Raw genomic sequence first — 109,596 nt, forward strand, 5'->3', positions numbered from 1 at the left:
TCAACTGCTGCTGGACCGCCAGCGTTTCTGCCTGCGCCATTCGCTGTTCACGCTGATCAATCATCTCCTGCAGTCGACGCGCATATTCGCAGTATTCCTGATATTTTAACTGCCGCGATGAGGGCTGAACGCGTTCCTGTCGGCTGCGCAACTGCTGTGTGCTGGCTTCGCGTTGTAGCGCGGCAATCTGATCCACCAAATGGCTTGCCAGCCACTGGCTGCGATCGACGTCACCGCTGTGCTGGCAAAGGCGCTGGTAGTTTTGTTCTATCTCCTGCAAATAATCCGCCAGCCGGGTGCCTTTAGTAGTAAAGAGCTGGCTGTCAAAGCGGGGTGAACGGCAGCGCCCATCTGGCTGGCGCGCGATATCCTGGCGCAGGGCCACAATACAGTTAAGCAGTCGTTGTGGTGCCGTGGCGTTACTCATCGCCCGGCACTCAGGTATGCTAAGGTTATGGGACTGGAAACGCGCTGAGCGACCTTTATGCAACGCATTGTGTTATTAACCCTTGGCTGGCTGGCGATTGTGCTTGGCATACTGGGCATTGTATTACCTTTATTACCTACCACGCCATTTATGCTGTTGGCGGCCTGGTGTTTTGCGCGTTCTTCTCCCCGTTTTCATCACTGGCTGCTCTGGTCATCCCCTTTTGGCCGTTATATCCGGCACTGGCAACAACACCGTGGCATGCCGCCTGGTGCAAAAAGCCGGGCGATGCTACTGATTGTGGTGACCTTTGCGGTTTCGCTCTGGCTGGTGCCGCTGTGGTGGGTACGTATCATGCTACTTATCATGTTGTGTCTGCTATTGCTGTTTATGTGGCGTATTCCGGTGGTGGCAGAAACAGCGGATGAACCCTTACCACCGCGATAAAGTTGCAATTAGCTGGCCATTTGCTTAGATTTGGGCCTCTTCGTGCGTAGCTTCCCATTATTGATGTATCTCCGCTGAGCCTTTACCCCGGTATTGGCGCTATTGAAGCTGCGCAAAACAGAACAGAATTTTTTTACCAGGCTTAAGATTATGACCGACACTGCGCAGCAGCTTGAACTGATTAAAAACAGTATCAAAAGTATTCCTGATTACCCGAAGCCGGGTATTCTTTTCCGTGACGTCACCAGCCTGTTGGAAGATCCTGTCGCCTATGCGGCGTCTATCTCACTGCTGGTGGAACGGTACCGTAATAAAGGCATCACCAAAGTGGTGGGCACGGAAGCGCGCGGTTTCCTGTTCGGGGCACCGGTTGCTTTGGGGCTGGAACTGGGTTTTGTACCGGTACGCAAGCCGGGCAAACTGCCACGTGAAACCTACAGCGAAGCTTACGAGCTGGAGTACGGCACCGATCGGCTGGAATTGCACAAAGATGCTATCCAGCCAGGCGATGTGGTGCTGGTGGTAGACGACCTTCTCGCCACCGGCGGGACGCTCGAAGCGACCATCAAACTGATTCGTCGTGCCGGCGGTGAAGTTAAAGATGCGGCATTTATTATCAACCTGTTCGATCTGGCAGGTGAAGCACGTCTCAAGGCGCTGGGCGTTGACAGCTACAGCCTGGTCAATTTCCCCGGCCACTAAGCCTCGCTTATGGCCTCACAATCTGCTGAGGCCGTTCATCTTTCCCTGTTCAAGATAACGAGTGATAGGTGAAAGCGTAGCTGGTAGACTACTGCAATCATATACAGGGGTTGCAGTGCGTCTGCGCTCACATTTCCATCCAAATTCGTCGAAACCACATGAGCTATCAGGTACTTGCCCGAAAATGGCGTCCACAGGCGTTTGCTGATGTTGTCGGTCAGGAACACGTTCTGACGGCGCTGGCGAATGGATTGTCTCTGGGACGCATCCATCATGCTTATCTCTTCTCCGGCACGCGGGGCGTAGGGAAAACGACCATTGCCCGTCTGCTGGCGAAAGGCCTTAACTGCGAAACGGGCATTACCGCCACGCCGTGCGGCCAGTGCGATAACTGTCGCGAGATTGAGCAGGGGCGTTTTGTCGATTTAATTGAAATTGATGCCGCCTCGCGCACCAAAGTCGAAGACACGCGCGATCTGCTCGACAACGTGCAGTACGCGCCGGCGCGTGGCCGCTTCAAGGTCTACCTGATCGATGAAGTGCACATGCTGTCGCGCCACAGCTTTAATGCGCTGCTGAAAACCCTGGAAGAACCGCCTTCACACGTTAAGTTTTTGCTGGCGACCACCGATCCCCAGAAGCTGCCGGTGACGATTCTGTCGCGCTGTCTCCAGTTTCATCTCAAAGCGCTCGACGTCGATCAGATTCGCCAGCAGTTGGATCATGTTTTAGAGCAGGAGCAGATCTCGCGTGAGCCGCGTGCCCTGCAACTGCTTGCCAGAGCCGCCGATGGCAGTATGCGTGATGCGTTAAGCCTTACCGATCAGGCGATTGCGATGGGCGAGGGCAGCGTGACCAGCGCCACCGTGGGTACGATGCTGGGTACGCTTGACGATGAACAGCCGCTGGGTCTGCTTGAAGCGGTGGTCGAAGGCAACGGAGAGCACATGATGGCGCTGTTGGCCCAGGCGGCATCACGCGGCGTTGAGTGGGAAGCATTGTTGGTTGAGATGCTGCGCCTGCTGCACCGCATTGCTATGGTGCAGCTACTGCCTGCGTCGCTCAATGACGACGAAGAGAGTAATGCGCTACGCCTGCGTGAACTGGCGCGCGCCGTGCCACCGGCCGATCTTCAACTGTATTACCAAACCCTGCTTATGGGGCGCAAAGATTTACCACTCGCGCCCGATCGGCGCATGGGCATCGAGATGACGCTGTTGCGTGCACTGGCGTTTCATCCTAAGGCGGCAATCGCCGAACCGGTTGCGCGTCCTACGCTGACCGCGCAGTCTGCCCCGGCACCAGTGCAGACTGTGGCGGCTCAACCTACAGAGAAAACGCCCGCCGCGCAGCCGCAAATGGCAGCACCGGAACCGGCTGTCACTCAGCAGGCTGTGCCGCCTGCGTCGCCCGATCCCTCACTATCCAGTTCCACCAGCCAGCTCCTGCAGGCGCGCACCCAGTTGCTGCGCCAGGGAGCAAACAAAGCAAAAAAGAGTGAGCCGGCAGCGCCAGGTGCGCGGCCGGCCAACTCCGCGCTGGAACGACTGGCCTCTGTTACCGAACGTAGCCAGCAGCGCGTGCGGGACAGCGCGCCTGCGGCACCGGTAAAAAAAGAGGCATACCGCTGGAAAGCGCAAACGCCGGTGACCGAGGTCGTCGTCGAGCCGGTCGCGACGCCAAAAGCCTTGCGTTCTGCGCTTGAGCATGAGAAAAATCCTGAGCTGGCCGCGCGGTTGGCGGAGGAAGCCCAGCAGCGAGATGAATGGGCGGCAGAAGTCGCAGGTTTACCGCTGCCTAAGCTGGTTCAGCAACTGGCACTGAATGCATGGAAAGAAACCACGGATAACGGCATTTGCCTGCATCTACGCTCCAGCCAGCGCCACCTGAATTCTGCGTCGGCGCAGCAGGCCCTGAGCGCCGCATTGAGTCAGGCAGCAGGGCATCAGGTTGAACTGTCGGTAATTGAAGACGATAATTCTACGGTATTGACGCCACTGGAGTGGCGTCAGGCCATTTATGAAGAGAAGCTGGCGCAGGCGCGTCAGTCAATCTTGAGTGACACCCACATTCAAACCCTTCGTCGCTTTTTTGATGCCGATTTGGATGAGGAAAGCATTCGACCCGTTTGAACACGCTGCAACGGTCTGAATAAACCGCGTTGTAGCCTCAGCAGAGAGAGAAAACTATGTTTGGTAAAGGCGGATTGGGCAACCTGATGAAACAGGCCCAGCAGATGCAAGACAAAATGGCCCAGGTTCAGGAAGAAATTGCCGCCCTGGAAGTCACGGGTGAATCAGGTGCTGGCATGGTTAAGGTCACGATCAACGGTGCCCATAACTGCCGCCGGGTAGAAGTCGATCCGAGCCTGCTTGAGGACGACAAAGATATGCTGGAAGACCTGATTGCCGCCGCGTTCAACGACGCCGCTCGCCGCATTGATGAAGTGCAGAAAGAGAAAATGGCCTCTGTCTCTTCAGGTATGCAGCTGCCACCAGGCTTCAAGATGCCGTTCTGATGCAAACCAGCCCACTGCTAGAGTCATTAATGGAGTCATTGCGCTGTTTACCCGGCGTTGGGCCTAAGTCGGCACAACGCATGGCGTTTCAACTGCTACAGCGCGATCGGAGTGGCGGAATGCGGCTGGCGCAGGCACTGACCCGGGCCATGTCGGAAATCGGCCACTGTGCCGATTGCCGCACCTTCACCGAGCAGGAAATCTGTACCATTTGCGCCAATCCACGGCGTCAGCAAAATGGTCAAATCTGCGTGGTGGAAAGTCCGGCCGACATCCATGCTATTGAGCAAACCGGGCAATTTGCCGGCCGTTATTTCGTGTTAATGGGCCATCTTTCGCCGCTTGACGGCATTGGTCCGGGCGATATCGGTCTTGACCGACTGGAACAACGGCTGGAAAAAGAAACGCTTCATGAAGTGATTCTGGCCACCAATCCTACCGTGGAAGGCGAAGCCACCGCGAACTACATCGCTGAATTGTGCGGTCAGTATGGCGTTGATGCCACCCGTATTGCGCATGGGGTTCCGATGGGCGGTGAGCTGGAAATGGTGGATGGCACCACGCTGTCCCACTCGCTGGCCGGTCGGCAAAAGATTAAATTTTAAACGCTTGCCGGTGTTGTGAAAGACACCGGCTTGAAAACCTCTCATTTATCCCCACATCCTCCTCAACGTTCGTTAAATCTGATTCTGTTGAGGTAGCAATGACCATGAAAGGACAAGAGACTCGTGGCTTTCAGTCAGAGGTAAAACAACTTCTGCACCTGATGATCCATTCTCTCTATTCAAACAAAGAGATTTTCCTGCGTGAGCTGATTTCCAATGCTTCGGATGCGGCAGATAAACTGCGTTTCCGCGCGCTGTCTGATGCCAGCCTGTATGAAGGCGATGGCGACCTGCGTGTGCGTCTCTCTGTGGATAAGGACAACCGGACCATTACGCTCAGCGATAACGGTATCGGCATGCGTCGTGATGAAGTGATTGAAAACCTGGGAACTATTGCTAAGTCAGGCACCAAATCCTTCCTGGAATCTCTGGGTTCAGACCAGGCAAAAGACAGCCAACTGATTGGTCAGTTTGGTGTGGGTTTCTACTCTGCATTTATCGTCGCAGATAAAGTCTCTGTGCGCACCCGTGCGGCGGGCGCGGCAGAAGACGAAGCCGTTTTCTGGGAATCGGCTGGCGAAGGGGATTACACCATTGCCGATATCAGCAAAGCCGAGCGCGGTACTGAAATTACCCTGCACCTGCGCGAAGGCGAAGATGAGTTCCTCGACAGCTGGCGCGTCCGCAATATTATTGGAAAATACTCCGATCACATCGCCCTGCCGGTAGAAATCGAAAGCAAAGATGAAGAAACCGGCACCACCACCTGGGAGAAAATCAATAAAGCCCAGGCACTGTGGACCCGCAACAAATCAGACATCAGCGATGAAGAGTACAACGAGTTTTATAAACACATCGCCCACGATTTTAGCGACCCGGCTATCTGGAGCCACAACCGCGTAGAAGGTAAACAGGAGTACACCAGCCTGCTTTATATCCCGGCTCGCGCGCCCTTTGACATGTGGAACCGCGATCATAAACATGGCCTGAAGCTGTACGTGCAGCGCGTGTTTATCATGGATGACGCTGAGCAGTTTATGCCGAATTACCTGCGCTTCGTGCGTGGCCTGATTGACTCAAACGATCTGCCGCTTAACGTATCGCGTGAAATCCTGCAGGACAGCCGCGTAACCCAGAGCCTGCGTGGCGCGCTGACCAAACGTGTTCTCCAGATGCTGGATAAACTGGCGAAAGACGATAGCGAGAAATACCAGACGTTCTGGAAAGAATTCGGTCTGGTGTTGAAAGAAGGTCCGGCGGAAGATCACGCAAACAAAGAAACGATTGCCAAACTGCTGCGCTTTGCCACTACCCAAAGCGAAGGCGCGGCGCAAACTGTCTCGCTGGAAGACTACGTCAGTCGCATGGTAGAAGGGCAGGAGAAGATCTACTACATCACGGCCGACAGCTATGCCGCCGCCAACAGCAGCCCGCATCTGGAGCTGTTCCGTAAGAAAGGTATCGAAGTTCTGCTGCTGTCCGATCGCATTGACGAGTGGATGATGAGCTACCTGACCGAGTTCGACGGTAAAACCTTCCAGTCTGTCAGCAAAGCTGATGATACGCTGGATAAACTGGCTGACGAAGAGACGGAAGAGCAGAAAGAAGCCGAAAAAGCTCTGGAGCCGTTTGTTGAGCGCGTGAAGACCTTGCTGGGTGAGCGTATTAAAGACGTGCGCCTCACGCATCGTCTGACCGATACGCCAGCGATTGTGACCACGGATGCGAACGAAATGACCACCCAAATGGCCAAACTGTTCGCCGCAGCAGGTCAGGACGTGCCAGAAGTGAAATACATCTTTGAAATCAATCCCGATCACCCGTTGGTGAAACGCGTGGCGGAGACGCAGGATGAAACTGGCTTTGGTGAGTGGATTGAGCTGTTACTGGATCAGGCACTGCTGGCAGAGCGCGGTACGCTGGACGATCCTAACCAGTTTATCCGCCGTATGAACCAGTTACTGACGGCGTAAAACGATAAAACCGGTGATAACCTCACCGGTTTTTTTCTTTCTGCGACGCTGGCCGGCTGTCGGTGAGCGGTTTTGTTGCGCAAACGCGACGAAATCCCTTCAGCTTAAGCCACCAGTCCGAAAATGGCCTTTGACTGACCTGACGCACTGCTATCGCGCGCTAAAGCCAGTACACTAGTTTTTCCTGACCCGCCGTTTTCTTGTGATGGGCGGGTCATAATGGTATGTTCTTCCGCTTCTCAGATTCATCAATGCGATTCGCAAGGGGATTTACGCAATGCGTATTATTCTGCTCGGAGCTCCGGGCGCAGGTAAGGGGACTCAAGCCCAATTCATCATGGAGAAATACGGCATTCCGCAGATCTCCACTGGCGACATGCTGCGTGCAGCTGTTAAAGCTGGCACCGAACTTGGCAACCAGGCGAAAGCCATCATGGATGCCGGCAAGTTGGTTACTGATGAGCTGGTCATTGCGCTGGTTAAAGAGCGCATCACGCAGGAAGATTGCAAAAACGGTTTCCTGCTTGATGGTTTCCCACGCACCATTCCTCAGGCTGACGCAATGAAAGAAGCCGGTATTAAAGTGGATTATGTGCTGGAGTTCGCCGTACCGGATGAACTGATTGTTGAGCGTATTGTGGGCCGCCGTGTTCACGCGCCGTCAGGCCGTGTTTACCATGTCAAATTCAATCCACCGAAAGTGGAAGGCAAAGATGACGTGACCGGTGATGAGCTGACCACTCGTAAAGACGATCAGGAAGAAACGGTCCGCAAACGTCTGGTGGAATACCATCATCTGACTGCGCCGCTGATTGCTTACTACAGTAAAGAAGCGGAAGCGGGCAACACCGAGTATCACAAAATTGACGGTACACGCAATGTGGCCGACGTGAGTGCAGAGCTGGCTAAGATTCTCGGCTAAGCTTATTGGGGCCGGGTTCGCTGGCCCCTTTTGCCGTCATCGCTTTTCTCTCCTGCCTCTCCGTGACCATTCCCTTCGTTTTCTCGCATCCCCTCATCAAGAAACCATAATCAGCAAGATAAGCCCGGCTGCGACGGGTCAATTTAGTGCCAGAATGCGTCCTGCTTGTCAGCAGGCAGTCTGGCAACCCTGAAGAGATGCGCAGTGAAAACGTGGTGCACGGCGTTGGGTTGAAACGTGCAGATATCTCTGTGCTGAATGCCGCTGAAGAACACATTGAGATGATGACGCAATAGGTCAACGCGCGCCGTTAAAGTCACGGCAGAGAATGTGATATGCTTCTCTGCCTGTTTTTCCTCACGGCAGTTACCATGAAATTTCCCGGCAAACGTAAATCCAAACACTACTTCCCCGTTAGCGCCCGCGATCCGCTGTTGCAGTCCTCCCCGTTTGATAGTGAAGACGGCAGTTGGGTGGTCGGCATCGATCAGACGCTGGTCGATATCGAAGCTAAAGTCGATGATGCTTTTCTTGTTCGCTACGGCCTGAGCGCCGGTCATTCGCTGGTGATTGACGATGCCGTTGCGGAAGCGCTGTATGCTGAACTCATGCGTGACGAACTGGTGACCCATCAGTTCGCGGGCGGCACGATTGGTAATACGCTGCATAATTTCTCGGTGCTGGCGGATGACCGTTCCGTACTGCTGGGCGTGATGTGTAACAATATCCAGATTGGCGGTTATGCCTACCGTTATCTCTGTAATACCTCCAGCCGAATGGACCTTAACTATCTGCAGGGCGTAGACGGCGCGATAGGTCGCTGCTTTACGCTGATTGGCGATCAGGGCGATCGTACCTTTGCCATCAGCCCGGGGCAAATGAACCAGCTTAAGGCGGAAAACGTCCCGGAAGACGTTATCGCAGGCGCTTCTGCCCTGGTCTTGACCTCCTATCTCATCCGCAGTGAAGCAGGTGAGCCTATGCCCGAGGCAACGTTAAAAGCGATTGAATACGCGAAGCGCCATAACGTGCCCGTGGTGCTGACGCTGGGCACCAAACATGTGATTGGCGACAATCCACAGTTCTGGCGCGATTTTCTGCGCGATCATGTTTCTATTGTGGCGATGAATGAAGAAGAAGCCCTGGCGCTGACGGGCGAAGCCGATCCTCTGCTGGCATCGGATATCGCACTGGAATGGGTTGATCTGGTGTTGTGTACCGCAGGACCGACCGGATTGTATATGGCCGGTTATACCGAAGATGCGTTTAAGCGCAAAACGAATCATCCGCTCTTGCCGGGCGCGATTGCAGAATTCAACCTGTACGAATTTAGCCGCGCGATGCGCAAACAGGATTGCCAGCAGCCGTTACGCATTTTCTCTCATATCGCCCCTTATATGGGCGGGCCGGAGAAGATAATGAATACCAACGGGGCAGGGGATGGCGCGCTTGCGGCGTTACTGCACGATATTACGGCAAATAACTATCATCGCCGTAATGTGCCCAATTCCAGTAAACATGCGCGCGCTTATCTGACCTATTCGTCGCTGGCTCAGGTTTGTAAATATGCGAATCGGGTCAGTTATCAGGTGCTGAATCAGCACTCGCCCCGACTGACGCGCGGTTTACCCGAGCGGGAAGACAGTCTGGAAGAGTCTTACTGGGATCGTTAAGTCCGGAGAGATAAACCGCCCCGCATCGACGCAATGTGATGCGGGGCGTGAGTCAGACTGCGGTGCTTAACTGCGGCCTTCACTGGCCAGCTTGTGCTGCTCCTGCGCCATGTCGTCCTGCAGTTTCTGAATAATGCTGGCGGCAATCTCGCGTTCGCCCATCACCACATAGTTTGCGCCGCGTTCCAGAATGTACTCCACCTCATCGTCGTAATGTGCATGCACAATGATGTTGATGTCCGCTTTTTTCTGGCGGGCGGCGGTGACGATTTCTCCCACCTCGTAACCGTTGGGAATCGTGATCAGCAGCCAGGACGCACAGTCTACGCGGGCTAACGCCATGGTGTCGGCACGGGCAGCATTGGCCAGCACCGCCCGGACACCCTGATCGCGTAACGCTTTCACGCGTGGAATCGAACTTTCAACCACGACTACCGGGATATTGAGCGCCGTCAGTTGTTCACACAGCAGGTTGCCTACGCGGCCATAGCCGACAATCACCGCATGCTGACAGACATCCACGGGAATCTGCTGCTCCTCTTCCAGCGCCTCTTCCAGCGTCTGTTGCTCCATCGTTTCGTTACGGGACAGGTAACGGCCCAGCAACGTAAACAGGACCGGGTTGATCATAATCGAGAGGATTGCAGCAGCCAGCACCAGGCTACGCCCTTCTTCATCCAGCAGGCCGAGCGAGATGCCAAGCCCGGCGAGAATAAAGGCAAACTCACCAATTTGCGCCAGGCTGACCGAGATGGTCATTGCAGTTCGGCGTGAATGGCCCAGCAGCGATACCAGCAGCCAGGCTGCCGCAGATTTCCCTATGACGACAATCACCAGCGCACCCAGCACCGCCAGCGGCTCTTTTACCAGAATCATCGGATCAAACAGCATCCCGACAGAGACAAAGAACAGCACCGCAAAGGCATCACGAAGCGGCAGCGTGTCACGGGCAGCGCGCTGGCTTAACTCGGACTCGTTCAGCACCATACCGGCAAAGAAAGCGCCCAGGGCAAAGGAAACATCAAAGAACTCGACGGCACCAAACGCAATCCCCAGCGCCAGGGCTAATACGGCCAGCGTAAACAGCTCACGCGAGCCGGTGGCGGCACTTTTCGCCAGAATCCAGGGCACAGCACGGCGGCCCACCACCATCATTAACACCATAAAGGCGGCAACCTTACCGATGGTCCAGACCAGATCCCATATCACCAGGCTGGCGCTGGCATTTCCCTGCTCCATCATGCCGGCAATGGCGGGTAACAGGACCAGCGTGAGCACCATTACCAGGTCTTCAACAATCAACCAGCCAATCGCGATTTGGCCGCGCTGGCTTTCAATAAGCTGGCGTTCTTCCAGTGCGCGCAGCAACACCACGGTACTGGCGGTAGAAAGACACAAACCGAACACTAAGCCCGTCATCCATGACCAGCCCATCGCCCACGACATCAGCATTCCCAGTAAGGTCGCCACGGCGATCTGCGCGATAGCACCGGGAATGGCTATCCGCTTTACCGACATCAGGTCCTTCAGTGAGAAGTGCAGACCGACGCCGAACATCAGCAGGATAACACCAAGTTCCGCGAGTTCGGGTGCCAGATTGGTATCTGCCACGAACCCCGGCGTAAAAGGCCCCGCCAGCACGCCGGCGACTAAATAACCCACTAAGGGTGAAATTCGTAATCGGTTTGCCAGCATGCCAAGGAGAAAAGCCAGGACCAGAGCCCCGACGATAGTCGTAATCAACGGTGTGGTGTGATGCATGCCAGTCTCCTTGGATGTAAATGTATCCGGTTGTAACAAATGAGTTTAATGCATATCGGAAAGGATCGCTGAATAATTTGTGGGATTAACAGAAAAAAATATGCAAATACAAGAAAAATGCAATCGAAAGGCTGTTTTTATCACTTATCCCGCTTATCGACTGATTCAGCGCTGAGCCGAGAGCACAAGATTAAAATTTTACTCCCCTTAAATGACACAGAGGTGACGTCAATGACGCGCTAATGCGCTGACAACAGTCACTAACCGCAATCAGATCGGGATTTGCTGAAGCCATTTAGCCGCCTGGGTCGGAGGGGCAGATCACGCACCGACCTGACGTATAGCTGCCTGTCGTGGAAGTGATGCTAAAACAATCTATTGTGATGGCATAACGGAACCGCGCGGTGAAGATCTCGGGTATGTTTATTTTTACGACGTACGCATCAATGCGGAAAATCATTATGATGTTAACTTCATCAACATAACGATGAAGCTGTTAACCCTGTTGGTTATTTAATAAACAAAAGAATAACGGTACGGCAACTTACGCGCGTCCTGTATTCGCGGTGTTAGAGTGCGCGGCAGGTAAAATCGAACCACTGGGGTTGCCTGTCGGGCCACATTATCGGCCATACTGGAACAGACAACGCCTTATGGACGCTGGGCCACCGCGGTTAAGATGCAATACAGAAAAGGCCTGTTTCCCGCAGGATTAAACGGACAATCATTAAAGGAGAAGGGCTGTGGTGTTATCTCGATGGGCAAGAGCAGGTCTGGCACTACTGGTGATGCTGTCATCCATATTAACCCAGGCCGCCCAGCCTGACCGGAGCTACCGTTTCAGCATTCTGCACACCAACGATCAGCATGGTCATTTTTGGTTTAATGAGCAGGGCGAATATGGGCTGGCTGCGCAAAAAACGCTGATGGATACGCAACGTTACGCCATCCAGGCCAAAGGCGGTGGCGCGCTAATTTTGTCTGCGGGCGATGTTAACAGCGGCGTGCCTGAATCGGATGAACTGGATGCTGAACCCGATATCCGCGGTATGAACCTGATTGGCTATGATGCCATGACATTGGGTAATCACGAGTTTGATAAACCGCTCGCCGTCCTGCGTAAACAGGAAAAATGGGCCAAATTCCCTTTCCTGGCCGCTAACGTCTACCAAAAAAGCACTGGTAAACGCCTGTTTAAACCCTGGGCTGTCTTTCAGCGCATGGGGCTGAAAATCGCTGTGCTCGGGTTGATCACGCCGGATACCGCCAAATTGACGAACCCTGCACAGTTAACCGACATCGAATTCCGCGATCCCGTTACCGAAGCGGAAAAGGCCGTGGCCGAGCTGCGTGCCAGCGACAAGCCAGACGTTATCGTGGCATTAACTCATCTTGGTCATTACGACGATGGTAAGCACGGCAGTAACGGTATAGGTGACGTGACGCTGGCGCGCAGTCTGCCGAAAGGCACACTTGATGTGATCGTCGGCGGGCACTCTCATGATGCGGTATGTATGGAAAAAGAGAATGTCAGTCGTAAAGACTACCTGCCAGGCCAACCCTGTCAGCCTGACCGTCAGAACGGCGTATGGATTATGCAGGCGGAAAAATGGGGCAAATACGTGGGCCGCGGCGATTTTATCTATCGCAATGGGGAATTAACCCTGGAGGCCTATCAACTCATACCGGTTAACCTCAAGCACAAAATCAAAAACCATGATGGCAGTGAGTCCTGGCTTACCTGGCAGCAAGCGATCCCCAATAACACCGCAATGATGAAATTACTGACGCCTTTTCAAAAGCGAGCTGATGCCAAACTATTGGTGAATGTCGGCAGCATGAAAGGGGATTTCCCCGGCGAAAAAGAGACAGTGCGCTTTACACAAAGCGCTATCGGGCAGTTGATATTGCGTGCACAGATGGCGGCGACGCAGGCTGACTTTGCTGTGATGAGCGGCGGCGGTATCCGCACTTCGCTTAAATCAGGCCCGGTAACCTGGCGCGATCTGTTACAGGTACAACCTTTCGGCAATCATGTGGTTTCCGTGACGATGACGGGCGCAGAAATCAGACGCTATCTGGCGGTGGTGGCAAATATCAAACCCGATTCAGGCGGCTTCGCCCAGTTAGCCAATGTCAGCCTCATCGCTAACGGCAATGCAGTCAGTCAGGTGGGCATCAACGGCCAGCCGTTGGCGGATGAAAAAACCTACCGTATGGCGACGAACAGTTTTAATGCCGCAGGCGGTGATGGCTATCCGCGAATTGATACGCATCCGGGTTATGTTAACAGCGGCAAGCCAGATGCCCAGGTGTTGCGAGACTGGGTGAGCACGCATTCTCCGGTGAACGTCAACGACTACCAGCCGCATGAAAGTGTTATCTATCAGGCTGAGCCCGCGGCCACGCCGCAGAATGGCGCGAAAGAAGCGACGCCGCTTCGGCGCTATCCCAAAATGGTGCTGACATGGATCCGACACTGGAACAGTGAAAGCGCGACGCAGCATTAAGCACGAGCAGGGAGGTGGCCTCCCTGCTGTTTATCAGACGCGGCAGGATTTGCGGGCTAACCAGTGCGGACGCAGCTTGTCCCAGACCAGGTTGTAGACAAAGGTGTAGGGCAGAAAGAACAGAAAAAACGCCACTTCAATTAAAAAGGCCTGCCACAGCGAAATCTCCAGCATCCAGGCGGCCAATGGCAAACCTATCAGGATAAAACCGCCTTCAAAGCCCAGCGCGTGCAGGATACGAAGCAGGGCGCTGCGTTTCTGCCCGGCCGGGTAAAACCGATCAAACACGCTGTTGTAAATCATATTCCACAGCATCGCCACCGTAGACAACATGATCGCCAGCGCACCCATTTGAAACAGGGGTTTATCCATAATCCATGCCGCCAGCGGGGCGATAGTGACGATGGCCAGACCTTCAAACAGGGTGGCATGTGCGATGCGTTCTGTGATTGAACGGGTTTGCATTTCGATCTCCTTTGTTCAGGTTGCGCATTCTCCCACGTCAAAATGCTAAGATAAAATGATCATCTATCGATAAAAGCGATGGTTTACATGCGTTATTCACCCGAATCTCTGGAAGCTTTTGTACAGACCGTGGCCAGCGGATCGTTTTCTGCCGCCGCTCGTGCACTGAAAAAAAGTCAGTCCACCATCAGTGTGGCCGTGGTCAATCTGGAAGAAGATCTGGGTTTTGCCCTCTTTGACCGGCGCGGTCGCCAGCCACTGCTCACCGAGCAGGGGCGACGCGTGTTGCCTCAGGTGCAGCAAATTCTTGCCGCCAGTGAGCGACTGGATGCGCTGGCAACGCGGCTGTCTGAAGGCGTTGAGCCGCGGCTGAGCGTGGCGGTGTCAGACTTTTGGCAAACCGACTACCACCAGCGTTTACTGAAGCAGTTTGAGGCGCACTACCCGGATGTGGAGCTGGAAGGGATCGCGGCGGAAGATGCGGATGTCCTGGAGCTGTTGCAAGAGGGACGGGCCCACATTGGAGTGATACGTGCCCAGCCGACGCTTCCTGCCGACATCGCGGTCGCCCGGCTACAGGTCGATGCCGAGTTAGGTATTTATCTGCATCGGGATCATCCCGTGGCCCAACAATCCTCGGTAAACGAAAGTCAGCTTGAACCGCTTCGTCATCTTCGTCTTAATACCTGGACAGCGAAACGTGAGAGCGCGCCGAAAGGGCGCGCCTGGTCTGCGCAGACCTATTATGTGCTGCTGGAAATGGCGGAACAGGGTTTTGGCTGGAGTATTTTACCCCGCTGGCTGGTGAAACAGTGCGGGCACGGTGTACTCCGGGAACTGCCAATAGCGGGATGGCCGCAGCGCATTGCCGTCGAAGTGGTGTGGTCACGCCGCAATCCGCCCGGTCCCGCTGGGCGCTGGATGATCGATCAACTCTGTGCGCTGCCACCGGCTTAATCGCGCCGGGCGATATCCGCTAACGGGGCATCCAACAGCCGGGAGAGATCCTGTGGGCTCAATTCAATATCCAGCCCGCGCTTACCGCCTGAAATAAACAGCGTGGCAAAGTCGTTAGCCGAGCTGTCGATCACCGTCGGCAACCGCTTTTTTTGCCCCAGCGGACTGATGCCGCCCACCAGATAACCGGTGATGCGCTGCGCCAGCATGGGATCGGCCATCTCGGCTTTTTTGGCATTGAACGCCTTTGCCACCTTCTTGAGATCGAGCTGGGTGGCGACAGGCGTGACCGCCACAGCAAGGTGTTTAGCCTCGCCATTCAGCGCCACCAGCAAGGTTTTGTACACCTGCCGGGCATCCAGATTTAGCTTACGGACCGCTTCGTCACCAAAACTGGTTTCGTTGCTGTCATGTTCATAAGGATGCAAAGTGAAGCTGACTTTTTGTTTTTCCAGCAGTTTTACCGCAGGCGTCATGGTAGTCTCTTATTCGGAAAAATCTTATTACGTATTATTGAACAATAAATGTGGCGAAATAATGTGCTTTAGGCGAGAATTGCCTCGCGCCAGCAATCCTGTTGTTGGCGACAACTAAAATCATTAACACATTCCTCTTTGAAGAGCCGATATGACTGTCGGCTCTCTTTTTTTGCTCGTTTTATTCCGCGCGCATCATGCCCGGCAGGTTGTTCTCGCCGTATAAATGCAGTGCCCCGACCGCTACCACGTACTGACCAGCAGGCAGAGTGCGTAAATAATCGCACCACTGGCTGTTACGCTGGCTAATCAGCGTGTCGTTCAGTGTCTGACTGAAGGTCGCAGGCAGAGCAATTTGCGGCTCGCGCGGCGGGCTTTCCAGCCACCAACTCACCATCGTTTGCAACATGCGCGCGTTAGTGTGCCAATGGGTGAGCGTATCTGCCAGCAGCGCCATGCCGTCGTCAGGTAATGATTTCAGCAGGGTGATTTGTGCCTGCGCACCTTCCAGTTCAATCACGGGTTTATCCATCGCCCGCGCCGCCTGCAGTAGCTGATAATCAATGCCGTAATCAGGACGCAAACCCAGCCGCTGCGCCTGCTGAGCCTGTAACATCAGGGCAATTTGCCAGGCCGGTAAGGTATCGAACCGGCTCAGGGATAAACCGGTTTCATTACACAGTGTTTCAAGCTTCGCCAGCGCCTCATCATCCATTCTGGCGGTCAGTGGCGGACGTTCCTCCGTGTTTTCAAACGGCGATCCTCCCTGAGTAATATCCGCTTCAACAACCAGCGCGTCGGCTTTTTGTAACTGCTGTAGCAGCCGGACCGGCAGGGGCTGCATGTCACGAGTGCCCATATGAATGCTTCCTACCAGATGAAACCGGCATTCGCCAGACTGAATATCTACGGCTGGCCAACGATAACTGGTAGGGAAAAGCGGGTTAATCCAGTTACGTAAACGTTGCAAAAGGCGCGCTGTCATTCCCTGTCCTTCACTGTGTTAAAGAAACCATGCTAGCGGGATCGCGTCACGAAAGACAGAGCAGGGCAGTTATTGCTAAACGCGGGGCTTATAGCGCAGCAGGCGGTTAGCATTACTCACCACGGTGATGGACGACAGCGCCATCGCTGCCCCGGCAAACACCGGGCTGAGCAGCAGGCCAGTAAAGGGAAAGAGCACGCCCGCCGCCAAGGGAATACCGATAATGTTATAGATAAACGCACCAAACAGGTTCTGCCGGATATTGCCCAGGGTGGCGGAGGCAATTTTCAAGGCATCGACTACGCCATGCAGATCGGCTCGCATCAGGGTAATCGCTGCGGTTTCCACAGCCACGTCGCTGCCGCCGCCCATCGCAATACCGACATCAGCCTGCGCCAGCGCCGGGGCATCATTAATGCCATCGCCCACCATCGCGACGCGTTGCCCTTGCTGTTGCAACTGGCTAATCGCATCGGCTTTGCCTTCGGGCAGCACGCCAGCAATTACCTCATCAATACCGGACTCATGAGCAATAACCTGGGCCGTATTTTCATGATCCCCGGTCAACATAATCAGTCGGTAGCCCGCATGATGCAGCCTTTGCAAGGCTGCTTTTGCCTCGGGCCGCAGCGTATCACGCAAGCCAATCAGTCCCGTAAGCTGCCCGTCTTCTGCCAGCAATACCGGCGTCGCGCCTTGCCGGGTGAGTCTGTCAATCTCTGCCAGAGCCGGTTGGCAATCCACGCCGTGCGCATTCAGCAGGCTGACATTGCCGAGTAATAGCGTCCTGTTGTTGAGTATGCCGCTTACGCCTTTGCCGCGTATTGTACGAAATTGCGCAATATCGGCTCGAACAGTCTCCCCTGTTTCTGCAAGGATTGCTTTCGCCAGCGGATGACCCGACATCTGCTCCAGCGCTGCCGCCGCAGACAGCACCGATTGACGCGTACTGCCGTTCCAGCTCACCACATCGGTGACCTGCGGCGTGCCGCTTGTCAGCGTTCCGGTTTTATCAAACACCAGCGTATCAATATGGCTGGCGCGCTGCAGTGCATCCGCATCGCGCACCAGCACACCATATTCGGCGGCGCGTCCGGTACCGGCGATGATCGACATCGGCGTGGCCAGGCCCAGCGCACAGGGACAGGCAATAATCAGTACCGTGGTCGCCACGACCAGAGCATAGGCCATTTGTGGCGCTGGCCCCGCGATATACCAGACCGCGGCGCTGAGCAGAGCGATAAGCACGACGACCGGCACAAACACGGCAGAGATACGATCGGCCAGACGGCCCACATCCGGCTTACTGCTCTGGGCCTTACGCACTAACTGAATAATGCGCGCCAGCGTGGTGTTGCCGCCGGTTGCGCGGGCAATAAAGCGCACCGTTCCGTCCTGCACCAGCGTGCCGGCAAACAGGCTATCGCCCTGCGTTTTACTTTGCGGCACCGCCTCACCGGTGAGCATTGCCTCGTCGCACCAGGCCTCGCCCTCCCGCACTTCGCCATCGACGGGTACGCGATCGCCCGCCACCAGCCGCAGAGTCATACCGGGTTGTACCGCACTGACCGGCATCAGGGTTTCCCCCTGGTCTGTTATCACTCTGGCCAGATCCGGTGTCAGATCGAGCAGGCGCTCCAGGGCTCGGGATGAGCGCTGGCGTGCACGTTGCTCAAGCGCATGACCCAGGTTGATCAGGCCGAGAATCATCACGCTGGCTTCAAAGTAGAGATGGCGCGCCTGCTGCGGGAAAAAATCAGGCCAGATCACCACGCTGAAGGAGTAGATCCAGGCGGCGGCCGTGCCCAGTGCCACTAAGGTATCCATCGTTGCGCTGCGGTTAACCAGGCTGCGCCAGGCGCTGCGATAGAAGTGACCGCCTGCGGCCACCATCACCAGCAGCGTTACGATGCCGAGCACCCGCCAGGTGGTGTGATTATCCGCAGTGAGCATCATATTGTCGCCCAGCATGCCCCAGATCATCAGCGGCACGCCAAACAACAGTGCGATACCTGCCTGCCAGCTAAAGCGTTGCATGGCACGTCGGGCGCTGCGCTGCTGCTTCTCGCGGCGTTGCTGTTCGTCGTCGACCACTTCAGCCCCGTAGCCGGCTGCATCCACGGCGGCGACCAGCTTATGGGGTTCAACGTTACCCATCACCAGCGCACTGCGCTCGGCCAGATTCACCCGGGCCTGCTGCACGCCACTGACCTGCTCAAGGGCTTTCTCTACCCGGCTGACGCAGCTGGCACAGCTCATCCCCTCGATGAGCAGCACGTGAGCGGCCAGGTTTTCGGTTGCCGGAAGAGAAGGGGACTCCGTTGTCAGCGCCTCCGGCGGCGGCTCTGCTGCTGTCAACGGCTCAGGCTTTGGGCGGGTGCCCGCAGCTTTTAATGTTGCATGGTAGCCCGCCTGTTCAACGGTGGCGATCAGGGCTGTCGCCTCTGCATAGCCCGACACGCTGGCTTCCTGCTGTGTAACCTCAGCCTGCTCGACATCGTCGCGCCCTTCGAGCGCTTCCTTGACGCGTTTTACGCAGTGGCCGCAGGACAATCCGTCCAGCGCCAGAACAATCGTGTTTGACATGGTTGACTCCTTTGTCGGATGTAAGGGGTGCTCGTTCAGATATGACTGTGGCTCAGGTTAAACCTTCCATCAAGGGGAAGGTCAAATGCTGAATGACTGAATTAATAAATTTTAATCACAGCTGGAATACCGCGACTCGCGCGTCGGCACCCGTGGGGATTCCATAACGAAAAAGCCCCGCTTAATAAGCAGGGCTTTTTTAACTTTCATCAGGCCTGAGTCAGTAAACGCTTTCTGAGGGAAAGCTGTAGCTGGATAGCTTGCTGCCACGCGCCTTTTGCAGAAGCTTCACCGTAAGCGAACCTTTGTTTCGAGCAACAACGCGCAGGCGCGCAGTGTAGGTTAATCATCTCTTGGGGCGAGTGAAGAAGACAAGCGTCCCGATAATTATGTCGCCAATAACCCAAAAGGTACCAATCACCATTAAACCTAAACCAGCGCCAACCGCGGCACCGGCTTTTTCTGCATCGGAAGCTGCGTTATTTATCACATCGCCACTTCCACCTAATCCCGCGAAAAGGCAATAGGCCATGAAAATGTTAAACAGGATGAAAACCCACTTAACCATTTTGCCAAAAAAAGAACGACGCGGCTTTTTAAGCTGCTTTGCACATGATGGACAACGTAATGCTGAATCACTCACTTCCTTATGACATTCTGGACAGCTGACTAACGCCATAATCCAATCCCCTTTATATTTTTTAGGAATAGTTATTTGTTACAAATCGGCGGTATTTTATCGGATTTTTCCGTATCGACAAGATTTTTATTCTTATATTTTATTGGGTTGATGTCGAAATGAAAGGCGGCCCAGAGTTTGAGCCTGTATAGGTGGTTATGCTTCATTCACGTTTATTGAAACTAAAAGTTGAGCGATGCTGAAGCTTTCGCATGGCTTCTAATACAAAGACATAGCCCGTTTTACTCGGCACGGTGAGCTATAATTTTCTTTATGAACTGCCTTTGCTGCGCCGGTTCTCGGGGCAAAACGGTAAATCCGGGGTTGAGTGAAGTATAATGAAATACTGATTTAGCCCGGCAGCTCGCGGGCTGTGCTTTTTAGAATCCCCCTGTTAAGGGGAAGGTCAGGAAAACTGTTATGAACATTAGTGCCGTGGCGAAAAAGACCGGATTAACCAGCAAGGCCATCCGTTTCTATGAAGAAAAGGGCGTGGTAACGCCACCATTACGCGGCGATAACGGCTACCGGCATTATAATTCGCACCATCTTGATGAACTGAATTTATTGCGGCAGGCACGCCAGGTGGGTTTTACCCTGGATGAGTGCCGCGAGCTGGTCGGGCTGTTTAACGATCCCGATCGCCACAGCGCGGATGTGAAAGCCCGCACGTTGCAAAAAGCCGATGAAATTGCTGCACATATTGAAGAGCTGCACGCCATGCGCGCTCGGCTGCTGGCGCTGGCGGCGGCGTGTCCGGGCAACGACAGCGCTGACTGCCCCATCATTAATAACCTGGCAGGCTGCTGCAGTCAGGTTGGCGGCAAGCGTGACTGAATGCGCAGGGTGATCCCTTCCACCGCGACGACCTCGACCAGCGCGCCTGCTGGCAAATTCTGGTCTGCCTGAACACGCCAACTGCTGTCACCGATGCGAACATGACCAATGCCATTTTGCAACGCGCTGTCCAGGGTTAGCTGCAGGCCGATCATCTGGTTGCCGCGCTGGTTAAGTGAGTTTGGCTGCTGGTTGCGCTCACGGTAACGCATCACGCGATGCCAGATAAATACACTGGCCAGCGTCAACACGGCAAACAGACAGCCCTGTGCGGTCCAGCTCAGCGGCAAAAACCATTCCGTGATGCCGACCAGCATGGCGGCCAGCCCGCTCCAGAGCAAATAGCCGTTCGTGCCGAGCATTTCTGCCGCCAGTAATAACCCGCCCAGCGTCAGCCAGAACCAGTGCGGATGTGCGACGATCTCGCTCACCATCAGCGTTTCGACTCGTTGCGGGTTTCTTTTAACAGCTCACTGATGCCACCAATCGCACCCAGCAGGCTGCTGGCTTCCAGCGGCATCATGACGACTTTACTGTTGCTGGATTCACCAATTTTTTGCAGCGCATCCGTGTATTTCTGCGCCACAAAATAATTCACCGCCTGAATATCGCCAGCGGCTATGGCTTCTGACACCATCTTCGTGGCGCGAGCCTCCGCTTCAGCCTGGCGTTCGCGCGCTTCAGCTTGCAGGAAGGCGGAGGTCCGCTCTCCTTCGGCTTTCAGTATCTGTGCCTGCTTTTCACCTTCTGCGCGTAAAATTTCGGCCTGACGCACGCCTTCCGCCGTCAGAATATCGGCACGTTTGGTCCGCTCCGCCTTCATCTGCGCGTTCATGGCACCAATCAGTTCCTGTGGTGGGCGGACATCACGAATTTCGATTCGGGTGATCTTCACGCCCCACGGATTGGTGGCTTCGTCAACAATATGCAGTAAGCGGGTATTGATACTGTCACGTTGAGACAGCATTTCATCCAGCTCCATGCTGCCCAGCACGGTACGCATATTGGTCATGGTGAGATTAAGGATCGCCAGTTCCAGATTGCTGACTTCATAGGCTGCCCGCGCCGGATCGATAGCCTGCACAAAACAGACAGCATCAATAGTGACGTTGGCATTGTCTTTGGAGATGATCTCCTGAGAGGGAATATCCAGCACCCGTTCCATCATATTAATCTTATGGCCGACACGATCCATAAAGGGGACAACCAGGCTCAGGCCGGGCTGAAGCGTGCGGGTATAACGGCCAAAGCGTTCGACTGTCCACTGATAGCCTTGTGGAACAATTTTCACACCGGACCAGACGGTGACCAGGGCGACCAGGATAAGTACAGGAATGACGGTGAGCATATAACCTCCAGGTTGTCAGATGAACGGGCCAAATCGTTCGGCCCGTTTTCTGCTTACATCAGTAAAGCAGGGAATAAAGCTGACGGCGATAGCGTGCGGCAAGCGCATCGCCCGTGCCTAATGCCGCCAGAATCTCCTGCAACATTTTACGCGCCTGACCGTCAGCGGCGTTCAGATCACGCTTAATAACGTTGAACAGCAGTTCCAGTGCTTCTTCATTACGACCGACCTGATGCAGTTGCAGCGACAGTTTGGTCGCCAGTTCGGCGTTTTCCGGGTCAGTTTCCAGTTGGGATTGCAGTTGCTGAATTTCGGGTGTGTCAGCCGCCTGTTTCAGTAAATCGATCTGGGCGATCAGGCTCTGATAACGGGTGTCCTGATCCTGCAACGGCACGGCGTTGAGTACCGTTTCAGCCTCATCACTGCGGTTAAGGGTAATCAGCACCTCTGCCAGCAGAAAACCGATTTCGCTGTCTTTGTTGCTAAGCTGCCAGGCCTCTTTTAGCAGAGGTAATGCGTCCAGCGGTTTGCCTTCCTGCATCAGTGCCATGGCCTGCTGGGCTTTTAACTCTTCTTCGCGCGGCAGCACTTTTTCCAGCAGTGCGCGCACGGCATCTTCCGGCTGTGGTCCTTGGAAACCGTCAACAGGCTGGCCGTTCTGGAACAGGTAAACCGTGGGGATGGAGCGCAACCCAAATTGGGACGCCACCCTTTGTTCTTTGTCACAGTCCAGTTTGGCAAGGATAAACTGGCCCGCATATTCCTGAGCCAGCCGTTCCAGCACGGGCGTCAGTTCCTGGCAATGTTGGCTGCGATCCGACCAAAAGTAGAACAGCACCGGTATCTGCATTGACTGCTCAAGGGTCTGTTGCAGGTTGGATTCGTTAATGTCGATAATCGAAGCGTGTGGTGACATGACTAAGTCTCTTTGCAGAAAATGTTTAAAGAATATGGGGCCGACCGCCCCTGCTTCAAGTTGTATTCGCGCAATACCTTTACTGACTGCGAATTATGCGATCCAGTATCCAGCCTGGCAGCAGGCGTTTCAACAGGCCCATCGCGTGTGCGACCAGCGTCACCGGATAACGTAAACGTGGATGTTTGCTTTCGAGCGCATGGCGCAGCTTAGGTAAAATGGCTTCAGGCGGCAGCGTAAATCGCGCCGCCAGACCGGGATTCAGCACCGGATTATCCTGCTCGCCCTGCGTCACATTATCCGTGAAGCGGCTCTGGATTGGACCCGGTTCAATCAGGCTGACGCGCACGCCGCTGGTGTGCAGCTCCATGCGTAATGCATCGCTCCAGGCTTCCAGCGCGTATTTACTGGCAGCATAAACGCCACGCCCCGGCGTGGAAATCAAGCCCAGCACCGAACTGGTATTAATGATGCGGGCATTGCCAAACGCCTTTAAAGCAGGGAGCAGCCGCACAGTAAGCTGATGGGTGCCAAACACATTACTGGAAAACTGCTGTTCGAATTGCTGACGCGTAATGGTGTTTAACGGACCATAGGTACCAAAGCCGGCGTTGTTGAACAGGGCAAACAGCCGGTTATCTGTGAGCGCCAAAACCTCATCGGCGGCGCGGTCAACGCTGTCAGGATCGTCCAGATCCAACAGCAGCCCGGTAAAGCCCAGGCTTTGCATTCGCGCCACATCTTCAGCTTTACGGCAGGCCGCAATGACGTGATAACCGCGCGCCAGCAGATCATTAGCCGCCACCAGGCCAATGCCGCTCGAACAGCCCGTGATCAAAATGGTTTTTTGCATGTGTTACCTTTTTTGCACAACTACTGCTTAACTAATGGGGTCAGTTCTTTCGCCATCAGTCCGGCGATAAAGGGTTGGGCATCAGGATTGGGATGAATACCGTCCTGCTGCATCCATTCGGGTTTTAAATAAACCTGCTCCATAAAAAAGGGCAGTAAAGGAATGTCATGCTGTTTCGCCAGTTGCGGATAAATCGCGCTGAACGCATCCGTATAGCGACGGCCATAGTTAGCCGGTAAACGGATCTGCATCAGAATCGGTTTAGCCCTGGCGGCTTTGACCTGCTCAATGACTGTACCTAATGTTTGTGCAATATCCTTCGGGGGAAAGCCACGTAAGCCGTCGTTACCGCCCAATTCGATTAACACCCACTGCGGTTGATGCTGTTTTAATAGGGCAGGTAAGCGCGCCAGTCCTTGTGCGGCGGTATCGCCGCTAATACTGGCATTAATCACTCTGGGCTGCTGCTGCCAGGTTTTATCGAGCAGGCTGGGCCAGGCCTTACTGGCCGACATCTGATAGCCTGCGCTCAGGCTGTCACCCAGTACCAGCAACGTATCGGCCGCAGCAAGACGGGACACCAACAGACAGCACAATAACAGGAAAGGATAATGCCAGCGGAAAACATTCTTGAAGTTCATCATCTTACTAAGTCCGTGGGTCAGGGAGAGCATCAGTTAACCATCCTTACCGGAGTTGAGTTAGTTGTCAAACCAGCTGAAACAATCGCCCTGATTGGCGAGTCGGGATCGGGTAAATCCACGCTGTTAGGTATTCTGGCCGGTCTGGATGACGGCAGCGACGGCGAGGTGCATCTGCTAGGCCAGCCGTTGCATAAAATGAATGAAGAGCAGCGGGCAGCCTTACGAGCGCAGCAGGTGGGATTTGTGTTCCAGTCTTTTATGCTGGTGCCGACGTTAAATGCGCTGGAAAACGTCCAGTTGCCTGCGCTGCTGCGCGGTGAGAGCGACCGCCAGAGCCGCGACCAGGCACGAGAGTTGCTCACGCAGTTAGGCCTTGGCGAGCGTTTGCAGCATCTGCCTGCACAGTTATCCGGCGGCGAACAGCAACGCGTCGCGCTTGCCCGGGCATTCAGCGGTCGCCCAGGACTGCTGTTTGCCGATGAACCCACGGGGAATCTGGATCGTAAAACCGGCGATCGTATTGTCGACCTGCTGTTTTCCCTGAACCGCGATTTTGCCACGACGTTAATTCTGGTTACCCATGACGAGCAGCTGGCGGCGCGCTGCAACCGGCGCTTGCGTCTGCGTGACGGTAAACTGTGGGAGGCGCAATGATCTGGCGCTGGTTCTGGCGTGAGTGGCGTTCGCCCTCATTGTTAATCGTCTGGCTGGCGCTGACGCTGGCAGTGGCCTGCGTGCTGGCGCTGGGATCGATCAGCGACCGCATGGAAAAGGGGCTGAGTCAGCAGAGCCGCGACTTTATGGCGGGCGATCGTACCCTGCGTACCAGCACGGCGGCCCCGCCCGACTGGCTGGCGAAAGCGCAGGAAACGGGATTATCGGTCAGCCGTCAGCTGAGTTTTATGACCATGACGTTTGCCGACCAGACGCCGCAGCTGGCGTCGGTAAAGGCCGTGGATAACCACTATCCGATGTTTGGTGAATTGCAAACCCGCCCGCCGGGCGTAAAGCCCCAGCCCGGCACTGCGCTGGCCGCCCCGCGCTTAATGGCGCTGCTCAATCTGAAAGTGGGCGATCAACTTGATGTCGGCGACACGACGCTGCGCATTGCCGGAGAGGTGATTCAGGAGCCGGATGGCGGTTTCAATCCGTTTGAGATGGCACCGCGTTTACTGATTAACCTGGCCGATGCCGATAAGACCGGGGCGATCCAGCCCGGCAGCCGTATTACCTGGCGCTATAAGTTTTCTGGCAACCCGCAGCAGCTGGAAAATTACGATCGCTGGATAACGCCACAAATTAAAACCGGCCAACGCTGGATCAGTATCGAGAATTCCGAAGATGCCTTGGGGCGTTCGATGCAGCGCGCGCAGCAGTTTTTACTGTTGTCGGCGTTGTTAACGCTGATGCTGGCGATTGCGGCTGTGGCGGTGGCGATGAGTCATTATTGCCGTAGCCGGTATGATCTGGTGGCGGTGCTGAAAACTCTGGGCGCCACGCGCGGCGTGTTGCAAAAGCTGATTATCGGTCAGTGGCTGGCGGTATTACTGCTGGCAGCCGTGGCGGGCGGCGCGGTGGGACTGGCGGTCGAAGCCCTGTTGATGGCGATGCTCAAACCCGTTCTGCCAGCATCCTTACCTGACGCCAGCCTGTGGCCGTGGGTGTGGGCTATCGGATCGCTGTTTGTGATTTCCCTGCTGGTGGGATTACGTCCTTACCGCCTGTTGCTGGCGACTCAGCCTTTACGCGTATTACGGCGTGATGCCGTTGCCACCGTCTGGCCGCTGAAAATATATTTACCGGCGATGGGGGCCGTGGTGGTGGGGCTACTGGCTGCGCTGGTCGGCGGCAGTAAAATGCTGTGGGCGTTGCTGGCGGGGGTGGTGATACTGGCGGGCCTGCTGGCGCTGCTTGGCTGGGGCACGTTACTGCTTCTGCGCCGTCTGACGGTGCGAAGTCTGGCGCTACGGTTGGCAATTAATCGCCTGCTGCGACAGCCCGCCATGACGCTGAGCCAGTTGGCCGCGTTTTCCCTGTCGTTTATGCTGCTGGCGCTGTTGCTGGTGATGCGTGGCGATCTGCTGGATCGCTGGCAACAGCAGTTGCCCGCCGACAGCCCAAACTTTTTCCTGCTCAATATGACGGCCGATCAGGTGCCGCAGGTACGTGACTTCCTGCAGGCTCATCAGGTGAAACCGGAAACCTTTTATCCGATTGCCCGCATGCGCCTCAGCGAACTAAATGGCAAAGCGGCCGATCCCGAACGGGATAATGCGCTCAACCGCGAGCTGAACCTGACCTCGCTGGCGGCTATTCCACAGCATAATCCGCTGGTGGCGGGCAGCTGGCCGCCGAAAGCGGGCGAAGTATCGATGGAGGTCGACCTGGCGGAACGGCTCGGTGTAAAGCTGGGCGACAGCTTAACCTTTGAGGGGGATACGCAACAGCTCAGTGCCAAAATCACCAGCCTGCGTAAAGTCGACTGGGAAAGTCTGCGGCCTAATTTCTTCTTTATCTTTCCGCCTGGCGCGCTCGACAGCCAGCCGTTGACCTGGCTCACCAGCTTCCGGTTGGATAACAACCCCAGGCTACTGGCCCAGCTCAACCGCGAGTTCCCGGCCCTGAGCCTGCTGGATATTGGCAGCATTATGCGTCAGATCGGCCAGGTGCTGACGCAGGTCAGTCAGGCGCTGGAAATTATGGTGGTGCTGGTAACCGCCTGCGGCATATTGCTGCTGATGGCTCAGATTCAGGTGGGCATGCGCCAGCGCCGTCAGGAACTGGTCGTGTACCGCACGCTGGGGGCCGGCAAGCGCCTGTTGCGCACGACATTGTGGTGGGAGTTTGCGCTGATCGGCGTGGTCTCTGGCGTGGCAGCGGCGGTGGGTGCCGAAGCGGCGTTATGGGGATTACAGCGTAAAATCTTTGATTTCCCGTGGCAGCCCGACTGGACTTTGTGGCTGGCTTTGCCCTTGTGTGGCGCGTTGTTACTGTCGCTGTGCGGGGGCTGGCTGGGCGTGCGTTTGCTGAAAGGCAACGCGTTGTTCAGGAAGTTCGACGCCGCATAAAAACGCCGTGCGCACTCATGCGGCGCACGGCGATTATCGTCCTTACAGCCAGGCAGTGGCCCAGTGAAGACCGCTGGCGTATTCAGCAGGCAGCAGGGGCAGCAACGCATGCAGCGCGGCTTTCAGTCGGGAGTGATCGCTGTCGGTAAGGTTGAGATGACCTACCTTACGTCCTTCCCGCACCGCTTTGTCGTACCAGTGCAAATGCACAAGCGGCTGCTGCAGCCAGTCTGGATTGATGGCGGTGCCAATCAGATTGACCATCACCGAGGGCGCAATCACCACCGGCTGGGGTAAGGCCAGATTCAGAATCGCACGCAGGTGCAGTTCAAACTGGCTGATTGATGCGCCATTCTGCGTCCAGTGTCCGCTGTTGTGCACTCTGGGAGCCAGTTCATTGATCAGCAAACCCTGCGGTGTGACAAAACATTCCATTGCCATCACGCCAACATAGTTCAGCTCGTGCAGGATAGCGCCCAGCATCGCTTCAGCCTGTTGCTGCTGTAGCGCATCCGCCTGCGGGAAGGCGACGCTGGTGCGCAGAATGCCGTCTTCATGGAGATTATGTGTCAGGGGATAAAATACGGTGCTGCCATCGTGACCGCGCGCGCCGACCAGCGACACTTCACCTGAGAAGTTAATGCCCTGCTCGACGATGCACTCGCCGTAGCAGTCGTCGGGTAAGGTCGCTGTTTCGTTGGCGCGTAATCGCCACTGACCGCGGCCGTCATAGCCACCGGTGCGACGTTTAACAATCGCCAACTCACCCAGACGACTGAAAACGGCGGGCCATTCGCCCTTGTCTGCCAGCAGTTGCCAGGGCGCGGTGGCCAGATTGAGCTGGTCCAGCAGTTGTTTTTGCGTCAGGCGATCGGCCAGACGCGGGAAAATATCCCGGTTCACAAAGGCTGAATGAGACGCCAGTTCACGCGTCAGTGCCGTTTCCGGCCAGCGTTCGATCTCGGCGGTAATCACGCTTTCTGCTATAGGCAGGGCGGCGGGATCGGCATCCAGGCCCACCGGATGCACAGCAATGCCCATCGGCTCGCCCGCCTGGCGTAACATGCGGCCAAGCTGACCATTACCCAGTACACAAACCGGCTTCATGCTTCCTCCCGCGGGTCCGGGTTAGCCAGCACCTCATCGGTCTGCGCCTGACGCCAGGCGGCCAGGCGTGACGCCAGTGCGTCGTCATGAATCGCCAGAATCTGCGCGGCCAGCAATGCCGCATTAGCGGCACCGGCTTTACCAATCGCCAGCGTACCCACCGGGATGCCGCGCGGCATTTGCACAATAGAATAGAGGCTGTCGACGCCGCTCAGTGCTGCGCTCTGTACCGGCACGCCCAGCACCGGCAGCAGCGTTTTTGCCGCCAGCATGCCAGGCAGGTGCGCAGCGCCACCGGCACCGGCAATAATGACCTGAAAGCCGTTATCTGCGGCCGTTTCGGCAAAGCTAAACAGCTTGTCTGGGGTACGGTGCGCTGAAACCACTTCCACATGGAAGGGCACGTCCAGGCTGGAAAGGATTTCCGCAGCGAACTGCATGGTGGACCAGTCACTTTTGGAACCCATAACAACAGCGATGCGGGCCGGGGCGGCATTCGACGACATGCGGTCAACTCCTGTGAATGAAAACACACCTGACCAGGCGGACAGGTTTTGAAGGGCACAGAGAATAGCATGAGAAGCGCACAAGGAAAACGGTTGCGTCGGGATTACACGTGGTGCTTTTAGGGTTTTATCGACATTCTGTTCTCTGACGTTGACGCGCGAGAAACGCTGAACTTTAGTTAACAGTGTTGCAAGGTGACTGACATGATGAGCCGCGCTGCACCCGGTTGGCAAGGAATGACGTTAACTGACACAAAGAGGAACAGGATGATTTCACGCTGGCAACTGATTTTCAGACAAACAGGCAGGAAACTGTGGTTCAGGGCAACTTTATTTGCCCTTGCTGCAGTTGTCAGCGCCCTGGCCTCCATTGTCTTTAAATCTGCGATTCCACCCTCGGTTTCGGTAAAGGTCGGTGCTGACGCGGTGGACAATATCCTGAATATTCTGGCGTCCAGCATGCTGGCGGTCACCACGTTTTCCTTAAGTACGATGGTAACGGCGTTTGGTTCAGCAACCACACATGTTACGCCGCGAGCCACGAAACTGGTCGTTGAAGACAGTACAACACAAAATGTTCTCGCGACCTTTATTGGCTCATTCCTGTTTAGTCTGGTCGGCATCATCGCACTGAATATGGGAGCTTATGGTGAACAGGGGCGAGTGATCCTGTTTGCGGTCACGCTGGTGGTTATTGCATTAATTCTGGTGACGCTTCTGCGCTGGATTCACCATCTCACCTCGCTTGGCAGCGTAGATGAAACGACCTCACGTGTGGAACGCATGGCGCTTGATGTTTTTAGCGCGCGTGCTCAATCCTCTTGTTTCGGCGCCAGGCCCTGGCGGGAAAGCGATCGTCAACCTGCGGGCACGTTTGCTGTTTATTCGGACGCTATTGGCTATGTTCAGCATATTGATATGGACAGGCTACATAAGGCGATTAAAGACAGCCCTGTACATATTTACTTGGTCGCGCAACCCGGATTTTTTGTTCATCCCGCCCGCCCGGCCATGTTTGTCACCCACGCCCTGTCTGCGGAACAACGCAAACTGATGTTGTCTGCCCTGACAATAGCCGCGTCTCGCACTTTCGCGCAGGATCCCCGTTTTTGCCTGTGCGTGATGGCTGAAATCGCCTCGCGTGCGCTGTCGCCTGCGACTAATGACCCTGGCACCGCTATCGATGTGATCGGGCGAGCCGTCAGAATACTCTCCTGCTATGCACGCGAATGTGCGGTGCCAACGGTGATCTACCCCGCCATTCACGTCGCGCCCTTGTCAGTAGACGCATTATTCGATGATTTTTTCTCACCTGTAGCGCGAGACGGCGCGGCAATAAAAGAGGTGCAGTTACGGTTACTTAAGGCGCTGGGAATGTTGTCTGCCGCCTGGCCTGATGCGTACCAGGCTGCAGCGTTGCGCCATGCGCATGAAGCCATGGCATACCTGGCGCGGGAAGAGATCATCCAGACGGACAGAGCACGAATTGAGCGCACATGGCGCGAACAATTTGGCGCAGACTATCCCCATCCCTTCCAGGATGAGAAGCTAACCGATTCGCCTTGTCAGAAGTCGAAATCGATCAGTTGAATCCCGCTGGCATCCAGTTGAATCATGGATCCGCGGCTGTGCCAGGCACCCAGTACGGCACGCTGCGCGCGTTCGCCATTTAGCGACAGATCGTGAATCGCCGGGCGGTGCGTATGACCATGAATCAGCAACGGCACCTGCTGACGCAACATGGCTTCCACGACGGCCTGCTGATTCACATCCATAATCTCCAGCGACTTATGCTGATTGGCCTGTTTACTGTTGGCGCGCATGCGTTCTGCAATGCGTTTGCGAATAAACAGCGGCAGCGCCAGGAACAGGCGTTGAATCCAGGGATTGTGCACTTTGGCACGGAATTGCAGGTAGCCAGCATCGTCGGTGCACAGTGTGTCGCCGTGCATAATCAGCAGTCGATGGCCGTAAAGCGTCAGCACGCGCTCTTCAGGCAAGAGCGTCATGCCACTGGCGCGGGCAAAGCGTTGGCCGATCAAGAAGTCGCGGTTGCCGTGGATAAAATACAGTGGAACGGGCACGGCACGCAGGGCTTCAGCGACCTGTTGATGCAGAGGATTAGGATCGTCATCGCCGATCCAGGCTTCAAACAGATCGCCCAGAATATAGAGCGCGTCGCAGTGGGGAGCTTCGCGCTGTAAAAAATGCAGAAAACCGGCGGTGATCGCCGGTTCTTCCTGACACAGATGAAGATCTGCGATAAACAGCGTGCGCGGCATTACTCGCTGACGGTCACTTTCTGAATGATCACGTCATCTTTCGGTACGTCCTGGTGCATACCGCTGCGGCCGGTTGAAACGGCTTTGATTTTCTCAACCACATCCATACCTTCAACCACTTCTGCAAACACACAGTAACCCCAGCCCTGCAGGCTTTCGTCACGGAAGTTCAGGAAGTCGTTGTCAGCCACGTTAATGAAAAACTGTGCGGTCGCAGAGTGCGGTGCAGAGGTACGCGCCATCGCCAGCGTACCTTTGGTGTTTTTCAGGCCGTTGCTGGCTTCGTTACGGATCTCTTCTTTGGTGGCTTTCTGCTTCATGCCAGGCTCAAAACCGCCGCCCTGAATCATAAAGCCGTTAATCACACGGTGGAAAATGGTGTTGTCGTAGAAACCTTCACGGCAGTAATCCAGGAAGTTCTTTACGGTTGCGGGCGCTTTGTCATCGAAGGTCTTGATCACGATATCGCCATGGTTAGTCTGGAAAGTTACCATTTTTTTCGTCCTGTAAAGGTTGTCGTCAGTAGCATAGGGTGCGCTGTTAGGGTGCACACGCCTTTTTCTCGAACGTTCTTATATCATAATTTCCGATAATACGTCAGCCAGGCTGCGCAGTTGGCTTGCTTTGCATCGCGTGACAGATAAAAATACGGCACAATATCAGGATACTTAAAACGGTGCGTTACGCACGCTTACTACGGAAACCCCAATGCTGAAGATTTATAACACCCTGAGTCGACAAAAAGAGGAATTTACCCCTATTCATGCTGGCAAAATCGGCATGTATGTCTGCGGCATCACGGTGTATGACCTCTGTCACATTGGGCACGGGCGCACGTTTGTGGCTTTTGATGTGGTATCGCGCTATCTGCGTTACGTCGGTTATGACGTGAATTATGTGCGCAATATTACCGACATCGATGACAAAATTATCAAGCGCGCCAACGAGAACGGCGAGAGCATCGAAACCCTGACTAATCGCATGATCGCCGAAATGCACAGCGATTTTGATGCACTGGGCATTTTACCGCCGGATTTAGAACCGCGCGCCACGCGCCATATTCCTGAAATCGTCGAACTGGTGGAAAAGCTGATTGCCCGGGGTCATGCCTATGTTGCGGATAACGGCGACGTGATGTTCGATGTGCTGAGTGACGTGGACTACGGTGCGCTGTCGCGCCAGGATCTGGACCAGCTTCAGGCCGGTGCCCGCGTCGAAGTGGCGGATGTGAAGCGTAATCCCATGGATTTCGTCCTGTGGAAAATGTCTAAAGCGGACGAACCCTCATGGCCTTCGCCTTGGGGCCAGGGTCGTCCGGGCTGGCACATTGAGTGTTCCGCCATGAACTGCAAACAGCTTGGTGCGCATTTCGACATTCACGGCGGCGGCTCTGACCTGATGTTCCCGCATCACGAAAACGAAATCGCCCAGTCCACCTGCGCCCACGATGGCCCGTATGTGAATTACTGGATGCACTCCGGCATGGTGATGATTGACCGTGAAAAGATGTCGAAGTCGCTGAATAACTTCTTTACCGTGCGCGACGTGCTGCAGCATTACGATGCCGAAACGGTGCGCTACTTCCTGATGTCTGGTCACTATCGTAGCCAGCTCAATTATGGCGAAGACAACCTGAACCAGGCACGCGCGGCGCTGGAACGTCTTTATACCGCGCTACGTCATACCGATCGTAACGTGGTCGCCCACGGCGGCGAAGCCTTCGAGGCCCGTTTCCGCGAGGCGATGGACGATGATTTTAACACCCCGGAAGCCTATTCCGTGCTGTTCGACATGGCGCGTGAAGTGAACCGTCTGAAAAGCGAAGACATGACGGCAGCCAGTGCGTTGGCCGCTAAGCTCCGTGAAATTGCCAACGTGCTGGGTATTCTGCAACAGGAGCCAGAAGTGTTTCTGCAAAGCAGCGCACAGGGCAATGATGATGAAGTGGCGGAAATCGAACACTGGGTGAAAGCCCGTGCTGATGCGCGCGCGGCTAAAGACTGGGCGCAGGCCGATGTAGCCCGCGACAAGCTGAACGCGCTTGGCGTGATTGTCGAAGATGGTCCCCAGGGCTCCAGCTGGCGACGCAAATAACAGGCAACACAGGAGAGGGCGAGCCATCGCCCTTTTTTGTCTATGACGATAAAACAGATTCACCTTCGTGGTTTTCGTTCGGTACGTGATCTGATTCTGCCGCTTCAGCAACTGAACGTGGTAAGTGGACCGAACGGCTGTGGCAAATCCAACCTCTATAAGGCGGTGCGCCTGCTGCACGAGGCCGCCAATGGTCGCCTGGCGTTAGCGCTGGCAGAAGAGGGCGGTATTCAAAAAGTCATGTGGGCAGGGGAACTGCATCGCAGCGCTCGTCGTCAGGATGCCAGCCGACTCATCCTCTCGGTCCTGATGGATGACATGGATTTTGAGCTTGCGGTGGGGTTTCCTCAGAAGCTTGAGACCAGCCTGTTCAACCTCGATCCGCTGGTTAAAGAAGAACACATCTGGCTTAGTGGCCAGCAGCGACGTCCTTCTTCCTGTATTATGCAGCGCACGAATCAGACCGCCTTTTTACACAATGTAGAGGGGGAGCGCGTAAGCTATCCGGCGGTACTGCATCCCGAAGAGTCCCTGTTTGGTCAACTTGGTGAGCCACACCGTTATCCCGAACTTTCTCAGATGCGTGAACGTCTGCGCCAGTGGCGCTTCTATCATGAGTTTGCCGTCTGGCCCGGTTCGCCGATTCGTGCGCCGCAAATTGGCGTGCGCGCCCCCATTCTGGCGCACGATGGCGCTAACCTCGCGGCGGCATGGGCAACCATTGTCGAACGGGGTCATCACGAGTTGCTTTATAAGGTGATAGCTAAAGCCTTCCCTGATACCGAATTTCAGGTGGATGTCCAGAACGGTCGTTTCCAGATGCTGATGCGGCGACAAGGCATTTTGCGTCCGCTGGAAAGCGCCGAGTTCTCTGACGGGACGCTGCGTTTCCTGTGCCTTGTGGTCGCGCTGCTCAGCCCGCGCCCGCCAGCCTTTATGGCGCTCAACGAACCCGAGAACAGCCTGCATGAGGATCTGCTACCGGCCCTGGCGGCACTGATTGCCGAAGCCAGTCAGTTTAGTCAGTTGTGGATCACCAGCCATTCACCCAGGCTGGCCGCGCTGATTGCGCAGCATGCAGAGGTGAATCACATTGAGCTGGAGCAGATGAATGGGGAAACACGGATAGTGGGAGAAGCACAGCTTTAAGGCGCCCCGAGCGGGGCACCTGACGATCAGGCAACGACGGTGATGCGCTGCCCGGCAAACTCAACTGTTTGCCCCTGATGAATTTTGCAGCGCTTACGGGTTTCGACTTCCCCATCGACCAGGACTTCACCTTCACCAATCACCACTTTGGCTTGTGCACCGCTTTCCACCCAGCCTTCAAGTTTCAGCAGATCGCAGAGATCAACGTGTGGGAACTTACCCAAAGAAAAAGTCGCCATTATGCCTGCTCTCCATCATGAAACTCTTCACATGCCTGTAAGGTATTTTCGATTAAGGTTGCTACCGTCATCGGCCCCACGCCGCCAGGGACGGGCGTGATATAAGAGGCGCGCTCAGCGGCGGCGTCAAAATCCACATCACCGACGACTTTACCGTTTTCGAGACGATTAATACCGACATCGATAACGATCGCACCCGGTTTGATCCAGTCGCCCGGAATAAAGTTGGGCTTACCCACTGCCACGATCAGCAGATCGGCATGCTCAACGTGATGGCGCAGATCGCGGGTAAAGCGGTGCGTCACGGTTGTGGTGCAGCCCGCTAACAGCAGTTCCATGCTCATTGGACGACCCACGATGTTCGACGCACCGACGACCACGGCATTCAGGCCGTACGCATCAATGTTGTAGCGTTCCAGCAGCGTAACGATGCCGCGCGGCGTGCACGGACGCAGCTTGGGGGCGCGCTGACACAGGCGACCAACATTATAGGGATGGAAGCCGTCTACATCTTTATCGGGCGTGATGCGCTCCAGCACTTTGACGTTATCAATGCCTGCCGGGAGCGGCAGTTGCACCAGAATGCCGTCAATTTCTGTATCGTTGTTGAGTTTATCGATCAGCTGCAGCAACTCGGCTTCGCGGGTGGTGGCGGGCAGATCGTAAGAGCGGGAGATAAAGCCCACTTCTTCACAGGCGCGGCGTTTGCTGCCGACGTAGATCTGCGATGCAGGGTTCTCACCCACCAGAACGACTGCCAGACCCGGTGCACGTTTTCCGGCGGCCAGGCGCTGCTTTACTTTTTCTGCAACCTCAAGCCGTACCTGCTGCGCAATCGTTTTACCGTCAATAATTTTTGCTGCCATCAGAGCGTAAATCCACTGTGTTGAGTTTAAGTCGGGGATGGCACCTATTTTGTCAGAAGCGCGTCCGGCTGTCAGGTAGAGATTCTTGTTGCAGGGTGGTTGACGATATTTAGCCGTGACGAAAGTGCGGGTTAACGCTTATGATGCCAGACAGGGAATTTACTGGATGACGTGATGATTTGGTTAATGATTGCCACCCTGGCTGTGGTGTTTGTTGTAGGATTTCAGTTGCTGACTGCCGGTTCTCGCCATGCTGCGCAGGCGCTCAGCAAGCGGCTGCAACTGCCGCCGGTCCATATTGAATCAATGCTGTCGCAGATGGGTAAAGAGGCGGCGAAAGAGTTTACCGACTACATCGCCGGCGATAACGAAGCACATTTAAATAATGGCGCGGCGGTACTTTTGATCTGGCAGGTACTGATTGTGGATGGCAGCGACGAAAATATCCGGCGTTGGCACAGCGTGTTAACCGGCGCAGGTTTTTCTGCCACGCTCACTCGTCAGCAACTGTTACTGGCATTGGGTTTTCTGCGTCAGCTCGAACCCGACAGCCAGGAGCTGAACGCGCTGCGCGAGCAGTATAACGCGCGCGTCACGCAGCAGGGCGTTGAGCTGGAAGGGGAAACCACCGAGGTGAGTAATCTGGTGTCGCTCAGTGCCTGGCGCGACCGCCATTAGTGGAAATTGGTTATTACCTGGGCACTTACCGCGCCACCGCGGCAAAAACGTTGACGTTACAGCGTTCAACCGTATAATTCGACGCAACCTCTCCGCGCCCTTAGCTCAGTTGGATAGAGCACCGGCCTTCTAAGCCGTAGGTCACAGGTTCGAATCCTGTAGGGCGCGCCACTTTCTCTTCTGTTTACATCCCTTAAAGTCTACTTTTTCCTTAAAAATAAGAAGATAAATCTTTAACTGGTCCATTTCGGTCCAGGGTCACCTGTTGCGTTCTTATCCAATATGGGGTAAGTCAGTGGTATGGTATGCATCAACTCAGCATTGCTGTATGACAAAAATATTGAGGATGTGTGTAATATTATTTAGGCGAAAAAATACCAGAACCTGCTTTTTTAAATGCACAGAAATAAAACCAGCGTTTTCCTCATGCGCGTTGTCTACAATAAAAAATAGTAAAAGCTGGTCTGTGGAAAGACCAGCTTTTATTCAATAATTTTCCTGAGAACCGGGAAAAGATAAACTTTAATCTTTGATAAAACTGTTTGCAGAAAATACTGGAGCGCTTTCTTTTACCATCTTCTCTGCTTCAGTATTAATACGATGTTCAAATACTTCTTTCTCGATAATGAAATCTTTTTCCTCAATAACCAGTTTGTAATTAGGTATGTGTTCAGATATGTACTGAATATAAGTTGTTACGTGCAGCTTAAAAGGTAAGTTAGAGGATAGTTTATCCACTTTTATTGCTTTATCACCGGATAAACCTTGTTGCTCGTTAGCCCGATTTGCTATTTTGGTTAACGCATTATGAATATCGCCTGAGAAATTGTTTGGATCTAAATTAGTCAGGTTTATTTCTTTTGGTGCGTTATCCGATGCAGCCGCTAAGGTAATATCCATCCCACGTTTTTCACTATAAATTTCACCGAGGTTCACACTCCCTGACGTAGTCTTAATGACGTGTTTTTCTTGAAGGATGAGTCCTTTGTTAACCATCGCTGCACAGAAAATGGCACCGCCCAGAATAAGAGATGATACGAGCAATGGGACGCCATACTGTTTTGCATTCATAAAGTTAAGTCCTTTTGGTTGATGATTTTTTATCGGGTTATTATACATCAAATTGATAAGTGCTAACCCTGGAAAAGGATGGTTTATTTAGCTTTATTAATGCTTTTGCAAGCGCGTAAAAAGTGAATGTTGTTTCTGATAACGGCCTTATTGAGGCTGAGCCAGTGCGAAAGGTCCCTCTGGCTTATGATGTTTTTATGAACGAAACCGTTTGGCAGAAACATTATTTATGCGTTATTTTCACTGAACATTAAATATTCTTTAAACAAACAGCCCCTAATGGCTTTTGTCTGAAATCTCAGCTTAAAGCACAGTATGTTTATTCCTCGTTTATTCCGCTTTCTTTACCTTATTCATTACCAGTAAGCGCATACGCCTCCCTTTTTGTAATGAGTTAACCCAATTTTAAGTGAAATTGAGAGAAACATTGCATGAACAATGAGGCATATGTCTGAGACGAAACGGGTTGAAGGTCTCATCTGGACAGCTTACGCACGAACATTATGACTGAATCAGCATGGACAGGGTGAAGTTTACATCAGTCCATTAACGTAAAAACAGGTAGGGCAGGCTAGTAAAGCGTGAATATAAGACATTGCCAGAGGGGCTTTCCTGTTACGCGGGCTGCAGGCCCGGAAAGCTTTTTACCTCAAACATTTACCAGTAAAAGTGCGACTTACATATACCCGATCCGGCCTTTTTTACCTGCATCTCAGCAAATCTCACTCCTGTTGTGCATGGTTGTCTTCACCTGCTGGCTACTACCGGGGCTTGTGGGTCATGAGCCGTGGAAGCCGGATGAGGCTTATACCTTTGGGCTAATCCGTCATATTGCCCAAACCGGTGACTGGGTAGTACCTACGCTGGCGGGCGAACCCTTTATGGAAAAGCCGCCGCTCTATTTCATTGTGGCCTCGTTCTTCCTCCGGCTGTTTAGTCCACTACTGGGCGAACCGGATGCAGCACGTCTGACAACGGGCCTGTTTATCTTAATCACCTGTTACGCCATCGCGCTGACGTCCCGGGAGCTCTTTGGCAGGGGAGCGGGCCGCTGGGCGGTGCTTATTCTGTTTGCCTGTGTCGGTTTTCCTATCCGGGCTCATCAGATGATTACGGACACTGCTTTGCTGGCAGGCGGTGCTATTGGCATTTACGGTTTCGTTTTGGGAATTCGCCGCCACATGTTGGGGGGAACGATACTGGGCGTTGGCGCAGCCATCATGTTCCTGTCTAAAGGGCTTCTCGGCCCCGGCATTCTTGGGCTGACAGCACTGGCGCTACCTTTGCTGAATGCAGAATGTCGTAGCAGACGCTATGCCATATTTTGTGCCATCGCGGTGCTGGTCTTTTGCCCGCTGGTTGCACCGTGGTTATATGCGCTCTGGATGCGTTCAGAAAAACTGTTTTCAACCTGGCTGCTGGTGAATAACGTTGGCCGTTTCGATGGCACCGCTAAACTTGGCCCCAAAGCGAAACACTTTTTTTACTTCAAACTGCTTCCCTGGTACGCCTTTCCTGCATTGCCGATGGCTTCATGGTGGCTCTGGCGCACATGGAAAACCGGCATTAGTGCCCCTGCGAAGGTGCTGGTAACGTTTTTTTCTGCCGGTTTCGTTACGTTGTCAGTCGCTTCCGATGCGCGTGAGCTTTACGCCATGCCGCTGCTTCTGCCGCTGGCAATACTGGCCGTTGGAGCCTGCCAAGAGAAAAGCACCTGGACAGAAAAGTTGCGCCCCTGGGCACTTGGACTATTCTGCCTGCTCCCTGCGGTTATGTGGGGGGCAGGGATCATCCTGATGACTGGCTGGCCTGCACCGTTGTGGAACAAATGGGTCTTGCACGGCGCACCAGGCTTCACGCCGCAGCTCTCTCCGGTGATGCTTATCGTGGCATTACTGGCAACGCTGATGCTCAGCGGGCTGGTGTTGCTTAACCGCACCTGTCGGCAATGTCCCTTAGCTGTTTTTACCAGCTGCATCACGCTGTGCTGGGTTTTAGCCATGACATTGGGCATGCCGTACCTGGATTACACTAAGCGCTATTCTGATGTGTTTATCCCGTTGCGGACCTGGTTACCGAAGGACGAGTGTGTGGCAAGCAAGCACCTTGGCGAGCCACAGCGAGCTTTACTGGAATATTATGACGGGCTGATAACCTTACGAGAAGGGAAGCACAGAGGCGCTTATCGTTGTCACTGGCTGCTGGTGCAGCATGATAAAAAGCATCCTGAAGAGTATGTCGACGGAACATTGGTCTGGCAGGGGGAGAGGCCTGCGGATAATGAAGAAAACTACCAGCTTTACCGACTGAACAGGTAAACCGAAATATTACGGACTTAACGCGCCTGCGTTCATCCTGCAGGCGCTGTTAATATTCCACACTGACGCTATCGTCATTCAGGGGAGTGAAAGATGAACTTCATTTTCCTTTGGCGCCCAGTCTCTGTCCGAGAATTCATCAACTGAATGGGAAACATTGCGCAGTCCCTGGGTGCCAAGGAAGTTTTTGACGCCTTCCTGAAGGTTACCATCTCGGAAAAGTTCGGCAATAACAAATAGCGCATCGGAAAGTGACAGCGTTCTGATTTGAGCAGGTAACCAGTTTGTGCGCGTAAAGATCAGGTGATAAAGCGCCTCCTCTCCTGATAAAGGAAAATAGCGCGTACCAAATTGTTTGCGGTGTTTGTCCAGAATGATTTCAAGAATGAATATTTGAGCCGTACGTTGCCTGATCTGATTAACAAAAACATTTTCGGAATTGCCCATATCCAGCGTCGTGGCATCGTTGTTCTGCTTGACGCGCGTCTCAATAGCATTCCAGAGATTGTCATACTGATTCATAGCTTACCTTGTCCGAAAGTGTCGTTATCATAACAACGTTAGCAGAAGGAACTCGTGCGGCAAAGGTTGCGGGCATAATCAGACGCTTTCGGGCGTAAAAAACAGTATTGGTTTTTACTGCTTCAGTGCCGCTGCGTAGTGCCCTGCAAAGTCGGGCTGTGCAGTATGACGTTTTTATGAAGCGGAGAAAGCAAAACAGCAGGACTTACGTTTGATGCAGTGAAAACAAAAATGGCCACAAAGGGCCATGTCGAGGAATTCAGACGCGATTAATGCAACACACCGGCTGTGGTTAAACAAAGTGTGCAAAACGCAACGCTGAATGCAGAGAAACCCACCAGACCAAGAACGACGAAACCGAAATTTCTCATATCGACCTCCACCGTGTCCAGGTGACACAGCCAAATCATAGGGCTGGCGGGTAAAAAAGTACATACTGTTAATAAAGACATAGAAAATACTGCTGTGACATTCATTAAATGGCTATTCTCGTCGTTTTACCGGATTTAAACGTGGATTATTGTTTGTTATCTAAAGCATCCCACTCATCTATTTGGCCAGATGCTCATCGCCTAAATCAGATAAAACTGCGTTTAATCTATTATAAAAAACTTATTATCTTTGACATCAGTCCTGACGCGTCTTAGAGACGTTGGTTACCTGAACAGAATTGTCCAAAGCTGACTGGCCGTTGATGGGTGCTCTATTTTTTACGGTGTTATCTGAGGGGCTATGATATGGAGCATCTTTATATATTGATTTTATCAACACTCAACCCCAGCGGATCCACCCAGCTCAGCGGGTTCGGCGCATACTGATACAGGTTCCAGCCGCCTTCCAGCCCTATCGGGTCCTGAACCGTGAACCGTCCCACCTGCGGGTCGTAATAGCGGAACAGATTATAGTGTACACCGGTTTCGCTGTCCGCATACTGGCCCGCATAGCGCAGCGGCTGATGGGGCAGGGCAGACTGTTTCGCAGCCGTGTAAAATCCTCTGTCTGCCGGCGCACTTCACCAAAGCTGCCGTACTGCCGCTCCAGCGGATGTCGCCGCGTTCATCGGTTACCTCCAGCGATGCCCCGTTGAGATCGGTATTGAACCACAACACATCGCCCCGGTCGCCGTCTGCCATATGATCGATGCGCGCCAGATGGCTCCAGGCCTCGTTAGGATTGTACACATAGGTCTGGCACTGGCCGCTATTCTGCTGTTCCTGTAACAGACGATAGCCCTGCCAGAGTAATCGGGTTTCTGTAATATTTTTCCATAAAATAAATTAATTGCTCCTGAGTGTGGTAAAGAATCTTTATATAACTTCTAAAAAATCTTTGATATTCATTTGAGATAAATATTTAAATTTCATCTTAATGATAATAATTTCAATAACTACCATTTGGCTTTTTCAATGCCATATTCGCTACTAAGCACAACAAAGCCTCTACTAAAATCCTCTTTGATAAAAATTCTATCTCTACTATTTTCCATAGTGTCAACGCCACTCAAAAAAAAGTCTGGGTTATCTTTGATAATTCTACATTTTATTTTTAAAGAAAATACATTATTTTCAGTAATGAAGTATGTGATAAGATATTCAATGCTTGGGATTGAATTGATGAATTTTAGAAAGCATTCTTTTTGCGTGTTAATGTCAAATACATCTTTTTCTAGCACTAAGAGATCGTAAACATGATCTACTACCTCTTGATAAGAGATACTACTAACTTCGATGCTATCTTGCCTGCATCCAGTTTCTGAAGTTATAAGTTCGATCAATTTCTTTAACTGACCCTTTTTTTTTGCTTCCTTTAATTTCTCTTGTAATGTCAGGGGCATCTTTTTTTCTCGCATATTTTTGATCCCAGCTTTACTTTCATGTATATGTCCGGAGTTTTGATTGTAATAAACATGCGCACCTGATTAAGCAATTACTCAATTAATTTTAGATTTATGGGGTTGTTAATGTCTATTTTTATTTTCAGACCAGCCGTCGACTCGACAAGTACTATGCTTTCTTGATGCTCGGATACGCTAAAAAAAGGGTTGGAACTTTCAGAATACAGAATCCAGATTGGATTTTTCGCTTCATCAAGATAAGCAACGAAACCCTCGGAACCGTAACTTCCTTCGCCTACGCAGCAGTAACATTCATTGTGTAAGTTAACTTCTTTGATTATATCAATGGAAGTGACTTCTTCTTCATTGTTACGATGATAATCTATGAAATCAAAATCTTCACCCACCTCAATTTTTGGTGTGGGGTAGGATGAAATTTTACAGGACGTCGCTCTGTCATCGAAAAAAAACACAGCATCCTTTATTGGTAATAACTCGTTTTTCCATAATTTTGATATAATGTTTTTCATTATTTTATCCACATTTCTTGGGGCGAGTATTTAATCCTTTATCAGGAAAAATACCACCTGATTTAATATTCCGACGATCTTTAAATCGCTGCTGAAATTTCTGCCACCATGTTTTCCCAGTCGATGATTCAGGGTGAGGGGCTGAAGGGTTGACTTTATTGACCTTTACTTTATCTAATTCTGCTTCGAAAGCTGCATCTAGTCGTCTGTTGTCATAAGTGACCAATTGTACTTCAACATCTATTACATTTAACGGAGACCTGTTCCAGTCCCACTGACCTTTTTTCATAATTTCAGCATAATTATTTGCCGAAATTGTCCTCTGCGAAAAATTGATATCCTTAGTATTAACCCATTCACCACTAAACCTTAACGGATTCACTCAACTCAGCGGATTCGGTGCATACAGGTTCAAGGTGTCTTGCCGCGATCAGACTTCATAAAAAGTTTTGTTAGTGATAAAATAGCCTGTCATTAACGAGCAACGTATGCAGCGGCGTATCGTGAATCTGCGAATGCCTTCATGCTTACGCAAACACTTAATTACGGTGGGTTGTAAGCTTTAATTGATAGGAATTATACTTCCTTGCGCATTTTTAATTAAAGTAAATACCTCATGAATAGCGTCTTTTGATACCGGTTGATGTTTTTTATGATTCCTTGTGAATATTCGGGAGGGGATTATCCTCCCGAATATGTTACTCTTCTTCTATCGTGAGTGAAGTGTTATTTTCTTCCAGGTGAACTCTGATTGAATTGATTATTTTTTTTGCATTGCCCGCATGTACATTTAAAAAAACATTAGTTTTTTCATAGCATAACTCAACGTCTGCATCCCAGCCTGATTCTGAGTTTTTATATTTATAAGCTACAGAATTATCGTTTGTGAAAGTTTTATCGAGATCGATTGATGATTCCAGTACGAAATTTATATGTTCAAATAGTTCCTTGCTGCTTATGGAACTTGCTAATTTAAATTCATAACTCATTTACCTTCCACTCCCATGCGGCCTGTTTCTTATATTAGGGTAATCTGCTGGGTTCCGAATTCCGATGTGTGTTAAATCAGGATTGGTGGAAATATTTCCAAGATCATCAAGTTGATCACCTGCAGGATTTTCTTTATGAATATGGCCATTCAAACCAGATTTTGGTGTCAAATTACCATTTCTCATATTCATCGATTGATTACCATATGGATGAATGCGTACCTCAGAACCATCTGAATGCTTCCATACTTGATTTCTTGCTGCACTATTGCTCACTTTAGTTTGGCTAAAACCATTATGCGAAAGAGTCTTCTCTATTTTATTAACTGATTTTCCTCTTAATTCAGGTAACTGTCCTGACGCGCTTGAACATTGGCTCAACCCCAGCGGATCCACCCAGCTCAGCGGGTTCGGTGCATACTGATACAGGTTCCAGCCGCCTTCCAGCCCTATCGGGTCCTGAACCGTGAACCGTCCCACCTGCGGGTCGTAATAGCGAAACAGATTGTAGTGTAGACCGGTTTCGCTGTCCGCATACTGGCCCGCATAGCGCAGCGGCTGATGGGGCAGGGCAGACTGTTTCGCCAGCCGGGTAAAGCCCTCTGTCTGCCGGCGCACTTCACCAAAACTGCCGTACTGGCCGCTCCAGCGGATGTCGCCGCGTTCATCGGTTACCTCCAGCGGTGCCCCATTGAGATCGGTATTGAACCACAATACATCGCCCCGACCGCCGTCTGCCATATGGTCGATGCGCGCCAGCGGGCTCCAGGCCTCGTTAGGATCGTACACATAGGTCTGGCACTGGCCGTTATCCTGCTGCTCCTGTAACAGACGATAGCCCTGCCAGAGGAAACGGGTTTCTTTGCGATCGTGCCGGCTTCTGACCACTTTGCGGGTGCGTCTGCCCAGCGCATCGTAATGATAGTGTGCGGTAAATTCGCCGTCCGGACCATTGCCTTTGGCGGTGATGAGCCGGTTTTCGGCATCATAGGTAAAATGCTGCTCATGCAGGCCGCTACGGCGACTGACCAGGTTGCCCCAGCCGTCATATTTCATAAACAGATTCTGCCAGTGATGCAGCCGGTTGTCGGTAACCGGCAACGCGTGCAGTGCATCGTCGTTTGCCGCCAGGTTGTCCGCGTTATCGTAAGCAAAATGCGACGTGCTGTGGCCCTGTCTGGCTTCATAGTGCTTCAGCAGGCGGCCTTCATCATCGTAACCATAGATAATGTCGCCGCGCAGCGTATCACTGACAGACTCCAGTTCACTGCGTGCCGAATAGCGGAAAGCGCGTTCCAGAATGGCTTTTTCCGGCAGCACCACCTGGCTATGCAATTCACTGCGCTGCATCGTGCGCCTGCCAAGGCTGTCGTACTGGCGCGCCTGCTCCCTTGCGCCCTGACTGCGGCGGATTTCCCGGTGCAGACGGTCGCGGGTAAATTCACTGACCAGTTGCTGATTAAAGCGGATGGCGCTGACATGGCCAGAGCCATAGTGCAGCCAGGCAAGCTGCTGTTCCCCCGGCAGGGTCAGATGGGTGAGGTTGCCGAGGGCATCCCATTCGTAATCCAGTTTTCCGTTTATACCGGACTCGGATAATAACTGGCCTGCTGCGTCATAGGTGAAGGCGATTTCATCCTCTTCGATACCGAGCGCGATCCCCTCTGCAGTCGGGGTACGAACCAGGCCGGCGAGTTGTCCGCTCCGGTGGCGGCGATAGTGGTATTCGGCATGCTGCGTCGTGCGTCCGGTCATCAGGCCGCTGTCGTCGTAGCGAAAGTGCTGCCAGCGACGGGCTGCGCCACCATCGAGAGCGGGCTTGCCGTTTTCCTGTAAACCGCTGAGAAAACCCTGCACGTTCCATTCCAGATTACGCGAGGTTTTATCGGGTCGGATTTCACTCAATGGACGACCGAGCGGATCGCAGGTAAATCGGTATTCACCGCCGTTGCCGTTTTCCAGACGGAGCACATTGCCGCGAGCATCATAATGCCAGCGACGAGTGCGACCAATCCGGTCTGTCAGGCTCACCGGTAAACCCAGCGCGTTATAGGTCCAGCGCACCTCGGCTTCCAGCGGATCGCGCCACGCGCTGAGCTGCCCCTGGTGATTCCAGTGCAGGGTTTCACGGCTGCCGTCCGGATGAATGATGGCGCACAGTTGCCCACTGTCATTCCATTCGCGCGCTGTAACATGGCCTTCAGCATCTACGCTGCGGATAAGCTGACCAAATCGGTCATAGCTGAACGTCGTTACGCTGCCGGAGCAGTCGGTACGCCGTGTCAGCAGCCCTTGCCGGTTCCATTCCAGCTTTACCACGCCGCCCGTTGCATCGATGATGCTGTCTGGCAGCACTTCTGTGTCATCAGGATAGTGATAGGTGGTGATGTTATTGAGCGCATCAGTTTCACTGAGCAGGCGAACGTTAAGATCGTAAGCCGCCTGGGTAGCAGTAAGATCGGGATAATCGGTACGGAGGATACGGTCGGTCATGCGGAACCAGTGCCGGGTGGTTCGTCGTCCAACCGGGTCGATCTCCTGCGTCATGCGACCATAGCGGTCCCAGTTGCTGCAGCGCATAGCCCCGCCGGGCAGAATGACATCGCACAGCTCGCCCGCGCGATAAACCAGCATTGTCTGGCGACCATCGAAATCGGTAAAGCGGGCGACGTTATCGTCATCGTCGATCAACCAGTGCGCCTCAACGCCGTCATCACGTCGCGCGCGACGGGTGCCATTATCAAAATCGTACTCAAAATCCAGCTGCTCGCCGCCGCTGTGACGGAAGGCCACCACACGGGGCAAACCATCAATTGTCTGCCAGCGATACTCACTCAGCAGGCCGTTTGTATCCTCATGAGCGACCATCAGGCCGTCGCGCCACTGGAAGCGTCGACGCACGCTACCGCCCCGGCCCGTTACCGTAACGAGCTGGCCCATATCGTCATAAGCGTAACTGACCAGACAAATTTCGTCATCCAGCCAGGCTCCGCTAAGCCTGTTATCGGCATAGCGGCATACCACGCGCTGACTGGCGCTGTCTGTCAGCGCGTTCAACGTATGATCGGGGTTCCAGTCAAAGGTTATCTGGTTGCCGCAAGGGTCGGTGAGGCAAAGGGGAAGAGAGGGGCCGTCGTCGGGCAATGGCATAAAATGCCAGCGCTCGCCGCTGATGTCATACAGCGACCAGCTGTCGTCACGGTGATGTTCCAGCCAGCGTTTTTCCGCTTCGCAGTAAGTCCGCTGTCCCTTTGGTACCCGAGGGAAAGAGACGTAATCGCCGGAGGGCGCGCGCCAGACCAGCCCGTCCTGATAGCGCTCCAGCCGGGTTTCCCAGAACAGGTTCCAGCCACGGCCCAATATGCTGTCGCCGGGATTACCGCTGCGCCAGTAACGCTGCCAGCTAACGGGCAGCCGGGAAGGGAGCACAAAATCCAGCTCATCGTCGCCGCTGAGAAATTTCTGGCCGCTGACGATATCCACCGGGCGGGCAACAATACCTGCGGCCGCCACACCGGTCATCAAGGCACCAGCACGGCAGGCCACTCGGGCGATTTTATTGATGCCGGGAATCTTGCTCAGTAATTTACCCAGCGCCCCGACCTTGCCAGCCGCGCCGCCCACGCCACCGGCCAGGCCGGCAAACAGCAGGGTGAGGTCCGATGCTTTATAGGCCCATTCAGGCACTTCAGGCTTGATGGGGAGCGTTTGCTCAGGTTCGCCGCCGATGTAGACGTTGTCAGAGCCCGTCATCACTTTTGCATCGCAGGTGGTGCGATCGTCGATACGTGCTGCAGGCAGGCCGTTGATATAAACCCGGGAGGAACCTTCCGCCATCTGCTGCGGACCATCGTCCGAGCAGGCCACTATGCTGTTGGTGGCCATGGCGGCAGGTTTACTGTTAACAAACACGTTGGGTGAGCCGGTAGTAATCGTGCCTTTTTTGGTCATGCTGGCCGCGCCGGCATCCGCTATCCCATCCCGGGCGGCGGTAGCCAGTTCTCCGGTGAGATAACCCACGCCGATGCTGAGCCCAACCAACAATACGCCAACACCGAGACAGGATGCGCCTATGCCGGCGACCATCAATGCACCCGCCGCAATACCGCCTGCCGCAGCGATCAATCCACCGACGAGGGTACCCGCAATCATGCCTGCCAGCGCATGAGAGTGACCGATATCATCGCCGAGGCGTGCAGCTTCAAACATGATAATTGCCCTTGTCGTTAAGCGTTAAAGCGAAAACTTTTAAGCAGCGTTTGAAACTGTGCCTGATCAGCGTCACTGATGGCGGACATGGAGGTCATGGTAAAGACCAGCACTTTGTGATTATCCGGCGTGAAGACCGACTGCTGTTGCCAGGTGCGTTTGCCGTCACGCAAAAAATTAGCGTGCACGCATTCGCCTTTAAGCAGATCGTCACCCAGTACGGCAGGGCCACGTTCAGTCTGTTTCCATCCCTTAATGTGTTTTTGCATCAGCGTTAACTGACGATCGATGTACGCAGGCAGCGCTTCACCGTCGGCGAGCGTATCGCGTGAGAGAGTAAAAGCGGGGGCATTGGCAGCAGAAGCGGTGAAAGCATTAACCGTGCGGTCCTGATAATCCTCAGGCAGTGTGATTTGACCTTCCGTAAACAGACAAGCGATGTTTGAGCCTGACATCGTACACATTCCTTATCCTTAAGATGTGCTCAAGTTTGTCATGAAAAGCGGGGAATCTCCAGCAAAGGCAAGGGCGGGAAGAGGGCCTGGCTGGAATGTCAGAATAATCCTTATCGGCAAAGGGATAATGGCCTCATGGCGAGGCCATTATGGGTTACCTGTGCGGGCCGCCGCCAGGACCGCCACCGCCACCTGGTCCCATCTGTCGCGGGCCGCCGCCGGGTCCCCAGTATGGCCAGATGCAGCCCGACAGGGCAGAAACACTTGCTAACGCGATAACGAACAGAATCACTTTTTTCATACGGGCTCCTGATTGATGTGAATGACTCTATCAGGCCCTGCCTGTACAAGTATGTGGCGGATGAAAAAGGCTCGGCAGGATAACGTAAAAGTTTCGTTAACCGACGCGTTCGGGGCGCAGACCGACAGCCAACTTGTTTTATCTGCCTGTGTTGCGGGCTTGACCTCATGAAGGTCAGGACAAGCTGTTAGCGGTGTTGCCCATCATCTTATAACCAGACCACGGCGTGTATTACCGCAGGCCGCCCTTATTTGTCCCGGTGCACATATTTGTCTTGGTGCACAAAACAGGTGCGCCCGTGAGGCGGAGTAACGCAATCCAGGGTTCACCGCGGCGTCACATTTGAGCGGTGACGTGCTTCTTTGCATCAGAAGTGTGCACCGCTACGCGGTTTTAGTCGCGAACCGACCGCAGACTGGCATGGCACAAACCCTCGCCCCTGGCCCACAAATTGCAATGGTCGTGGTACGAAGTCACATTATCACTTAGCAAAAAGGAATCAGACGAATGTCCGTGAGCCGTTTATATGTTGCCCGCCTGTGTTTACCTGCAATTTTTACGAGTTTGTCGTTCTCTTCGGTGGCCTTTGGGGCAAATGTACCCAATGGCGTAGCGCTGGCCCCTGTGCAGGAGATCGTGCGGGGCAACGGTGATGAGCCTTCAACCCTGGATGTCGATAAAGCCGAAACCAATGATGCCTTTGCTGTGATTAACGATCTGTTTGAAGGGTTGGTGCGGACAGACCCTGAGGGCAAAATCATGCCAGGACTGGCGAGTTCGTGGGAAACGACCGACAACAAAGTCTGGACCTTTCATCTTCGCCCTGAGCTGACATGGTCAGACGGATCGCCTCTCACCGCCGAAGATGTCGTGTTCAGCTGGCGTCGTCTGACCGATCCAAAAACCGCTTCGCCTTATGCGTCTTTTGCTAACTATGCGCACATCCTTAATGCCGATGCGGTAACGGGCGGTAAAAGTCCGTCTGACAGCCTGGGCGTAAAAGCGTTAGACGCTCACACCGTGCAGGTTACCCTGGATCAACCGGTATCCTATTTTCTGCAGTTTGTTGCGCATCCTTCCCTGTTCCCGGTCAGCGAAAACAATATTAAAAAGTTTGGCGATGCCTGGATCAGACCGGGCAACATGGTCAGCAGCGGGGCGTATAAACTGGATCAGTGGGTGGTAAATGAAAAAATTACGCTGACCCGTAACGATCGTTACTGGGATAACGCCCATACCGTAATTAACCGGGTGACGTTTTTACCCATTCACGACGTTTCAGCCGAGCTTAACCGCTACCTGGCCGGTGGTATTACGATTACGGAGAATATTCCCGCCATTGATTTTGCGCGGATGAAAAAAGAGCGGCCCAAAGAGGTTCACAGCACGGCTGTTTATAGCGTGTTCTACTTTCAAATTAATACGCATAAACCGCCCTTTACCGATGCTCGCGTGCGTCAGGCGCTGGATTTGGCACTGGATAAAGGCATCATCGCCGATAAAGTCATTGGCATGGGACACAAAGCGGCTTATACCGTTCTCCCTCTGTCCATGGGGGAGGTCACGCTGTCGCCGCCTGAGTGGGCCGGCTGGACGCAGGCGCAACGGGTAAAAAAAGCGCAGGCGCTGCTCAATGAAGCCGGTTTTTCCGCCAGTCATCCTCTGAGTTTTACTCTGCTCTACAACACCAATCAGGATAACCAACGTATCGCCATCGCCGCGGCCTCGATGTGGGGGAAAACATTAGGTGCAAAGGTCACTCTGCAAAACCAGGAATGGAAAACCATGTTAGATACCATGCATCAGCGACAATATGATCTGGTGCGCTATACCTGGATTGGTGACTACAGTGAGCCCTCTACCTTTTTAAATACCTTCCGCAGTGGCGACAGCCAAAATAGCTCAGGCTATGCCAGCATAGGGTTTGATGCGGCCGTAAAAGCCGCAGGAATGGATACCGATCCCCATGCTGTGACCCAGGACTACCAGAAAGCCAGCGACATTATCGCGAAAGATACGCCGGTCATACCAGTTTTCTATGGTGCGCTCAACAAGTTGGTCAATCCAAAGGTCGGCGGTTATGCACCCTCACATCTGGGGTTCTACTACACCAAGGACCTTTATCTTGTTAAGTAAGGCTGGCCGCTGCTTGCTCTTATCCGGACGGCGCTTTTAACTCATCTGGGGCCAGATTCTGGCCCCAGACCGCCTGGTACAATCTCCGGCCTTTCCTGTCAGCGCCGGAGAACGCCCATCCACCACGCAGTCAACGCACATTTTCGCCCAGCTAAATCCCACCGCTTGAAACTCGCTTGCAAAAGGTAACGACTGGAAATGTTCTTCTGTTTTAAAACTGCATGCGGAAATGGGATGTTATGCGCTGAGGTAAATCAATGACCCGATCCGCCTTGAATAAACTGCACGCATAAAACATCGGTGACCGGGTGCCTTGCCCAATAATATCCCCACGCACTTATTGAAGGTAAAAAATGGAAAAACCATTTTTTAAGAAGCAGATAGTTGACTCTTCCAGCACTGAGTGCCGTGAAACGCTATCCCCGTGGGTGCTTTTACTCCGGCGGAACTGGGTGTCTTTTGTACTGGGAAGTATGACCGTGATCTGCTTCGTGCAAAGCCACCCGCTGCACGCGCGGCTGGCGGCGGCAACGCATGCCACGCTGCCACGACCGTCTACTTCCAGCGCAGCTTCAGATGCCAGGATGAGCCAGCGCCAGGCTGCGCTCACCACAGCTTCACTTGAGCTTGCCTCTGCCCAGGCTAAACTGGCGGCGGAAAAGATTCGGCTCGTCAGTGCGCAGCTAAAGCTTGAACAGAGCAGTCTGCTTCAGGACATCGATCATACCCAACAACTCGCGTTTCAGCAGGTCAGCGACAGCCGTTTCCAGCAAGCCATGCTGAATGGTCAACTTGCGCAGCTGACAGAGCAAATTAAAATTGAATCGGCGCAAATCGGTATGGCTCAAAAGCTGGTCAACACCTGGCGGCCGTTGTTAGCAAAGGGGTACATCTCCACGCTTCAGTTTGAGCAGGAGCAATCGACCGTATGGGGTTATGAGAGCCAGTACCGTGCGCTGCTACAGCAGCAGTATGGTGCCCGTCAGCAGTTAAGCGTATTGAACGATCAACAGCTTCAAATACCCCTGGCGACCGCCGTTAAGCTCAACGTTATGCGCCGCCAACTGGCGCAGGTGGATGAGAGCCTTTCACAAAATGAAAGCACCCTGCAGCAGGCGCTTTATACGCCTTCTGAGGATTCGGTAAAATCCATTCCCGCGAAAGCGGGCGCGGGTGAATCCGGCAATTCGCAAAACACTATCACTGGATTAACATCCGGTAAGCCCGTCGCTGTAACGCCCAGAGATAATCATGCCGAACCGCATTTTCAAAGAGTAAATGCCCAGGCCGGTAATACCTTCAGCAGTGGGCATCATTCGGTCTCAGCGCATAATGTGTAATCCGGTTCAGGCTGGTGGCTGACGCACAGGGGAAGAATATGTATTTACACCATCAGCCCGGCAGGATAGCCTCATTTCTCACTTCCCTTTCAGGCGAATCGTAAAATGCCCGATTACTGTTTCTATCAAAAAGGTCAGCACACCGTTGTTCTGGAAAGAAATGATGCGGACGGCGCTTATCTGCTGGAAGAAAAGGGCTATGAAAAACAATTTGAAGAGGTGAGTGCGGTTAACAGTAATCAGGCGCTTAACCGCTTTGCTGATATTCGCCGGAGTAATCGCCATGACCATTACGACTTTCTCTCGGGCGCTATCGCTATGCCATTGATGGGCGTGCTAACCGCAATTGCTGTTTTACTGTTACGGAAAAAATAGTCAGGACGTCGATAGTGCTGGGCGGTGATGGTATGACATCCCGTTTTGTTTTTTGCCTGCTCTGGGTTAACCCCCGCTCGCTGTCCTGAACCCGTGCGTTTAAAACCACGCCTTGCTTACCCGCTCCTGTTCCACCGGCACTGCTGTCTGATAACGGTCATGATCGCGCGGTATCCTGAAGATGGGGAGCCATAAAGAGCGTTGTGGCCTCACGTCATAACATCGCCTGTGGCCATGCCAGTCCAGACATTAAAACGCCACAGATAAGCGTTCACGATCAGGCGCGGGAGCCTAAATCATGTCAGAAGTGCTGGAGCAGGAAGGGTGGAAAGAGAATGCCATCGGTGAAAAGTTTAACGCTAACGGTGAGGTACTGCCTTTCAGAGGAAACACGCTGATTTGTCATCTGGCCCAGGACAGTGAGATGGTTGGTGTAACTGGCGAAATGGTGGACGCGATGAAAGCCGCAGGATTGGGTCGCTGTTATGCGTTTCTGCCGCCGTCGAGCTATCACATGACGGTGTTTAATGGTGCCAACGATCGGGCACGGTATCATCCGGCCTGGCCACAAGATCTGAATCTTGATGTTTCGATGGATGAGTGCGATCGGCTGTTTGCCGCAAAACTGGCAGATTTCAGGCTAACATCTTCTTTACCTTTGCAGATGCGCATTGGCGGAATTGGGTTAAAGCAAGGTGTTTCCCTGTCGCTGGCGCCGTTGGACCCGGCGGAAAATAGCAAAATACGTTCACTCCGCGACGCGCTCAGCAGCACACTACACTGCAGACGAAGCAATCACCATGTCTACGAGTTTCATATTAGCGTGTCCTACCTCATCCACAAACCGGTCGATGAGGAGCTCTGCCTGCTGCAGATGTTAAGAGCAACGTATCTGGAAAAACTGATGCGGGTTTCCCCGGTTATTAAGCTGGGCGCGCCTGAGTTTTGTACGTTCCGGGATATGTTGGGTTACAGGCCGTTGTTGAGGCTGGAATAATCAAAATTTCTTTTAGCTGCTAAGAGGCTAACATTGCGGCACAGCACTGATTAAATCGGCGTGAAAATTATATAAAATGATTTTTTTAGAGATTATTTAAAAGGCTTAAGTTTAAAAAAATCCGCGAGTCGCCTCAATAAGACAGCTCGCGGAATATATTAATTTGAAACTTTATCTGCTTGTATTGTTGCACTACCTGTATTGTCAACGCAGTTATCGTCTGTCACAAACGCCATAAAGGTTGCGGTAGTAGGCACGTTGACGGTGATGGGCGCGCTACCAACGGTGGTGCCCCAGCGAGCATTACCTAAACCGCCTTGTAAATAGACGGAGCTTATTTGGCAGCCATCGCTTAATGAACCATTTGCACAACTCATGTTATTTGAGAGCAAGGACATAGTATAGGTGCCCGGTTGCAACTGAAACTGTAATGCGGTACCTGATTGCACCCTGACGTTACTTAATGGCGGGTAGATACAGTGATCTTTTGCATTAATTGTAAATGAGGCAGCCTGGCTGCCAAAAGAAAATAGGGATAATAGTAATAAGGCATTAATTTTGGTTTTCATACAAAATATCCTTGTTTCAATATCAGGTGAAGTTTTATGAAGCCAACACGGTTTTCAATTTTCTGATAATGATCTTCGTAAATAATGTGGATGATTTTTTCTGTTAAGCCTCTCTGGTTTAGTGAGGAGTAAGAGTGACTCTAACTGTTTCCGTTCGAGAGCGTGAATGAGCAATGCTTACGTACTTACCACCAGGCTTAACGATCAATTGATCTGAGAGAATCGAGAGAAATGCATGAGCATAAGGTAAAGAGAAGGGTAAAAGCTGGGGCTGCTAATAAGGCTTAAGCTCAACACAGGGAAGGTGGCCCGTCTCACTACATTATATTCGCCATTAGGCGAATGCCGGGGCTGGCTATTCAGTATATAAACTATGAATTCCGTCACGGTGATGACAGCCTCCAGGAGCATTGTTTTACTATTTGTTGTATCAGACCGATTCACACATCAGACCTGATAGCGTGCGGCTAAACATACGCGTTAAAGGGCTAGGCGCAGCTAAGTTGAATTCTCGTTAGCGGGCATATCTTTTTATAGCGATATGCCCGTATCCGAAAGCTTATGTAAAAGCAGTACAAGGCATGAAGCGGTCAACCAGAAATTGCACGGCAAAATGACTGTCTGTATCGCAAACACTGTGCTCAAAGTTCAACATACGCCAGCCTTTTCCGCGAGCGCGAGGGCGTTTCAACGATTGCACTGGCAATGGCCGCCCCGATATCGGCACAGACTGTCAGCCCCTGCACAAAGGGCTGGTCATGCATCAAATAGGGCAGTGCGGCAAAGGCGATGCGTCCCCGGGCGGAAGCGGGAGACAGCAAGGTATAATCATCACCCACGTCAGGAATCTCATCGCCGCAGCGCTGGATCTGCTGTTTCAGTGTGGCAAATGGCAGATCTTTAGTTTTGAGCGCCTTCTGTCCTCGCGCATCAATAAACACGTCAAACGTGAGCTGTTGTTCCCCGCTAACAATGCGCGTTTTCGTCTGCTGCCTTTGCAGTTCATACTCTTCACCGAGTGCAAGGATGCTGATAATGCCGGCTTCGCGTAGTGCCAGCAACCGACGGATCGACTGTGAAGGAATCGCCGCGTAGTTATCGATAAACACTTTGGCGAGGCCGCCTGAAAAGCGTTTACTGTCACTTTCGTTAAGAAAGGGAACGATTTCCTCAACCACTTCGTGCAACCGCAGAATGGTATAGCGCCACGGCACGGTTCGCCTGTCGCGTTTGTTGCGTTCAACTTCATTCAGATTGGTGCTGGCCCAGTGGAAAGGGTCCTGCTTCTGTCGGTTGGCAAACCAGGCTTCCGGAAAACGGTCGACATCAAGCGTTTTCAACGCAATCGCTTCACTCCACGCAGGTGCCGCCTCTTCAAGCTCTTTCACCATCAGCGCAAACACCCGATCAAGCAATCCCTCTGCGCCCGCAGCAATCGCGTTGTCGATAGCGCTCTCTGTTACCACGTTCAGCGGCTCATAGGGAATCGGGCAATAGAAGTCGGCCTCCGGCAGAATGCCCGAGCGGGACATCAGGACGATCTTCAGCGCCTCATGGCCTTTATCCAGCGTAAAGGTGATCTCTTCATCATCGGCTTCCACAAACTCGCCATGCTGGATCGCCACGGCCATGGCGGCATCAATGCCGCTCAGCGAGGTGCCCATAATGCCGACATCACAGGCCGGTATTCTGGCCTCCATCAGGCCAGACCAGGGGCTGGGGAAATAGGTGCGGGTAGACGCACTGTCGTCCGGCCAGACGTGACCTGTCGCGATCACCACCTGATCAAAGGTTTCAGGTGAGTCTTCGCCCTGCGTCCAGAGTTTTACCCCTGCATCGGTCGCCTCAAGATCGGTGACCTGACAACGCTCATGGATTTTTACCTCAAAGCCTTGCTCTGTGGCGCGGGAAACCAGTGTCAGAAACTGGTCGCGGAAATACTCGCCAAGCAGGATACGCGGCAGAAACTGGCGAATATGCAGAGCGCCGGGATCGACATTATATCGCCTGAGATGGCTGTCACTCTGGGCGCGCAGCCAGTCGATATAGGTCATAAACACCGGGGGAATTTCGATACTGGCGATGTTTGCCAGCATCATCCGGGAGTTCTCTTCATCGCTGTAAGGCATGCCGACGCCGGCCTCGTCGCCTTGTTCATAAACGGAAATGGCAAGCGGCACGTTATGGCCCAGAAGTGAATAAAACGTGTAAATGCCGGTTGGCCCGGCACCGATTATCGCGATCTTTTTCATCGATGTTCGCACCTTGTTATTGTTATGGGGTTCGGTCGCAGGCTGTGTTTTGCGCATGCTGCAGGAAAGGCGACGCATTCATGCACGTTTTTCTCCTCGCCGGTATCATCAAGTTTACTCGACTATTCCAGAACTGCGCGGGCTAAGGATAGGCGTGAAAACTAAGCGCAGCGGCTAGCAGGCTCCGAGCGTGGCAAGTTGGACGAAGAGAAAAGGTAAGCTGAAATTAAGGTGAGAAAAAAAAAACCGGCTCAGGGCCGGATTTTGTTAAGACTGCGGTTGGCCTACCGGCCCTTTGCCTAATGGCCCGCCGGGAACGGATTGTCCGCTTGGCGCGTGAGGACGACCATCATTACTTATGGCACCGCTTTCCTGCTGGCAACCTGACATGACGAGCAGGCTGGAGATGATGAATAAACCGGCGAATATGCTTTTCATGGCTTTCCTCTTGAGCATTAAAGGGAGAATAAAATGACCTCTTAAGCCTGGTTTGTATTTCCGCGAAGTCAATGCGGCGATGGCTGTCTGTGTTGAAGACGGCAAACGCAGGCCGCATCGCGAATCCCGCATTACAGCGTTCGAGGATGTCGGCAGCAGAATCAGGGCTCAGGCAAAGGAAGGACGGGAAAATCAGCCTGATTTCGCGCGCCGCTTAGTTCAACCATTGAATCTGCTCAGCCTCACCCGAATAGCGGGTCAGATTGCCTTAGCACGACGATGATCCGGTATGAAAAATGGCACTGCGAGGAGGATACAGAAAATATGCGCCATGGCGTGCGGCAGAAGGGTTATGTAAGGATCAGTTAAGACGCGACCAGGCTGTCCGCCAGCGCGTTAAGGTTAACCAGACGGCACCGCGTTGTCCGTTTTAAGCCAGGAGAAAAAATGCCTGATGACTCATCGGCTATTTGATGTGGCTGAACTGACTATGTTCAGTTAATAGGGTTCAGACCATTATTTTCAAGCCATTCAGGGCGAAGAATACCCATCGCCACGCGATCGGAGCGCTTATTATCACGATAAACGGCCTGCCTGATCACGCCTTCTTTAACAAACCCATTCCTTTCATAAAGACTCAGCGCATGAGCATTACAGGAAATGACTTCCAGACTCAGACGATGCAAATTGAGTTCCATAAAGGCATAGCGCATGATTAATTTCAGGCCTTCATCACCAAAACCCTGTCCGCGATCTTTTGCCTGTCCAATCCCCATTGCCAGGCTTGCCTGCTGATTATTCCATTCAATACTGTGCAATGTGACAAATCCAATCAGGCGGTCATCGGCCTTTGTTCGGATATGAAAATAAAAATCGTTGTCAGCGGGAAGCATGATTTTGGCCAGTTTCTCTGCAGAAAGCGGAAAAGCAGGCTCTGTGTCTACGCAACGAAGATAGACATCGTCCTGATACCACAATGCCATGGTGTCGATATCTTCCGCTCTGGGTGCGCAAATTCGAATACGCGCTGCCGAAAAAAGCCTGTTTTCCATCGGGTAGTCGCCGCTTATTTCAGGATGTCAGCACTATATCATTGGGCGATCGTTTAAAAATAAACGTTTCGGCTTTAAGAAGCACATCAATCCTGCCTGTCGGCAGCCGGGAAATGCCGGGTATTACATAACCGGCGGGAGCCATAATGTCCTGGACTAATCAAACGCATGTTATTGCAAAAAGCGTGTAACATTCAGCGGGAGTATTAAGGCTGTCATCAATGAGGGGATAACATGATGCCGCCTCACTTCACGCTTATCAGGAGAATGTATTGGAACTGTGTCATCATCTTGAAAGCATTTACGCGGCACGATCCCGCCAAACGCTGACCCAATGGCAGGGCGCGAATGCGTCTTCGGCGTGTACGGCAACGAAATCTTTTTACCCGGAACATTTATACGCACTGACCAGCGGCATCCGGCCTGCACTGAATCCGGCAATAATCGCATTACTCCACGAGCTGGGCGCACTGACTGCAGGAGATTCCAGGGCGGATATCATGCATCCAGATAATTTCCATGTGACCTTTCTTCCCGTCACGCCTGCACAGTATCAGCGCCGTGAAACGATGCCTTCTACGCTAAGCCTGGAAAAAGCCTTCAATCAAAGCGTTAAGCATCGCCACCTGCAGGTCGATATGCTGCGGCTGGTGGCGCTTCCTGACCAGTTATTGCTGGCGGGCGTACCCGATGAGCTCGCCGTGAAAGAAAGGGCGCTGTTTTGGGAGACATTGATGTCGGGAGAATGGCGTGAACCGCTACAAGAAAGGCATGCGGGAAAAACCAGCCCGCCGGCGTTCTGGCACACCACCTTGCTGCGTTATCAGGCCGCGACCTTACCAGCCAGCCTGCGCGCGTTTTTTATTGCCAACCAGCATCAGTGTTACGGTTCGGTGCAGGGCACAATCAGACTGGCCGCAACGACCTATAACTGGTCAGATGTGAATTTTTTAACTGATTGAAATAAAATGCAAAAAACACAGGTCGCGTCTTAGCGCGATCTCCGTCACACTTATATTCGCCTCAGTAGGATAGTCCATATCCTGGACGAATTTCCCCTCATCCTTCTTTGCCACCGCTTTATATCCTGTATGGACATTGCATGCTGTATAAGCGGAGCTTAATGATGTCTCATGTAAATACTTTGAATATTAATAGCCAACACCAGCAAAAAGTTCGGCGTATGAACCTGTTTATCTCCATATCGGCGGCGCTGGCCGGATTGCTTTTTGGCCTGGATATCGGCGTTATCTCGGGCGCACTGCCCTTTATCACTCAGCACTTCCGTTTAAGCAGTCATGAGCAGGAATGGGTGGTGAGCAGCATGATGCTGGGGGCGGCTATTGGTGCCATCTGCAACGGTTGGGTGTCACACAGCCTGGGCAGAAAATACAGTCTGATGGCCGGGGCCGTGCTGTTTATTCTGGGATCGCTGGGCTCTGCCTTTGCCACCAGTGTGGAAGCGCTGCTGGGCTTTCGGGTATTACTGGGGGTTGCGGTGGGCGTGGCGTCTTATACCGCACCGTTATATCTGTCCGAGATGGCCACGGAGAACGTGCGGGGAAAAATGATCAGCCTTTATCAGCTGATGATTACCTTTGGCATTGTGCTGGCTTTCCTGTCCGATACCGCGTTCAGCTACAGTGGCAACTGGCGCGCCATGCTGGGCGTGCTGGCCTTACCGGCGGTTATCCTGTTCATTATGGTTATCTTCCTGCCTAACAGTCCGCGCTGGCTGGCGGCAAAAGGCCTGCATGTGGAGGCAGAGGAAGTGCTACGGATGCTGCGGGATACCTCAGGAAAGGCCCGCCAGGAGCTGAATGACATACGTGAAAGCCTGCGCATGAAGCAGGGCGGCTTTGCATTATTCAAACGTAATCCCAACGTCAGACGGGCGGTATTCATGGGGATGTTGTTACAGGGCATGCAGCAGTTTACCGGCATGAACATCATCATGTATTACGCGCCGCAGATTTTTAAAATGGCGGGCTTTAAAAGTACCCAGGAGCAAATGATCGCCACGGTCGTGGTTGGTCTGACGTTTATGTTTGCCACTTTTATTGCCGTTTTTACAGTGGACAGAGCAGGCAGAAAACCCATTCTGAAAATCGGCTTTTCCGTCATGGCGTTTGCCACCCTGGTGCTGGGTTATTGCCTGATGAAAGCGGGGCAGGGTGAGATCAGCAGCGGGTTATCCTGGGTTTCCGTTGGTATGACCATGCTGTGTATTGGCGGATATGCCATGAGCGCAGCGCCTGTCGTCTGGATTCTGTGTTCTGAAATTCAGCCGCTCAAATGCCGTGACTTTGGTATCACCTGCTCGACCACCACGAACTGGGTAGCGAATATGATTATCGGCGCGACCTTTCTGTCGCTGTTGGGCAGTATCGGCGCGGCGGGCACCTTCTGGCTGTATACCGGGTTTAACCTGCTGTTTATTGTTATCACGGTTTACCTGGTGCCGGAAACCAAGAATGTTACCCTGGAGCGGATTGAGAAGAATTTGATGGCGGGTGAGAAGCTGCGGGATTTGGGAAAATAACGTAACAGTCCAGAAATGGCATCGTGTTTATACGATGCCATTTTTAGCAGTAATATAAAATATTATGCCTTCTGATACGTAATGCTGTTAAGGACTGAAACTTCATAATACTTAGCTGACTTACCTACAGTTTTTCAGAAGCAATAATATCTATCAATGCTTTATGAAACCCGGATAACTAATAAACCAGCATAGCAGTTATAAAACTTCTCGCGCATCACTGAAAATGTATTTGATGTCATCATCGTCCGGCGTGTATTCGAATTGTTAATTATATGTGTGCGATATGCTACAAGTACGGCTGCTAAAGCAGTGTGTCGTTTTATTCTATTTGACGATGCATCATTCCTCATTATGTTGTTTGCTCACTCTTCCTTTGGATTTTTATTCTTTTTTTATGCTGATTTTTGGCTTGAGGATGTCGTTTTTGACATTATTTATGCTTTATCTTCTAAGTTTTTATTTTTTTGCAGATAATTCTTCTCGCCAATTATGGGGTTGGGCTGAATCGAACCTTACAAACCAGTAAGCACTTTTCGCCTCCGGGATGAATTTCTTTAAGAAAACTCCACCGTTTTTGGCTTTGAATTTTGGCAAATTGTTAAATACATGGGATTGAATGTAATGAAAATGAATAAGCTCGCGTCTGTTCTGGCTCTGACTTTAAGCATGGTTGCTGTTTCAAATGTTTATGCAGCAGATGACGTCGCTAACCAGGGCCAGGGCCGTATTACCTTTACCGGTTCAATCATTGACGCAGCGTGCTCTATCAGCCCTGAAACCTCCGATCAGGAAGTCTCTCTGGGCCAGATTGCCGCTTCTCAGCTTGCTGACAGTGGCGTTTCAAAACCTGTCAATTTCCAGATTGACCTGCAGCACTGCACCACGAACAGCACCACGTCAGAAGGTACAGATGGCAAAGATGTCGTTACTACCACTGCGCCAGCAGTAACAGTAACTTTCGGTGGTTCACCTGCCGTTGAAGGTGACAACACCTGGTTTGGTATTACTGGTACCGCTTCAGGTGCTGGCGTGGTGATTACCGATGCATCAAGCAACAAAATCCCAGTGGGTGGTACCACCACAGCACGTGAGTTAATTGAAGGCGACAACACCATGGGCTTCTCTGCATACCTGCAGGGTCTGGGTGACAAAGTGACTACAGGTGAATTCACCTCTATCGCAGACTTCACGCTGGCTTACGAATAAGTTAACGCCAGAGCTGATAAAACATCCCTGGGCATTGGCCAGGGATGTTCCGATGGAGACTGGCATGTATCTGCGCATATTGTTTTTAATGACGTTTTCAATGATGTGGACTTCCGCTCAGGCTGCAAAATGGATCGATCATGGCCATGGTCATGTACATGTAAACGGCCAAATTCAGGAGTCAGCCTGCAGTATCCATACTGATGATGTCTGGCAGGAGGTCACTTTTCCACCATTCTCTTCAGCTGCCCTGATAAACAATGGGCTGGCGTCGGAATTACCGTTTTCGTTAAGGCTGGTTAACTGCGATTTAAAACGAGACAGCGGCGGTGAATGGAAAAGCGTCTCGGTTACTTTTGATGGTGATAAGGTCGAGCATCATCCTGAATTATTTGCGATTTCAGGCGAAGCACAAGGATTCGCCCTCACGGTATCTGACAGTGCTGGCCATATTGCCTATCCTGGCGAAATGATGGATGAAGTACCCCTAAATAAAGACGGCACGGAACTGCGTTATCGTTTGGCCGTGGTTCCAACAGGCGATGATTTTGAGGAGGGGAAATGGTCGGGAACCGTACGCTTTATGGTTACCTACCAGTAAAAGTTTATTTGTAATTCCATTTCAGGCTTTGACCAACCTCTGTAAGTTAAGAAGATTATATAAATGGGTAAATCACTGTTATTACCGCGTAATAAGCTGGGTGCGTGTATTCTTCTGGCTTTATCTGGTTACATTTTTCCGGCTTATTCCGTTGAGTTTAATATGGATATTCTGGATGCTGAAGATCGTAATAATATTGACTTATCTCATTTTTCCGAAGCCGGTTATATTATGCCGGGTAAATATTTGCTCACACTGAAAATAAATGGCAGCACTATTGGCGATCAGGACATCATCTTTAAAGAGGCAGCTTTTCATGGGGATGAAAAAACACGTATCAGAGCCTGTCTGAATCGTGAACAGGTCGCGATGCTGGGGTTACGTCCCGATGCGCTAGCCAAAATAATTTTTAATGACGAAGGAACCTGCGCAAATTTTGATGGCCTTGACGGGGTGGTATTAAAAGGCGACCTGTCGCAATCGACGCTGGACGTTTCGGTTCCCCAGGCATGGCTGGAATACCAGGATGCGACCTGGCTCCCGCCTTCGCGCTGGGAGAATGGTATCCCGGGCGTGATGCTGGATTACAGCCTGAACGGTTCGGTCACAAAAACAGCGCAAGGGGCACGCTCGCAGACTGCCAGCGGCAGCGGTACGGCGGGTCTGAACCTGGGGGCATGGCGTTTACGTGGTGACTGGCAGGGTAACTACAGTGAAAGTGGTGCGCGCAGTGGCGCAGCAACTAAAAGTTTCAGTTGGGGGCGGTTTTACGCTTACCGGGCACTGACTTCAATCATGGCAAAACTGACGCTGGGTGAAGATTACTTATCCTCCGACCTGTTCGATTCCTGGCGCTATACCGGAGCTTCACTGGTCAGCGATGAAAGCCAGCTTCCACCTAAGCTGCGCGGCTATGCACCGGAAGTCAGTGGTATTGCGCGTACCAATGCCAAAGTCACCATTAGCCAACAAGGGCGAGTCATTTATGAGACGACTGTGGCAGCGGGACCGTTCCGCATCCAGGAGTTAAACAGTGCGGTGAGTGGCGATCTGGATGTCACCGTTACCGAGCAGGATGGTAGCGTTCAACATTTTCAGGTGACCACAGCAACCATTCCTTATCTGACCCGGCCTGGACAGATTCGTTATAAGTTTACTACTGGCCGATCTTCAAATTACAGCCACAATGTGGAAGGGCCGCTTTTCGGTACGGTAGAGGCATCATGGGGCATTAGTAACAGCTGGTCTTTATATGGTGGTGGCATATTCTCGCCAGATTATAAAAGTGTGGCAGTGGGTCTGGGCCGTGATTTATTTCAGTTCGGTGCGCTCTCGGCAGATATTACCCAGTCTATGGCAAATTTACCGAATGAAGGGGAATTGCATGGGCGTTCGTACCGGATCAGTTATTCTAAAAGGTTCGATTCGATTAACAGTGATATTACGTTCGCGGGTTATCGTTTCGCCGAACGTAATTATATGACCATGCCGGAATATCTCGATAGTCGTTATCACGGCAGCACCCGAGGTAACAGTAAAGAGCTCTATACCGTTACCGCCAGTAAAAGTTTTACCGATCTTCGTTTATCGGCTTATTTAAGCTGGTCGCATCAGACTTACTGGAATAAACCTGAAACGGATCGCTACAGCCTGTCATTAAGTCGTTATTTCGACGTAGGTGACTGGCACAATATTTCTGCATCACTCTCTGCGTCGCGCAGCGATTACAACGGTAAAAAGGATGATGCGCTGTGGCTTAGTCTGGGCATGCCTTTAGGCTCAGGAACAGCAAGCTATAACGGTAACTATGGTGGTAAAGCATTTAGCCAGACTGCGGGCTGGTATCAGTCGCTGGAAAACGGTGACAGCTACCGTATGACGGCAGGCACGCGTAGCAACAAAGACGGCAGCAACACCACCACTCAGGCCAGCGGCATGTATAACCACAATGGCGATCATGCTGATGTAACGGCGAATGTGAGCTGGCAGGAAAAAAGCTATACCTCCGCCAGCCTTTCAATCAGTGGGGGCATGACGGCAACGCTCGAAGGCGCGGCGCTTCATGGCGCCAGCAGCCGTGGCGGTACGCGTATGTTGATCAGCACGGATGGCGTAGCGAATGTACCAATAGGGCACGATGGCAATACCAATATGTTTGGTATTGCGGTGATGCCTTCCGTGCCGAGCTATTATCGCTCTTCAGTCAGTGTTGATGTGAATCGTCTGCCGGACGACGTTGAAATGGGGGATTCACCAGTTGTAGAAGCTGCACTGACCGAGGGCGCAATTGGCTTCCGTCACATTGACGTGCTCAAAGGCGCCAAAGTGGTGGCCATTCTGCGCATGGCGAACGGCGATCACCCGCCCTTCGGCGTCTCAATATTAAATGCGAAAAAACGTGAAGTAGGCATGGTGAGCGATGGTGGACTAGCCTGGATTACGGGTGTTAATCCGGACGAAAAACTCACTCTGCAATGGAGCGGGAGTATGCAGTGTACAACGACATTACCGCATGTGATTCCCACCAGTCAGTTATTACTGCCGTGTGAGTGATTTATATTTTCGACAATGAACTTTGCTAACGAGTATTATTTGGATAAGAAATTCATGAACATTAATAAGCGATTTATATCAACGCTGCTGGTAACAGGGGCGATATGTTTTAGTTTTTGTCATCAGGCTATTTCTGCCGTTTCACTGGACCGGATACGGGCGGTATTCAACGGTACTGAAAAAAATCTGATAGTCAATATTACTAATGACAGTACGAAGAAACCTTATCTCGCGCAGGCATGGCTTGAAGATGCGCAGGGAAAAAAACTCACAGATTATTTGATGGTTACGCCGCCGATGCAAAGGCTGGAGCCTTCACAAAAAAGTGTTATTCGTATCACGTCGTTGCCTACGGTAAACAATCTGCCAAAAGACCGTGAAAGCTTATTTTATTTTAGCGTAAGAGAAGTGCCGCCAAAAAGCGACCATCCGAATGTGTTACAGCTGGCGCTGCAAACTAAAATTAAACTTTTTTACCGCCCGGCAGCCATCGTGGCTGAACGTTTTAGTCAGCACGATGACCAGCTTGTACTGCACAAAATGAGTGGCGGATATAAAATCGTTAATCCATCACCTTATTACATGACGGTGCTTGGTATCACAGGTAAACCGGGTCAGGCGGTGGCAAAAGATTTTAAACCCGTCATGATTGCTCCCAAATCCAGTGAAATGGTGCGCTCGGCCATTTTCTCTGAGCCGCATGTGATTACGATTAATGATTTTGGCGGCAAGCCTGTGGTGCCTTATAGCTGTCACGGGGATATCTGTCAGGCCAAAGCAAAACAGGCTTAAACTCAGGATGGATGTATGAACGTCTTTAGTCATATCGTGCTGTTATTTGCCACGATTATGTCTGTCAACGCCATTGCTTCAGGTACTACCGGTAAAGAGAGCAATAACTGGGATGTAGATGGTTTAAATGGCGCTATCGTGGCAAATGGCATGCTGGTAAGTTCACCGTGCGTTTTGTCTGATGACTCACTTGAGCAGGAGCTGGATTTAGGCGCGATATCGCAAAAAGAATTAGAAAAAACGGATGATGTTACCGTTCCGGTAGCGATACATATCGTCATGGATGACTGCCCGGGAGGTGTACATCAGTTGAATGATAAACAGGATATGCGCCGTAATCTATGGCTCGCGGATCAAAGCGTCGCCAGTATGACAATCATGGGGGACGAAGAACCCTCTGATCCACGCTTTTTTCGTCTCAAAGGCACCACATCAGGTTATTCGTTGCGCATTGAAGACGCCAATGGTGAACAACTTATGCCCTCGGTATCGGAGCATCCGATTGCTTTGGGGCAGGGACGTAACGATTTGATCTTCAAGGCACAACTGCGTCGCAATGACCAACCCGTTTCCGCCGGTGAATGGACTGCTGTTATCCGGGTTGGTATGGAGTATGACTGATGAAACATGCAATTCCATATTCAACGCGCGCGCAGGTAATCATTTCAGTTGTAATAGGCTTATTAATGTTGCCTTTTTTGTGCTTATCCGTGAGAGCCGATACCGATGTTGAATTCAGCGGTACATTAATTGCTGAACCTTGTCAGATTGACTCAGATTCAGAAGATATGACGATAGAGTTTGGTGCGATCGCGGCAAAAACCTTTATTGACCATGCGGAATCAGCACCAAAGCGATTTTCTGTTTGGCTTCGCGAATGCGATCTGGAGTTAGGTTCGCAGGTTATGGTGACGTTCAACGGCAATAAAAATAGTGAAAATGCTGATTATTTCGCCGTTAATGGACTGTCTAAAGACATTGCCCTTAAAATTGTGGATGGTGAAGGGGACATTGTTAAACCGGGCAAGCAGCAAGAAAAACAAGAATTGAATAAGGGTGATACAGAGCTTCAGTGGCAGGCCAGTATTATACACACATCAGATGATGACGTTATCCCTGGTGATTTTTATTCAACGGTTAATTTTTTACTTGAATATCCCTAGCATTCACTAAACTTAAAGTATGCTCTAATGTTAAGAAAGATAAACGGCATTCGATTGCAACCTATCGTACGGCTGAAAGATAATACGGTGACAGGGTACGAGGTGCTGTCAAAAATAACATCCGATGACAATGTCGAACGTTTCTTTAACGCGTTGCCAGAGACGGACTATGTCACTTTGTTAATGAGGCAGCTGGAAATTATTCATGGAGTCGGGATAAATGAAACGCTCTTTGTTAATTTGCCATTAAGGATTTTCTTAAACAAGTGTGAGTTGGATTTTTTCGTGCAGAGAGAGGCAACGGGCGAGAAAAAGATAAATATTGAAGTTCAGGATGCCTTTTTACTGGAAAAAGTAAATTCCCTTCAAAAACGTAGTGTCATAAAAGCCATGAACAGGTGTAAAAGCCACGGCTATGACATCTGGCTGGATGACTACACGGCCGGAATGGGCCGGTGGCTCGATAACCCAGCAATAACGTTCGACGGTATTAAAACAGACTACCGGGAAATACGCAGGTTGAAAAGAAAGGCTTTATCAATGAAGCCATTGGTTGATGAAGCGAAACAGTTTACGAAGCGCATCCTGGTCGAGGGAATTGAGACAGAGAGCGATTTGCGCTATGCACGTGCCAGTGGCGCGACCCTGGGGCAGGGATATCTGTGGCCAGAGCGGGTAATTCTGACGAGAGTTGTTTAGCTAATGGCTCAGCACGCCTAAAAAATCAGGTGTTCCATGATGCCATAACATAAAAACATTGATAATCAGGTGGTTAACATCTTTTATTCGACAAGATATTTTTGTGCGGAAGCCACCGAAACGACATGATCATCTGATAACGCTTTTTCATCTGTTTTAAATGAGCGGATTTCACTACGCAGATGCTAATTAAAAGATTTGTTGTCGTAGAGTTTCTCTTTAGCTTGGGTATAAAAATATTGCCTGCTTTGTCGGTAAAATAACGCCTGTCTTAACTTTATGACAAATTCTCTAAATTGACTGGGGAAGCTTCAGACGCAGCAGCGGATACATTTTAGCAGGGAGTTTAAAGTTAAAAATCTGGATTATAAGTTAGGGGCAAGTATGAAAAATGCATTGTTAATCACTATAGTACTCTCTGCTATGTCAGGCTGTTTACATACTGCTCAGGCAGCCTTGACGGTAGATCGTTCACGCTTGATTTTTAATGAAGATGAAAAATCAATCAGCGTCAACGTGACCAACAGAAATACAAAAGATCCCTACCTGGCGCAGGGATGGATTGAAGACAGTAATGAGAAAAAAATTACTGGTTTGATGATGGTGCTTCCGCCGGTTCAGAGGGTCGAAGCCGGCGCGAAAACGCTGGTCAGAATTCAGGGGTTACCGGATATCAAGACGCTGCCAAAAGATCGGGAAAGCGTATTCTATTTTAATTTGCGTGAAATTCCGCCAAAGTCAGATAAGGCGAATACGTTAATACTTGCTATGCAAACCAGAATGAAAGTGTTTTATCGGCCAAAAGCCATTAAGGTTGATCGTATGGCGGATGTGGTTAAAGGAACAGAAACGCTGACGCTCAACAGACAGGGGGATAGTTATATCCTGACTAATCCAACGCCCTATCACTTTACCTTTGTCGAGGGACGAACATCACCAGATGCAAAAGGTATTGCGGGGTTTGAGCCTGTTATGGTTTCGCCGAAGGAAAACATTAAGCTACCCGTTTCGGCGGCTAAACTGGGTTCGGCGCCTGTACTGATGTTTGTGAATGACTATGGTAGTCAACGTGTGTTGTCGTTTACCTGCAGCGGCTCTGCTTGTAAAGTGTGTAAGGTATCCGTTCCTGATGATAAAGCCACCTCACAAAGTGCTGAACCGAAAAAAAAATCTTTTGAGTGAGGTGTTATATGAAGAAATTGTTGACTCATTTTTTACTTTTGTTTTTTATAACCAGCAGTTTGCCGGTTAGTGCCGTGAATGAAGGAGATACGACGACCTTAAACATTTCAGGGACGATCGTTGAAGGAAATTTGTGCACTATTAATCATGGAAATACAATACAGGTTAATTTTGGTGATGACGTCTTTATTGATCAGATTGACGGAAGTAGTTATAAAAAAACAGTTATTCCCATTAACCTGGATTGTTCAGAAGCAACACCAGGAACGATTCAGTCCTTAACATTTAAAGCAAATGGTGTAGGTACAGGTTGCGATAAATATCTCTGCACGGATCATGATGGTTTAATGTTAAAACTCTATCGTGATACGAAAGAATTAAGCTTTGGAGAGGAAGTTAACTATGTGACCCTGTCTGATGGTACAGCCATGGGGATGGGGGGAGGTCTTGATTTTTATGCAGTCCCTATAAAAAAAGAGGGCGTAAAAATTAAATCAGGTCTTTTTTTAAGTGCAGCAACTATTGTTGTCGATATGAAATAGAATCAGAGACTTGGAAAAATGAAAACAACGTATTCATCATGGTTTTTTGATTTTTTTATCTTTTTCCCTCTACTGATCCTTTTTATCGTACCGACTCACGCATCACCCACATCGGTTATTTTTTCAGGCGTGTTACTGGAGTCACCACCTTGCGTCATTAATGACGGTAGCAGCGTAGTGGTTGATTTTGGTGATGAGTTAATGACGACGCATATTGATGGCGACCAATATCGAAAAAAAATAGAGTTTACGCTTGATTGTTCTTCAGCCATCAGTTCTAAACAAAGGATAAGAATTAGCGGTAATACCTCTGTCACGGGCTTTAATGGGGAGGTATTAGCCACACCAAAAGCTGGGCTAGGTATTGCAATTTATCATGACAATGTCCGCTATTCTCCAGGGGAATGGATAAATTTTAACGCTCCGACTATCCCCACTTTTTACGCTGTTCCACAGAAGCAGGATGACGTCAAACTTACTGGAGGAGAGTTTCATGTGACGGCTTCTCTGGTTATTGATTATCAGTAAATATAAACAGGATTTTCTCGGTGGTAACGTTAAAAGAAAAATGCAGCAGTCAACTTCTCGCTGAACAATACAACGCAAAAAAATGCGGCGTTAAGGAAATAGTGAAAATTTTTTTACTTTCTTCATGCATTGCTACGGGAAACGGTTTTGCCTCGGATGCTGAAAATCTTGAATTCAGAGGGACACTAATTGAACCGCCACCTTGTAATCTGAGTGCTGAAGGCACGATTAAGGTTAATTTTGGTGACAAAGTTGGCGTAAAAAAAGTGGCTTCTGGCGTTTACCGCCAGCCTATACCGATAAGTTTGCATTGTGAACAGGACAGCAGCCATTCGGCATGGCAACTCATGATATCTGTCAGCGGTAATCCAGCCAGCTTCGATACCGATAATGCCACGGTCGTCACGTCAGAACGTGAGGCACTAGGGGTGAAACTGTATGCCAATGGAAAACCGTTCGAGCTGGATTCGCCCGTCAAGGTAAACGGAACGACATTGCCTGCTCTTGAAGCGGTTCTGGTTCAGAAAGAAGGTGAGACGCTCAATGAAGGGGCATTTACGGCTCATGCCACTCTGCGGGTAGCCTATGAATGATGGCCGCCCTCTGGCAGGAGGCATGGCGCTGGCTATGCAATCAGCGCAGACAGGCGCCCGTCAATGCCGATATCTGGTAGCTGCGGTATCGTGCCAAAACACTGCTCCCCTTAATCAGGCACCAGGCAGAAGGCGGGTATATCAACTCTCGCCTGTGCATACCGGGCGCGGTGGACAATCTGGGCCGGCAGTTTGCTGAAGGCAGCCAAATAGATAGGTTACTGCCTAAATCTGATGAAGTAGGTGAAAGGGGATTGTCCCCCGTCCCCAACAGATGACGCATTGTACCCTGACCGCGCCGGTGAACGTTGCTGGACGACCGACGAAAGGGAACCGCGATGTAAACGTCGTCAAAACAGGAGTAGGAAGTGAAAAACAAAACCCTAATGGCAGCCGTGCTGCTTATCATCACTACGACCAGAGTTATGGCCATAACGTATCCATTTCCTATTGTCACCTCAGTGATATTTGACCACACCAACCTAATAAGCAAGCAGCACGTTTATCGCTTCCAGGTAGCTACAGCCTACGTGCACGACGACCGGATCGCGAACGACACCACTGTTGAGAAAGCACTGGAGATACTAACGGGATTACCCGTGACGGCACAGTTGATCACGGGGGAAACGCTCTTTAACTCTAACGACAAGTACGCTATGGCGATGTCTGGATGGCGGGACTACCATGCTATCAGTCGAGACCAACCCTTTATCGAGTTCATGCAAAACTGGACAAACGTGACTTTGGATAACCAAAATGGAACCAAGCCGTGGACAAGGACTGCTGACGGCGGAGTGCTGTGCGTGACTAACAGAGTGTGGACCGCGCCCCGGGCCACATTGTTTCGCTCGATGTATCAGAGCACATGGGGATTGGACACCTATGAGACCTGCGCAAAAGCGCCACCGACGACCGGGCGGTGCGACTTGATCACTGAAACCATTGATTTCAACTATGGGGCTCTGAGTGCAGGCGAAGCGAATGGAGCAACACTGGAAAAACCTGTTCACGTACAATGCACCACCTCTACGAAATACAAACTGAATGTGCTTGGCGGGCCCAATATTTCATTAGACAACGGCATGACCGCCAACATAATGACAGACGGAATCGAAGCAGGGGAAACCCTGAATAATGCAGTAACAGGGGATAACACAGTCACTCTACGCGCAACGCTGCGTGGTACACCAGCGAAAACGGGGGCCTTCGCTGGCAGCGGGATAATGGTCGTTTCGTATCCTTGACCGGATGGCGTGTGTGCCCGCGGGACCCGGCTATAACGCAATCCTTAAAGTCTACCTGCAAGCCACTCGCATGAAACATCTGTCGGAAGAGTGGTAGAGCGGCCGACAAAGCCACATGATGATATTTGCGCATGCGGGTGGAGTGAAACGAATGCTCAAAACCCGCGGTTTTCCATACATAAACATGACACTTGAAGTTGGATCATCTTACCAACACAGATACCAATTTCTGCCCCACGGCTGGAGTATTGACAATCTGCACGCGCTTGACGTGGCTTAATGACATTAGAACCAAAAGATTAATAGAGGGTCTGCATGAAACTTTATGACGCTTTCTTACTCAACAGGGCATTAATAAGTTATGTACGAATGCCCCACTTAACGAACGAGTTCCTCGCAGATTTCTACTGTCCACAATTTGAGCACTGAGTCGTTTAGTATCCAACCTTAAAAGTTCTTTCAAAAAACATCACTAAAACTTATCATTAATAAGAATTTTCTTAGGATAAAGATGATATGAAAAAGGCAATCGCAGTCATTTTATTAGCATTCGCCCTCACTGGATGTGGAGAGCCTAAGATCGATGGTTCTTCAGAAGAGGCTTTTAAGACATCGCTTCAAAAAGTTCGAGACTCACTCGCGGAAGATAAACGCGCCGCGTTTAACGATGCGATTCAGGTTGTCGCCTTTAGCCAGGTCAGCATGAAAGAGCTGATGCAGGCGGGCAGCGGTGACGAAGGCGGACGTGCCCTGATTGATAAAAAGATCAAAGGCGCGCTGGCTGGCAAGACCGGTGAAGAAGTCATTGAGTATGCAGATAAGATCAAAAAAGACCGCACGGCCAACTAAGCTGAGCGCGTTTTTATCTCAGACCAGCCCGTTGCGTGAGGTCTGATTTAACGGTTGCTGCACAAAAGAGGCCTGTTTTACAGGCCTCTTTTTTTATGCAATTAATTCATGCCAGCCATAACGAAACGGTGGGTGCTTGTTCTTTGCTGGCGCAGTGCCACAGGTACGCGAGTCACGCTGCAGGGAGGATTTTAATGGTGACGTTGCACTGGTTGAATGCATCGGGAAGCCTTGCTTCCTGTCGCGAAGGGATAGAAGCGAATATCGATCTTGCGATATCACGCATAGCTACCCAGCTTACGCTGCCCGATATCGACGTTTTGGTGCAAAGAACGACGTTCGAGGTAATTAAGGAAATGGGCTTTTCAGGCAGAGCCTGGGGACCGCATCTGATGTCATTCTATCTTGATACTGACAGCCCAAATTTGCAGAGCAGCCTGGCGCGTTATGACCTGGCTCGGCAGTTCGCGCATGAGGCGCACCATTGCCTGCGTATGGCGGGCACGGGATATGGTTTTAGTCTGGGTGAAGCGCTGGTTAGCGAGGGGCTTGCCGGGCACTTTGCCAGCATGACTTTTGGATCGCCGCCAGGAATATGGGAGTGCGCCGTTGGCAAGGAAAGATTAAAAAATCTGCCGCTCTCTGATGAACTTCTCAGGTCACAGTCATACAATCATGCTGAATGGTTTTTCGGGCAGGGCGATCATCCCCAATGGCTGGGATACAGTCTGGGCTGGCACCTGGTTGATGCGTGGTTACAAGCCGGTAGCCGAAGTCTGGATGAAAGGATTAATGTTGAGGCCGACGATGTATTGGCGTTTTTACCAACAGTAATCGATTAGCCGCTTTGCATAAAAACGATAAATATTCCCGTATGGATAAATAACGCAAACCTTCTTCTACTGGCTACCGTCATTACGATGTCTTGCGGCAAACAAGCGTTGCGTGATCCCACCACGTATTCTGATTAACTGAGAAACAGCTAACGTTAAAACCAGCGGCTGCTATTTCCGCGGTCAACGCTTCCAGCGGTTTCAAGGTGCGCCAGGGCGTGCCGTCTTTCAGTAACAGATGCTGGATGCGGTCATAACAGATATGATCACCCAGGTGTTTGGGCAAACCACACATGCTGCTGATAATTAAAGTCCCATCACGGGTTAATATACGGCGCACGGCTTTAAGGCAATCACTACGCTGTGTTCCCGTCAGGCAATGAAAGCAGCTGCCATCAAATATCACATCAAACTGAGCATCTTGATACCGGGAAAGATCACATACATCGCCCCGGTCAAAATGACCGACCAGACCCGCTTGACTGAAACGTTCTCGGGCCCAGCGGATGGCGACGTCTGAGATATCGACCCCGTAAACGACAAACGATCTGCTGGCAAAATAGTGGGAGGCCATGGCGCCATTACCACAGCCAAGCTCAAGAACGGTTCCACTGCCGGGAAGGTATGGCGTTTCTTCAAGCTGATGAAGCACCTCGTTTAGCTGCTGCCAAGCCCGCGTGAAGCCGCTTCCTGTCCAGGCTTCATAGCCTCCATTTTTAAGGTGCTGATAGATATCGTCATAGCTTTCCACACTAACGCAACGCCTCCTGTCATTATCTTATGGCTGTTCTGACTCAGCCCGCCTGGGCGAATGAATTTAACATTTTGACCACTTCTCAAGCGCTTGACGCTAAAGTGCTTTACCCAGGTGGATCGCCCTGAGTACTGTTACTGCCTGTCTGTTCACTCACTCGCTATTATGATCCTGCTCACTGCTGCTTACTGGATAAGACGTATTCGGCCGCTCGTCGGCATTTTATTACTGATAAGTGCGGCCAGCCAGGCACAGTCAGGAGACCGGCGCGTGGTGACTCAGCCGCGCCTGCCGCCCGTCTGCCAGCGGCTAAGTGCTGGCTCTGATGTCAATGTGGCACAGGTGATTCAGCAGGCGCTGGATACCTGCCCAAAAGGTAACATGGTGATGTTACAGCCTTCCAGCCAGGCCAGTGTGTTCTTTAGTGGACCGCTGCAGGTGCCCTCGGGCGTGAGTCTGGCGATAGGCAAAGGCGCGGTGCTAAAAGCGATTGCCGATCCACATTTATACGATAACGGGCACCAAACCTGTGGCGCACTGGATCGTCAGGGGAATGGATGCGTGCCCTTTATTACCCTGAAGCATGCCAGAGACAGCGGTATTTACGGCCAGGGTGTCATTGATGGTCAGGGCGGCAACCTGATGACGGGGCAACCTCAGACCTGGTGGCAACTGGCAGCCAGCGCCAAAAACAGTGAAGATAAACAAAATGCGCCTCGCCTGATTCAAATCGATAACAGCAGCGATATCACGCTTTATCAAATCACCTTGAAGAATGCGCCTAACTTTCACGTGGTGATCAATAACAGTCAGGGCGTTACTTTGTGGGGCATTACGATCGCTACGCCCGCCACGGCGCGCAATACCGATGGCGTAGATCCCATGGGGGCGACGGATGTTTCCCTGATTAACAGCGATATCAGCACGGGCGACGACAACGTGGCGATTAAGGCAGGCAATGCGCCTGCTGCGCATATTTCGGTACTGAACAACCATTTCGGTGCCGGGCACGGCATGTCAATTGGCAGCGAGATCAACCGTGGCGTCAGTGAAGTGCGGGTGGATGGACTGACGCTAACCGGCACAACCAATGGTCTGCGGATTAAAAGCGATCGCTCACGCGGCGGACGAGTAAGTGCCGTTCATTATCAAAACGTCTGCATGGATAACGTTGAAAACCCGATAGTCATGGATACGCATTACGATCCCCATGTTAGTGGTTCACTCATACCAACCTATCAGGACATCACGTTTGAGCATATTCGTGCGGGTAACGGAAAAATCACCTTGCTGGGCTACAGTGACGCCTTGCCGCTGGTCATTGCGTTAAAAGATGTCTTGATTGGCGCACGCGCCCAGGTGGAGCAGCAACATGCCGTTATCCACGGCGTATTTACGCGCACCAGCCAGAGCGGGTGCCCGTAAAACAAGGCAGGCTGGCAGTGGTGATGACATAGTCGCCCTTAGCTCTCGCTCGCCTCACCCAGACCGCCTAAAAAAATTGTCCTGCCGTTTCTTCCCGACCACCGGCGACTGGCGTAAAATCGGCGAACCAAAGTGGATTGTCTTGCAGAGTGGGCATTATGCTAATCAGCACGGAAACCGAACGGACGTATATCGCTGACAGCCGTCTCGCCTGCACCCTTGCCGCCGTGGCGGGCGCGTTAAACACCGCAGCATTTGAAATTGTGGGATTCTTTTCCGCCAATATGACCGGCAATGTCTCTTCGCTGTCCGATTTTCTGGCGAAGGCAAACCTCCACAGCGGCCTCTTTTTCCTGTTTATCCTTTGTATGTTCATTGTGGGGGCGCTCTTTTCCACAATGATTATCAATGCCGGGCGCAGACGCAAAATTCGCACGATTTACGCGGTGAATATCCTGATAGAGGGCATTGCGCTGGTGGCGCTGGGCGTGATTGAAGCCCGCTTCCCCATTGCCGCGTCAGGCGTCCTGCTTATCCTGAGCCTGAGTTTTTTAATGGGGCTTCAAAATGCGGTCGTCACGCGCATCTCCAATGCGCGCGTCAGGACTACGCACGTATCCGGCACCTCCACAGATATCGGTATCGAACTCGCCATGCTGTTCGATGTGCTACGTCGCAAAGAATCCCCCAAAGATGCGCCGCTCTATCTGGAGCGCCTGCGTCTGCATACCTATACCATTCTTGCTTTTCTGGCGGGCGGCGTGGCGGGCATCTGGCTCTGGCATGCGCTGAACTACTATTTTCTGGTGCTGATCGGTCTGGGGCTGATGAGCCTGGCGCTGTCCGCCATGCTCAAGCCTCAGCCTGCTGATGTGGTCCGTTAAGGATGCCGGTGTTCGGGAGCCAGCACCTTAAGCGCATTATTGATAAGGCGAAAGTGGGCGGGCGTTTGCCCAATAATCTCGCCATCGGCATTAATAGAGTGCGGACGACGTGTATGCAGCGTCAGTGCCGTGGTGCTAAAGGCGCGAACGTTACGCCAGCGGCCATGTGTCCCGCGACGCAGAGCGGGGAACAGCGCCAGCAAATGCCAGCTTCTTTTCAGTTCAAGGCTGTAAACATCCAGTAGCCCGTCATCCGGTGCCGCGCTTTGCTCAACGGTCATACCGCCGCCATAGAAACGGCCGTTGCCAACAGAAACCTGCACGGTTTTGATCGCGATAGCCTCTCCCTCATGATGTAAGGTCGCCCTAAAGGGCCGGCTTTGCCGCAGAATACGCAGTGCGGCAAAGGCATAGCCCAGAACGCCCCAACGCTTTTTGGCCTGGGCGGTGAGATTGCGCGCCAGCTCCGCCGAGAAACCAATGCTGGATACGTTCAGGAACAGGTGATCGTTTACCTCGCCCAGGTCAACAAAACGGGTATGTCCCTGGCTAATGATGCTGACAGCCTGCTCCAGTTGAGGCGGAATCCCGAGCGTACGGGCAAAATCGTTGGCGGTGCCCAGGGGTAAAATGCCCAGAGTTAAACCGGTTTGCAACAGGCCTGAAGCTGCGGCATTTAATGTGCCGTCGCCCCCGCCGACGATCACCAGCTCAACACGATGGGCATACGCGATGATAAGCTCGGTGTAGCTGCGGCTGTCGTCAGGATCGGGTTGCAGCAGGGTAAAACCGGATTGCTGCAGCAACTGCGTGGCGCGAGTGGCATCAATACGACCTTTACGTGAGCGTTGGTTGATCAAAAGTAACGCTGTCTTTACCCTTTGCGACATGCTTCGTCCATTTTTTGATGAAGTAATAATGATGAAGTAACCAGAAAGTAAACATGCGGGATTATTCGTTACAACCTTGCTTGCGTTACTTTACGTAAGTGCAGGACGGCCGGGGAACCTGACAAACTGGGTCGAGGTTGTCTACACTGCCAGAAACGGCACGACTCATGGGAGCAACGATGACAGAACAACAATTTAGAAGCCTGTTGGCAGAAAAAGGCTTTGCAGAGCCGGTGATGGTAGAGCGGGGGGCAAACAGCGAACTGGATCACCATGAGCATCCGTTTGAGGCAATGGCACTGATCCTGAGTGGTGATATCACCCTGTACACAGAAAATCAGGCTGCCACCTATCGGGAAGGCGATGTCTTTCATCTGCAGGCAGGGCAGCCGCACCGCGAGACGTTTGGTGATCGGGGCGTTCGCTATCTGTCAGGCAGAAAAAGCTGATCCGGTCGATGACTCTGCGATGAAGACTTTCGACGCGCTTTTTCAGCGATTAGCCCAATCCCCTTTCCGTCAGCGCTTCCGTCTGGGGCGGAATGAATATGATTACTGCCTGACAAAGGGCGAAGCCGATGTGGCGGCGCATGCGGCTGCGTTTGTTCAGCAACGGCTCTCTGCCATGGCTCCCCAGAACGACGGCAAGCAAACGCCGATGCGCGGGCATCCGGTTTTTATCGCTCAGCATGCCACGGCGACCTGCTGCCGTGGCTGTCTGGCGAAATGGCACGGTATTGCCCAGCATCAGGCGCTGGACGATAAACAACAGGCTTACGTGGTGGCGGTGATCATGCACTGGATACACAGGGCCATGACGCAACCTGCTCCGGCACCGCGTGCGCGCAAAACCAGGGCAAACACAACATCGTGTTTGCCGGACAGCCCGCAACTGGACTTGTGGTAGAAAAAGATTATCTGGCTGGTGGACTTTTAACCAGTCAGGTTAGCCATATTTCATTTCAGGTCTATTCTTAAATCGTTCTTTGGTCTCCTGTGCCAGGATAATCACGTAAGACGACAAATTTCACACAAGAGGGAATTACGATGAAGAAAGCAATTATTGCACTGTCTGCTGTTTTACTGGCCTCGCCAGTTTTCGCTGCTACCACAACGGATGAAACTGTCGCTGAAGCGCATAAAGGCGCAGATACCGCGAAAGAAAAACTGCATCAGACCGAGCACAAAGGCGAAGAGCTGAAGCTGAAGTCTGAGCACGCTGCGGAAGGTAAGAGTAACTCGACCTCCAGCAAAATCTCTGAAAGCACCCAGAAAGGCTGGCACAAAACGAAAGAAGGCACCGAGAAAGGCTGGGATAAAACCAAGCAGGGTGCTGAAGACCTGAAAAATAAAGCGACTAACTAAGCCGCTTTACTATGAAAAAACCCACCGTTGGTGGGTTTTTTTATGACCTGTTTTTATTCTGGCTGGGCCGGCAGCGTTTTCGGCTCTGATGACCTGGCCTTTGCGGCTTCCGTTTTAGCACTTGATGACTCAGCCTTCGCGGTTTCTGCATCTGCCGCGTCCTGTTGTGCGGTATCAGACTGTTTTTTCCCTTCTTCGATAAACTCTTCATCGATCTCTTCGATGTTTTCACGGTTATCGCGTCCGGACAGCAAATTCCAGCAGGCAATAAACAGGGCGGCAATCACCGGACCAATCACAAAGCCATTGATCCCATAGATTTCCATGCCGCCCAGCGTCGTAATCAAAATCATGTAGTCGGGCATTTTGGTGTCTTTGCCCACCAGCAACGGGCGCAGGATGTTATCCACCAGACCGACAATCACCACAAAGAAGCCGACGAGGAACAAGCCTTTCCACAGTGCACCGGTGGCAAAGAAGAAGATCGTGGCCGGCACCCAGATGATGGCGGAACCAACGGCAGGAACCAGTGACAGGAAGCCCATCAATGCACCCCACAGCAGACTGCCGTCAATGCCGGTAAACCAGAAGGCCAGACCGCCCAGAATCCCCTGTACCACGCCAACGACCACCGTACCTTTGACGGTTGCACGCGATACGGCGGCAAACTTCATAAACAGATGATGTTTAACGTAGGTGGACAGCGGTAGCGCTTCCAGAATCAGATGCACCAGATAGGAACCATCCTTCAGCAGGAAGAACAGCAGGTAAAGCATGATACCGAAGCCAACGGTAAAGCTGAACGTGCCTTTACCGATGATAAACGCGCTGCCCGCCAGGTACTGACCACCTTTAAGGGCAAATGCCGACAGCTTTTGCTGAATCTGCGTGGCATTGTCCAGGTTATTTTCAGCCAGGTAGTGTTTGGCCCAGCCCGGTAAATGCTGTAACAGATCGGCGAAGACGACAGGGAACTGGGCGGAGTTGGTCTGCAGTTTGTGATAAACCGTGTTCACCTCCACCACCATCGATGAGGCGATGATCGCTAACGGGGTAAAGACGATGAGGCAGATGCAAAACAGCGTCAGCAGTGCGGCAATACCGTTACGATCGCCCAGCTTGCCACGCAAAAACGTTTTAAGCGGATGGAAGATCACAGCCAGCACCGCTGCCCATAAAATGGCAGAGAAGTAGGGCGATAATACCTCGAAAAAGGCAACGGTAGTCATTGCCAAAATCAGAAGGAAAAACCCGACAGTAAGTCCTTTAAAGCGCATTGGATAACCTCATGTAAACATCCCTTGATAAGCACGCATGCCGATGCGGGCATTCGCAACCCGAGAGTGTATGAATGTTGCATCGGTAATCAACGATCAATTCTGTTTTTAATCATCGCCAGACGGCATTTCTGCGGCAAAGCGCCCGATGCCATAAGCAGGCCCTTTAATACCACAGTCAGGTAATACCTTGTTATCTGTTGATAACATCTGCCAGTCCTACCTTAGCGTAGCGGGTTCGGCCGTTTTTGCCGCCAACGATCGGCGGTTTATTTGAGGAATAAAGTAAACCCAGGGTAAACCCCTGGCAGAACGGCTGAAATAAAACTGTCATACGGCAATGCTAGCGTGAAATCCGGCAAGATCAGAGATAATCAGAGACCAAAGGAATAATAATGAAAATGAAATTCACCCTGATTGCGGTAGCACTGCTGGTGGCGCAACAGGCACAGGCAATGACGTTGTCCGAGGCCAGTGCACTGGCGAATCAAACGTCACAGGGATCGTCCAGTCCGGCATTTAACGCACTTGAATTACAGGCGCTGACCGCAGAGCGGGTGGCGATACAAAAGGGCGCGCCAGCGCTCAGTCGCGATCAGCTTAAGCAGGCTAAGCAGAGTGACAACATTGCCGACTATCAGTGGCTAAAAGCCAGTGGTTATGATTTCCAGAGTGATGCGTTGCAGAAGGCGGGCATTGCGCTGTTGTCAGGATTCAGCACGCTGCCGGATAAGGTTCTGGAGGCCAATCGGGCCACGGTCACATCAATTAACCTCAATGCAACCCAGGGCGAACGCCATCAGGCGCTGGCAGACGCAGAAGGAATCAGCTACCTCTATTTTCTTGCCGACGCATTGGGACCTCGTTTAGGTAAAGCCTTTCTGGCGGCCTATGATAAAGGCGAGATTAACAAGGCGGCAGCCCTGATCAAAGCCAGTGAAGTCAGCACCGGTGTGGCGAAAAAACACTTTAACTATCCGCGTCCTTTCCTGCACACAGGCAATACGATTCATCTGGTGCCGGATGATACGGTGATCAAAGACAATCATCCCTACACGGCCGATGGCGGTTCGTTCCCCAGCGGACACACCAATACGGGTTATACCGATGCGTTGTTGTTAGCCGAGATGGTCCCGGAGCGGTTTGAAGCCTTACTCCAGCGCGGCGCACGCTACGGCTATTCGCGACTGGTTCTGGGTGTGCACTATCCGCTCGACGTGATGGGATCACGCATGGTGGCGCAATATAACGTTGCACATTATCTGAACGATGCCGCTTATCGCGCGTTATTCAATGATGCCCGCCAGCAACTGCGCAGCGCGCTGGAAAAAGAGTGTGGAACAACCGTAGCGGCGTGCGCAAAACCCGCCGGTAGTGATGATCCCTACGGCACAGGCAGCATGAAGCCGTTTTATCGCTTCACGATGAGCTATAACCTGCCGAAGCTGGCAGACAACAAAGCCAGATTCACGGTACCGGATGGCGCAGAAGTATTGCTGGAAACGGCTTTGCCGCAGCTGTCAGTAAAGCAGCGACGTGAGCTGATGGTGAAAAGTGCATTATCCGCCGGTTATCCACTGGGTGGACCGGGGGCGGACCAGGCGTTCTGGCAGCGACTGGATCTGGACGCGGCCTACGCACAGGCTAAGTCGCACTGATAAAAAAACGGGCGGGACATCTCGCCCGTCTCGCTGACAGCGTCGCCTGGGTTGGCATCATGCCAGGCACCAGAATTGTGATGGTCGCGGGCCTGATTGCCATTTCTGCTATTTTTTATTCGCTCCTCAAGGCCTGATCGTCGAGGCTTCCGGCGCGCCGTCCTGTCTTTAGCCGAGGCGGTCTCAAGCTGAGGCGAGGGATCAGACGTATTCATTAAACAAAGGTTTATATTTGTTACGAATTAGCATGTTAAAGTTAACGAGAATAATTCTTATTTCTTAACAGGGTTAACAAACATGAAATTCGGTATTTTTGCAGCAACGTTGCTGGCGTCAGCGGTTTGCTCGGCTACCACCTATCCTCTGACCGTCACGGATGTGGATGGGCAGACTATTACGCTGCAGAAAGAGCCTCAGCACATCATTTTACAGGATGGGCGAGATATCATGGCACTGGCGCTGCTGGATCGTAACGATCCTTTTAAACGTGTTGTGGCATGGAACAACCTGCCCAAAAAACAGGACACGCAAACCTGGGCGCTTCTGAAGAAAACCTGGCCACAGGCTGAAAACATTGTGGATATGGGGTTCAACGACCAGGGGCAGGTAAATCTTGAAAGCGTGCTGGCTAAGAAGCCGGACATGATGATTGCGCAGTTACGTGCTAAACCTGCTCTTATGCAGTCTGGTGTTCTGACCACGCTCAAAAGCCTGAATATCCCGGTCGTGTTTGTTGACTACGAACTGCATCCTAAAGAAAACACCGTGCCCGGGATTACCCTGCTGGGTAAAGTGCTGAACCGCGAAGCCGAGGCGAAGGCTTACACCGATTTTTATCAGCAGCACTGGCAGAACCTGCAGAAGGGCATTGACCAGGTAAAAACCAAACCCACCGTTTTTATTGAACCGATAGCCGGTAACAGCGACAGTTGCTGCTTTACCCATAGCCATAGCGGTTGGGGTGGACTGGTTGAAGCGGTAGGCGGCAAAAATATCGGATCAGCGTTGCTGCCGGGTAACGCTGGCTTTGTTTCCCTGGAAAAAATCATCGCCATGAAACCGGATGTTTACATCATGACCGGCTCAAAACGTCCAAACAGCAATGTGCTGCCATTTGGTTACGGGGCGGACAGGAAAGACGTGGCGGCAACCTTTACGACTTTATTAAAGCGCACCGGCTTGTCGCAAATAGAGCCGGTCAAACAGGGACGCACGTACGGTATTTATCACCACTTTTATAACCATCCTTACAACATTATCGGGATGGAGATTCTGGCCAAAGACCTCTACCCAAAACAGTTTAGTCAGCTCGATCCGGTTGCGGATTACCATCAGATCATCCGGCAGTTTACAAAATTACCGGACGCGCCTGTGCTGTTGAGTTACCCGTAATTCTCATCAAGGTCAGGCGCGAATGACGCCTGACCTTGATGGCGCAGACCACGGTATTAACCGCTTTAGCTTGTCTGCCAGTCATATGCACTGGGTTATTTTTCTTAACGATAAAGCGCCTTGTTAAAAATAAGCGTGCCATTTTTCATCGAACTGTCACTAACGCAGCGTTATTATTTCATCGCGACACTGGTGATGTGGTGTTGTCTGCTTTGCTTTTCCCTGATGCATATTAAGGGGCATTTTCCAGTTAACTGGTTTTAAAGACGACTTCCCGATCTGCGGATCGGGGCTTTATTTTTTATTGGCTTTTATGTCACACCTGCCCTGATTTCCTTAATACCCGCAGATCAATACGGTATCTCTGTTTCACGCTTACTGCATGCCTGACGAAAGGATGAAGGCCAGACCGCGCTGGTTTAGAGGCGCTGACTTTTAAGAGTTTTGGTGATTCTTATTTTTTTCTGCCGAGACAATAGTAGTGGTAACGGTGCGTAAGCGCCGTTACCACTGGAGGCAGTACCATGAAAAAAATAAAATCTGGTTTGATTATCGCCCTTTTAGCATACAGCACGATGTACAGCAGCTCCGCTCTGGCACAAGGGCCAGGCGGCCCAGGTGGACCCGACGGGCCGTGGCATCACCCCGGTCGCGGTCCCGACGGCGACGGCCCGCCCGGCCTCGATCGCGATGGGCCTCCCGGCCGTCGGCCAGGCCCAGGCGGACCGCCACCGCCCGATGTGCGCCGTGATTATCACCCGGATCGTTTTGCCTGGCGTGGTCATGAGTTCCGCCGTGGCGGCCCGGCTCCACGGGAATATTGTGGCGAGGATTACCGTATTGACGACTGGCGTGAGCGCGGCCTGAGAGAACCGCCTCCAGGCCAGCACTGGGCCGACATTGACGGTAACTACGTGCTGATTGCCGCCGCAACCGGCATTATTACCTCACTGATACTGAATAACGCCTTTCAGTAGAGACACAGGGATGGCATCGGCCATCCCTTTTTTTTGTGCACCCTGTTGCCCGTTACCAGGCTATTCTGACAGTAAATTCTGAACGTTTACCGGCTAAGGAGTTCTGATGACCACGGTTAAGATGGTGGCTGTTGATATGGATGGCACATTTCTGGATGACAAAAAACAGTACAACCGCTCGCGTTTCCTCGCCTGTTACCACCAGCTCACTCAGCGAAATATCAAATTTGTCGTTGCCAGTGGTAACCAGTATCACCAACTCCGATCGTTTTTTCCTGAAATCGCCAGCGAGATCGCCTTTGTGGCAGAAAACGGCGCATTAATTATCGATCGTGATGAGGAGCTGTTCTGTGGCGCGTTTACGCGTGATGACATAGATGCGGTACTGGATACGTTAAAGAATGGTCACTATCCCGACCTGCGCTATCTGCTTTGCGGGCGTGACAGCGCCTATTATTTTGAAGGAATGGATGAGAAGTGGCTGGTTAAGATGCGACATTATTGCCATCGCCTCCGCCCCATTCGTTCTCTTGATGAGGTTGCCGGGGACAAGATACTTAAGTTTGCGCTTAATCTGTCAGACGATTATGTCGAACCCCTGATGGCAGATATTCAGCGCCTGCATCAAGGTGCGGCGGCGGCCACTTCCAGCGGTCACGGTTCGGTAGATTTAATCGTTCCCGGTCAGCACAAAGCAAACGGCCTGAACCTGCTGGCGCAGCGCTGGGGCATTTCTCACGATCGGGTACTGGCATTCGGTGACGGCGGCAACGATCTGGAGATGCTGGAGCAGTCCGGCTTCAGTTTCGCTATGAGCAATGCCCCGCAGCGGGTAAAAGAGACCGCGCGTTTCCTGGCACCTGCCAACAATGATGAAGGTGTGTTACAGGTCATTGAGCAGATGCTGGCAGGCGAACCGCCCTTTACGCAGGCATAGTGACGGGCACCAGGCTACAAATGTCGAGAGTCAACTGTGCGGGCGGTGGATAAGCCCGCACAAGGACTATGCGCTAACCGGCCAGGCACGAACCATCATGTCGCGCATTTCATCTTTGCTGTAACTCACCAGGCTGTTTTTACTGTTAGCCCGGGCCAGTACCCAGTCGATGTCTGACGGGCTGAGCGCTGGACCGTCCTGCCAGAAAGCCGTAATGGCTGAGCGCTGTAGCCAGGCTTTCAGGTAGTGCGCCGGAGAATCGGTGTGCGCGTCAAAAAGCTGTTGATGCATGTCGGCCATCAACTGACACTGTTGCGGGTGCTGACTGTCTGCCAGATGATCCAGAAACGTAAAGAGCAGTCTTCCGCATACTTCACCGTGGTGGAAGGGCTTAATCGCGCCCAGTTCGCCCGCAATCCCGTGAATGACGCCCAGCCCCGCGCTGCTCAGGCTGATCCCGCCCAGCCAGGACGCCATCATCATCGCTTCACGCGCGCGATCGCCAGCCTCATCTTGCTGATTTTGCGCAGGCCAGCCCTGGATGAACTGACGCAATCCGGTGAGGGCTAACTGGCGGGTGAAGAGGTTGCCCTTGTTGGACAGATAGGCTTCGAACAGGTGGGTAAATGCGTCGATTCCGCAGGTAGCCAGCACCTTGTCGGGGGCGCCTTTCAGCAAATCGGGATCGAGGATGGCGACCTGCGGCACAAATACCGGATGACGCAGCGACGCTTTGATCTGAATATCCCGCTGATCCGTAACAACGGCGTTTTGCGTAACTTCACTGCCGGTGCCCGCCGTGGTAGGGACCGCAATCAGGGGCAATGTGATGGCACTGACCGCCGTATCCCCGACCTTTTCCAGATAGCGTGCTGTCGGTAACGGATGCTGAATCATGGCGCTAAAAGCCTTAGCGGCATCCAGAACGCTGCCACCGCCCACCGCCACGACTCTGTCAACATGACCACGCCAGCGCGCGACCCAGGCATCAATATCGCCGGGTGAGGCTTCGTTATTCACAATCTCATAACCGACAATATGATCGTTGAGCGTAGACTTGAGCCGGGCGTAAGCTTCACCCTGTAAAAATGAACGACCGCAAAAGAGCAGGGTAGCCTGGGGTTGGGCAGCCAGCAGGGGAATCAGCTTATTGAGGCTTCCCCGGCCAAAAAAGGTTTGTTGATTGCTGTACAGCTCACTCAGATTCTCACTCACCAGCGCATCCTTTTATATCTTCGCTAAAATCTGAGTGTAACCAAAAGCCGGCGATCGGCCCCGCGAAACTTTCTTATTCCGTAGAGAGGAAAAGTTGATCGCCTTCGCAAAACGCAAATTCATCCACGGTGGGGTGATGCTTTAACAAGGATGTTACCCTTAACATGTTATCGGTAACAGGGTTTGTCAAAATGTTACTACTTTTGCAGAACCCCGGTTTTACATGTCCTCAGGGACCACGATAACAAAGCGGCACTGAAACAATTCAGGGCATCAGGTGGAGAAAAATTATGCCATTACTCTATGTGGCGATTGGCGTGGCATTACTGTTACTGCTGATGATTCGCTTTAAACTCAATGGCTTTATCGCGCTGATTTTAGTCGCCCTGGCAGTTGGCGTCATGCAGGGCATGCCGGTCAACAAAGTGATTCTTTCGATTAAAAATGGCGTCGGTGGGACGCTGGGCGGCCTGGCGCTGATTATGGGCTTTGGCGCAATGCTCGGTAAGTTGCTGGCCGACTGCGGTGGCGCGCAACGTATCGCGACCACGCTGATCGACAAGTTCGGTACAAGGCACATCCAATGGGCACTGGTGCTGACCGGATTTATTGTGGGTTTTGCTCTGTTCTATGAAGTGGGCTTTGTCTTGATGCTGCCGCTGGTCTTCAGCGTTGCCGCATCGGCACGCGTACCGCTGCTGTTTGTCGGCGTCCCTATGGCGGCGGCATTGTCCGTGACCCATGGTTTTCTCCCGCCTCATCCCGGCCCCACGGCAATTGCCACGCTGTTTAATGCCGATATGGGCAAAACACTGCTGTTTGGAACCTTACTGGGCATCCCAACGGTGATTCTCGCCGGGCCAGTTTATGCACGTTTCCTGAAAGGAATTGATAAACCTATTCCAGAAGGGCTTTATAACCCCAAAACGTTTAGCGAAGCGGAAATGCCCAGCTTTGGCGTCAGCGTCTGGACATCCCTTGTTCCCGTCGTCCTGATGGCGCTGCGTGCGGTAGCCGAAATGGTGTTGCCCAAAGGCCATGCGTTGTTGCCTTATGCCGAGTTCTTTGGCGATCCCATTATGGCGACGCTGATTGCCGTGCTGATTGCGATTTTCACTTTTGGTCTGAACCGTGGACGCAGCATGGAACAGGTGATGGATACGCTAAGCGACTCCATCAAAATTATCGCGATGATGCTGCTGATTATCGGTGGCGGCGGTGCCTTCAAGCAGGTTCTGGTAGACAGCGGCGTGGATAAATACATTGCCAATATGATGCATGCCACCAATCTGTCTCCGCTGTTTATGGCCTGGTCTATTGCTGCCGTGCTGCGCATTGCCCTGGGTTCTGCAACCGTGGCGGCGATTACCGCAGGGGGGATTGTGGCACCGTTGATTGCAACCAGCGGGGCGAGCCCGGAGTTAATGGTGATCGCTGTGGGTTCTGGCAGCGTGATTTTTTCACACGTGAATGACCCCGGTTTCTGGTTGTTTAAAGAGTATTTCAACCTGACGATTGGCGAAACTATTCGGTCATGGTCGGCACTGGAAACCATTATTTCGGTATGTGGTTTGGTGGGATGCTTACTGCTTTCCTACGTGGTGTAAGGGTGCCTGCATAAAGCAGTAGGGCCGCGCAGGACCGGCGGCCCGTACCGTTAATCTGAATCTTCAAATCCCGCTTTTACCATCTGTTCTCGCAATGCGCGGGCAATTTCACGGTTACCGCCGGTCACCGGATAAATCACGTTATTAACGACATCGTCAAGATAGTGCACCGCAAACTCCTGTCGGGTAAGTTGCGTGCCGCCTTCATCATTGATGGCGAAAAAACCTTTGATTTGATCACCGCTGTATTTTGCCTTGAGGCTATAGCGGCCCATACTGGTATTTATGCTACTCATAAGGTCTCTCCCTGCTTTGCATTTTTAGTGTCAAAACCGACGAGTTGTCTTGTCCGCATAAATTTTAGCCAGGATTAATCCGCAAAACGAAGCGGCAAGGCAGGTAAAAACCTGCTATGCGATGCTTCTCACAGAAAATAACCATTAAAGCTGAATGTTGCTTCGATGGATGAGATCGCAATAAGCAAAAAGCACAGCCTCAAATCTTGCCTATACTGTTATGGGAATGTTTTTTTAGGTTAAGGGAGAGGAAATGAAAATAATTCTGTGGATTATCGCCATTATTTTTATCGTGGGACTACTGACCCTGACAGGGGTATTTAAACTGATTTTCTGATTCTATGGGCACCTCAACGGTGCCCAAATCCTTTCTGACCCCCCTTGTCGCATCAACCCGCGCTATTTATCCTCTTCCCTGTAAGCCTGTAAGCCTGTAAGCCTGTAAGCCTGTAAGTTCTACCTTCATCGCTATCTCTCTGGCGTCTTTGCTCGTCAGCCGCGTCTACACAGGTTCGTCCCTGATCTAATAATTTACATCAAAAACTATTAATTATTTCTTTATTAATCGAGTGATTAAACGGCGTTTATTCGTGCGCCGATTGCGCCCGTTTTTTGTTTTTTAGCGGGCACAGCGCGCAACTGGTGGCGTTTAATAAAGGCAGGATAATCACCTCATTTAGCGAGAATATGGCAAGTGCTGGTTGTTTGGCTCTGGTTCATCTTCCCTGTTTTAAAATCCCTCACGCTTTAGCTCGTTAAGCATAACGACATGCCGAACAGACTCCAGAAGGGTTTCGCTCTCTCTGCTGCAGGCGGGTTTTTACGTTGTTGTTTTCAGTATGGAACGCTGGATTTAGCCAATACAATAAAGGTAATACCGAAGTGAACAGGTCTTTTATCGCACGCTTATCAGCGCCCTTACTGGCGTTATTTTTTTCATTTTCTCTCCAGGCGGCCATGCTCACCCAGCAGATAAAATCGGGCTGGGACACTTTCACTGATAATGTCCAGCAAACCTGGCAACAGCCTGACTCCATTGATGTTTATGTGCCCGCCATCACCTGGCATAACCGCTGGACGTATGATGATGAGCATATCCACAGATATAACGAACGTCCCTGGGGAGCGGGTGGTGGGGTTTCACGTTACGATGAGAAAGGTAACTGGCACGGCCTTTACCTGATGGCGTTTAAAGATTCCTTTAACAAGTGGGAACCCTTTGGCGGCTATGGCTGGGAAGCAACCTGGCGACCACTGGCGGATCAGAATTTTCACTATGGTTTGGGCTTTACCGCTGGCATCACGGCGAGGAATAACTGGGGATACTATCCTGTGCCGGCTTTATTGCCGTTAGCATCCATAGGTTATGGGCCGGTTAATTTTCAAATGACTTATATTCCAGGCACTTACAACAACGGTAACGTGTATTTTGCCTGGCTGCGCTGGCAGTTTTAAGCCTCAGAACCCCTGAATAAGTCACTAAAGGGAAAATAATAGCGATATTTATCACTTTTTCATCAATTCAGGCTGGACAAAACCCTCAGCAATTGCTGTACTAGATGGCGACACAGTTTAGTGTCCATTTTTCATGTAAAGGTAATATAGATGTCTAAGATTAAAGGTAACGTTAAGTGGTTTAATGAATCTAAAGGATTCGGTTTCATTACTCCTGAAGATGGCAGCAAAGATGTATTCGTACACTTCTCTGCGATCCAGAGCAATGGCTTCAAAACTCTGGCTGAAGGTCAGCGTGTAGAGTTTGAAATCACTGACGGCGCAAAAGGCCCATCTGCTGCTAACGTTATCAGTCTGTAAGTTAACAGTCAGAATTCTAAAAACCCGCCTTCTGGCGGGTTTTTTTATGGCTGCACGCAACCACACCGTTGGTTTTCAGCCCAGCCTCAGGCGGAACACTTACACAATGGCTTCGCTCTTATCCCACCGCACTTCCCCTCGCATCATCACGTTCTCGCGTTAACCCGGGCCGCACCTGGTTCTACTGCTACATCGGACTCAGGCCCATTCTGCAGCGCCACAACGACTGGCAAACTGCGGAGCGAGTCACAGATAATCCCCGTAACATAATCATAACAACTCTCAGGAGCAGCATTTTACGGCGTCTCGGGTTATAACTGACTCTCCGCATCGCAGATAAAGAGGTGACAGGATGAATATTCGTCCAGCTCAGGCGAAGGACAGCTTCGTGTTGAGCGCGTTGTTAAGTGAACTTGGTTATGGCGGTACAGAGCATTTTATTGAGCAACGCCTTGCTCAACTGATGACCGATCCGAATGAAAAGCTGCTGGTTGCAGAGCACGGCAATCAGGTGCTGGGATTTATCTCTCTTCATTTTATTCCTCAGCTGGCGCTGGCGGGCGATTTTGCTCGCATCAGCTACGTGTGCATTGCCGAAGGTGAGCGTAGCAAAGGCGTCGGACAGAAACTCTTGCAGCACGCAGAAGCGCTGGCGGCTCAGCACGGCTGTGATCGCATGGAAGTGCACTGTCATGCCTCGCGCCTCAAAGCAAACCAGTTTTATGGCCGTGAAGGTTATGTTGAATCGCCACGCTATCATGTGAAAGCATTACAGCCTCTGTAAGATGACAGGCTCACCATTGGGCTCACAGAGCGACACGGCGTCGCTGGAGAAGGGATAATGAAAGTCGCGCTAGGGCAATTTGCAGTTAAGCGTGAATGGCAGGAAAACGCCACAACCTGCCTGAGCATGATGGATCAGGCCAGCCGTGCTGATGCCGACCTGTTAGTCCTGCCTGAGGCGGTGCTGGCCAGTGACATCACAAACCCCGATTTAATTCTGGAAGCCGCACAGCCGCTGAATGGACCATTCCTGTCGCAATTGCTGGTCGCCAGTAAGGGCACCAGACTGACGACGGTCCTGGGAATGCATGTGCCCGGTAATAGCCATAAAGTCTTTAACGTGCTGGTGGTGATTCGCGACGGGAAGCTCGTGGCAGAGTATCGCAAGCTGCATCTCTACGATGCCTTTGCCATGCAGGAATCAACGCGCGTTGAAGCGGGTGAACAGGTTCCACCTCTGGTGGAAGTGGCGGGCATGAAAGTAGGGCTGATGACCTGTTACGATGTGCGTTTTCCTGAGCTGGCACGGCGGCTTGTGCTGGATGGTGCCGACGTGCTGGTCTTACCTTCAGCCTGGGTCAAAGGGCCGTTAAAAGAGATGCACTGGGATTTACTTACCCGCACGCGTGCGCTGGAAAATACCTGTTATGTGGTCGCCGTCGGAGAGTGCGGGACGCGTAATATTGGCAACAGCATGGTGGTTGATCCGCTGGGTGTGCCAATAAGCCGTGCGGCCGAATCTCACGCACTGATCTTCGCCGAGCTTGACCCGCAAAGAATCGCCACGGCACGCGCAATGTTACCGGTGCTGGATAACCGCCGGTTTAGTCGGCCTGAACTGGATGCGTCGCGCTAAGCGTTATTCGGCAGGACGGGGCCTGGGACCTGAAGGAGGGCCACCGCGATCTTACTCTGTTACAGATTACGCTTGAGGTTAGGGCTAAACTGCGCCTAAATAGGGGTTACCGTTATTCGCCAGATTATAAAGGTTAAATATGGAAGGTATCAGTATTGCCAAGCTGCTGATTATCGGTGCGCTTATCGTACTGCTTTTCGGCACCAATAAGTTACGTTCTCTGGGTGGCGATCTGGGTTCTGCAATCAAAGGCTTTAAAAAGGCCATGAAAGACGAAGATTCCAGTGCAGCACGCACCACAGCGGAAGAAACACCTGCAGAACGCGTTTCTCACAAAGACTAATGCCACGTCAGTTTTAGAAAAGTGTTAATTTTTATTTCTGACCGCAGTAAAAAAAACCAGATTGCGGACAATCTGGTTTTTTTGTTTTTTAATGACGGCGGTTGAGCGAACGCTATTTGACTTCCAGGCCTTTTGCCTGCATATCGGCGTGGTAAGACGAGCGGACAAAAGGACCACAGGCCGCATGGGTAAAGCCCATCGCCATCGCCTCTTCTTTCATCTCATCAAATTCCGCTGGACTGACATAGCGCTGAACGGGCAGATGGTGACGGCTGGGCTGCAGATACTGACCCAGCGTTAACATCGTCACACCGTGACGACGCAGGTCGCGCATCACCTCAACGATTTCAGCGTTGGTTTCACCCAGACCCACCATCAAACCGGATTTCGTCGGCACCTCTGGATGGGCTTCTTTAAAGCGCTCCAGCAGTTTCAGCGACCATTCATAGTTTGCGCCCGGACGCACCTGGCGATACACGCGCGGCACGTTTTCAAGGTTGTGGTTAAACACATCCGGCGGAGTTGCAGTCAGAATCTCAAGCGCACGATCCATACGACCACGGAAGTCAGGCACCAGGGTTTCAATTTTAATGCTGGGGCTTTTTTCCCGGATAGCGGTGATACAGTCGGCAAAATGCTGCGCGCCGCCATCACGCAGATCGTCACGATCCACCGAGGTGATAACGACATAGCGCAGGGCCATATCGGCGATGGTTTGGGCGAGTTTACCCGGCTCGTTCGCATCAGGCGCGTTAGGACGACCGTGTGCAACATCGCAGAACGGGCAGCGACGGGTACAGATTGCGCCCAGGATCATAAAGGTCGCCGTACCGTGGTTAAAACATTCGGCAAGGTTAGGGCAGGAGGCTTCTTCACAAACGGAGTGGAGTCCGTTTTTACGCATTGCCGCTTTTATGCCCTGAATACGACTGGAGTCCGCAGGCAGTTTGATTTTCATCCACTCCGGCTTGCGTAAAATCTCTTGCCGGTCGACGGCCACGGTTTTCACCGGGATCAGCGCCATTTTGTCTGCGTCACGATATTTGACGCCGCGTTCCATCTGAATTGGTTTACTCATAAATCAGCAGGTTCCGGTCGGATTGCGATTTGAAAGCTGTCTCACTCAACCCGAGAAGGCGGCTTTCAACTTTATTTGAAAAAAGTGCAAAAATTATATCATCTCATCGACCAGGAAGCAGCCAAAGACAGAGCCGATAAGTTACATATTTGTAAATACGCATTCACAGTTAATTCAGTCCGTGGTCTTAACCGGGTGCCATTCGACCTGTTGATAACCCAGCTGCTGGGCAAACGTCTCCGCCAGCAACGGCTGGACATCGGCGAGCGTGACCTCAGGCCGAAAGTGTTGCAACTGCGTCATGTTCATTCCGGCATAGCCACAAGGATTGATACGTAAAAAAGGTGACAAGTCCATCGCCACGTTTAACGCCAGTCCGTGAAAAGAACAGCCCTTACGAATACGCAGTCCCAGCGAGCAGATTTTCTCGTCACCCACATAGACGCCAGGCGCATCGGGACGGGCTCGGGCAGCCACGCCAAAGCGCGCCAGCACGGCAATCACGGTTTCCTCTAAGGCGGTAACCAACTGACGCACACCGGTTTTGCGGCGTTTAACATCAATCAGTACGTACATAACCTGTTGTCCGGGGCCGTGGTAGGTCACCTGACCGCCTCTGTCGCTCTGTACCACCGGAATATCGCCGGGCATCAGCAGGTGCTCGGCTTTTCCTGCCTGGCCCTGAGTAAATACCGGGTAATGTTCAACCAGCCAGACTTCATCCCGGCTTTCGGCAGTGCGCTGGTCGGTATAGTGGTGCATGGCGTCTGAGGTCGATTGCCAGTCACATAAACCAAACTGGCGAATAAGAAGCGTGTCAGCTGACAAAACGAGTATCCGTTAAAAGGCGAGAGGCTGAGTATAACGCTGGCGGCGCTGAAGTTAAACGCCTTCGCGATGAGGCGGTTATCGCGGTGCAGAGAGATTGAGGGTGGGATCGGTGCTGGCATATCGCCAGCCAATAAAAACGGGTCAGTGCGTTACCCGCAGCCTGACCCGTTTACCCTTTTTTGAGGAGGTTACAGCACCATCCGCACGATTTCGATTTTGCCCAGTTCTTCATACAGGGTTTCAACCTGTTCGATATGGGTGGCGTTGATCGTGACGTTGACCGAGTGATAGTTACCTTTGCTGCTCGGTTTCACTTCTGGGCTGTAATCGCCGGGTGCATGGCGTTGCACTACCTCAAGCACCAAATCAACCAGCTCCGGCTGTGCCAGCCCCATCACTTTGTAGGTAAATGGGGTCGGGAATTCGAGCAGTTCATTCAGTTTGGTTTTCATAATCACTCCGGTACATAAAAAACAGGCTCCCGCCGAAGCGGGAGCATCATATTAACCTGTAATGGGGGCAAGGTGGCGGTTTTTCAACCGCCCTGCGCCATTAACCGAACCAGTGATGGAACATCAGTTTGATGTAGTCAACGATACGGCTGAAGAAACCGCCTTCAGAAACTTCGTTCAACACCACCAGAGGACGCTGATCGATCGTTTTGCCATCCAACTGGAAATTGATACTGCCTACCACCTGATTTTTCTTCAGCGGTGCATGCAGTTCAGTATTGGTCAGCACATAGCTGGCTTTCAGATCTTTCATGCGGCCGCGCGGAATCGTCAGATAAGCATCTTTCTCAACGCCCAGCTGTACGCGATCGCTGTTACCAAACCATACCGGTTCAGAAGCAAACTCTTTTCCGGCTTTCAGCGGCGCGACGGTTTCAAAGAAGCGGAAGCCCCAGGTCAGCAGCTTTTTACTTTCGGTTTCGCGGCCCTTATAGGTATGACCGCCCATCACGGCTGAGATCAGACGCATCTGGCCTTCTGTCGCCGAGGCGACCAGGTTATAACCTGCTGCCGCGGTATGGCCGGTTTTGATGCCATCGACCGTCAAACTGGTATCCCACAGCAGACCGTTACGGTTCATCTGACGGATGTTGTTAAAGGTAAACTCTTTCTCTTTATAAACCGCGTACTCTTCCGGCACATCACGGATCAGCGCCTGGCCGATCAGCGCCATGTCACGTGCCGAGCTGTACTGTCCTTCCGCATCCAGACCATGAACCGTCTGGAAATGGGTGTTTTGCAGACCCAGCGCTTTGACGTAGTTGTTCATCAGGCCAACAAAAGCATCCTGGCTGCCGGCGACATAGTCCGCCATCGCTACGCAGGCATCGTTACCAGACTGCAATACGATGCCACGGGTGAGCTGAGAAACCGGTACCCGGTCGCCTGGTTTCAGGAACATTAACGATGAACCCTTGAACACCGGATTGCCGGTTGCCCACGCATCCTGACCCACAGTAACGATGTCGTCCTGATGGATCTTTCCGGCTTTCACTGCCTGACCGATAACGTAGCTGGTCATCATCTTCGTCAGGCTGGCTGGGTCGCGACGGGCGTCCGCGTTTTTCTCTGCCAGCACTTTTCCTGAGTTGTAGTCGATGAGAACGTAGGCTTCGGCATCAATGTCCGGTACGCCCGGAATCATGGTCTTGAGATTAACATCATCAGCGATAGCAACATGGCTGAGAGAGAAAGCGATCAGTGATCCCACTGTCAGGCGTTTTAACAAACGAGAAGGTTTCAGCGTGTTCATGTGTGGGACGACAACATCCATGGGTTTAGGGTTTAAAAAAGTCACTCATCATAACAAATGCCTGATTTACAGGCATCCGGCTTAATGACTGGGTTGTTAGCAGACGTTACCAATCAGAGCATCCCTGTCGGTTAACGGCCTGCTGTGGTCACGAAGGCCGCGCTCTGGCCTTCATTGCTCAGGCGTTGCTGTAAAGCAACGGCTTCAGCACGGGTTTTATAACCACCAAGTTGTACGCGGTAGACATTGCCTGCATTTTCCACTGCACCGGGGACACCGAAGCGCTGGCGCAGACTGGCGAGCAACTGCCGGGCACGTGCAGCATCATTAATGGCACTGACCTGAACCACATAGCCTGAAAGCGATGATCCGCCCTGAGTCGCGGGTGCCGGGTGAGAGGTCGCGGCACTGGCCGCAATCGGTGCTGTGGCTGCCGGAGCCGCTGCAGCAGGTGCGCTGGCGGCAGGCTCGCTACCTTCCAGCACGCCGCTCGCTAACGGCTGCGGGGCACCCAGAAAACCGCCGCTCTGCACTGGTGCGCCCATGGCATCATGACTTTGCAGGGTGGCATTGCTCACCGGCGAGACATCCTGCGCATCGGGTTCAGACATCGGCGCTGTCTGCTGCTGACTGCCCCCGTTCATCACGGGTGGGCTGCTCATGACCGGGCCGTTCAAATCGGGACGCGAAGGCAGGGCATAGCTCTGTTTGGCGACCACGGTGCCGATGGTGCCGGGACCGGAGAGCGTGCCGTCTGGCGCGACGCTGATGTAATCAACGCGCACGCGGGAATTATTGGAGATGTTCAGGCGATCACCCGCGGCACGAGACAGATCGATAATGCGCCCCGGCGTATAAGGGCCGCGATCGTTAACGCGCACGACAATCTGACGTCCGTTTGCCAGGTTAGTGACGCGCACATAGCTTGGCAGAGGAAGCGTCGGGTGGGCGGCGGTCAGGGCATCGGGATCAAAGGTTTCCCCCGTCGCAGTGCGATTACCCTGCGCTTCTTCACCGTACCAGGTGGCCAGACCCACTTCGCTGTAGTTGGCCGGATTTTTAATGATGCGGTAGTTTTTACCGTTGACGCTGTAGTCCTGATTGGTCGACGGATTGACCGGCTCATAACGAGGCTCAACGCCAGGAATTTCAACCACCGGGCCGTTATAGGCAGGCTGGGGTGGCGCACTTTGTTGTTGCGGTTCCTGGGTAGAACATGCAGCTAAAACCAATGAAGCCAATAAAACGCCAAGCCAGTCCTTACGCATCTGCGACCTCTTAAACACTTTTAGATAACATTTTTCGGTGTGTGTGGATCGACATGACGATGCCAAATCCTGCCATAAGTACAATAAGCGCCGATCCGCCGTAACTGACCAGCGGCAGTGGAACGCCAACCACCGGTAAGATACCACTAACCATGCCAATGTTAACGAAAACATAGACGAATAAAATCAACATTAACCCCCCGGCCATCACGCGGCCAAAGGTCGTCTGTGCACGGGCAGCCACAATCAGTCCGCGCATAATTAACAGCAGATACAGCACCAGCAGCACCAGTACGCCTACCAGTCCCAGCTCTTCGGCCAGCACGGCAAAAATAAAGTCGGTATGGCGTTCCGGTAAGAACTCAAGCTGTGACTGGGTTCCATGCAACCAGCCCTTACCGCGCAAGCCGCCAGAGCCGATGGCAATTTTCGACTGAATGATGTGATAACCCGCGCCAAGCGGATCGGTCTCGGGATCGAGCAGCATCATCACGCGGTCGCGCTGATAATCATGCATCAGGAAGAACCACAGAATGGGAATAAAGGCTGCAACCAGCAGTACGGCGATACCAATCAGTTTCCAGCTCATCCCGGACAGGAACAGCACAAACAAACCCGATGCCGCCACCAGAATAGAGGTACCAAGGTCAGGCTGCGCCGCGACTAACAGGGTAGGAAGAAAGATCAGCACCAGCGCAATCGCGGTGTTTTTTAACGTCGGCGGGCACACGTCGCGGTTGATAAAGCGGGCCACCATCAAGGGAACTGCGATTTTGGCAATTTCAGAGGGCTGAAAGCGGACAAAACCCAAATCCAGCCAACGCTGGGCGCCTTTACTGATTTGCCCAAAGGCATCCACGGCAACGAGCAGGATGACACAGACAATATACAAATAGGGGGCCCAACCTTCGTACACCCGGGGCGGAACCTGTGCCAGTACCAACATGATAACCAATCCCATGGCGATCTGACCCAGCTTACGCTCCATCATGCCGGGGTCCTGACCGCTGGCACTCCAGATAACAATGGCGCTAAAGGTCAGCAGCGCGAGGATAATCAGCATAAAGAGCGGATCAATGTGCATGCGCATCCAGATTGTCCGCTTCTGCGGGCTGTCATTCATCGACATGATTATTCACCTTCATAGCCTGGCGGTGTAGGAGCCGCATCTGGCAGGACAGTATTATTGTCACCTAACATTATGTGATCCAGTATCTGACGCATTACCGTACCCACGGCAGGTCCGGCCCCACCGTTTTCCAGAATCATCGTCACGGCAACACGCGGTTTATCATAAGGCGCAAATGCGGTCATCAGCTTATGGTCACGCAGGCGTTCTGCGATTTTATGCGCGTTATAGGTTTCGTTCTCTTTCAGGCCAAAGACCTGAGCCGTACCTGATTTGGCGGCAATTTTGTAAGGCGCATCGGCAAAGCTTTTGTGGGCCGTACCGTTAGGGCGATTGGCAACGCCATACATGCCGTCTTTGGCAATTTCCCAATAGCCTGAATGGATGTCACCAATCGGTTGGGAAGGGGGCTGACGGTAAGGCACCAGGGTGCGGCCCTCGCGGGTAGCGCGCAGCATATGCGGCACTTTGATAACCCCGTCATTGATGAGAATCATCATCGCTTTATTCATCTGCAGCGGTGTTGCCGTCCAGTACCCCTGACCGATACCGACAGGAATGGTATCCCCCTGATACCAGGGCTTTTTAAAGCGGCGCATCTTCCAGTCGCGCGTCGGCATATTGCCCGCACTCTCCTGCGGTAAATCAATCCCCGTACGCGATCCATAGCCGAATTTGGTCATCCATTCGGACAGACGATCGATGCCCATGTCATAGGCAACCTGATAAAAGAACGTATCCGCAGACTCTTCGAGCGAGCGGGTGACGTTCAGACGACCGTGGCCCCATTTTTTCCAGTCCCGATAGCGCTTCTCGGAGCCGGGCAGTTGCCACCAGCCGGGATCGAACAGGCTGGTATTTCGATTGATGACGCCAGCGCTGAGCGCGGACACGGCGACATAAGGTTTAACCGTTGAGGCAGGCGGATAGGCGGCCTGGATGGCGCGGTTATACAGCGGACGGTTCTCATCTTCCAGCAATCCGCGATAGTCTTTGCTGGAGATGCCGTCAACGAACAGGTTCGGATCGTAGCTGGGCGTTGACACCATCGCCAGGATTTCCCCGGTGCGGGGATCGCTCACTACCACGGCGGCACGGCTACCGGCTAACAGCGTTTCAATGTACTGCTGCAGTTTCAGATCAATGGTCAGATAGATATCGCGCCCGGCCTGCGGGGATTGCTCGTGCAACTGACGGATCACCCGGCCACGGTTGTTTACCTCAACCTCTTCATAACCGGTTTTACCGTGAAGCAGGTCTTCGTAATAGGCTTCGATACCGAGTTTACCGATATCGTGCGTAGCCGCATAGTTTGGCCATTTCCCTTCTTTATCCAGACGCGACACATCCCGATCGTTGATTTTCGAGACATAGCCCACAACATGGGTCAGGGTTTGTCCAAAGGGATAGTAGCGGCGCTGATAGCCTTTGACTTCTACGCCGGGGAAGCGGTACTGGTTCACGGCAAAGCGCGCAACCTGCACCTCATTAAGGCCGGTTTTTACCGGGATAGAGGTAAAGCGACGTGAGCGCTTACGCTCTTTTTCAAACGCCTCAATATCGTCATCGGTGAGGTCGAGCACCGGGCGCAAATTTTGCAGCGTTTGTTTGAGATCGTCGACCTTTTCCGGCACCAGCTCGGCCTGATAAATCGTACGGTTCAGGGCCAGTGGCGTACCGGTACGGTCATAAATAATGCCGCGGCTGGGCGCAACCGGCACCAGCTTTATACGGTTTTCATTTGACCGGGTACTGTAGTCGTCGAAACGGAGAATCTGCAGATGATAGAGATTGACCACCAGCACGGAGGAGAGCAGTAAGATGCCGACAAAAGCGATAAAAGCCCTGCGGACAAAGACTTTTTGTTCGGCGCTGTAATCGCGAAAGGCGTTGCTTTGTAATTTCATCCGCTACTTGTAATGTCTGGAGTGAGCTTATCGGTTATTCACGATGATAAGGATGATTTGTCGTAATGCTCCATGCACGATAAAGGCTCTCTGCAACCAGCACGCGCACCAGCGGATGAGGCAACGTTAACGCCGAGAGAGACCAACTCTGTTCCGCCGCCGCTTTACAGGCTGGCGCTAATCCTTCAGGGCCGCCAATCAGCAGGCTGACATCACGTCCATCCTGCTTCCAGCGCTCCAGCTGCTGCGCCAACTGCGGGGTTTCCCAGGGCTGTCCGGGAATATCCAGCGTCACTATGCGGTTGCCTTTACCTGTCGCTGCCAGCATCGCTTCGCCTTCCTTTTCCAGAATGCGTTTGATGTCGGCATTTTTCCCTCGTTTACCCGCAGGCACTTCCGTTAATTCAAACGGCATGTCTTTGGGAAAACGACGCAGGTATTCCATAAAACCGGTCTGAACCCAGTCAGGCATTTTGGTACCGACGGCAACAAGCTGCAATTTCACCGCTTAACCCCAGAGCTTTTCCAGTTCATACAACTGACGGCTCTCTTCCTGCATCACGTGCACAATCACTTCACCGAGATCCACAACGACCCAGTCGGCGGCCGTTTTGCCTTCCACGCCCAGTGGCATCAGACCGGCAGCACGGGATTCCTGCTCGACGTGTTCTGCGATAGAGGTCACGTGACGAGTGGAGGTACCGGTACAGATGATCATGAAATCAGTGATGCTCGATTTACCCTGTACGTCGAGGGTAACGATGTCCTGACCTTTCAAATCATCAATCTTATCAACAACGAACTCTTGGAGTGCTTTACCTTGCAAAAGGTTCCCCTTTAAAACTGGATGAGAGCGGGCTGGCTGAAACCCGGAAGACAGCCGAAAAATTTAGCGGCGCAGTATATCACGCCCATATCAGTCGCGATATAAGCCGGCGCGGTCTATGTAGGTAATCACGGAGGCGGGCAGTAAATCGTCACAGGCGAGATGTTGATGGCGACGCTGCCTGATCTCGGTGGCAGAGATGGCATACAGCGGGGTTTCTGCCAGCCAGATCGCCCCAGCCGGGCGTTGCCTGAGCTGTTGGCTGTCCTGAATGACGTGGCGATCCAGCCAGCGCTGCATGTCTGGCGACGCCATTTCCGTCGGATAGCCTGGCCGCTTACACACTAGAAGATGGCACAGGCTGAGCAGGTCCTGCCAGCGGTGCCATTTGTTCAGCGACAGCAGGGAGTCCTGACCGATAATAAAGCCCAGCGGTTGTTCGCCCCGTTCGGCCCGCAGCGCTTCTAAGGTGTCCACCGTCCATGAAGGCGTATCACGTTGTAATTCCCGCGTATCAATGTCAAAAAGTGGCAGCGTTTTTATGGCGCACTCAAGCATTTCAACCCGCTGTTGCGGGCTGGCTTCGGGCTGTGGCCGGTGCGGTGGCACATTATTGGGCAGCAGGGTAACCCGGGACAGGCCAATCTGTTCGGCCAGTTTTTCTACCGGGCGGAGATGACCAAAATGAACCGGATCGAAGGTGCCGCCAAACAGGGCATGTAAGTCAGACATGGGCAAGGCTCGCAGGGAACGCGCGATTCGCGATCAGCATTGACAGCGTCTGCAACTGTGGCCAGACCGATTGACCATAATCCTGTTTCAGCGTGATCTCGATTTGCATCAACAAGTGAATAGCCTGCTGTAATCGCGCTGCATCCAGGCGTTGCAGTGCCTCGGTAAACAGGTTGCGGCGATTCTGCCAGATACGCTGCTGATCCATGAGTGTACGCAGCGGCTGTTGTGACTGATGGCGCTGCAGATGCAACAGGGTCAGCAAATCGCGCTGCAGGGTGCGCAGTAATATCGCGACTTCGCTCTCTTCTCTTTCAAGCTGCTGCAGAATATGCAGTGCGCGTCGGCTTTTGCCGCCAAGCAGCGCATCAACCCAGTGATAAGGGGTAAAGTGAGCGGCATCGCTGACGGCGGCTTCAACGCGTGGCAGCGTTAGTTTGCCATCGGGCCACTGCAGTGACAGTCGTTCAAGCGCCTGGGACAACGCCAGCAGGTTACCTTCATAGCAGTAGCAGAGTAGCTGGACGGCAGCATCATCGATGTCGAGCTTAAGGGCTTTTGCACGGCTGGCGACCCAGCGAGGGAGCTGAGCCTGTTCTGGCGTCTGGCAGGGGACCAGCACGGCATGGGCCGAAAGCGTTTTAAACCAGGCGCTGTTTTCCTGGGCTTTGCTGAGTTTTGCCATTCGGCAAATCAGTAGAATATCGGCGTGGAGCAGCGGGGCCAGCTTGATGAGTTGCTCCGCGATAGCCGCATTCGGTCCATTTTCAGGAAACTGTAACGTCAGCGTCTGGCGTTGAGCAAACAGGCTCATTGACTGACAGCTAACAAACAGGCTGTCCCAGTCCGTTTGCGCATCGAGCGTAAAACTCAGATGCTCTTCAAAACCCTGCGCCACGGCGCTGGCACGAATCGCATCTGCACTTTCCTGCAACAGCAAGGGTTCATTACCGGTTAATAAATAACAGGCGCGCAGCCCCTCACGGAGCTGCGCGCTGAGTTGTTCCGGGTAAATCCTGATCATTGCGGCATTTGCGTGGCGGAAGAAGAAACCTCCGCAGCAGGTTGAACCGGTTTGGAAACCGTCGATTTGGACGACATTTGCTGAGATTCCATCTGCGCAGCATGAACAGTAAGCAGCTTACGCACCAACTGTTCGCCTGCGCGCTGGCGCATCTCCTGAATAATCATGTCCTGCTCAGCGTCTTTCGCCAGTGCCGCGTTCGGGTTATCAAAGAACGAGCGGTAAACGGTTGCACTGATAGGGTAGATCCCTTTATTCGGGATCAGCACCTGAGCAGAGACCGTCATCGTCAATTGATACTCAGCTGTTGTACCGCTGATAAATACGGAGGCGGTACTACGGCTTTGTCCTTCTCCGCCAAGACGTAGCGTTGGCACGGTCATGCTGTTTTTCTGCGTAGTTTCAACAATATTCACGTTGTTGAGACGCAACTGCTGACGTACGGTACGCGCCAGAGGGCCGTAAGGGTCACCACTGTCTAAAACCAGCGTTCTCAGTTCGGTTGGCACCTGAGTGGTGCCGCGCGGATGAAAACCACAGCCAGCGGTGATGACCACCGCCAGCATGACAAACAACCTGATAATCGGATGTCGCACAGTTCCTCCTGAACTTAACCCACAACCAGGTTAAGCAGTTTGCCCGGTACATAAATGACTTTACGAATGCTAACACCATCAAGGTATTTCGCTACTAATGGTTCCTCAGCCGCACGCGCCTGAACCTGTTCCTGGGTTGCATCGGCGGGTACGGTAATTTTACCACGGACTTTACCGTTAACCTGAACGACGACCAGCAGAGAATCTTCAACCATCGCGGCGTCATCGGCCACAGGCCATTCCGCATTGTCGATGGTGCCTTCACCACCCAGCGTTTGCCACAGTACGTAGCAGGCATGTGGTGTGAACGGATACAGTAAACGCGTCACCGCCAGTAACGCTTCCTGCATCAGGGCACGATCCTGTTCGCTGTCCTGCGGCGCACGCGCCAGCTTATTCATCAGCTCCATCACGGCCGCAATCGCGGTGTTGAAGGTCTGACGACGGCCAATATCGTCGGAAACTTTGGCAATGGTTTTGTGCAGATCGCGACGCAAGGCTTTCTGATCATCGTTCAGACTGGCAACGTCCAGGGCAACGGTAGCCCCTTTCTGCGAATGGTCGTAGGCCAGTTTCCAGACGCGTTTCAGGAAGCGGTTAGCGCCTTCAACACCGGATTCCTGCCACTCCAGCGTCATATCAGCCGGGGAAGCAAACATCATGAACAGACGTACGGTATCTGCGCCATAGCGCTCAACCATCAGCTGTGGGTCAATGCCGTTGTTTTTCGACTTCGACATTTTGCTCATGCCCGCGTAGATCACGTCACGGCCCTGCGTGTCTACTGCTTTCACGATGCGGCCTTTCTCATCACGATCGACCGTCACATCAACAGGAGAAACCCAGTTACGTTCGCCGTTAACACCCAGATAATAGAACGCATCCGCTAACACCATCCCCTGACACAGCAGACGTTTGGCGGGCTCATTCGAATTCACCAGGCCGGCATCGCGCAGCAGTTTGTGGAAGAAACGGAAATACATCAGGTGCATGATGGCGTGTTCGATACCGCCCACATACTGATCCACCGGCAGCCAGTAGTTCGCCGCAGCCGGGTCCAGCATGCCGTCTTTATAATCGGCGCAGGTGTAGCGCGCGTAATACCATGAAGACTCCATAAAGGTGTCAAAGGTATCGGTTTCACGCAGTGCAGGCTGACCGTTTACAGTGGTTTTTGCCCACTCTGGATCGGCTTTAATCGGACTGGTAATGCCGTCCATCACCACATCTTCAGGCAGGATGACCGGAAGCTGATCTTCTGGCGTTGGCATCACGGTGCCGTCTTCCAGCGTGACCATAGGAATCGGCGCGCCCCAGTAACGCTGACGGGAAACACCCCAGTCGCGTAAGCGGTAATTAACTTTGCGCACGCCAACGCCTTTCGCGGCCAGCGCATCAGCAATGGCGTTGAACCCGGCGCTGTGATCCAGACCGCTGCACTCAGCTGAGTTAAACAGCACGCCTTTATCGGTCATCGCGGCAGCGCTGACATCTGGCTCGCTGCCGTCCAGGTTAAGGATAACCGGTTTGATCGGCAGATCGTATTTAGTGGCAAACTCCCAGTCACGCTGGTCATGGGCAGGCACCGCCATGACGGCACCGGTGCCGTACTCCATCAGCACAAAGTTAGCGACCCAGACAGGAACAGGCTCACCCGTTAATGGATGCACAGCAAACAGCCCGGTAGCCATCCCTTTCTTTTCCATGGTGGCCATGTCAGCTTCAGCCACTTTGGTGTTGCGGCATTCGGCAATAAAATCAGCCAGGGCAGGATTGCTTGCGGAAGCCTGCAGTGCCAGCGGATGGCCCGCCGCGACGGCAACGTAGGTTGCGCCATAGAAGGTGTCCGGACGCGTGGTATAAACCGTGACGTTTTCGTTGCTGTCCGCTACGTCAAAGGTGATTTCCACTCCTTCAGAACGGCCAATCCAGTTACGCTGCATGGTTTTGACCTGCTCAGGCCACTCTTCCAGCGTATCCAGATCGTTCAGCAGCTCTTCAGCGTAATCCGTAATTTTGATAAACCACTGCGGAATCTCTTTGCGCTCAACTTTGGTGTCACAGCGCCAGCAGCAGCCATCGATAACCTGTTCGTTAGCCAGAACGGTCTGGTCATTGGGGCACCAGTTCACCGCCGAGGTTTTTTTGTATACCAGGCCTTTCTCATAGAGTTTGGTAAAGAACCACTGCTCCCAGCGGTAATATTCTGGCTGGCAGGTGGCAAGCTCGCGGCTCCAGTCATAGCCAAAACCCAGCAGTTTAAGCTGGTTTTTCATGTAGGCGATATTGTCATAAGTCCAGGGCGCCGGTGCGGTATTATTTTTTACCGCCGCGCCTTCCGCAGGCAGACCGAATGCATCCCAGCCGATAGGCTGCAGCACGTTTTTGCCGAGCATGCGCTGATAACGCGCGATGACGTCGCCGATGGTGTAGTTACGAACGTGGCCCATATGAAGGCGGCCAGAAGGATAGGGCAACATGGACAGACAATAATATTTCTCTTTGCCTTCCTGCTCAGTCACTTTAAACGTTTCGTCTTCATCCCACTGCTGCTGAACGCGGGATTCAATCTCTTCCGGGCGGTATTGCTCTTGCATGGCTGCCTGTGGTCCTTAATAAATGACACTTTGCTGACTTTACGATCCGCATAGCATACCCATAAGGCCGCACATCAACAACACTTCCCACTTTATGCAGGGGCGATTTATCGCTAAAGCGTCAGCGTTTTCACTCTTTTACCATTCCTTACCCAGTGAACCGGGCAAATGTGACAAAGTAGCTAAACTTAGTACAGGTACTGAGCGCAAAAAGGAGAATAAAATGAATAAAGTGGCACAGGAGTATCACGATTCGTTGGCGGTATTAACCGAACGTCTTCGCCACGGCGATCGCGATCTGGATACATTGGTGGAAGATCGGCGTCGTCATTTACGTGCGCACTCAGATCTGACACCAGATGAAGTTGATCGGGCACTGGCCTCGGTGCGTCGCGATTTAGCCGAGTTCGGTCGTAACTATGCAGAAGCGGAAGAACCGGTGGCGGATTCGGTCTTTATGCGCGTGATTCGCGAAAGTATCTGGAAAGAGCTGGCAGACATCACGGATAAAAGCCAGCTGGAGTGGCGCGAAGTCTTCCAGGATTTACAACATCACGGCGTTTACCAAAGCGGTGAGGTGGTGGGGCTGGGCAATCTGGTGTGCGAAAAATGTCACTTTACTCGCGCGATTTATACGGCGGAAACCCTGTCACGCTGTCCGGAATGCAATCACGATCAGTTTTATCGCCAGCCATTTGAGCCCTGACAGAAACAGGCGGGCACGGTGCCCGCCTGGTTTTTAGTGCAGAATTTTTGCCAGGAAATCCTTCGCCCGTTCAGACTGCGGATTATTAAAGAAGTCCTCTTTTTTGGTGTCTTCGATAATTTTGCCTTCGTCCATAAAAATGACCCGGTTCGCCACCTTACGAGCAAAGCCCATTTCATGGGTGACGACCATCATGGTCATGCCTTCCTGCGCCAGTTCCACCATGACGTCCAGCACTTCATTGATCATCTCAGGATCGAGCGCCGATGTCGGTTCATCAAACAGCATGGCAATGGGGTCCATGCAGAGCGCCCGGGCAATCGCCACGCGCTGTTGCTGACCTCCCGAGAGTTGTCCGGGAAACTTGTCGGCATGAGCAGACAGACCCACGCGGGTCAGAAGCTTCAGACCTTTATCGCGGGCAGCCGCCTTATCCCGCTTCAGCACTTTTACCTGTGCCAGTACCAGGTTGTCGATAATGCTCAGGTGAGGAAACAGCTCGAAGTGCTGAAACACCATGCCGACTTTGCTGCGCAGCGTAGCCAGGTTGGTTTTTTTATTGTTCACTTCGGTGCCATTCACCGTAATGCTGCCTTGCTGGATCGGCTCCAGACCATTGACGGTTTTAATCAGGGTTGATTTGCCTGAACCCGACGGCCCGCATACCACCACCACTTCACCTTTTTGTACCTCGGTAGAGCAGTCGGTCAGCACCTGAAATTGACCATACCACTTGGAAACGTTTTTCAGGTTAATCATTTAAACCGTCCTTTTTCTTTTTAGATAGCTGACCAACAGTGATGCGCTCAGGCTGATCACAAAGTAGACCAGACCAGCAAACAAAATCATTTCTACCTGGGTACCGTCACGTTCGCCAATAGTGGACGCGGTGCGGAAGAAGTCAGCCAGACTCAGGACATAAACCAGCGAGGTATCCTGGAACAACACGATGCCCTGGGTCAGTAACAGCGGAACCATGGCGCGAAACGCCTGGGGTAAAATAATCAGTCTCATCGACTGCCACTGCGTCATTCCCAGCGCCAGCGCAGCGCTGGACTGCCCCCGTGCGATGCTGATAATCCCGGCACGAATGATTTCAGAGTAATAGGCGGCTTCGAACAGGGAGAATGCCACCATGGCTGAGATCAGACGGATATCGGTCTTGGGCGAAATCCCCAACACCTGCTGTAAAAAGCTGGGTACAACCAGATAGAACCACAGCAGCACCATCACAAGCGGCACCGAGCGGAACAGGTTGACATACAGCCTGGCAAACCAGCTGATGGGCTTGAAGGTGGACAGGCGCATTACCGCCAGCAGCGTGCCCCAGAGGATGCCAAACACAACGGCGGTTATGGTGATCTTGAAGGTGATGACCAGGCCACTAAGCAGATAGGGCAGGCTGGGAGGAATAGAACTCCAGTCAAATGCGTACATCATTTGCCTCCCGCGTTGCCAGGCAGACGCACTTTGCGTTCAACCAGGCCCATCAGCAACATAATCACCAGATTAATTGCTACGTAAGCCAGGGTAATCGCGGTGAAGGATTCATAGGCGTGCGCGGAATAGTCCAGCAGTTTTCCTGCCTGTGCCGCCATATCAACCAGACCGATCGTCGAGGCAATCGCCGAGTTTTTAACCAGGTTAAGCATCTCTGACGTCATCGGCGGCACGATAACCCGATAAGCATTGGGCAACAGCACGTAGCGATAGGTTTGTGGCAGCGTCAGCCCCATGGCCAGCCCGGCGTTCTTTTGGCCGCGCGGCAGCGACTGAATGGCGGCACGTACCTGCTCGCAAACGCGTGCAGCGGTGAACAAGCCCAGACAGATGACTGAGGAGATAAAGAACTGCAGGTTAGGGTCCAGTTCTGACTTGAACCACATACCGAGATTCTGTCCCACCAGCTCTGGCGCAACCAGATACCAAAAGAAGAACTGAACGATAAGGGGGATATTACGAAACAGTTCTACATAGCAGGTTCCTATCGTGGATAACAGGCGATTAGGAACAGTACGCAGAATGCCAAAAAATGAACCTACACAGAAAGCAATAATCCAGGCACAGCAGGAGACGGCTATCGTCACCTGAAAACCGGACCACAACCAGCCGAGATAGGTGGTATTACCGAACGGGGCCTGTTCGAGAAATATGCCCCAGTTCCAATCGATACCCATAACGAGCTCCGGTAAAAAAGGGTAGCAGAGCTACCCTGAAGATTGATGAGCGACTTAATTCGCCTGATTCGGGGGAACGACCCGTGCAGGCTGTCTGTCCACGTCGCAGTTTCAGCAATCGAGAGGGCGACAATGCCGCCCTTGTTATCGTTGTTAATTCAGTGCCTTGTCATTAGGCGTTTTGAACAGCGTTTTCATGTCATCAGACAGTTCAAAGTTCATGTTCAGGTTTTTAGGCGGGATAGGCTGCTTAAACCAGATATCAAACCATTTTTCTGCCTGGCCTGAGGTCTGGGCTTTCGAAATGGTGTCATCCACCAGGGTTTTGAACTGTGGATCGTCTTTGCGCAGCATACAGCCATAGGCTTCTTTAGACTGCGGCGTACCCAGGATTTCCCAGTCGTCAGGCTTTTTCGCTTTGGCACGTTCGCCAGCCAGCAGCGCATCGTCCATCATAAAGGCCACGGCACGGCCGGTTTCCAGCGTGCGGAACGAGTCACCATGGTCTTTCGCGCTGATAATGCGCATATCCATTTTTTTCTCGTCGTTCAGTTTGTGCAGCAGCACTTCTGAGGTGGTGCCTGAGGTCACGACGACAGTCTTACCTTTCAGATCGTCGAAATCCTTAATCGGACCGCCTTTCTTGACCAGCAAACGGGTGCCGATAACAAAAATGGTATCGGAGAATGCCGCCTGTTTCTGGCGCTCAAGGTTATTGGTGGTGGAACCGCATTCGTAATCGTATGTGCCGTTCTGCAACAGCGGAATACGGTTTTGCGAGGTAATAGGGATCATTTTAATTTGCAGATCGGGCTTATTCAGTTTGGCTTTAATCGCGTCTGCAATGGCGTTGGAATAAGCCTGAGAATAACCAACCACTTTTTGCTGGTTGTCGTAATAAGAAAAGGGAACTGATGATTCACGATGCCCGATGACAATGACGCCATTGTCATTGATTTTCTTCAGGGTACCGCTCAGATCTTCCGCCTGGGCCGCTCCCGCTGCTGCGCTTAACAGCAGAAGAGATAATGCCACTTTGCGTAATTGCATGTTCCAACTCCTTCATGTGGAAATTGCACAGGATCTACCCCTGTACTGATTGTGATGTTGTGTGTATTTTGCGCTGCTTTTCTTGTTATCCCTTCGCGCTTAAGCGCTGAGAATATTCACTAACATAGCGGATTGTTAACTCAATGAAACAAAAAAGTTTCTTTTTTGCGATGTCATTCGCACCAAAAAAAGGCAAATAAAGGCCAATGCACATAAAGGGTGCGCATCAGGACTCTTTTTGGTGCGCCGCGCCCGCTAACAGGCCTGAATGCCGGTGAATACAGAAACATTTTGCAATCATCGTGCCAAAATAAAATGACAATCCGGTGAAACGTTAGTTTTACTGCAGAAGCAGAAGCAGAAGCAGAAGCAGAAGCAGAAGCAGAAGCAGAAGCAGAAGCAGAAGCAGAAGCAGAAGCAGAAGCAGAAGCAGAAGCAGAAGCAGAA

109 protein-coding genes, 1 tRNA gene, 1 pseudogene and 1 other annotated feature (1 of these 112 running past the window's edge) are annotated in these 109,596 nt (G+C 52.3%); of the genes and pseudogenes, 56 read left to right on the plus strand and 55 right to left on the minus strand.

Annotation, left to right across the window (positions count from 1 at the left end; all coding sequences use genetic code 11):
* Positions 1-427: the 5' portion of a primosomal replication protein PriC gene (gene priC, locus FBY13_RS06250; protein WP_145393748.1), read on the minus strand. 104 nt of this gene lie to the left of the window's left edge; 427 of the gene's 531 nt are visible here — the first part of the coding sequence; it begins with the start codon at positions 425-427; its stop codon lies beyond the left edge, outside the window.
* A 57-nt stretch (positions 428-484) separates the two neighbouring features.
* Here priC and FBY13_RS06255 point away from each other — a divergent pair, with 57 nt between their 5' ends.
* The 9 genes from FBY13_RS06255 to FBY13_RS06290 all read left to right on the plus strand — a co-directional run bounded on the left by FBY13_RS06255 (position 485) and on the right by FBY13_RS06290 (position 9,267).
* Complete coding sequence (locus tag FBY13_RS06255; RefSeq protein ID WP_063878674.1) at positions 485-874, plus strand: DUF454 family protein; 390 nt, start codon at positions 485-487, stop codon at positions 872-874.
* 150 nt (positions 875-1,024) lie between these two features.
* A complete protein-coding gene (apt, locus tag FBY13_RS06260) occupies positions 1,025-1,576 on the plus strand; it encodes an adenine phosphoribosyltransferase (RefSeq protein ID WP_063878675.1) in 552 nt (183 codons plus the stop codon).
* Positions 1,577-1,734: 158 nt separating this feature from the next.
* Complete coding sequence (dnaX, locus tag FBY13_RS06265; RefSeq protein ID WP_145393749.1) at positions 1,735-3,708, plus strand: DNA polymerase III subunit gamma/tau; 1,974 nt, start codon at positions 1,735-1,737, stop codon at positions 3,706-3,708.
* Positions 3,047-3,108: a sequence feature (DnaX frameshifting element), on the plus strand. (Overlaps the previous gene by 62 nt.)
* 56 nt (positions 3,709-3,764) lie before the next feature.
* A complete protein-coding gene (locus FBY13_RS06270; protein ID WP_013024920.1) occupies positions 3,765-4,094 on the plus strand; it encodes a YbaB/EbfC family nucleoid-associated protein in 330 nt (109 codons plus the stop codon).
* Positions 4,094-4,699, plus strand: a complete 606-nt coding sequence (gene recR, locus FBY13_RS06275; protein ID WP_063878677.1) for a recombination mediator RecR — start codon at positions 4,094-4,096, stop codon at positions 4,697-4,699. The genes FBY13_RS06270 and recR overlap by 1 nt, the downstream gene beginning before the upstream one ends.
* Before the next feature lie 98 nt (positions 4,700-4,797).
* Positions 4,798-6,672 carry a molecular chaperone HtpG gene (gene htpG / locus FBY13_RS06280; protein WP_145393750.1) on the plus strand — a complete coding sequence of 625 codons (1,875 nt, stop codon included), beginning with the start codon at positions 4,798-4,800 and terminating at the stop codon, positions 6,670-6,672.
* A 277-nt stretch (positions 6,673-6,949) separates the two neighbouring features.
* Positions 6,950-7,594, plus strand: a complete 645-nt coding sequence (gene adk, locus FBY13_RS06285; RefSeq protein WP_063878679.1) for an adenylate kinase — start codon at positions 6,950-6,952, stop codon at positions 7,592-7,594.
* A gap of 146 nt (positions 7,595-7,740) precedes the next feature.
* Positions 7,741-7,890, plus strand: a complete 150-nt coding sequence (locus FBY13_RS23385; protein ID WP_186440790.1) for a hypothetical protein — start codon at positions 7,741-7,743, stop codon at positions 7,888-7,890.
* Between the two features lie 75 nt (positions 7,891-7,965).
* On the plus strand, positions 7,966-9,267 hold the full coding sequence (locus tag FBY13_RS06290; RefSeq protein WP_145393751.1) for an inosine/guanosine kinase: 1,302 nt from the start codon (positions 7,966-7,968) through the stop codon (positions 9,265-9,267).
* A gap of 66 nt (positions 9,268-9,333) precedes the next feature.
* On the opposite strand, the gene ybaL is transcribed toward FBY13_RS06290, so the two are convergent.
* Positions 9,334-11,028 carry a YbaL family putative K(+) efflux transporter gene (ybaL, locus tag FBY13_RS06295; RefSeq protein ID WP_145393752.1) on the minus strand — a complete coding sequence of 565 codons (1,695 nt, stop codon included), beginning with the start codon at positions 11,026-11,028 and terminating at the stop codon, positions 9,334-9,336.
* Positions 11,029-11,816: 788 nt separating this feature from the next.
* Between ybaL and ushA the strand changes: the two genes are divergently transcribed.
* A complete protein-coding gene (ushA, locus tag FBY13_RS06300) occupies positions 11,817-13,538 on the plus strand; it encodes a bifunctional UDP-sugar hydrolase/5'-nucleotidase UshA (protein WP_370513139.1) in 1,722 nt (573 codons plus the stop codon).
* 33 nt (positions 13,539-13,571) lie between these two features.
* Here ushA and FBY13_RS06305 read toward each other — a convergent pair whose 3' ends face one another.
* Positions 13,572-14,003 carry a multidrug/biocide efflux PACE transporter gene (locus FBY13_RS06305; protein WP_145393754.1) on the minus strand — a complete coding sequence of 144 codons (432 nt, stop codon included), beginning with the start codon at positions 14,001-14,003 and terminating at the stop codon, positions 13,572-13,574.
* A gap of 87 nt (positions 14,004-14,090) precedes the next feature.
* On the opposite strand from FBY13_RS06305, the gene FBY13_RS06310 reads away from it, so the two are divergent.
* Positions 14,091-14,960, plus strand: coding sequence for a LysR family transcriptional regulator (locus FBY13_RS06310; protein WP_145393755.1), 870 nt, complete (start codon positions 14,091-14,093; stop codon positions 14,958-14,960).
* On the opposite strand, the gene ybaK is transcribed toward FBY13_RS06310, so the two are convergent.
* The 4 genes from ybaK to FBY13_RS06330 all read right to left on the minus strand — a co-directional run bounded on the left by ybaK (position 14,957) and on the right by FBY13_RS06330 (position 19,686).
* The gene (gene ybaK / locus FBY13_RS06315) at positions 14,957-15,436 is read right to left on the minus strand and encodes a Cys-tRNA(Pro)/Cys-tRNA(Cys) deacylase YbaK (RefSeq protein WP_063878684.1); all 480 of its coding nucleotides are present in this window, start codon (positions 15,434-15,436) and stop codon (positions 14,957-14,959) included. The genes FBY13_RS06310 and ybaK overlap by 4 nt on opposite strands.
* Before the next feature lie 181 nt (positions 15,437-15,617).
* Complete coding sequence (locus FBY13_RS06320) at positions 15,618-16,421, minus strand: TraB/GumN family protein (RefSeq protein WP_145393756.1); 804 nt, start codon at positions 16,419-16,421, stop codon at positions 15,618-15,620.
* Positions 16,422-16,496: 75 nt separating this feature from the next.
* A complete protein-coding gene (gene copA / locus FBY13_RS06325) occupies positions 16,497-19,007 on the minus strand; it encodes a copper-exporting P-type ATPase CopA (RefSeq protein WP_145393757.1) in 2,511 nt (836 codons plus the stop codon).
* Positions 19,008-19,353: 346 nt separating this feature from the next.
* On the minus strand, positions 19,354-19,686 hold the full coding sequence (locus tag FBY13_RS06330) for a hypothetical protein (protein WP_109717122.1): 333 nt from the start codon (positions 19,684-19,686) through the stop codon (positions 19,354-19,356).
* 420 nt (positions 19,687-20,106) lie between these two features.
* On the opposite strand from FBY13_RS06330, the gene cueR reads away from it, so the two are divergent.
* Positions 20,107-20,523 carry a Cu(I)-responsive transcriptional regulator gene (gene cueR, locus FBY13_RS06335; protein ID WP_063878687.1) on the plus strand — a complete coding sequence of 139 codons (417 nt, stop codon included), beginning with the start codon at positions 20,107-20,109 and terminating at the stop codon, positions 20,521-20,523.
* Here the strand turns inward: cueR and FBY13_RS06340 are convergent.
* The 5 genes from FBY13_RS06340 to tesA form a co-directional block, all read right to left on the minus strand.
* Positions 20,499-20,957 (minus strand): NfeD family protein, encoded by a 459-nt coding sequence (locus FBY13_RS06340; protein ID WP_145393758.1) that lies wholly within the window; start codon positions 20,955-20,957, stop codon positions 20,499-20,501. The genes cueR and FBY13_RS06340 overlap by 25 nt on opposite strands.
* Entirely contained in the window at positions 20,957-21,871 is a 915-nt protein-coding gene (locus FBY13_RS06345; protein ID WP_063878689.1) for an SPFH domain-containing protein, read from the minus strand. Before FBY13_RS06345 ends, FBY13_RS06340 begins: the two co-directional genes overlap by 1 nt.
* Before the next feature lie 58 nt (positions 21,872-21,929).
* The gene (locus FBY13_RS06350; RefSeq protein WP_063878690.1) at positions 21,930-22,787 is read right to left on the minus strand and encodes a co-chaperone YbbN; all 858 of its coding nucleotides are present in this window, start codon (positions 22,785-22,787) and stop codon (positions 21,930-21,932) included.
* Positions 22,788-22,866: 79 nt separating this feature from the next.
* On the minus strand, positions 22,867-23,640 hold the full coding sequence (locus FBY13_RS06355) for an SDR family oxidoreductase (protein WP_063878691.1): 774 nt from the start codon (positions 23,638-23,640) through the stop codon (positions 22,867-22,869).
* A 20-nt stretch (positions 23,641-23,660) separates the two neighbouring features.
* Positions 23,661-24,284 carry a multifunctional acyl-CoA thioesterase I/protease I/lysophospholipase L1 gene (gene tesA / locus FBY13_RS06360; protein ID WP_172823889.1) on the minus strand — a complete coding sequence of 208 codons (624 nt, stop codon included), beginning with the start codon at positions 24,282-24,284 and terminating at the stop codon, positions 23,661-23,663.
* Between tesA and ybbA the strand changes: the two genes are divergently transcribed.
* A complete protein-coding gene (ybbA, locus tag FBY13_RS06365; protein ID WP_063878692.1) occupies positions 24,252-24,938 on the plus strand; it encodes a putative ABC transporter ATP-binding protein YbbA in 687 nt (228 codons plus the stop codon). The genes tesA and ybbA overlap by 33 nt on opposite strands.
* Positions 24,935-27,352, plus strand: coding sequence for a putative ABC transporter permease subunit YbbP (ybbP, locus tag FBY13_RS06370; RefSeq protein ID WP_145393759.1), 2,418 nt, complete (start codon positions 24,935-24,937; stop codon positions 27,350-27,352). Before ybbA ends, ybbP begins: the two co-directional genes overlap by 4 nt.
* Positions 27,353-27,394: 42 nt before the next feature.
* Here the strand turns inward: ybbP and purK are convergent, their stop codons facing one another.
* A complete protein-coding gene (purK, locus tag FBY13_RS06375) occupies positions 27,395-28,459 on the minus strand; it encodes a 5-(carboxyamino)imidazole ribonucleotide synthase (RefSeq protein WP_145393760.1) in 1,065 nt (354 codons plus the stop codon).
* The gene (gene purE, locus FBY13_RS06380; protein ID WP_145393761.1) at positions 28,456-28,965 is read right to left on the minus strand and encodes a 5-(carboxyamino)imidazole ribonucleotide mutase; all 510 of its coding nucleotides are present in this window, start codon (positions 28,963-28,965) and stop codon (positions 28,456-28,458) included. The genes purK and purE overlap by 4 nt, the downstream gene beginning before the upstream one ends.
* 267 nt (positions 28,966-29,232) lie before the next feature.
* On the opposite strand from purE, the gene FBY13_RS06385 reads away from it, so the two are divergent.
* The gene (locus FBY13_RS06385) at positions 29,233-30,555 is read left to right on the plus strand and encodes a DUF2254 domain-containing protein (protein WP_145393762.1); all 1,323 of its coding nucleotides are present in this window, start codon (positions 29,233-29,235) and stop codon (positions 30,553-30,555) included.
* Here FBY13_RS06385 and lpxH read toward each other — a convergent pair.
* Positions 30,531-31,247 carry a UDP-2,3-diacylglucosamine diphosphatase gene (gene lpxH, locus FBY13_RS06390; protein WP_096011972.1) on the minus strand — a complete coding sequence of 239 codons (717 nt, stop codon included), beginning with the start codon at positions 31,245-31,247 and terminating at the stop codon, positions 30,531-30,533. The two genes, FBY13_RS06385 and lpxH, sit on opposite strands and share 25 nt — an antisense overlap.
* Positions 31,247-31,741 (minus strand): peptidylprolyl isomerase B, encoded by a 495-nt coding sequence (gene ppiB, locus FBY13_RS06395; protein WP_063878698.1) that lies wholly within the window; start codon positions 31,739-31,741, stop codon positions 31,247-31,249. The genes lpxH and ppiB overlap by 1 nt, the downstream gene beginning before the upstream one ends.
* Positions 31,742-31,955: 214 nt before the next feature.
* Between ppiB and cysS the strand changes: the two genes are divergently transcribed.
* Entirely contained in the window at positions 31,956-33,341 is a 1,386-nt protein-coding gene (cysS, locus tag FBY13_RS06400) for a cysteine--tRNA ligase (protein WP_145393763.1), read from the plus strand.
* 42 nt (positions 33,342-33,383) lie between these two features.
* Entirely contained in the window at positions 33,384-34,490 is a 1,107-nt protein-coding gene (locus FBY13_RS06405; protein WP_145393817.1) for an AAA family ATPase, read from the plus strand.
* 26 nt (positions 34,491-34,516) lie between these two features.
* Here FBY13_RS06405 and ybcJ read toward each other — a convergent pair whose 3' ends face one another.
* A complete protein-coding gene (gene ybcJ, locus FBY13_RS06410) occupies positions 34,517-34,729 on the minus strand; it encodes a ribosome-associated protein YbcJ (protein WP_063878701.1) in 213 nt (70 codons plus the stop codon).
* Positions 34,729-35,595 carry a bifunctional methylenetetrahydrofolate dehydrogenase/methenyltetrahydrofolate cyclohydrolase FolD gene (folD, locus tag FBY13_RS06415; RefSeq protein WP_109717128.1) on the minus strand — a complete coding sequence of 289 codons (867 nt, stop codon included), beginning with the start codon at positions 35,593-35,595 and terminating at the stop codon, positions 34,729-34,731. The genes ybcJ and folD overlap by 1 nt, the downstream gene beginning before the upstream one ends.
* 174 nt (positions 35,596-35,769) lie before the next feature.
* On the opposite strand from folD, the gene FBY13_RS06420 reads away from it, so the two are divergent.
* On the plus strand, positions 35,770-36,273 hold the full coding sequence (locus FBY13_RS06420; protein ID WP_145393764.1) for a DUF1198 family protein: 504 nt from the start codon (positions 35,770-35,772) through the stop codon (positions 36,271-36,273).
* Positions 36,274-36,367: 94 nt separating this feature from the next.
* Positions 36,368-36,444 (plus strand) — tRNA-Arg (locus tag FBY13_RS06425).
* A gap of 351 nt (positions 36,445-36,795) precedes the next feature.
* Here the strand turns inward: FBY13_RS06425 and FBY13_RS06430 are convergent.
* Complete coding sequence (locus FBY13_RS06430) at positions 36,796-37,344, minus strand: hypothetical protein (RefSeq protein ID WP_063878704.1); 549 nt, start codon at positions 37,342-37,344, stop codon at positions 36,796-36,798.
* 737 nt (positions 37,345-38,081) lie between these two features.
* Here FBY13_RS06430 and FBY13_RS06435 point away from each other — a divergent pair.
* Positions 38,082-39,662 (plus strand): glycosyltransferase family 39 protein, encoded by a 1,581-nt coding sequence (locus FBY13_RS06435; RefSeq protein WP_255474427.1) that lies wholly within the window; start codon positions 38,082-38,084, stop codon positions 39,660-39,662.
* Between the two features lie 78 nt (positions 39,663-39,740).
* On the opposite strand, the gene FBY13_RS06440 is transcribed toward FBY13_RS06435, so the two are convergent.
* The 9 genes and pseudogenes from FBY13_RS06440 to FBY13_RS23390 form a co-directional block, all read right to left on the minus strand.
* Positions 39,741-40,184, minus strand: coding sequence for a hypothetical protein (locus tag FBY13_RS06440; protein WP_063878706.1), 444 nt, complete (start codon positions 40,182-40,184; stop codon positions 39,741-39,743).
* A gap of 769 nt (positions 40,185-40,953) precedes the next feature.
* Positions 40,954-41,437 (minus strand): annotated as a pseudogene (locus FBY13_RS06445) (RHS repeat-associated core domain-containing protein); the annotation flags it as partial.
* Between the two features lie 134 nt (positions 41,438-41,571).
* A complete protein-coding gene (locus FBY13_RS06450) occupies positions 41,572-42,033 on the minus strand; it encodes a hypothetical protein (RefSeq protein ID WP_254353943.1) in 462 nt (153 codons plus the stop codon).
* 77 nt (positions 42,034-42,110) lie between these two features.
* Positions 42,111-42,548 carry a hypothetical protein gene (locus FBY13_RS06455; RefSeq protein WP_145393767.1) on the minus strand — a complete coding sequence of 146 codons (438 nt, stop codon included), beginning with the start codon at positions 42,546-42,548 and terminating at the stop codon, positions 42,111-42,113.
* 4 nt (positions 42,549-42,552) lie between these two features.
* Positions 42,553-42,930 carry a hypothetical protein gene (locus FBY13_RS06460; protein WP_255474428.1) on the minus strand — a complete coding sequence of 126 codons (378 nt, stop codon included), beginning with the start codon at positions 42,928-42,930 and terminating at the stop codon, positions 42,553-42,555.
* 316 nt (positions 42,931-43,246) lie between these two features.
* Positions 43,247-43,537, minus strand: coding sequence for a hypothetical protein (locus FBY13_RS06465; RefSeq protein WP_145393768.1), 291 nt, complete (start codon positions 43,535-43,537; stop codon positions 43,247-43,249).
* Positions 43,538-47,746 carry an RHS repeat-associated core domain-containing protein gene (locus FBY13_RS06470; protein WP_255474429.1) on the minus strand — a complete coding sequence of 1,403 codons (4,209 nt, stop codon included), beginning with the start codon at positions 47,744-47,746 and terminating at the stop codon, positions 43,538-43,540.
* 17 nt (positions 47,747-47,763) lie between these two features.
* The gene (locus FBY13_RS06475) at positions 47,764-48,201 is read right to left on the minus strand and encodes a DcrB-related protein (RefSeq protein ID WP_063878709.1); all 438 of its coding nucleotides are present in this window, start codon (positions 48,199-48,201) and stop codon (positions 47,764-47,766) included.
* A gap of 154 nt (positions 48,202-48,355) precedes the next feature.
* Positions 48,356-48,502 (minus strand): hypothetical protein, encoded by a 147-nt coding sequence (locus FBY13_RS23390; protein ID WP_186440791.1) that lies wholly within the window; start codon positions 48,500-48,502, stop codon positions 48,356-48,358.
* Positions 48,503-49,009: 507 nt separating this feature from the next.
* Between FBY13_RS23390 and FBY13_RS06480 the strand changes: the two genes are divergently transcribed.
* From FBY13_RS06480 to FBY13_RS06495, 4 genes are all read left to right on the plus strand, one after another.
* Positions 49,010-50,638, plus strand: coding sequence for an ABC transporter substrate-binding protein (locus FBY13_RS06480; protein WP_145393769.1), 1,629 nt, complete (start codon positions 49,010-49,012; stop codon positions 50,636-50,638).
* Positions 50,639-50,991: 353 nt separating this feature from the next.
* Positions 50,992-51,978, plus strand: a complete 987-nt coding sequence (locus FBY13_RS06485; protein ID WP_145393770.1) for a hypothetical protein — start codon at positions 50,992-50,994, stop codon at positions 51,976-51,978.
* Positions 51,979-52,083: 105 nt separating this feature from the next.
* Complete coding sequence (locus FBY13_RS06490) at positions 52,084-52,353, plus strand: hypothetical protein (protein WP_145393771.1); 270 nt, start codon at positions 52,084-52,086, stop codon at positions 52,351-52,353.
* A 298-nt stretch (positions 52,354-52,651) separates the two neighbouring features.
* Complete coding sequence (locus tag FBY13_RS06495; RefSeq protein WP_145393772.1) at positions 52,652-53,350, plus strand: DUF1868 domain-containing protein; 699 nt, start codon at positions 52,652-52,654, stop codon at positions 53,348-53,350.
* Between the two features lie 158 nt (positions 53,351-53,508).
* On the opposite strand, the gene FBY13_RS06500 is transcribed toward FBY13_RS06495, so the two are convergent.
* The 4 genes from FBY13_RS06500 to FBY13_RS06510 form a co-directional block, all read right to left on the minus strand.
* A complete protein-coding gene (locus tag FBY13_RS06500) occupies positions 53,509-53,919 on the minus strand; it encodes a hypothetical protein (RefSeq protein WP_063878714.1) in 411 nt (136 codons plus the stop codon).
* Positions 53,920-54,560: 641 nt separating this feature from the next.
* On the minus strand, positions 54,561-56,171 hold the full coding sequence (locus FBY13_RS06505; RefSeq protein WP_145393773.1) for an FAD-NAD(P)-binding protein: 1,611 nt from the start codon (positions 56,169-56,171) through the stop codon (positions 54,561-54,563).
* Positions 56,172-56,438: 267 nt separating this feature from the next.
* Positions 56,439-56,609 (minus strand): hypothetical protein, encoded by a 171-nt coding sequence (locus FBY13_RS23395; RefSeq protein WP_186440792.1) that lies wholly within the window; start codon positions 56,607-56,609, stop codon positions 56,439-56,441.
* Positions 56,610-57,103: 494 nt separating this feature from the next.
* Positions 57,104-57,661: a GNAT family N-acetyltransferase gene (locus FBY13_RS06510; RefSeq protein ID WP_145393774.1), complete on the minus strand. Its 558-nt coding sequence runs from the start codon at positions 57,659-57,661 to the stop codon at positions 57,104-57,106.
* 272 nt (positions 57,662-57,933) lie between these two features.
* On the opposite strand from FBY13_RS06510, the gene FBY13_RS06515 reads away from it, so the two are divergent.
* The 16 genes from FBY13_RS06515 (at position 57,934) to FBY13_RS06590 (ending at position 73,000) form a co-directional block, all read left to right on the plus strand.
* Positions 57,934-58,623, plus strand: coding sequence for a hypothetical protein (locus tag FBY13_RS06515; protein ID WP_145393775.1), 690 nt, complete (start codon positions 57,934-57,936; stop codon positions 58,621-58,623).
* Between the two features lie 161 nt (positions 58,624-58,784).
* The gene (locus FBY13_RS06520; RefSeq protein ID WP_186440793.1) at positions 58,785-60,203 is read left to right on the plus strand and encodes a sugar porter family MFS transporter; all 1,419 of its coding nucleotides are present in this window, start codon (positions 58,785-58,787) and stop codon (positions 60,201-60,203) included.
* Between the two features lie 624 nt (positions 60,204-60,827).
* Positions 60,828-61,412: a fimbrial protein gene (locus FBY13_RS06525; RefSeq protein WP_145393776.1), complete on the plus strand. Its 585-nt coding sequence runs from the start codon at positions 60,828-60,830 to the stop codon at positions 61,410-61,412.
* Between the two features lie 64 nt (positions 61,413-61,476).
* The gene (locus tag FBY13_RS06530) at positions 61,477-62,013 is read left to right on the plus strand and encodes a fimbrial protein (RefSeq protein WP_186440794.1); all 537 of its coding nucleotides are present in this window, start codon (positions 61,477-61,479) and stop codon (positions 62,011-62,013) included.
* 63 nt (positions 62,014-62,076) lie between these two features.
* Positions 62,077-64,566 (plus strand): fimbria/pilus outer membrane usher protein, encoded by a 2,490-nt coding sequence (locus FBY13_RS06535; RefSeq protein ID WP_145393778.1) that lies wholly within the window; start codon positions 62,077-62,079, stop codon positions 64,564-64,566.
* Between the two features lie 54 nt (positions 64,567-64,620).
* A complete protein-coding gene (locus FBY13_RS06540) occupies positions 64,621-65,358 on the plus strand; it encodes a molecular chaperone (protein ID WP_145393819.1) in 738 nt (245 codons plus the stop codon).
* Positions 65,359-65,373: 15 nt separating this feature from the next.
* A complete protein-coding gene (locus FBY13_RS06545) occupies positions 65,374-65,979 on the plus strand; it encodes a fimbrial protein (RefSeq protein ID WP_145393779.1) in 606 nt (201 codons plus the stop codon).
* Entirely contained in the window at positions 65,979-66,521 is a 543-nt protein-coding gene (locus tag FBY13_RS06550; RefSeq protein WP_145393780.1) for a fimbrial protein, read from the plus strand. Before FBY13_RS06545 ends, FBY13_RS06550 begins: the two co-directional genes overlap by 1 nt.
* A gap of 27 nt (positions 66,522-66,548) precedes the next feature.
* The gene (locus FBY13_RS06555; protein ID WP_145393781.1) at positions 66,549-67,220 is read left to right on the plus strand and encodes an EAL domain-containing protein; all 672 of its coding nucleotides are present in this window, start codon (positions 66,549-66,551) and stop codon (positions 67,218-67,220) included.
* A gap of 384 nt (positions 67,221-67,604) precedes the next feature.
* The gene (locus FBY13_RS06560; RefSeq protein WP_145393782.1) at positions 67,605-68,402 is read left to right on the plus strand and encodes a fimbria/pilus periplasmic chaperone; all 798 of its coding nucleotides are present in this window, start codon (positions 67,605-67,607) and stop codon (positions 68,400-68,402) included.
* Positions 68,403-68,410: 8 nt separating this feature from the next.
* Positions 68,411-68,944 (plus strand): fimbrial protein, encoded by a 534-nt coding sequence (locus tag FBY13_RS06565; RefSeq protein ID WP_145393783.1) that lies wholly within the window; start codon positions 68,411-68,413, stop codon positions 68,942-68,944.
* A gap of 18 nt (positions 68,945-68,962) precedes the next feature.
* A complete protein-coding gene (locus tag FBY13_RS06570; RefSeq protein WP_145393784.1) occupies positions 68,963-69,472 on the plus strand; it encodes a fimbrial protein in 510 nt (169 codons plus the stop codon).
* Positions 69,473-69,492: 20 nt separating this feature from the next.
* Positions 69,493-70,065, plus strand: a complete 573-nt coding sequence (locus tag FBY13_RS06575) for a fimbrial protein (RefSeq protein ID WP_241567201.1) — start codon at positions 69,493-69,495, stop codon at positions 70,063-70,065.
* Between the two features lie 368 nt (positions 70,066-70,433).
* A complete protein-coding gene (locus FBY13_RS06580) occupies positions 70,434-71,309 on the plus strand; it encodes a hypothetical protein (RefSeq protein WP_145393785.1) in 876 nt (291 codons plus the stop codon).
* A gap of 516 nt (positions 71,310-71,825) precedes the next feature.
* Positions 71,826-72,158, plus strand: coding sequence for a DUF6694 family lipoprotein (locus tag FBY13_RS06585; RefSeq protein ID WP_063878722.1), 333 nt, complete (start codon positions 71,826-71,828; stop codon positions 72,156-72,158).
* A gap of 95 nt (positions 72,159-72,253) precedes the next feature.
* Positions 72,254-73,000 carry a DUF2268 domain-containing putative Zn-dependent protease gene (locus tag FBY13_RS06590; RefSeq protein ID WP_145393786.1) on the plus strand — a complete coding sequence of 249 codons (747 nt, stop codon included), beginning with the start codon at positions 72,254-72,256 and terminating at the stop codon, positions 72,998-73,000.
* A 73-nt stretch (positions 73,001-73,073) separates the two neighbouring features.
* Here the strand turns inward: FBY13_RS06590 and FBY13_RS06595 are convergent, their stop codons facing one another.
* Positions 73,074-73,742 carry a class I SAM-dependent methyltransferase gene (locus FBY13_RS06595; RefSeq protein WP_145393787.1) on the minus strand — a complete coding sequence of 223 codons (669 nt, stop codon included), beginning with the start codon at positions 73,740-73,742 and terminating at the stop codon, positions 73,074-73,076.
* A gap of 273 nt (positions 73,743-74,015) precedes the next feature.
* On the opposite strand from FBY13_RS06595, the gene FBY13_RS06600 reads away from it, so the two are divergent.
* Both FBY13_RS06600 and FBY13_RS06605 read left to right on the plus strand, forming a co-directional pair.
* Positions 74,016-75,170: a glycoside hydrolase family 28 protein gene (locus FBY13_RS06600; protein WP_255474430.1), complete on the plus strand. Its 1,155-nt coding sequence runs from the start codon at positions 74,016-74,018 to the stop codon at positions 75,168-75,170.
* Between the two features lie 158 nt (positions 75,171-75,328).
* Entirely contained in the window at positions 75,329-76,054 is a 726-nt protein-coding gene (locus FBY13_RS06605; RefSeq protein ID WP_145393788.1) for a YoaK family protein, read from the plus strand.
* Here the strand turns inward: FBY13_RS06605 and FBY13_RS06610 are convergent.
* Positions 76,051-76,944, minus strand: a complete 894-nt coding sequence (locus FBY13_RS06610; RefSeq protein ID WP_145393789.1) for a lipid kinase — start codon at positions 76,942-76,944, stop codon at positions 76,051-76,053. The genes FBY13_RS06605 and FBY13_RS06610 overlap by 4 nt on opposite strands.
* Positions 76,945-77,123: 179 nt before the next feature.
* On the opposite strand from FBY13_RS06610, the gene FBY13_RS06615 reads away from it, so the two are divergent.
* The 3 genes from FBY13_RS06615 (at position 77,124) to FBY13_RS06625 (ending at position 78,308) form a co-directional block, all read left to right on the plus strand.
* Complete coding sequence (locus FBY13_RS06615; RefSeq protein ID WP_063878727.1) at positions 77,124-77,393, plus strand: cupin domain-containing protein; 270 nt, start codon at positions 77,124-77,126, stop codon at positions 77,391-77,393.
* Positions 77,394-77,412: 19 nt separating this feature from the next.
* Positions 77,413-77,850 (plus strand): DUF4186 domain-containing protein, encoded by a 438-nt coding sequence (locus FBY13_RS06620; protein WP_109717151.1) that lies wholly within the window; start codon positions 77,413-77,415, stop codon positions 77,848-77,850.
* Positions 77,851-77,990: 140 nt separating this feature from the next.
* Positions 77,991-78,308, plus strand: coding sequence for a hypothetical protein (locus FBY13_RS06625; RefSeq protein WP_013024991.1), 318 nt, complete (start codon positions 77,991-77,993; stop codon positions 78,306-78,308).
* A gap of 53 nt (positions 78,309-78,361) precedes the next feature.
* Here FBY13_RS06625 and FBY13_RS06630 read toward each other — a convergent pair whose 3' ends face one another.
* Positions 78,362-79,585, minus strand: coding sequence for an AI-2E family transporter (locus tag FBY13_RS06630; RefSeq protein WP_096011918.1), 1,224 nt, complete (start codon positions 79,583-79,585; stop codon positions 78,362-78,364).
* 395 nt (positions 79,586-79,980) lie between these two features.
* Here FBY13_RS06630 and FBY13_RS06635 point away from each other — a divergent pair, with 395 nt between their 5' ends.
* From FBY13_RS06635 to FBY13_RS06650, 4 genes are all read left to right on the plus strand, one after another.
* A complete protein-coding gene (locus FBY13_RS06635) occupies positions 79,981-81,243 on the plus strand; it encodes a phosphatase PAP2 family protein (RefSeq protein WP_145393790.1) in 1,263 nt (420 codons plus the stop codon).
* A 297-nt stretch (positions 81,244-81,540) separates the two neighbouring features.
* Positions 81,541-82,635, plus strand: a complete 1,095-nt coding sequence (locus tag FBY13_RS06640) for an ABC transporter substrate-binding protein (RefSeq protein WP_096011916.1) — start codon at positions 81,541-81,543, stop codon at positions 82,633-82,635.
* A 524-nt stretch (positions 82,636-83,159) separates the two neighbouring features.
* Positions 83,160-83,612: an RcnB family protein gene (locus FBY13_RS06645; protein ID WP_063878732.1), complete on the plus strand. Its 453-nt coding sequence runs from the start codon at positions 83,160-83,162 to the stop codon at positions 83,610-83,612.
* 106 nt (positions 83,613-83,718) lie between these two features.
* Positions 83,719-84,549 (plus strand): Cof-type HAD-IIB family hydrolase, encoded by an 831-nt coding sequence (locus FBY13_RS06650; RefSeq protein WP_096011915.1) that lies wholly within the window; start codon positions 83,719-83,721, stop codon positions 84,547-84,549.
* A gap of 66 nt (positions 84,550-84,615) precedes the next feature.
* Here FBY13_RS06650 and FBY13_RS06655 read toward each other — a convergent pair whose 3' ends face one another.
* The gene (locus FBY13_RS06655) at positions 84,616-85,764 is read right to left on the minus strand and encodes an iron-containing alcohol dehydrogenase (protein ID WP_063878734.1); all 1,149 of its coding nucleotides are present in this window, start codon (positions 85,762-85,764) and stop codon (positions 84,616-84,618) included.
* A gap of 290 nt (positions 85,765-86,054) precedes the next feature.
* Between FBY13_RS06655 and gntT the strand changes: the two genes are divergently transcribed.
* Positions 86,055-87,371 carry a gluconate transporter gene (gene gntT, locus FBY13_RS06660; protein WP_063878735.1) on the plus strand — a complete coding sequence of 439 codons (1,317 nt, stop codon included), beginning with the start codon at positions 86,055-86,057 and terminating at the stop codon, positions 87,369-87,371.
* 50 nt (positions 87,372-87,421) lie between these two features.
* On the opposite strand, the gene FBY13_RS06665 is transcribed toward gntT, so the two are convergent.
* Complete coding sequence (locus FBY13_RS06665) at positions 87,422-87,667, minus strand: hypothetical protein (protein WP_063878736.1); 246 nt, start codon at positions 87,665-87,667, stop codon at positions 87,422-87,424.
* Between the two features lie 882 nt (positions 87,668-88,549).
* Between FBY13_RS06665 and pagP the strand changes: the two genes are divergently transcribed.
* From pagP to tatE, 5 genes are all read left to right on the plus strand, one after another.
* Positions 88,550-89,122 carry a lipid IV(A) palmitoyltransferase PagP gene (gene pagP / locus FBY13_RS06670; RefSeq protein ID WP_145393791.1) on the plus strand — a complete coding sequence of 191 codons (573 nt, stop codon included), beginning with the start codon at positions 88,550-88,552 and terminating at the stop codon, positions 89,120-89,122.
* Positions 89,123-89,272: 150 nt separating this feature from the next.
* A complete protein-coding gene (gene cspE, locus FBY13_RS06675) occupies positions 89,273-89,482 on the plus strand; it encodes a transcription antiterminator/RNA stability regulator CspE (RefSeq protein WP_006118399.1) in 210 nt (69 codons plus the stop codon).
* Positions 89,483-89,834: 352 nt separating this feature from the next.
* Positions 89,835-90,266: a GNAT family N-acetyltransferase gene (locus tag FBY13_RS06680; RefSeq protein WP_063878738.1), complete on the plus strand. Its 432-nt coding sequence runs from the start codon at positions 89,835-89,837 to the stop codon at positions 90,264-90,266.
* Positions 90,267-90,323: 57 nt separating this feature from the next.
* Positions 90,324-91,121 (plus strand): deaminated glutathione amidase, encoded by a 798-nt coding sequence (locus tag FBY13_RS06685; RefSeq protein WP_145393792.1) that lies wholly within the window; start codon positions 90,324-90,326, stop codon positions 91,119-91,121.
* A 139-nt stretch (positions 91,122-91,260) separates the two neighbouring features.
* Positions 91,261-91,464: a twin-arginine translocase subunit TatE gene (gene tatE / locus FBY13_RS06690; protein WP_063878740.1), complete on the plus strand. Its 204-nt coding sequence runs from the start codon at positions 91,261-91,263 to the stop codon at positions 91,462-91,464.
* Between the two features lie 112 nt (positions 91,465-91,576).
* On the opposite strand, the gene lipA is transcribed toward tatE, so the two are convergent.
* The 13 genes from lipA to leuS all read right to left on the minus strand — a co-directional run bounded on the left by lipA (position 91,577) and on the right by leuS (position 105,216).
* Positions 91,577-92,542, minus strand: coding sequence for a lipoyl synthase (gene lipA / locus FBY13_RS06695; protein ID WP_063878741.1), 966 nt, complete (start codon positions 92,540-92,542; stop codon positions 91,577-91,579).
* Positions 92,543-92,716: 174 nt separating this feature from the next.
* On the minus strand, positions 92,717-93,370 hold the full coding sequence (gene lipB / locus FBY13_RS06700; RefSeq protein ID WP_063878742.1) for a lipoyl(octanoyl) transferase LipB: 654 nt from the start codon (positions 93,368-93,370) through the stop codon (positions 92,717-92,719).
* 191 nt (positions 93,371-93,561) lie between these two features.
* Positions 93,562-93,825 (minus strand): DUF493 family protein YbeD, encoded by a 264-nt coding sequence (gene ybeD / locus FBY13_RS06705; protein ID WP_006118404.1) that lies wholly within the window; start codon positions 93,823-93,825, stop codon positions 93,562-93,564.
* A gap of 100 nt (positions 93,826-93,925) precedes the next feature.
* On the minus strand, positions 93,926-95,137 hold the full coding sequence (gene dacA, locus FBY13_RS06710; RefSeq protein ID WP_063878743.1) for a D-alanyl-D-alanine carboxypeptidase DacA: 1,212 nt from the start codon (positions 95,135-95,137) through the stop codon (positions 93,926-93,928).
* A 131-nt stretch (positions 95,138-95,268) separates the two neighbouring features.
* Positions 95,269-96,405, minus strand: a complete 1,137-nt coding sequence (rlpA, locus tag FBY13_RS06715) for an endolytic peptidoglycan transglycosylase RlpA (RefSeq protein ID WP_145393793.1) — start codon at positions 96,403-96,405, stop codon at positions 95,269-95,271.
* A gap of 10 nt (positions 96,406-96,415) precedes the next feature.
* Positions 96,416-97,528, minus strand: coding sequence for a peptidoglycan glycosyltransferase MrdB (mrdB, locus tag FBY13_RS06720; RefSeq protein WP_063881129.1), 1,113 nt, complete (start codon positions 97,526-97,528; stop codon positions 96,416-96,418).
* Positions 97,529-97,536: 8 nt separating this feature from the next.
* Positions 97,537-99,441: a peptidoglycan DD-transpeptidase MrdA gene (mrdA, locus tag FBY13_RS06725; RefSeq protein ID WP_145393794.1), complete on the minus strand. Its 1,905-nt coding sequence runs from the start codon at positions 99,439-99,441 to the stop codon at positions 97,537-97,539.
* 34 nt (positions 99,442-99,475) lie between these two features.
* Positions 99,476-99,946, minus strand: a complete 471-nt coding sequence (gene rlmH, locus FBY13_RS06730) for a 23S rRNA (pseudouridine(1915)-N(3))-methyltransferase RlmH (protein ID WP_006118409.1) — start codon at positions 99,944-99,946, stop codon at positions 99,476-99,478.
* Positions 99,947-99,949: 3 nt separating this feature from the next.
* Positions 99,950-100,267: a ribosome silencing factor gene (gene rsfS / locus FBY13_RS06735; protein ID WP_063878746.1), complete on the minus strand. Its 318-nt coding sequence runs from the start codon at positions 100,265-100,267 to the stop codon at positions 99,950-99,952.
* A gap of 90 nt (positions 100,268-100,357) precedes the next feature.
* On the minus strand, positions 100,358-100,999 hold the full coding sequence (nadD, locus tag FBY13_RS06740; protein WP_063878747.1) for a nicotinate-nucleotide adenylyltransferase: 642 nt from the start codon (positions 100,997-100,999) through the stop codon (positions 100,358-100,360).
* Positions 100,992-102,023: a DNA polymerase III subunit delta gene (gene holA / locus FBY13_RS06745; protein WP_063878748.1), complete on the minus strand. Its 1,032-nt coding sequence runs from the start codon at positions 102,021-102,023 to the stop codon at positions 100,992-100,994. The genes nadD and holA overlap by 8 nt, the downstream gene beginning before the upstream one ends.
* A complete protein-coding gene (gene lptE / locus FBY13_RS06750; protein WP_109717161.1) occupies positions 102,020-102,619 on the minus strand; it encodes an LPS assembly lipoprotein LptE in 600 nt (199 codons plus the stop codon). The genes holA and lptE overlap by 4 nt, the downstream gene beginning before the upstream one ends.
* A 14-nt stretch (positions 102,620-102,633) precedes the next feature.
* Entirely contained in the window at positions 102,634-105,216 is a 2,583-nt protein-coding gene (gene leuS, locus FBY13_RS06755; protein ID WP_145393795.1) for a leucine--tRNA ligase, read from the minus strand.
* A 223-nt stretch (positions 105,217-105,439) separates the two neighbouring features.
* Here leuS and FBY13_RS06760 point away from each other — a divergent pair, with 223 nt between their 5' ends.
* Positions 105,440-105,922 carry a zinc ribbon-containing protein gene (locus FBY13_RS06760; protein ID WP_063878751.1) on the plus strand — a complete coding sequence of 161 codons (483 nt, stop codon included), beginning with the start codon at positions 105,440-105,442 and terminating at the stop codon, positions 105,920-105,922.
* A gap of 33 nt (positions 105,923-105,955) precedes the next feature.
* On the opposite strand, the gene FBY13_RS06765 is transcribed toward FBY13_RS06760, so the two are convergent.
* The 5 genes from FBY13_RS06765 to FBY13_RS23400 all read right to left on the minus strand — a co-directional run.
* Entirely contained in the window at positions 105,956-106,681 is a 726-nt protein-coding gene (locus FBY13_RS06765) for an amino acid ABC transporter ATP-binding protein (protein WP_063878752.1), read from the minus strand.
* Entirely contained in the window at positions 106,682-107,359 is a 678-nt protein-coding gene (gltK, locus tag FBY13_RS06770) for a glutamate/aspartate ABC transporter permease GltK (RefSeq protein WP_063878753.1), read from the minus strand.
* Entirely contained in the window at positions 107,359-108,099 is a 741-nt protein-coding gene (locus tag FBY13_RS06775) for an amino acid ABC transporter permease (protein ID WP_063878754.1), read from the minus strand. Before FBY13_RS06775 ends, gltK begins: the two co-directional genes overlap by 1 nt.
* Before the next feature lie 153 nt (positions 108,100-108,252).
* Positions 108,253-109,149 (minus strand): amino acid ABC transporter substrate-binding protein, encoded by an 897-nt coding sequence (locus FBY13_RS06780; protein ID WP_145393796.1) that lies wholly within the window; start codon positions 109,147-109,149, stop codon positions 108,253-108,255.
* Positions 109,150-109,322: 173 nt separating this feature from the next.
* On the minus strand, positions 109,323-109,596 hold a 274-nt coding region (locus FBY13_RS23400), incomplete at its 5' end, for a hypothetical protein (protein ID WP_186440795.1).

The sequence above is a fragment of the Pantoea sp. SJZ147 genome, from assembly GCF_007828605.1.
GTDB classification, from domain to species: domain Bacteria; phylum Pseudomonadota; class Gammaproteobacteria; order Enterobacterales; family Enterobacteriaceae; genus Pantoea; species Pantoea allii.

Excerpts from the sequence above, each read along its gene's own strand:
- FBY13_RS06405 (WP_145393817.1), top strand. The coding sequence starts at position 33,384 with ATGACGATAAAACAGATTCACCTTCGTGGTTTTCGTTCGGTACGTGAT.
- mrdA (WP_145393794.1), bottom strand. The coding sequence starts at position 99,441 with ATGAAATTACAAAGCAACGCCTTTCGCGATTACAGCGCCGAACAAAAA.
- FBY13_RS06605 (WP_145393788.1), top strand. The coding sequence starts at position 75,329 with ATGCTAATCAGCACGGAAACCGAACGGACGTATATCGCTGACAGCCGT.
- FBY13_RS06780 (WP_145393796.1), bottom strand. The coding sequence starts at position 109,149 with ATGCAATTACGCAAAGTGGCATTATCTCTTCTGCTGTTAAGCGCAGCA.
- ybaK (WP_063878684.1), bottom strand. The coding sequence starts at position 15,436 with ATGACGCCTGCGGTAAAACTGCTGGAAAAACAAAAAGTCAGCTTCACT.
- ppiB (WP_063878698.1), bottom strand. The coding sequence starts at position 31,741 with ATGGTAACTTTCCAGACTAACCATGGCGATATCGTGATCAAGACCTTC.
- holA (WP_063878748.1), bottom strand. The coding sequence starts at position 102,023 with ATGATCAGGATTTACCCGGAACAACTCAGCGCGCAGCTCCGTGAGGGG.
- FBY13_RS06320 (WP_145393756.1), bottom strand. The coding sequence starts at position 16,421 with ATGACAGCGCGCCTTTTGCAACGTTTACGTAACTGGATTAACCCGCTT.
- dnaX (WP_145393749.1), top strand. The coding sequence starts at position 1,735 with ATGAGCTATCAGGTACTTGCCCGAAAATGGCGTCCACAGGCGTTTGCT.
- FBY13_RS06685 (WP_145393792.1), top strand. The coding sequence starts at position 90,324 with ATGAAAGTCGCGCTAGGGCAATTTGCAGTTAAGCGTGAATGGCAGGAA.
- tesA (WP_172823889.1), bottom strand. The coding sequence starts at position 24,284 with ATGATGAACTTCAAGAATGTTTTCCGCTGGCATTATCCTTTCCTGTTA.
- FBY13_RS06525 (WP_145393776.1), top strand. The coding sequence starts at position 60,828 with ATGAAAATGAATAAGCTCGCGTCTGTTCTGGCTCTGACTTTAAGCATG.
- FBY13_RS06680 (WP_063878738.1), top strand. The coding sequence starts at position 89,835 with ATGAATATTCGTCCAGCTCAGGCGAAGGACAGCTTCGTGTTGAGCGCG.
- adk (WP_063878679.1), top strand. The coding sequence starts at position 6,950 with ATGCGTATTATTCTGCTCGGAGCTCCGGGCGCAGGTAAGGGGACTCAA.
- FBY13_RS06475 (WP_063878709.1), bottom strand. The coding sequence starts at position 48,201 with ATGTCAGGCTCAAACATCGCTTGTCTGTTTACGGAAGGTCAAATCACA.
- FBY13_RS06350 (WP_063878690.1), bottom strand. The coding sequence starts at position 22,787 with ATGTCACCACACGCTTCGATTATCGACATTAACGAATCCAACCTGCAA.
- FBY13_RS06540 (WP_145393819.1), top strand. The coding sequence starts at position 64,621 with ATGAACATTAATAAGCGATTTATATCAACGCTGCTGGTAACAGGGGCG.
- FBY13_RS06310 (WP_145393755.1), top strand. The coding sequence starts at position 14,091 with ATGCGTTATTCACCCGAATCTCTGGAAGCTTTTGTACAGACCGTGGCC.
- FBY13_RS06355 (WP_063878691.1), bottom strand. The coding sequence starts at position 23,640 with ATGCAAAAAACCATTTTGATCACGGGCTGTTCGAGCGGCATTGGCCTG.
- FBY13_RS06545 (WP_145393779.1), top strand. The coding sequence starts at position 65,374 with ATGAACGTCTTTAGTCATATCGTGCTGTTATTTGCCACGATTATGTCT.
- FBY13_RS06635 (WP_145393790.1), top strand. The coding sequence starts at position 79,981 with ATGAAAATGAAATTCACCCTGATTGCGGTAGCACTGCTGGTGGCGCAA.
- FBY13_RS06345 (WP_063878689.1), bottom strand. The coding sequence starts at position 21,871 with ATGCTCACCGTCATTCCTGTACTTATCCTGGTCGCCCTGGTCACCGTC.
- FBY13_RS06535 (WP_145393778.1), top strand. The coding sequence starts at position 62,077 with ATGGGTAAATCACTGTTATTACCGCGTAATAAGCTGGGTGCGTGTATT.
- FBY13_RS06650 (WP_096011915.1), top strand. The coding sequence starts at position 83,719 with ATGACCACGGTTAAGATGGTGGCTGTTGATATGGATGGCACATTTCTG.
- FBY13_RS06585 (WP_063878722.1), top strand. The coding sequence starts at position 71,826 with ATGAAAAAGGCAATCGCAGTCATTTTATTAGCATTCGCCCTCACTGGA.
- FBY13_RS06440 (WP_063878706.1), bottom strand. The coding sequence starts at position 40,184 with ATGAATCAGTATGACAATCTCTGGAATGCTATTGAGACGCGCGTCAAG.
- nadD (WP_063878747.1), bottom strand. The coding sequence starts at position 100,999 with ATGTCTGACTTACATGCCCTGTTTGGCGGCACCTTCGATCCGGTTCAT.
- purE (WP_145393761.1), bottom strand. The coding sequence starts at position 28,965 with ATGTCGTCGAATGCCGCCCCGGCCCGCATCGCTGTTGTTATGGGTTCC.
- FBY13_RS06290 (WP_145393751.1), top strand. The coding sequence starts at position 7,966 with ATGAAATTTCCCGGCAAACGTAAATCCAAACACTACTTCCCCGTTAGC.
- FBY13_RS06620 (WP_109717151.1), top strand. The coding sequence starts at position 77,413 with ATGAAGACTTTCGACGCGCTTTTTCAGCGATTAGCCCAATCCCCTTTC.
- FBY13_RS06330 (WP_109717122.1), bottom strand. The coding sequence starts at position 19,686 with ATGGCGTTAGTCAGCTGTCCAGAATGTCATAAGGAAGTGAGTGATTCA.
- purK (WP_145393760.1), bottom strand. The coding sequence starts at position 28,459 with ATGAAGCCGGTTTGTGTACTGGGTAATGGTCAGCTTGGCCGCATGTTA.
- FBY13_RS06520 (WP_186440793.1), top strand. The coding sequence starts at position 58,785 with ATGATGTCTCATGTAAATACTTTGAATATTAATAGCCAACACCAGCAA.
- htpG (WP_145393750.1), top strand. The coding sequence starts at position 4,798 with ATGACCATGAAAGGACAAGAGACTCGTGGCTTTCAGTCAGAGGTAAAA.
- FBY13_RS06640 (WP_096011916.1), top strand. The coding sequence starts at position 81,541 with ATGAAATTCGGTATTTTTGCAGCAACGTTGCTGGCGTCAGCGGTTTGC.
- ushA (WP_370513139.1), top strand. The coding sequence starts at position 11,817 with ATGCTGTCATCCATATTAACCCAGGCCGCCCAGCCTGACCGGAGCTAC.
- FBY13_RS06610 (WP_145393789.1), bottom strand. The coding sequence starts at position 76,944 with ATGTCGCAAAGGGTAAAGACAGCGTTACTTTTGATCAACCAACGCTCA.
- ybaL (WP_145393752.1), bottom strand. The coding sequence starts at position 11,028 with ATGCATCACACCACACCGTTGATTACGACTATCGTCGGGGCTCTGGTC.
- FBY13_RS06590 (WP_145393786.1), top strand. The coding sequence starts at position 72,254 with ATGCAATTAATTCATGCCAGCCATAACGAAACGGTGGGTGCTTGTTCT.
- FBY13_RS06530 (WP_186440794.1), top strand. The coding sequence starts at position 61,477 with ATGTATCTGCGCATATTGTTTTTAATGACGTTTTCAATGATGTGGACT.
- FBY13_RS06340 (WP_145393758.1), bottom strand. The coding sequence starts at position 20,957 with ATGGTGAGCGAGATCGTCGCACATCCGCACTGGTTCTGGCTGACGCTG.
- FBY13_RS06305 (WP_145393754.1), bottom strand. The coding sequence starts at position 14,003 with ATGCAAACCCGTTCAATCACAGAACGCATCGCACATGCCACCCTGTTT.
- FBY13_RS23395 (WP_186440792.1), bottom strand. The coding sequence starts at position 56,609 with ATGAAAAGCATATTCGCCGGTTTATTCATCATCTCCAGCCTGCTCGTC.
- FBY13_RS06570 (WP_145393784.1), top strand. The coding sequence starts at position 68,963 with ATGAAAACAACGTATTCATCATGGTTTTTTGATTTTTTTATCTTTTTC.
- FBY13_RS06430 (WP_063878704.1), bottom strand. The coding sequence starts at position 37,344 with ATGAATGCAAAACAGTATGGCGTCCCATTGCTCGTATCATCTCTTATT.
- ybeD (WP_006118404.1), bottom strand. The coding sequence starts at position 93,825 with ATGAAAACCAAACTGAATGAACTGCTCGAATTCCCGACCCCATTTACC.
- FBY13_RS06775 (WP_063878754.1), bottom strand. The coding sequence starts at position 108,099 with ATGGGTATCGATTGGAACTGGGGCATATTTCTCGAACAGGCCCCGTTC.
- copA (WP_145393757.1), bottom strand. The coding sequence starts at position 19,007 with ATGTCAAACACGATTGTTCTGGCGCTGGACGGATTGTCCTGCGGCCAC.
- FBY13_RS06645 (WP_063878732.1), top strand. The coding sequence starts at position 83,160 with ATGAAAAAAATAAAATCTGGTTTGATTATCGCCCTTTTAGCATACAGC.
- FBY13_RS06625 (WP_013024991.1), top strand. The coding sequence starts at position 77,991 with ATGAAGAAAGCAATTATTGCACTGTCTGCTGTTTTACTGGCCTCGCCA.
- FBY13_RS06560 (WP_145393782.1), top strand. The coding sequence starts at position 67,605 with ATGAAAAATGCATTGTTAATCACTATAGTACTCTCTGCTATGTCAGGC.
- ybbA (WP_063878692.1), top strand. The coding sequence starts at position 24,252 with ATGCCAGCGGAAAACATTCTTGAAGTTCATCATCTTACTAAGTCCGTG.
- FBY13_RS06510 (WP_145393774.1), bottom strand. The coding sequence starts at position 57,661 with ATGGAAAACAGGCTTTTTTCGGCAGCGCGTATTCGAATTTGCGCACCC.
- FBY13_RS06385 (WP_145393762.1), top strand. The coding sequence starts at position 29,233 with ATGATTTCACGCTGGCAACTGATTTTCAGACAAACAGGCAGGAAACTG.
- folD (WP_109717128.1), bottom strand. The coding sequence starts at position 35,595 with ATGGCAGCAAAAATTATTGACGGTAAAACGATTGCGCAGCAGGTACGG.
- FBY13_RS06495 (WP_145393772.1), top strand. The coding sequence starts at position 52,652 with ATGTCAGAAGTGCTGGAGCAGGAAGGGTGGAAAGAGAATGCCATCGGT.
- FBY13_RS06505 (WP_145393773.1), bottom strand. The coding sequence starts at position 56,171 with ATGAAAAAGATCGCGATAATCGGTGCCGGGCCAACCGGCATTTACACG.
- cysS (WP_145393763.1), top strand. The coding sequence starts at position 31,956 with ATGCTGAAGATTTATAACACCCTGAGTCGACAAAAAGAGGAATTTACC.
- FBY13_RS06555 (WP_145393781.1), top strand. The coding sequence starts at position 66,549 with ATGTTAAGAAAGATAAACGGCATTCGATTGCAACCTATCGTACGGCTG.
- gntT (WP_063878735.1), top strand. The coding sequence starts at position 86,055 with ATGCCATTACTCTATGTGGCGATTGGCGTGGCATTACTGTTACTGCTG.
- cspE (WP_006118399.1), top strand. The coding sequence starts at position 89,273 with ATGTCTAAGATTAAAGGTAACGTTAAGTGGTTTAATGAATCTAAAGGA.
- dacA (WP_063878743.1), bottom strand. The coding sequence starts at position 95,137 with ATGAACACGCTGAAACCTTCTCGTTTGTTAAAACGCCTGACAGTGGGA.
- FBY13_RS06490 (WP_145393771.1), top strand. The coding sequence starts at position 52,084 with ATGCCCGATTACTGTTTCTATCAAAAAGGTCAGCACACCGTTGTTCTG.
- FBY13_RS06270 (WP_013024920.1), top strand. The coding sequence starts at position 3,765 with ATGTTTGGTAAAGGCGGATTGGGCAACCTGATGAAACAGGCCCAGCAG.
- FBY13_RS06255 (WP_063878674.1), top strand. The coding sequence starts at position 485 with ATGCAACGCATTGTGTTATTAACCCTTGGCTGGCTGGCGATTGTGCTT.
- FBY13_RS06420 (WP_145393764.1), top strand. The coding sequence starts at position 35,770 with ATGATTTGGTTAATGATTGCCACCCTGGCTGTGGTGTTTGTTGTAGGA.
- FBY13_RS06630 (WP_096011918.1), bottom strand. The coding sequence starts at position 79,585 with ATGCGCTTTAAAGGACTTACTGTCGGGTTTTTCCTTCTGATTTTGGCA.
- FBY13_RS06615 (WP_063878727.1), top strand. The coding sequence starts at position 77,124 with ATGACAGAACAACAATTTAGAAGCCTGTTGGCAGAAAAAGGCTTTGCA.
- FBY13_RS06450 (WP_254353943.1), bottom strand. The coding sequence starts at position 42,033 with ATGCGAGAAAAAAAGATGCCCCTGACATTACAAGAGAAATTAAAGGAA.
- FBY13_RS23390 (WP_186440791.1), bottom strand. The coding sequence starts at position 48,502 with ATGAAAAAAGTGATTCTGTTCGTTATCGCGTTAGCAAGTGTTTCTGCC.
- lipA (WP_063878741.1), bottom strand. The coding sequence starts at position 92,542 with ATGAGTAAACCAATTCAGATGGAACGCGGCGTCAAATATCGTGACGCA.
- cueR (WP_063878687.1), top strand. The coding sequence starts at position 20,107 with ATGAACATTAGTGCCGTGGCGAAAAAGACCGGATTAACCAGCAAGGCC.
- rlpA (WP_145393793.1), bottom strand. The coding sequence starts at position 96,405 with ATGCGTAAGGACTGGCTTGGCGTTTTATTGGCTTCATTGGTTTTAGCT.
- FBY13_RS06435 (WP_255474427.1), top strand. The coding sequence starts at position 38,082 with ATGGTTGTCTTCACCTGCTGGCTACTACCGGGGCTTGTGGGTCATGAG.
- FBY13_RS06485 (WP_145393770.1), top strand. The coding sequence starts at position 50,992 with ATGGAAAAACCATTTTTTAAGAAGCAGATAGTTGACTCTTCCAGCACT.
- FBY13_RS06470 (WP_255474429.1), bottom strand. The coding sequence starts at position 47,746 with ATGTTTGAAGCTGCACGCCTCGGCGATGATATCGGTCACTCTCATGCG.
- tatE (WP_063878740.1), top strand. The coding sequence starts at position 91,261 with ATGGAAGGTATCAGTATTGCCAAGCTGCTGATTATCGGTGCGCTTATC.
- ybcJ (WP_063878701.1), bottom strand. The coding sequence starts at position 34,729 with ATGGCGACTTTTTCTTTGGGTAAGTTCCCACACGTTGATCTCTGCGAT.
- apt (WP_063878675.1), top strand. The coding sequence starts at position 1,025 with ATGACCGACACTGCGCAGCAGCTTGAACTGATTAAAAACAGTATCAAA.
- gltK (WP_063878753.1), bottom strand. The coding sequence starts at position 107,359 with ATGTACGCATTTGACTGGAGTTCTATTCCTCCCAGCCTGCCCTATCTG.
- FBY13_RS06455 (WP_145393767.1), bottom strand. The coding sequence starts at position 42,548 with ATGAAAAACATTATATCAAAATTATGGAAAAACGAGTTATTACCAATA.
- FBY13_RS06565 (WP_145393783.1), top strand. The coding sequence starts at position 68,411 with ATGAAGAAATTGTTGACTCATTTTTTACTTTTGTTTTTTATAACCAGC.
- FBY13_RS06665 (WP_063878736.1), bottom strand. The coding sequence starts at position 87,667 with ATGAGTAGCATAAATACCAGTATGGGCCGCTATAGCCTCAAGGCAAAA.
- mrdB (WP_063881129.1), bottom strand. The coding sequence starts at position 97,528 with ATGAATGACAGCCCGCAGAAGCGGACAATCTGGATGCGCATGCACATT.
- FBY13_RS06500 (WP_063878714.1), bottom strand. The coding sequence starts at position 53,919 with ATGAAAACCAAAATTAATGCCTTATTACTATTATCCCTATTTTCTTTT.
- ybbP (WP_145393759.1), top strand. The coding sequence starts at position 24,935 with ATGATCTGGCGCTGGTTCTGGCGTGAGTGGCGTTCGCCCTCATTGTTA.
- FBY13_RS06765 (WP_063878752.1), bottom strand. The coding sequence starts at position 106,681 with ATGATTAACCTGAAAAACGTTTCCAAGTGGTATGGTCAATTTCAGGTG.
- FBY13_RS06465 (WP_145393768.1), bottom strand. The coding sequence starts at position 43,537 with ATGAGTTATGAATTTAAATTAGCAAGTTCCATAAGCAGCAAGGAACTA.
- recR (WP_063878677.1), top strand. The coding sequence starts at position 4,094 with ATGCAAACCAGCCCACTGCTAGAGTCATTAATGGAGTCATTGCGCTGT.
- FBY13_RS06480 (WP_145393769.1), top strand. The coding sequence starts at position 49,010 with ATGTCCGTGAGCCGTTTATATGTTGCCCGCCTGTGTTTACCTGCAATT.
- leuS (WP_145393795.1), bottom strand. The coding sequence starts at position 105,216 with ATGCAAGAGCAATACCGCCCGGAAGAGATTGAATCCCGCGTTCAGCAG.
- FBY13_RS06760 (WP_063878751.1), top strand. The coding sequence starts at position 105,440 with ATGAATAAAGTGGCACAGGAGTATCACGATTCGTTGGCGGTATTAACC.
- lpxH (WP_096011972.1), bottom strand. The coding sequence starts at position 31,247 with ATGCCGCGCACGCTGTTTATCGCAGATCTTCATCTGTGTCAGGAAGAA.
- FBY13_RS06550 (WP_145393780.1), top strand. The coding sequence starts at position 65,979 with ATGAAACATGCAATTCCATATTCAACGCGCGCGCAGGTAATCATTTCA.